We start from the raw sequence: 115,343 nt of genomic DNA, 5'->3' as shown, positions 1-115,343 counted from the left end.
TGATACATTACCAAGACAAATTAAACAAAATGCTGATGCGAAAATAGGCTTTCGATTACCAACAGCGGTCGCTTCACAAGTTGCTTTAGATGAACCAGGGCTAGAGGATTTACCTTCCCTTCCAGGAAGGGCATTGTTTAAAACGGATCGTACAGAAGAAATCCAAGTACCTTATTTGGAGGATAAAGATATGTGGAGTCTATTGAAGAAATACAAGGTGGTGAAACAAAATGAGGCATCAAACACTCAAACAGAAAACGAGACAAATCGAGATTTTATCCACTTTGAGTAAACTAGATTTTGCAACTAGGAGGCAATTACAAGCCATCCACTGTCTAGGAAGCATTCGAAATGCAAATCGTGTATTAAAGGATATGCATCCGTACTGTCATATTACAAAAATGGCTCGTGAACACGTATATTATTTAAATAAAAAGGGACGGGATTTATTAGGCATTACAAAAGAAGTAAAGAAAAGTAGTCAATTACAGCACATATTAATGCGAAACGAAAGCTGGATGTGGCTTGGATTTCCAGAATGGAAAACAGAAAGACCTATCGAGTTTTCAATCAATGGTCAGCGGTATCAGATTATTCCTGACGCAACGTATTTTGAGGATAATGTTCCCCATTTTGTTGAAATAGATCGTATGCAACATATGAAGGCAAACGAACATAAAATACAGTTATATGGCCATATAACAGATATCTACAAAAGACAGAATGCTATTGTTCCAGTAATTATCTTTTTCACATTATCAGACTATCGGCAATCCAAATTAGAACAATATGCTATAAAGCAAAATGTATTTATGAGAACATTTGTGATGGAAGATGTTTTTAGTTAATTCACGCCCAAAAATCAGTAGAATCTACACTTTTTCCGGTTAAGTTCCTTAAAGCTTTTATAATGCGATTTGAATTCTTAGTTGTCGGTGATACGCTGTCCAAACTACACAATCGACTGACAGTAGAACGAGTTACACCACTTTTTGAAGAGAGTTCTTCTTGTGTAATTTTGTGTCTATCTAAAAAGCGCCCTAAAGCTGATCTAGGTTTAGAATACCAATTCATCAAATTCACTTCCTTATGTGTTTTACTTACAGTTTGTCCAATAATCCCATTTTTTAAAAGTCACTAAAAATAGGAATTTTATTAATAGTTGAGCATAATATTGAATAAGAAATAAAAATAAAAAAATATGTAATAATTTTGTGGAATCTAGCATTCATATAAGTAGCTACAAGTTGCTGATACACTATTCTAATGGCAACTTGTTGCAAAGGGTATTCCTATAAAATTAAAAGCTTAAATCCATTGGTACATAAGGGTTTAGGCTTTTTTAATTTATGAAGTAATGAAACCAAGTTTAATAATTTAAGAGATATTATATTGTTCGGTGGTCGAATATTGAAGAATCATATATATAATTTCACGTACCATATCGATAATAAAAAAATATTTTCTAAATGGTTGTATAAAGCAAAACAATGGGTTTATAATAAGAACAAATGTTCTATTTTGGAGGATAAAACGATGTTTGACTATTCAAAATGCATGAGTCGAATGATTCTCTGCATAGACCTTTGTTCATTTTTTGCCAGTTGCGCGTGTGTCATGAGGGGATTAGATCCATTAAAAGTGAAATTAGCTGTTGTTGGAGACGTAAATCGAAATGGATCTATTGTGTTGGCTGCCACTCCTGAACTGAAAAAATTAGGGATTTCTACAGCAACCAGATTATACGAAATCCCAAAAGATCCGAACATTATTATTGTGAATGCAACAATGAGAAGATTTGTTGAAATTTCAAATCAAATTACAGAAATTTATACAAAGTATGTAGCGTTAGAGGATCTACACGTGTACTCAATAGATGAATGCTTTCTAGATATGCAACAAACAGCGCACCTTTTCGGACGTGATCCAATTGTAATTGCTAAAAGAATTCAAAAAGAGATATATGATACAACGGGTATAACTGCATCTATTGGAATTGCACCTAACCTATTTCTCTCGAAGGTTGCTCTAGATGTGGAAAGTAAACATTCAAAATCAAGGATTGTTATGTGGTCATACGAGGATGTTTCGAAAAAATTATGGGAAATCAAGCCTCTACACAAAGTATGGGGAATCGGAACGGCTACTGAAGAGGCATTACACGGCATGGGGCTATTTTCCTTAAAGGATGTTGCAAAAACGCCTAAAGAGCATTTAATTAAGCGGTTTGGCAAAGTAAAAGGGGAAGAGTTATATTGCTTCTCATATGGTATTGATGAGAGCCGGATTGCAAATAAATACATTCCTAAAAGTACCTCTATAACAAAAGGACAAATCTTGTTAGAGGATTGTTTCAACCCAACTAAATTAAAATTACTCCTTCTAGAACAAATTGAAGAAACCTGTTTTCGCTTACGATCTATAGATAAATGCTGTCGTACGGTTGAGCTTTCTATAGGCTATAGCAAATACATAGGTGGAGGATTTAAACGAGCGATTACATTAGACCAACCAACATGCTTAACAGAAGATGTGTATGAGGCTTCTTTGCAACTATTAAGAAGATTTCATTCTGGTCATCCGGTGCGCCAAATACATATTACACTGAAAAATTTGACCAGGGATGATGCAATTCAAATGTCATTGTTTGAAGATACTTCTCAAAAAGATACTAAAAGGAAATTAGCAAAAACAATGGATAGTATACGGCATAAGCATGGTGAAAATTCAATTATGAGAGGTATTAGTTACATTAAAGGTGCTACACAAAGGGAAAGAAACGGAAAAATAGGTGGGCATAAAGCATAAGGAGGAATACAGATCATGATTGATGATAGAGGTATGATGCGATGGGCTCCGTTTTCAGCAATAAAAGAGCAATTTGAAGGGCTGAATGAATTATACGATAAGCAAAATGAAGTACCGATTCCTATTTTAGATGAACAAAAATTAGAGCTTATAAATGATATTGTGTGTTGTGCAATTGCTGAAAATAAGCAAGTAAGCATTTTCTATCATAAACAGAAAAAAATACAATTGGAAATAGGGTATATTCATTATTATGATACATCTCGAAATGAGTTAAGAGTTATTGATAAGCATGATAAAGTGCTATGCATTAACATCAATTATATTACAGATATAAAATATACATAAATTGAAAAAATAGGATAGGTAGTTATATTGAAACGAACAGGTAAAGATGTAATTGGGCTGATTGGTGCACTACTAGGATTTCTATGTTCATTAGTCATTTTGTTTCTAGGGAGATTAGCTGAAGAAATGGGACGGTTAGAAGGAGCTGAAAAAGGCCTTACTATTGGCTGTATGGGAGCATTTTTTTCTATTTTAGGATTCTTTGGATTTATAAAAGCCAAGAGTTCATGTAAAGAGGCTGGATTTTTAATGATTGTATCTGCAATAGGTTTATTTGTGTGTGTAAATCAAATTACAGCTTATCTATTCTCTGGCTTGGCACTTTTACTTAGTGGACTAAATAATATTTTTGGCAAGAAGTAATACATAAAGCGCAAAAAATATTAATAAAGGAGTTGGTAAGTATGAAATATTTTGTATTTGAAGATGATGAATTAATAGGGGGATGTGAAGAGACAATATACGTTTTTGAACATACCAAAATAAAAAATAACTACGACAGCATTAATAATTTGGAGGAGTTTGCAGTACAATGCCTATTCATTGAACGGAGAAACACGCATTGGTTTTGGTATAAAGGAAAAAATGTGATAGAAATGACTATGGAGGAGTTCGAAGAGAGAATTAGGGCAGAACTAAAAGAATTGAAAATGATATCCGAAGAAGAATTTTCAAAAGTGAAAAACAGATATTCTCCTTATATCAAACCTATTGAATTTCCTCGTAGTGGAATCAGATGTGCATATGCTTATGAACCAGACTGGAATGATGTATTTTTTGTTATGGAAACGGCAGAAAGTTATTTTGCACTTTATTGGTTCACAGGGGCTTAAAAATAACTTCTATTCAAAATTAGCAGATGTTCGATATACAATTAATGAGCTTGATATATAAATAGAGTCCTATATTAATTAGCAAGATCTAATATCTAAAAAACACTTTAGAATTAATGGTTCTGGTGCAAAAAGATGATAAATAAAAAAGAATTAAGGATTCCTAACGGAATCACATGTTAAGCAGTTAATCCAAACAGCTGGTTGATAAAAACATTCTGATTTTGGACGGACTGGTCCTGCAAATCAATTTGTTCTTTTTTGACCATATGCATGGCCTCAACGCCACTCAATATAGAGGCTGCTGTTTTGTATGATTTAAATCCCAACATAGAGCGTAAACGATTTTTAATAAAACGATGATCTTGTTCTACTATGTTATTTAAATATTTTATCCTTCGGATTTTGGTGCCTATTGTTATCCTTTTTTCTTTCTTCAACAGTTCGATAGCGATTGGATAAGCAGGGTTCTTATCAACCGTGATGATACGAGGTTTTGAGACATGAAAAGACCGCAAGGCTTTCTTGAAGAATCGCTTTGCAGCCTTATGATTTCTAGATTTACTCAAATAAAAGTCAATCGTGTTTCCTTCAGAATCAACGGCACGATATAAATACATCCATTGTCCTTTTACTTTGATATATGTTTCGTCTACTTTCCATGAGTTATTCGTTTGTTTGAGATGACGTCGAATTCGTTTATCAAACTCCGGCCCATATTGATGTACCCATCGCATAATAGTTGTATGAGCCAGGAATAACCCTCGTTCCTTCATCATTTCCACCAAATCACGAAAGCTTAATTTGTACCGTAGGTACCAACGTACAGTTAACAAGATGATGTCTGGTTGATAATGTTTCCACTTAAATAAATTCTCCTTTTCCATACTGATCACACACCTTTTATAGAGTAGTACTATCAGTATTTCCAAGTTTGATAGAACATTTTCATATACTTCAAAGTTTTCGCACCGGAACCAAAAATATCAATTAAAAAACTAAAAGCATCTTTTATATTATTTATCATTAAAACGCCCCAACCTTTCACTATATATCAATCCTATTATCCACATTCTACCAGAAAGATTCTCCTTAACGTAACTGAATATAAAAAAGCGGATTGTTTGAATCGACAAAACTAGGTGGTTTGGCTAAGACAATTATTTATTTCTTAATACTTATAAAAGAAAAAGAGTCCTATTAAATTAGGACTCTTTTTCTTTTCTGAAAGTAAACTTTTTATTAGAAGTTTACTTTCAAATACCACAAAAAAAGACAGCTTTAACTGAATAAGCTATCTTTTTCATTTCATCTAAGTTTCACTAATTTGTTGGTTTTAAAGACTTAAATACTAATAATAAAAAGCTAAATAAAATAAAAACTTGAGCATCTTGACTAGGATTGCCATCATAACTATCTTGTATCTCAGTAATTAATTCATGTGCTTTCATTTATCTCATCTCCTTCTGTATATTTAATTTATTAAAACAACAAATTTTGTAACAAAAAAGCAGCTATATTATGTATCTAATCCATCCAATTCAAACTTCGTAACTTAATATTATAATTATAATATGCAAACTGGAAATATCTATAAAATAAACCTTAAATTAACCTTAAATAATTAGATTGTTGTTATCATTTATGAATGTAAACTTTTGAATATTAGTTTACTTTCAGTGATAGAAGTAGAACCACATGCCCATCAACCCAATATTTTGGAGTACCTCCAAAAAAATTCACCTCAGATACAACAAAAGAGCCTTACCTCTATAGGTAAGGCTTCACTAGTATAGTTGTATATATTTACATAACAAATAAGAAACATAAAACATATAATACCAAGTAGCAGAACCCTAACATTCCGCCTATAGCTAGTACCTGTTTAACCCAGCTCTTGAATTTCAGATTACTGTCAATAATCGCTTGCACTCTTTCCATATCCGTTTCCTCCTATTAAGGAGAACCCTTAAAGACTCTCACCTCGCTATGGTACCATTAAAGAATGACTAATAGAGGTCTAATTTTTGTCTAAATGTATAATATTACCCTATATGCAATATTGCATATAAGAATGTGTTGATAAAAATGTAAGCGCTTACTATAATAAAAGCATAAAGATAAATCACATCTTAGCATCAACAACAGAGGAGGAAATAATATGACAATCGCAATGGCAGTTTTATCATTCTTAGGTGGAGTACTTCCATTAGTAACAGAACTTTTAAAAGCAGTAATGTAAATTCATTATTCCACAATTATTTATAAAAATTATCATACCTTAATACGAAAAAAGAGGAGGAAATAATATGGCAATCGCAATGGCAGTTTTAAAATTTGTAGGTGGAATCATTCCATTTGTACAAGAACTTTTAAAAGCAGTAATGTAAGTTCATTATTCCGCAATTATTTATAAAAATTATCATACAAATGATCTGTATATCAAAAGTGAATTGATGTGCAGATCATTTGTGTGAGCGAAGTCCCTTTAGCATTATGAAGGGACTTTTTTGTTATTACCGAAAGTAAACTTTTAGATATAAATTTACATTCACAAAATAATTTATCTTATTCAAAACCGTAAATAATAAAAAGCAAACAAAGAAAATCCATTTGTAATAAAAAGCCTAGCAAAACCCCATTACATACATTAAAATATCCTTATATTTTTAATAATAAAATGAGGGGCTTTTGTATAATGAATAAGAAAAAAATAGGTTTATTTATTTTAGTAGTCATTCTTCTTTGGATTTTATTTCCTCTTTCACCGTATTTAACAGATTTAAATCATACAGAACAAAAGTTATATAATAAACTACAAAAAACTCAAGATATTTATACATTAAAAGATCAAAACCCTAAAACAGTAGTAAGACTATATTTACATTCAATACAAGAAAAAAATTATGAAACAACTTACCTTTTCTATAAAAATGATGAAGAAAAGATTGAAGAAAAGAAACAATTTTTAAAAGAAAGACTTGAACTCCATGAACAAATGCTCTCATTTTTTAAGTTTGTCAGATCATCCGTAATAATAAACGAAGCTCACAAAGATTCTGCAGTTATTAATATGCCACGATGGAAAGGTAAAGATATCCAATTCCATATGTATAAAAAAAATGGAACATGGTTTATATACGACGTTCCTTTTCAATAATTAAATAATATATCTTATTGATTTATCAAAAAGAATGCTGGAATCCCGGGATTCTTTTTGTATTTATGAAAGTAAACTTTTGCATATTAGTTTACTTTCAAATCTTTGGTTTTATTAACTTCATTACAACTTACTCATTTTCCCCAAAACCACTGACAAAAGTATACATTCAAAACAAGATAAAACAAGGGATAAATAACCAACTAATAAATATATTTTTTCTGAAAACTTATGCTATAATTAATCTGTACAAAGGTTGGTATCCTTTTACTTCTAATATTGTATTGATTTATATGTAGTACCCTACTACTTAAATATGGATCTACAAACAAAAAGAACTAGTATGATACTAGTTCTTTTTGTTTGTTTAGAATAAATAAAATTTAAAAAACACATAAATATCCATGTTACCATATATTATGACACTCAATTTTGTTTACACCATACAACAAAATTAAACTAATCCCTTATCTATTATAGATAAGGGATTAGTTTGTATAAATAATTTTTATTTAACAATTTTAATCCTGTCCAAAGATTAAAAACCATATTAAAAGTTTACATAACCCCACTTATCAGCAGTCAATCTATCTAGAAATCTAGAAAAATCGAGTATTGTTGAAAGTTTATCTAAGTATAATGCAACAACCATTGTTGATCAGGACCCATAGACAAATGATTGATTCGCTTCTCTTCAAAATAACTATATAAGTCTTTCCAACTTTTTAATTCCTTAAATAAATTTTCCGTTAATTCAGAAGCAGAAAAGACATATTCGATCAGGTGCTCATACTCATAGAAATAATAAACAAATTCATAATTTATATCATTTATATAACCAGCAACCCCATAACTTTTAGGAAAGCTGTTCATTTTAATCTTAGTAGCTCTTACAAAAGATTCTGGTAAATAACTTAATAATTCATTTTCGTTTTCAGGGATGAGGGCGTAAATATAACACCCTGAAGGATATATATCTTTAATTACTCTAATAAACATTTCTTTTGTCATTTCGTCTTCTAAATCAATCTCGATGAGATCCAAAATATCATCTCCTAGTTCACATAATTTCCGAAGTCGGTAGTCAATAAATCTTTAAAAATATCTCTTATTCATCTCTACTAGAAATTTTTTTGTGATGGGAAACCCAGAACTTTCCCCGATAATCGAATCAATTCCACAATGAGGACATTCTGCTGTATCTTCTTCCTTTTCCCACCAATCTGTTATTTCTTTAGGACTAAATACTTTTAAGCAGTGGAAACAACCACATATAATATCCTTTTCTAAGAGGTTTCTATTATGAGAACAAAAACGATGTGCTTCCTCAAAATATTTTTCCATTAGTATCCCTCTTTTCGTGATTTTCTTCGATACTTTACTTAGATTCTCCTTTTTATATCTTATACATGTGAGGTTAACATAACGTCTCATTATCAGAAGTGCGAAAAGCTAGTATTTTACTAGATTTTTTAATCAGTAAAAAGTCATATGATTTTTATCTTCTTTATAATATTGTAAACGATCTTGTAAAGTACCAGTATGAAACTCAAACTTGTGACCATCTGGATCTGTAAAATAAATAGACCGTTTATCTCGGTCATCTCTTTCTCGTCCGGGTAAGATATTAACATGATTTTGAATTAATATTTCTTTTAAAGAATCAAACTCATTATTTGTTACAGTGAAAGCTATATGTGTGTAAGAGCACTGAATTTCGTTTCTTGGTATACTTTCTTCCACATTTAGAGCAATCCATAAACCATTTAAATCAAAATAAGCTAACTTTCTACCTTTTACTAATAATTTCGCTTGAAGTATAGTTTGATAAAAATCAATAGCTTTCTCTAGATTTGCAACTGAAAAACAAATGTGGTTAATACTTTGTATCATGTTCCATTCTCCTTGTTAATTGATTAAGTTATATATCCCGTTATAAGTAAAAAGACGTTTTTCTACTAGGAGTACAGACCTATCACCAGCTAGCTAGGGAAAGCAAATACTCCAAGACGAGAAGATTAACATCCCAAGATTAAGATGTACATTTTTTTGTTTTGGGGCATTATAAAATTCTTAAGTTGATGGGCATGTGGCGAGACCCCATATAGCGCTATGTTATTTTTTGTTATGTTCTATTTTTATCATTTGAATTTGAAAGATGTCACTGTCTTTTATGCCCAAAACTAGCATTTCTTCTTTTAATGAGCGTCAGGGCTCAATCTTGATAGATTTAGTGAATTTATCTCGTAAGGTATATTCATGTATATAATATAATTCCTCGTTTTTTCTCATTATAAATCCTCTCTTCCTCCTTAAAATAATTGAAAGCCTGTATGTGTATAAAAACTACATATTAAGTGCCAATTTCTAATTTGTTTTTACTTCGGTTTTCTTATAGTAATCGTAATATCTTTTTAGGGATAAGTGAGATTTAAATCCAATTTTTTGCATGAGATGTTCAGGTGTGTTTTTCTGATTAATTTCCCTTAAAACAAAGGTGTTCCGAAAATGTTGGGCGGAAATTCCCTTTCGAAGATTGGCACGTTTCACTTCTAAACGAATCATTTTTTGTACCGAGATTTCAGTTAGAAATTTCGGTGCATCATCGTCATAGCTCCAATGGTATGTCCCACGAGTAAAGTCAAAGGCAACAAATAGTGGATCGGAGCTGTGATATTTAGGACGAACAGGATCAGGAATGGTTTTATAGTAATTATATAAATGTAATTTGTCTTCTTCTTTCAAATGGATGGTACGATTTATCTTTGAGTCTTCAGGAATAGATAGCGTATTGCTTTCGAAATGAACGTGTCTCATTTGTAAAGAAACAAGCTCGTGTAAAGATAATCCATAGTCCAAGAGTAATGAAACGATAGAGATATTTCGTTCTAAGATCATCGGGCGTGCTGATTGTTGTCTTTCTGTCAGGCCTTCTAATGAAGCGACAACTTCTTTTAAACGCTTCTCTTCTTGAGTAGAAATGAAATCCTCACTACGCAATGACCGGTCAGGTGGATCTATACGTATGATACCTTCTATCGGGCTTGGTAAATCTAAGTATTCGTACAATCTATTTAGGACGATGTATATACGGTGTGTGGTCTTGTCGGAGTATTGGCGTTCTTCTTTTAAATAATCAAAAAATGCTTCAAAATCTTTGTTGTGTAGTGATTCCCAAATATAATCTTTAGAGAACCTTTTTGATTGGTGCAGCCATTGAATAAAACTTTCTACATCGTAGATATAGCGCTTAATTGTAGAAGGTTTTCTGCCTTTGTTTAATAAATAAGTGGAAAAGCCTTGTATTGTATTTTGGAGTTCTCTTGTAATCATACTGATTTTTATCCCTCCCTATTCTCATATCTTTTGACCACTCTGTAAAATGTAGGGCTAGTCATATTGCACTTTTTCATAGCGTATAGCGCTGTAATCTCTCCTTCTTTCCATTGGTTATAAGTATCAATGAATTCTTGGGTTATTTCGGTTCTCGGTCTCCCTAAATGCTTTCCTTTTTTCTTTGCCACCTCAATCCCTTCACGTTGGCGAGTTTTTATTTTCGTCCGTTCTTCTTCAGCAAGCCAGGACAAGATTTGGAGTACCAAATCCGTAATAAGATTCCCTAAACTATCTTTATATTGAGTTGTATCTAGAAGTGGCATGTCTAATACAACAATATGAGCTTGTATGTTTTGGGTTAGATCTTTCCACTCCTGAAGGATAGCCTCTTTATTTCTTCCGAAACGATCTAGGGAATGAATGTATAAAATATCATCTTTTCTTAACATACGTTTTAAAAGTTGGTATTGCTCACGGTTAAAATTTCTTCCGCTTTGTTTGTCGATAAAAATATCTCGTTCTTCAGTAATGAATTGTTTCATCGCTTCAAGTTGACGATCTTCATTTTGATCTCGGCTACTAACTCTTATATATCCAAATTTTCTTGTATTCAAAATAAATAAACATCCTTTCAAAAATGCTTCTAATAAAATTATAACAAAAAACACTTCAAAAGGTATATTTATTTAATTAGCACTTCAAAATTGTGTTTTTAGACCTTTTGAAGTGATGAGATGTATTTTAGGGGTATCAAAGTTTCTTAAGTTGATTGCATGTATAAGTGCTCTCTTTTTTAAAAAATATATATTAATAAAATCAGGTAATACTTTAGAAATTCTTTAAATTTATTTAACTTTACTTATCCTTATATATTATTTAGTATATTTTAAGTAAAAGTATTGGATTTAATATTATTAAAGCGGAGGTTTACATGAGCAAAGAAAAGCCCAATAAAACAAAGAAAGATAAAGTTACTTTTAGATTAAACGCACTGTTTTTTTGTGTGTTTTTACTATTTTCAACTATTATTCTTCAGTTAGGAAAAGTACAACTCGTTGATGGAGAATCTTATAAAAATATAGTTGAAAAACAAGAAAACGAAACCATTAGTGTCCCCGTTCCACGTGGACAGATTTTTGATCGAGAAGGTGAAAAGGTTGTTAACAATAACGCTATTCGTGCCATAACGTACACAAGAATGAAAGGTATACAATCCGATGATATTCTGAAAGTAGCTAAAGACCTTTCAAATATAATTGAAATATCCGAAGAAGATATAAATAAATTAACTGAAACAGATAGAAAAGATTTTTGGATGCAAATGAATAAAGAACAGGCCCAAAAAAAAATAACGAAACAAGACGAAGAAAAACTTAGAGCAAAAAATATTGAGGGAAAAGGGTTTGATAATAAAATAGAAAAATTGAGACGAGAACGTGTCACTGATGAAGAACTAAGTAAATTAACGCCAGAAGACCTAAAAGTATTAGCTATTAAAAGTAAAATGAGTTCAGGATATCAAATGACACCTCAAGTTATAAAAAAGAACGCAACCGAGAAAGAATACGCAATAATAAGTGAGAATTTAGAAAGATTCCCAGGGGTAGATGCAACAACAGACTGGGATCGTAATTATGTAAATGGGGATTTATTCCGTTCGGTATTGGGAAATATTACAAGTGCTGAAGAAGGGCTTCCAAAAGAAAATTTAGACTCTTATTTAGTGCGTGGTTACAATCGTAATGATCGCATTGGAAAAAGTTATATTGAACAACGATATGAAGACGTATTACATGGAGAAAAAGCTGAAGTTCGAAATATTACTGACAAAGAAAAAAATATTACTCAAACGGAAATTATTTCCAAAGGGAAGAGTGGAAAAAATTTAACATTAACAATCAATATGAAATTACAGAAGCAGGTTGAAGAGATTATTGAAAAGCGTTTAAAAGAGTTTAAAGGTTCAGAACCACTATTAGACCGAGCGTTTGTTGTAATGATGGATCCAAAAACAGGTCAACTTTTATCCATGGCTGGAAAAAAATTAGTGAAAAAAGATGGGAATATAAAAGTAGAAGATTATGCTTTAGGTACATTGACTAGCTCTTATGAGCTTGGATCTACCGTAAAAGGAGCTACACTTTTAACAGGATTTGAGACAGGTTCCATAACGCCAGGAACATATTTTCATGATGCACCAATGCATTTTAAAGGAACAAAACCCAAAAAATCTTGGAAGGATTTTGGAAGTATTGATGACCTACGAGCGTTACAAGTTTCATCAAATGTTTACATGTTCAATACAGCTTTAAAAATTGCAGGCATAAATTATGTACCTAATAGCTCATTAAATATTACAGCAGCTACATTTGATAAAATGAGATATTATTTTGGACAATTTGGTTTAGGTGTTCCAACAGGTATAGATTTACCAAATGAAGATATTGGACAAGTGAGTAAAGAAAATTATCAGCCAGGTTTCTTACTAGATTTAGCTATTGGACAGTATGATACGTATTCACCATTGCAGTTAGCACAATACATTTCAACTATTGCAAATGGGGGATATCGAATGAAACCACAGATTGTGCAAGAGATTCGAGAGCATACAGTGAAAGAAGAAGAGATTGGAAAAGTTGTACAATCCATGGAGCCAGTTGTATTGAACCGTGTAGATATGAAAAAAGAATATATTGATCGAGTACAAGAAGGTTTCAGAAGAGTATTTCAAGAAGATGATGGAACAGGTGTGCATTATTTCCAAAAAGCTTCTTATAAACCGGCTGGTAAAACAGGAACAGCACAAACAGTTTATGGAGGAGATGATCCTGTTGGTAGAGATGAACAAGGGAAAAGAATCCGTTGTTATAATTTAACTTTAGCAGGATATGCTCCATATGATAACCCGGAAGTCGCATTTTCTGTTGTTGTACCATGGGTATATGATGATAAAGGTGGAATTAATTCAATGATTGGTAGAGACATTTTAGATGCATACTTTGAATTAAAAAAGGATACAGGGGATAATAACCCTTCTCAAACAAACTAAATAAAGCGAATGAAGATAATAAAAAAATGCCCCCTACATTAAAGCTTAGTAGGCGGCATTTTTTATGAAATTATTAATAAGGAATGGAACCATATGTTATCTGAAGAACAAGAATATAATCTTAATTTAAAGTTTTTTCTATTTGGTATGTTGATGTTTTTGTTGTTATTTTTCAATTTTGATTTTTATAAAGTAAAAGGAAATTCCATGTACCCCACTGTACAAGATCAAGAATATATATTAGTAAATAGAGCAGCTACAACAATCTGCCCATTATATCATGGGCAGATTGTTGTTATAAAAATACCGAATGATTCCAATTATTACATAAAAAGAATAATTGGTTTGCCCAATGAAACAGTTAAAATGGTTAACGATTCCGTTTATATAGATGGGGAGAAACAAGAAGAACCTTATGTTTACAAAGATTTAATTAATAAAACTGAATTTTTCTCCAACTTTAGCGAGAGGAAAGTGCCTTCAGGCAAATTATTTGTAATGGGAGATAATCGTTATAAAAGTATGGATAGTCGAAACGGTCTAGGGTATATAGATAAAACTAGTATAGTAGGAGTGTTAGCTTGCAATTTTTGGCTTTTATAAAAAGTACATGGTGTTCCCAGAAAAAAACAGGGGTTTGAATAGTATAAATCCTGGGTGAATAAATGAATACTTGCTAATATAGGTTCTGGTGCAAAAATAAAACAAAAGAGAATAAAGCATATATATTCCTAACGGAATCGTATCTTATGTTGCCAGTCCAAACAATTGATGGATGAATTCTTTTTGATTTTGTACAGACTGGTTCCGTAAAGCAATCTGTTCTTTTTTAATCATATGCATGGCTTCTACTCCAGAAAGAATGGATGTAGCTGTGTCAAAAGACTTAAGGCCTAGCATAGAACGGATTCGCTTCTTTATAAAGCGATGATCTTGTTCTACTATGTTATTCAAGTACTTTTGTTGTCTAAATCGCATACCGTTAGGTATGCTTTTTTCTTTTTTTAACTGTTCAATTGCTATAGGATAAGCTGGATTCTTATCGACTGTTATCACACGTGGCTTTGAAACATGAAAAGACCGCAAAGCTTTCTTGAAAAAGCGCTTTGCAGCCTTATGATCTCTTGTTTTGCTTAGGCAAAAATCGATTGTGTTTCCGTTCGAATCAACAGCACGATACAGGTACATCCATTGACCTTTTACTTTGATATATGTTTCATCGACTCTCCAAGAGTCGTTTATTTGTTTGAGGTAACGTCGGATTCGTTTGTCCAATTCAGGACCATACTGATGAACCCAACGCATAATCGTTGTATGAGAAATGGATAAACCACGTTCCTCCATCATTTCCACCAAATCACGAAAACTTAGGTTGTACCGTAGGTACCATCTTACCATTAATAAGATAATATCAGGCTGATAGTGCTTCCATTTGAACCAATTTTTCTTTTCCATACCGATCACACACCCTTTTAGAGTAATAGTATCAGTATGTCCAAGTTTTAGAGATTACTTGTAATTATCTTGAAGTTTTTGCACCAGAACCCTTCCACTTGAATAAATTTCGCTTTTCCATACTAATCACGCACCTTTTTTAGAGTAATAGTATCAGTATGTCCAAGATTTAGAGATTACCTGCAATTATCTTGAAGTTTTCGCACCAGAACCGGTTGTACCGTAGGTACCATCTCACGGTTAATAAAATAATATCAGGTTGATAATGTTTCCACTTGAATAGATTTTGCTTTTCCATACCAATCACATCCTTTTTCATAGTACTAGTATCAGTATGTCCAAGTTTAGGAGGTTACTTACAAGCGTTTTGGAGTGTTTGCACCAGAACCCGGAGAAGCATATTTCCATAGTCCATCATATAAGTGGAAAAGTATTGTGTTACAACATTTCAACAAAATACAAAGCAAAGAAATGAGCATTGAACAGCTCGTTTCTTTGCTTGAAAAAGAAGGAATTCAGTTCGCACAATCTAAATCTTTAATTCGATATCCTGTTATAGATTGCTTGAAGTATATCGCAAAAATTAGTGGGGCGAACCTAGAGTTGTAAAATTGTATAATAAACAACGATATTCTTAATTTTAGGAGGGAAAAATGGTTGAGTGTGTGACTCGCAACGCAACTATCAGATTCGATATACAATTATTGCACCTAGTGGAGAACGATATACGCTACGATCAACTCACTTTATTTTAATGTAATATTTGCATCCCTGAAAACTTTATATTATGATAATGGAATAATGTAACTAAACCTAATTATTTATCGGAAGTGGAGCGAATCGTTATATGTATCCTAAGTTCATTGACAAAATGGCGTTTTCAAAAACACATAAAGAGTTATTAATTAAGCTGTATAACAAAGAAATTACGAGAAGTGAGTATAATCGTTTGATAGATACGTTCTATCAAACGCAACAAAAAGTAGTTGTAAAGTAAGTGGATTTTTGTTTTATAAATATAAGAAATTTGGTTTTGGTGCAAATATATGAAGAAGAACATGGATGATAGTAGATTCCTAACGGAATCGTATTTTATGCTATAAGTCCAAACACTCGGTGGACGAACTCTTTCTGATTTTGGACAGACTTCCTGGACTTATCCCCGTCAAGTAGACAACTGTAAAAAAGACTATGCAGCCATCGAAATTCGATATTCGATCGGAGCTCGATGATTGAGTCGTTTTTGGAATCGTTTGTAGTTATAATGATAGATGTATGTTTCAATTGCTTGAATTAGTTCTCCCTTTGTTTGATAGTCATTAAGATAAAACATTTCAGATTTAAAATGAGAGAAGAATGATTCAATGCAAGCATTGTCATGGCAGTTTCCTTTACGGGAATGGCTGCCGATGGCGCCTAGCTGTTGAAGCATACGCCAATAAGCAGGAGATGTATATTGGAATCCTTGATCTGAGTGGATGATGGTTCCATACACATCTCTTTTTTGTGTTGCTAAATCTAATGTTTTTAGAACAAGTTGTAAATCATTGCGATGTGAGAGTTTCCAAGCAACGATTTCATTATTGTAAAGGGGATACGGCAACGATTCTGGGTATGAGGGGCCACTCTGTAAAAATATTCAAATAAATACAATAAAAACCGTAGAAATTAATTATTTCTACGGTTTTATGTTTACCTAAGTTTATTTAATCATTTCACAACAATATAGAATTCATCCGCCATTTCTTCTTGAGCATCTTGAAATGTTTCTAAAATCAAATCTGCTTCTTGTCCTAACATATTCTGGCTTTCTTTGAAAAATTCCCATTCTATTGTTAAGGGAAGAGTAACCCATGCAGTTAAGCAATCCCACAACGCATTAGCATTTTCACCATAGTAATCTGGAAGATCTAATTTGTTCTTTAATGTTTTATGCAGTGCATCTTTACTTGTAAACATCCGTCCATCTAAATATATTTTTTCCATAACTAAATTCCTTTCTACTTTATTTCAGTAAACGTTTTGTAATGATCTGAAGTCTTATACAGGTTGTTTTTGCCCAAATCCCCGAAAAGGGGGAATTAGCTAAATTTATGCACTACGTCAAAAAGTACACTTTATGACATAGCTAAAAATCTAGAATTTTTCATTTCAAAAATACAACTTATGCTTATTTGAAATATGTCAATTAAAATGTATATGTTTTGACATGTAGATTATTAAAAGTAGTTAAAACCCTTTATTTATAAGCGGTTTGTTTATAGTTCGCTTGCTATTCCCCCATTTCGAGGGGATGGACAAAGATATCCAATAACGATTTTGTTTCAACTTTATAAAACTCATTTTCACTAAAATCGTTTCAAAGTTTCCATTGAACATATATAATACTTTCAAACGATTTAAATTCTACAATCAGTAATGGAGGCCTTTTTAATGGGAAACATCCCAAAAGTAGTATCAGAACAATCGAACCCCAAAATACCATCACAGCAAGTGAACCCTAATACGTACCAAGTTAATAATAAAAAAATAAGACGCCGTGTTATAGCTGCTTTAGCTTTTATATTACCTGTGATTTTTGGTGTACAATACTCCCTTAATAAGCAACAAGATAGTATTAAAGAAAAACAAATCATGATGGGTAAGGCAAAGCAAGAATTATCTTCTTTAAAAAAAGATGGGCAACACATTGAGAAAGACTTCAAAATGTTAACTGGTAGCGAAGAAGATATTTTAAAGTTCGCAAGGAAACTGTATCAATTTTCCGATTCGAATGAAACTATATTTGTAACAACTGAATAAAGTAAGAAACCATATTCAGCACCTCGCGGTAATTCCTAATTGGGGTCACCATACATGCCCATCAAGCTAAGGTTAGGTATACCATGAACTTCCATTCTTGTTGCCTACATGCTTGATATTTTGTTTATTTGTTTTTAAAATACGCATACCAAATAAACCTTGATAAGGTGTATTTTTAAAGATTATGCAGTTTTCTGCTTTAGATTGGATATAGTACACTGATAAACGACACCCAAAATATCAAAGACTGTCTTTTTCTCATATCGATGGGATTTCCGTCCGTATTTCTGTAAGAGGTCAAACAGACGAAGGAAAATTTTTGATACTTCTTGGGTGTCTTTTTGTATAGCTTCATATACTAAGTACAGATGATCTTGAATCATATAAATTGCTTTATATTCACTTAATTCTTTTTGTTTTTTCTGTAGTAACAGCTGTCGCATTTTGAACATAGTGGAAGAACAAAGAAAAATAGCAATTAACTGTCCATAAAGATGACATTCTAGACGCTCTCGCTTAATATTGTGACAATGATTGATACCAAAAAGAGATTTCCATGTTTTAAATACAATCTCTATTTGCCAACGTAGAGAGTAAATTTCATGAACCTGTTCCATCGGAACAATTTCCCATGGTATGTTGGTAATATAAACATTGATTTCTGTTAAACGTTTACTTTTTTCGGAGTATGTAACTCCTTTTTTCTTTTCAACATAAGATTGCTGTTTCCTACGTTTATGAACTTGAGTTGATGTGAGTCTGTATATTACAACTCGCGAGGGTAATTTTTGTTGTCCAACATAGGCATTCCGAATTTCATAAGTATCTCCTGGTTTTATCTGATGCATGATATCTTCAAGGTCAAGTAAAACATATAAAGATTGCTTTTTAACTGTCCCATCCCGAAAGAATTCTGGCGATTCATTTTTTACATATACTCTATTATTTAATTTCAACCGTGAAACATAGAATACCCCTCGTTGATCCATCTGGTCTAAATCTTTTAGAGAAAAGTATCCTAAATCTCGAATACATAAATCTCCTGGGCGTAAGGTGTCCAAACACTCTGTACCAAAGGTTTTATCATTATTTTTACCTGGTTCTATTTGAACATTGAGGAATTTTCCACTATGTAAATCATATTCTAGCTGAATCTTAATGCCGGCTGTTTGTGCACATCCTCCTGAACCAGGATAAATAGAAGCCAAATGATTGGGAACTTGAAAAATAGTAGCATCTAAAATACGTATACGTTGAAAATAAGAAGCGTATTGGTTTGAGATTTGAGACGTATCGTTTAGTTTGCTTTTGATTAAAAGGGAAAATACACGCTGTAGAAATAAAACAGCACATCGATTAAAACGTTGATTAAGTCCTTCTGGACTCATAAGTGTAGCTGTATTTGCATAAAGCTGGCTACATAATCGAGTAAGAGAATCGCTTGCTACATGTTGACTAATCCAGATACATAAAGCAGCCAAATCTCGTGCACCATACTTACTTTTACGTTTTACAAAACCTGTCTCTTGTGCTAGTTGTTGAAGAATATGTGGAGATAGATATCGCTGTAGTTCTTCAGCGAACAAATGAAACTCATCTTGAATCGATAGATTCATACAAAAACGCCGTCCTTTCTGTATATTTCTACAAAAAGAATAGCGTATTTCCATTGTTTTTTGGAGTTAATTTCTTAATTTTCATGAAAATGTATTTGCAAACCCAAAATATGGTTGACAATTAATGATTACATTTGTAATATCGGTCTATAGATTACAGATGTAATACGAGGAGTGGAATTTTATATAATGAAAAAATCACCTAAAATATCGGAAGCTGAATTGGAAATCATGAAAGTTCTTTGGTCAAAATCTCCTCAAACAGCGAATGAAGTGATTGAAGCGCTAGAGGTAACAATGGACTGGAAACCGAAAACAATTCGAACGCTTATTAATCGATTAGTCCAAAAAGAAGCTGTTTCTTACCAGCAAGAAAAAGGGCGTATGTATGCATATTATCCTTTAGTGTCGCAAGATAGTTATCTACAAGTAGAAACAAAATCGCTCCTCAAACGTTTCTATGGTGCAGCATTTAAACCTTTACTTGTGAATTTTTTAAAAGAAGAAAAACTTTCTTCAGAAGATATTAATGAACTCAAACGTATTCTGGATGAGAAGACTGAGGAAAATCAGAGGAAGGATAGATAATGATGATAGATATGTTTGTAAACGTCTATCTACCTCGATTTTTTGATTGGGTGATAGAAACATCCATTATGGCAAGTATATTAGTTGGTTTAATCTTATGTGTCAAAATCTTGCTTAGAAACAAGTTAACCCCGCGATGGCAGTATCTATTATGGATGATATTAATTGTAAGACTTCTATTACCATGGTCACCAAATAGTTCCTACAGTATCTACTCTATTCTTTCGTACAGTAATGGAACTCCTGATACCTTTTACCAAGAGCCTGTAGCTGTTTCTTCTACAAAAGAGCGGACAGATATAGGCGATACAAAGATAGTCACAAAAGAAAATAACTATGCATCTGATTTAACACAACCAGCCGAAAGTAAGAAACAAACGCACAGTAATAAAAAGCCACAGGATGATACGTTTTCATTTTATACAATCGCTTTATATATTTGGCTTGCTGGGGTTATCATTCTAGGTCTTGCCACCATCATTATGAATAGGCGTTTACTTCTCTACATAAAAAAACAACCTGTTATTACAGATGAAAGGATTGTCAAAATCTTTGAAAGCTGTAATAAATCTATGTCCGTTCAACAGGATATCCCACTCCACTTAGCTGGAAAAATTACAAGTCCAACTGTTTTCGGATTTTTTCGACCAAGGATATTATTGTCAAGTGCACATATGAAAGTATTAGATGATCAACAACTACGATATATTTTTTATCATGAATTGGCTCACATCAAAAGAAAAGATGTCGGTGTGAATTGGCTTATGCATGGCTTACTCATCCTAAATTGGTTTAACCCGATTCTTTGGTATGCCTACTCATGCATGCGGGAAGATCAGGAACTGGCATGCGATGCATTTGCACTTACATTTATAGATTCAGAGGAACAACTTGCATATGGTCATACCATTATTACCCTTTTAGAACACTATTCAAGTTATTATCAAATACCAAGCTTAGCGAACTTAAGCAGAAATAAACGAACATTAAAAAGGAGAATTCTTATGATTAAAAAGTTCAAAAAGAACTCTTATCGTTGGTCTGCATTGGGAGTTGTTGCTATTATTGCTGTATCATCTGTATCTTTATTAAATGCGCGTGCAGATAAACCAACTAACTTACAGAAAGAACAAGCGGAAGTGAAAAATAATATCAAAGAAACAAAAACACAAGCTAAAGTACCTATTCAGCAAATCGTAGAAAAGATGATTGGTACAAAAGAACAAGCATTTACAGAATTTCATGTTTCAGAGAGTCAATATGAATCTATACTTGAAAAATTTGAAGTGGCGCGAAATTTTTTGACAAGGGATGAATTTGATCGATTGATTAAAGGGCAAACAGAGGCGTATATCATAGATAAAAAGATAGTAGCTTTAGGTAGCCATGGGAATTTAGAGCCAGAAGATGAAAAAAAATCGGAGGAAATTGGAAAATCTCTTGGCCCATTGTGGGAAAAAATATATTCACATTTCAGATATACAGTTGAGGAAGCGCAGAAATTAGTGGATTTTCCAATCAAAAAACCAACTTATACAGCAAAAGGCTATGAGCTAAAGAAGGAAAAAGTTGATACAGATATTACAATCGGAAAGCCAAAACCAATTATTAATTCAAGATACAAAAAAGGAGAGTTCAGTTATACGATTTACCAATCAGCGATTATGGAAAAAGAAAAAGATCCATTTTATTTTCAAGTTAATGACAACGATAAGATAGAAAATTATGAGCTAGAAGGTGCAAAATTCACTTTTGCTAAGATGACTGGAAGTAATATGAAAGGTATGAAGATGATTGTTCCTGCAAAAGGAAAGGACAATGCCTATCAAGTTGTAATTATTGACGGTGTTTTAAATAAAGCTGAATTAGAGAAAATCATGATTTCCTTTTTAAAATAAAAAATAGAGTCTCGAGAAAAAAATCTTGAGACTCTATTTTTTATTTGAGTTTGGAAGAAATCTTCATGTGTTAAAAGAAATTAATAATTTATAGAACAAAAAAATGAGATAAAATTTGTGTTTTGGGGGTACTGTAAAATCTTAGCTTGATGGGCATGGGGTCACCATATCAAAAAAAGAAAATTGTACGTTTAGACACAATTTATAGTAAGCAACAGCTAGTCTATAAACAAGCCATTTCTACAATTGCTACGTAATACATACTGGATGTATGTAAATATTTCTCAATATTATACTATTACTATATTAACTATAATATAAGTAATTCTTTTTATTATTTATATTTTGTTATTCCCTGTTGCAGAATCCTTAAGATATTAAGGATTCCTTTTTTTATCAAAAAAATACAAAGAAAAAAGATAAGATCGGGAACACGATCTTATCTTTAGTACAAGGAGTAAACAAAAGGAAAAATCATCATATTTTTATTATAATTTATTTTTTGTTAATTTTGAATATTAAAAGCATAATTAACAAGTATATCAATATTGAGAAAATTATTACAAAATTAGCTATAAATGATTCAAAACCCGAATGTAAACTTTTACCAATTAGTTTACATTCAATTCCTTGATTTTAGTGACTTTATTACAACTTACCTATTTTCCTCAAAAACGGCTAGAAAAGTATACATTCAAAAATGCATAAATAAAGAGATTACAAAACCTATTCGAAGTAAAAAACTACTTAATTGAAATGATCTAATTAATCAAAAATCTCATAATTATGATAATATATTATTTAACAGATGTTAAAAAGGAGGACATAACAATATGACTGATTCTAAACAAAAAACACCCCTTTGGGAATGGTTTGCTTATCTTGGAGCAACCGTAACAATTATAAAACTTGTATATACATATTTATTTTAAAATCAAACTGTAGCTTGTGAACTACTCGCCACTTAGCAAAGCTTGAAGTGGGAGCTTCTCAGTTCCACGACGAAAGTAACCTTTCGTCTCCCTGAGCGTTACTTCGGGGTGTTCCACCCCTAGATGTCCAACGCTTGGACGCTCTCTTGGTACGGTTGATATTTTACGCAGGAACCGAATGGCTTGGTTTTCGCACTCTATTTTCTTCCTGCAACCTCCTATATCAAGTTATCAAAGAACTTCATATAGCTAGTTTATCAAAAGTTTTTGGCTATGCCAAACCAAAATTCATCTCCCACCTACCGTTGGGCTATCGCCCTTCACACGCTTGAGGAAGGAGAATTCTTTCGGTAAATTCGTTAAAAATGTTTGTAAAGCTTCTAGAGGTTATATCAACTTGCATTTTATTTGCTAGCATACCATTTAGCTAACCACTCATTCTATTTATCTTTTTGAATAGTAATGGAAAATATAGTGTTTTTATCAGGCTTGTCAGTAAGACATACGGATGTATCATTAACAGATAAATATTGTCCGTGGTTATTTTTTAAAGAGAAGCTTTCAAATCCATAATTAACAAGTGTCCATACTTGTCCATAAGCGCGAAATCCTGTAACGCCCACCTCACCATTTGCAGATGTAAGATAGGTTGCATTTGCTTCTATGTACACCTTGTTAGATCCTTTTTCAATTGGAATAATTGCAAATATGCTCCTATCTTCTGGGATCCAATTAGATGAAGCAGAAATATTCGTACTATCCTCCCATGTTCGCAAGACGTTATCCCTGTTTCTAATTTTCACAGAAATAGAAGAACATTCTTCATTTTTATGCTGTGTAACGACAGCGAGCTTATGTCTCTTTATCTCAGCAAGCTCATCAGAGGTATAACTAAAAATTCCAGATGCTTTTACTGGATTCGAAGTTATCGTTGCGAGTTTTCGCTTCTCTCCTGGTAGTGCATGAAAAAGTTTCATTAGGTCAAAAGAAGCATTACCTGGTTTTATATTTGGAAATTCCTGTTTAATATATTTTAGAGCTAAAGGACCATTCATTTGACCACTATTGTCACTTTTTAAGTAATATGTTTGCCAATTCGTCAGCGCAATACCAGTATTTCCTCCATCTAATTGTTTTTGTGTAATATAATACATATCATGTTCATATAGGTCTGAGGCATCAGGATTTAAGTCCACTATGATACCAGCTTGCTTAATCAGAAGTTGTTGACCATGTTTTATCGTTTTATATTCAACTTTCCCATCTTTATAGAAAAGTTTAATTCTCTTAGAAAAGTTTTGGTTTTTATAATAATCATACACACTAATACCAAATTCTCCTTTGTTAAAAGTAGGAGCTTTGTAAGCACGATTTTCATTGTTAGCTGTATAATCATTTTTAGCACTTTGTTCGGATAAAAAGATAACAAAAGGCTCTTTTAAAAACGAATCATAGGTATCACCAAATGTTGTAACAATCGTTGCGAACGTATCAACGTCTGCTTTCGCTTTATGTTTTGTAAATGGGTTCAAGCTGAATACAATCCCCATCGCTATTCCTACAGGGGGGATTTTTTTTATACATCTCTTTATCTTTTCCTTCATGGATGTGCTCCTTACTTTCTAATTTATACTGTTTCCAACATATTTAAATTAACATCGGTAAGTTTATTTTAATTTAAATAACTCTCAAAAGTCTTTCGTAAATGTTACAAAACCCTTTCATTGCTTCTCATACAAACACTTCAGGACTCTTGCAAGTAATTTCTTAAACTTGGAAATACCGATAGAAATAAAAGGATTGATACATAAGTAAACCACCGATATATCTTATTAAGTTAAAAATTGAGACCCAAAAAACAAGAAAGGTTGGCATTTTGCCAGCCTTTCTTGTTTACTACTTCATTCATTTTACAAATAAAAATTTTGTTTTGGGGATACTTAAAAATCTTCGCTTAATGAGCATGGGGCCAAGCTGAAAAAATATAGAATATCGAAAAAATCAAAATCTTATAATATATTAATGTAAGACTTTTGTAACATTTATGAAAGAAATTTGAAAGGTTTTTAAACTAAGATGAATTTATAAATATTGATTTTATATTTTAAATCAATATACGACAGTATTTATATGTTTGTTTTTTACAGTGTTACATGTAAGCAATCTAGGCTCAATCTTACTAAGAGAGGACAACAAAAATGAAGAAAAAATTTAAAACAATTGGAATTGGAAAGAAAGTAATTCCTACTGCAGCGGCATTAGGTATTCTTTTTTCTGTCGCTCCTATTGCAGAAAACAAAGCTAGCGCAGGGATAGGTACGGTAATAGATATAAGTATTACTGTATTAGGTGCTGTAGCAAACACTTATGAAGCACTTGGAATAAGCCCAGGGGATCGAGACCCTGGCACTCACATTGATGTATATGCAGAAAACGAAACTTACCAGGCTCCTAGTTTTACATCTGGGGAATTTAATATTTCCATGTATCATACACAAGGTGATTCGAATTTTCTTAAACCAGTTAAAGTACGCTATCCAAATGGAAAAATTGAAATTCATCAACTAAGATCTGGGCAGCAGCTTAAAATTACTGAAGCAGGTGCAATTATAGATTTAAACCCTAATGCAGCAAATGTCTCAGAACACGATCTTCTTTACATTACACAAGCACAATTAGACGAAGGAAAGACTGGAGTTGTGATAAATCAAGGCCAACATGCATTTGTAGAAAAAGCATCTGGTAAAAACCCAAGATTTCTTGGTCCACTTTACAAAAAATATTCCGGCGACTCCTTTGGTGATTGGACGGTGATTGCTAGAAATTCAGATTACCTATTTGATCAGATAGCAAATAAATTATCAGATGAGCAAAAACGATTGATAACATTGACTTCAAAGCCAGTAGATAAAGATGTCCTTGACAACTATGTTAATAATGATCCTAAAGCTCGTGCAGATTTTTATGATCGATTATCAGATATATTGGCGGAGCGTACTAACGTCCTAGAGACATCTATGACACTGCCATTCATTACACTAAATGACGGTAAACCTTATCAAATTATCCCTTATAAAAAAGGAACGAATAAAGTAATCGTAAAAACAGGTTCAAAATATCTTTCAGGAAAAGAAGGAAACGGACTTCAATATTCCGATTCGCTTAGCGATGATGAAGTGTTTGAACTTGTTCAGATAGGAAATTCTAACGATGGTAAATTTCAGTTCCGTTTGAATAACAAAAATGGGGTAAGTTTGGCTGGTAATCAATATATTTCTCAATTTGGTACTGATTGGAGTTTCAAATCTGAAATTCGTTTCTCTGATAAAAGCAACAATGAAATTAACAATTGGTTAATAGAGTGGTATCCGGGTAAAGAAAACGAGAGACAGAAGTATGATGAAGTACAGGCTGTAGCTGATGAAAAAGATTCTACTAAATGGATTGCAAAAGATTCCTCTGGAAACGTGATAAAGAACAGTTGGATAAACCGAGGTAATGGGTATTCCTTTACAGATGCTGAAGGAGTCATTATGACAGGCTGGCAAGAAATTAAGGGGAAGACTTATTATTTCTCATCGCCTTATGGCTACATGGTTACTGGAAATGGAAGTGATTCACTGATTGAGGATAAATACTACCACTTTAATGATGACGGTGTTTTACAACGATCAACCTGGAAAGGAGATGACTATGCCGATGCTTCTGGAGCATTCGTTAAAGAAGGTCTAAAAGAAGTGGATGGTAAAATTTATTACTTTCAAAATTACAATGTAACTAAAAATGAACTACGTATGGAAGATCGAGAGGTTATCCTTCACTTTTCCGACAAAGGTGTGCTTGAGAGAGTCTCTGATCTAAATGGAAAAGTTATAGACAGCGTTGTTAATGTTGGGTTGGACAACAAAACATTATCATTTAAGCATGACGGTTCGCTTTATAAAACAGGGCTCAACAAAAGTGAGAACCTACTAGAATATTATAGTTTAGAAGATGGAGTTTTCTATACCGGTTGGAAAATGATAGACGGTAAAAGATATTATTTCACAAATGGTCGCAATTATACGTTCAATAATTATGAAAACATTGACGGAAAAAAATATTATTTTCATGAAGACGGATCAGTTAACCGAGCAGGATTTGAAAAAATCGACGGTAAGCTATACCATTTTGACAATAACGGCGTAGCACAAACGGGCTGGCAAACTATCGATAATAAATATTATTACTTCGATGAAAATGGGGCAGCTAAAACAGGATGGTTCCAAGTTGGTGGTGGATATAGACCTATACCTCTTGCATACGGATACCTTTGGTATTGTGCTAGAGAAGATGGTTCACTTTATTCAGACGGTTGGTTTAAAATCGACGGTAAAGATTATCACTTTGACCAGTGGGGACATAAAATGTAAAGTAATAACATAAAAATAACAAGGGAATGCTTGTATGCTGATATGTACTGCATTCCCTTGTTGTATGTATGCTATATTTAGCTCGAAACGACAAAAAAATATTGTACGTTAAGGGAAAATTTCACATACAAAAAAGACGATTCAAGTATAAATGAATAATAAGATTATAAAAAACGAAAATAAATTTTTAGAGATTATAGGAGTGTGTCAGCAATGATCGTAACAACAACTAATACTATTCAGGGTAAAGAAATTATTGAGTATGTGGACATCGTAAACGGTGAAGCAATTATGGGTGCAAATATCGTACGCGACATCTTCGCTTCTGTTCGTGACGTTGTAGGTGGCCGTTCTGGTGCTTATGAAAGTAAATTAAAAGAAGCTCGTGACATTGCGATGGAAGAAATGAAACAACTTGCAACGCAAAAAGGAGCAAATGCAATTGTTGGTATCGATGTAGACTACGAAGTGGTTCGTGACGGAATGTTAATGGTTGCGGTAAGCGGTACAGCAGTACGTGTGTAAATAGATAGAATGTGGATTTTTCTATAGCTTTTATGCATTTTCTATAAATATAGATGCATTATGTTTATGAACAAATCACAAAACATAAAAAAGGAAGAGAATTTTTATAATTCTCTTCCTTTTTTATTTACGAGAAATTTCATATTCATTAGCTGTTTAGTTCATCGGAAAATGCTGTAGAATGTACCTATTCTATTATAACAGTATAAAACATGGTTTTAAGATGTAATATTGCATATCAGAATGTGTTGATATATATATAAGTACTTACTATAATGAGAGCATAAAGATAAATCACATCTTAGCAACAACAAAAGAGGAGGAAATAATATGACAATCGCAATGACAATTTTAAAATTTATAGGTGGAGCACTTCCATTAGTTCAAGAACTTTTAAAAGCATTTATGTAAGTTCACTATTTAGCAACTATTTATAAATAATTATCATACCTTAATACAAAAAAAGGAAGGGGTTGAATTTTTTGAAAATTATAAAAGGTGTTAAAGGAATCAAATTATTAGCATGTTTATCAATTGGCTTATGCACTATTAATTATTCTTCTATTTCCTTCGCTGAAACAAAAACAAGTAATTCAGCTGATGCAACAAAAAAAGCTATTAACATTGATACTGGCATAGGAAATCTTAAGTATAATAATCAAGAGGTTTTAGCAGTAAATGGGGATAAAGTAGAGAGTTTTGTTCCGAAAGAAAGTACAAATTCAAATGGTAAATTTGTAGTAGTGGAACGTGAGAAAAAATCACTTACAACTTCACCAGTCGATATTTCGATTATTGATTCTGTGGCTAATCGTACTTATCCAGGAGCAGTACAACTTGCAAATAAAGCTTTTGCAGATAATCAACCTAGTTTGTTAGTAGCTAAGAGAAAACCTTTGAATATTAGTATAGACTTACCTGGCATGAGAAAAGAAAATACAATTACTGTTCAAAATCCTACATATGGTAATGTGTCTGGAGCAGTAGATGATTTAGTATCTACTTGGAATGAAAAGTATTCAAAAACACATACGTTACCTGCAAGAATGCAGTATACAGAATCTATGGTGTATAGTAAATCTCAAATAGCAAGTGCTCTTAATGTTAACGCTAAATATCTTGACAATTCACTGAACATTGATTTTAAAGCGATTGCAGATGGAGAGAAAAAAGTGATGGTTGCGGCATATAAGCAAATCTTTTATACCGTAAGTGCAGAACTACCTAACAATCCATCAGATCTTTTTGATAATAGTGTTACGTTTGATGAGTTAACTCGTAAAGGGGTAAGTAATGCGGCTCCGCCTGTTATGGTGTCAAATGTAGCTTATGGTAGAACAGTTTATGTAAAATTAGAAACATCATCTAAGAGCAAAGATGTACAAACTGCTTTTAAAGCCTTAATTAAGGGTCAAGGCGTTGAAGCGAGTGGACAGTACAAAGATATTTTTGAAGACAGTACCTTTACCGCTGTAGTATTAGGCGGAGATGCAAAAGAGCATAACAAGGTTGTTACAAAAGATTTTAATGAAATCCGAAATATCATAAAAGATAATGCAGAATTAAGTTCTAAAAATCCAGCATACCCAATTTCATATACAAGCACTTTCTTAAAAGATAACGCAACTGCGGCTGTTCATAACAATACAGATTATATTGAGACGACAACTACAGAATATTCTAGTGCTAAAATGACGCTTGATCATACTGGTGGATATGTTGCTCAATTTGATGTATCTTGGGATGAATTCTCATATGATCAAAATGGCAAAGAAGTACTAACCCATAAAACTTGGGAAGGAAACGGCAGAGACAGAACTGCTCATTTCAATACAGTCATACCACTTCCATCGAATGCAAAAAATGTAAAAGTCGTAGCAAGAGAATGTACAGGTCTTGCATGGGAATGGTGGAGAACAATTATTAATGAACAAAATGTTCCATTAACAAATGAAATAAAAGTTTCAATTGGAGGAACAACATTATATCCAAATGCTAATATTAGTCATTAATTAAAGCCTAATATATGTCCGAAGCGCCCTGTAAACAGGGCGCTTTTTTACTTGGTCGCAAGTATATCGGTGCTTTTTCAAATATATCATACTCCTCTAATTGGCCTCACCATACATGCCCATCAACTTAAGAAAAATAAATGCCCCAAAAACGAAAAAATGAGCTGACTTCTCAGAGTAACTATCTGTAGAGAAAGCAAATTTTCATTTAGGGGGTCTATGAAAACCCTAGCTTGATAGTGATGTGGTGGTACCCCATCGCTATCAAGCTCACAAAACAAAATACCACCCCCTATTAATATTCAAATGGCATATCAGAAATAACCTGTCCTTTCTCTTCTTCATGATCTTCATCACATAATGCCACAGCAGGTATAACTAATCCTTTCGTTAACCAAAACGCTATCATTTCTTCGTTGCTTTGCATGTTTTTCACCTCGTGCAATCAATAAAATACTATATAAAGATAAAACATTTTATGTGATTATGTCAAAAAAAGAAAATTGTACGTTACGTCACATTTTAAGGTGTTCGCTGTACGTTAAGGCAATTTTCCCGTTAAATAAGGGTTATTTGGTGCTGGAAAGTCGATAATTATTAAAATATTAACAGGAATGGTTCTTCCACTAATAGGGAAAGTAAATAATTGTTTATAAAGGTATACCTTTATAAACGATTGTGTATTTTTTGTGGTAATTGCTAAATTTGATTATTATTATAGAAGTGGTTTGAATTTTTAGAAATTTAAACCACTTCTATAAGGGGGAGTAATACATCGTCACCAAGCTAAGGTTTTGAAGTACCCCCTAAATAAAAATTTTATTTCTCTATAGTTAGTTATTTTGAGAAATGAGCTCATTTTTTTGTACGATACATTTTTTAACTAATTTTGGTTAAGTTATTTTCAAAGAGGTTATTGCTAATTCAATGGTTATATTTATATATCACTATGTCTGATTTTAAAAATAGAAATTTCTTAAAAACTATATGTAACTTCTTTCTGAAAGGAAGGGTATTATCAATTGAAACCGTATGAAAAAATACCTGATGAATCTATAAAATCTTTACAGGATTTAATGCAATTACTAAAAAAATCTAAAGATTTTATAACATTGGAAATCGCTTCAAACAATTCCTCTATAGTCATTTCATATTTTAGAACATTAATCGATGCAAATATATTCCATGAAGAGGTTTTAACTTATATAAAGGAGCGGAGCTTCGATTCATTACAAGATATTCAGTCTGTCTTACCCTTTGAAAATTCAAAAATAACAAATCAAATGAAAGATATTCAGGAAAGTATTTTAAACGGCTATATGCTTATTCAGTTCGATACAGATAAATTAAATGGCTTGTTAATAAATGTGTCAAAGAAAGAAAAAAGAGATATTACAAAAGCTGAAACTGAATACAATATCGTGGGTCCACAAATCGCGTTTGTTGAAGATTTAGATGTAAACTTAAATTTAGTACGTAGAAAGCTTCCAACACCTTATTTACAAATGAAGGAATTGAAAGTAGGCTCTCTATCTAACACAACCGTTGCAATTGTATTTATTGAGGGAATTGTAAATGATCAAAATCTACAAGAAATTATAAGACGGGTGAGTCAAATAAAAACAGACCATGTTTTGGATAGCACGTATTTGATTCAGTTAATTGCGGACAATCCAAATTCTATATTTCCTCAATTTTTGAATACAGAACGTCCAGACCGTGTAGCAGCCGTATTGGCAGAAGGGAAAATTGCACTTTTTGTAGATGGCTCACCTTATGCCATCACTCTTCCAACAACATTAATTGATTTTTTTTCTACGACAGAAGATTACACCATGCCTTGGATTATTGCCTCTTTTTTTCGTCTATTAAGGCTATTTGCTTTTATGTTTTCTGTCTTAACGACTCCATTATATGTTTCGATCTTAACATATCATTACGAGCTGATTCCAAAAGAACTTCTTGAAACGTTAATCATATCGAGAAGTAAAGTCCCTTTCCCTCCATTAATTGAAGCACTTTTTTTAGAAATCACAATTGAATTACTGAGAGAAGCGGGGGCGCGTTTACCAACTAAAGTGGGTTTAACTGTCGGTATAGTAGGTGGTATTGTAATTGGACAAGCATCGGTAGAAGCAAGTCTTACAAGTAACGTACTTATTATCATTGTTGCACTTTCAGCTCTTAGTTCATTTACAGCACCAATATATCGAATTGGTAATACAATTCGAGTAATTCGTTTTCCTTTTATAATATCTGCACACCTGTTGGGCTTATTAGGAATTGTTTTAACAAGTTCTTTCCTTTTAGCACGCTTATTACGTACAGAATCATTAAAACGTCCTTATTTGTTCCCTTTTTACCCTACACGCCCTACAGATTGGAAAGACAGCATTATACGTATGCCAATCTCAGCGATGTTCCGACGTCCAATTTTTTCAAGATCTAAACAGCGTTTTCGTTTTAATCCAGAAGAGGTAGAGAAAAATAAAATCATATCACGAAATGATTTTGATGATTGAATTTAACAGGGAGGAGCATTATGAAACAGATCCCAATTGAGTATCAAGTCTCTCCATATATGGTATTTTTTTTAATTATTACTATACAGATGGGGGTTGGTATGCTTGGTTTTGAAAGGATTAGTGCAAAATTAGTTGGAAATGATGCGTGGATTAGCACGCTACTTTTTGGAATATCTGTTAATCTTATGATTTGGATCATATATCAGATTTTAAATCAGGGTAATGGAGACATCATTGCAATCAACCAAAACGTACTTGGAAAATGGATTGGTGGATTGTTCAACTTCATTTTTTTATCCTATATTGTATTGTTAGGTGCAACAACACTACATACTTATATTGAAGTAGTACATGTTTGGATGTTTCCTTCAGTTTCATCTTGGGTTATAGCTGGAGCTTTTTTAGGCTTATGTTATTACATTGTGACTGGAGGATTTCGTGTAGTTGCCGGAATCGGCTTCTTTGGAGTCGTTATCCCAAGCATTCTAATCTTCACATTTTTTTATCCTTTGCAGTATGCAGATTTCCGGAATTTATTTCCAATTGCACAGCATTCATTCCTAGAAATTATGAAAGGAATGAAAGGAAATATGTTTAGTTTTTTTGGATTTGAAATGTTATTGTTATACTACCCATTTATTAGAAAGGCAAAAACGTCTCAAAAATATGCGCACTATGCAAATTTAGTAACGACTATTGTCTACACATACCTTATGATTTTAACTCTTGCGTTTTTTAGTGAAAAACAACTCGCGAGTGCGATATGGGCATATTTAAGCATGATTAAAATTATACAGTTTCCCTTTATAGAGCGGTTTGAATACATTATTGTTTCTGTTTGGGCTTTTTTTATATTACCTAACGTTTCCTTTACATTATGGGGAGTAAGTCGTGGTATAAAAGAGGCGCTGGGAATAAAGCAAAAATATGTTTTGCCAGTTATCATCGTATTCATCTTTGTTTTATCATTTTTCTTGAATAACCGTAATAAAATTAACTTATTAAATACTTGGACAGGTCAAATTGGCTTTGTATATATATATGTATACCTACCTGTACTATGGCTAATTCAAACCGCCAAAATAAAGTTAAGGAGATAAACATGAAGCGATGGATACTTTTCCTTATATTAAGTGTCTTCTTAATAGGTTGTGCTAAAACAAAAATTGTGGATGACATTGATTTAGTTCAAGTTGCGGCATATGATACTGAAGCAGAAGGTAAGCTAAAAGGAACCTTTGCGATTGCAGCTTATAAAGGAGGCGGTGAAGGTGAAACGAAAATCTATTCAGCATCAGGCCAGACTGGTAGAGAAGTTCTTGCAAGAGCATCCGAAAAATCTTCTGGACCTCTAGAGTTGGGTCAATTGCGTGTTATTATATTTAATGAAAAAATAATTGAAAAGGGAATGCAGGAAATTTTAGAGACTTTGAACCGAAATCCTAGTGTAGGAAATGCAATTTATTTAGCAATTACAAATGTAAAAGGGGAATCACTATTAAAGGGGAACTATTCTAAAGAAAAAGAAATTGCTTCCTATCTATCCTCTTTACTGGAGCAAAATATGGACAATGGAACGCAACCAAAAACAAATTTTTTTATGTTTTTAAATCAACTTGATGATGATGCGAGAGATTCTTATTTACCGATGATATCTAAAAAAGGTAACGTGTTGGAGTTAAATGGAATAGCACTTTTTAAAAGATGTAAAATGGTTGATAAAGTGAACCCTAAAGATTTATTTGTATTTAAATTGTTGACAGATAATTTTAAACAAGGTACATACCAAGTCAAACTACCTAGTTCTTCAAATACTTACGCTACAATAGAGAATATAAAGGCTAGAACAAAATATAAGATGGAGGGGAATAGTAAGCATCCATTCGTAAATGCTCATATTCAAGTTAAAGCTGAAATTCAAGAATTTACAAAAACAAAAAATCTAGATAATCCTAAAGAAATAAAAAAATTAGAAAAAATTATGGAAACAGAAATAGAAAAAAAGGCAACTACATTGATAAAGAGATTTATTAAAAAAGACACAGATCCTATAGGACTTAGAAAACTTGGTAGAACTCACGTAAGAAAATGGAATAGCCAAGAATGGGAAGAATCCTATAAACATTTACGTTTTCGTGTAACAGCAGATGTAAAGATTACCCAATCCGGTGTTACAGAATAAATACGTCCTCATAAGAGGGGAAATTTTCAATAAATAAAATTAGTCTCATAAGAGACTAGGGAGAAGAGAAACTATTAACAAAGCATCTTAATGTTTATAAGATGCTTTGTTAATAGTTTTTATACCTGTATAGCCGTATCACTTACGTAATCATTAGATCACTTCATAATCTACACCAATTCTAACAATTATCTTGAAGTTTTCGCACCAGAACCCTTTTTATTTAGTACGTAGAAAAATATAATTAACTTCCGTTAACGATAATTATGTAAATGAGCTGTCCAAATGGACGGCTTATTGTATTTTTTTCTTAGCGTGGTTTTTTTCCGAAATGCTGGCGTTACCCCAACTAATAAAGCAAAGCCGCCACCACAACTACTACAACTACCACCAAATCCCATTTTAATCTCTCTTTTGAGTAGGAGGGGAAAATTAAGGTCACTCATGTATTTTAATGGATTCACTTTACCTTATGTTTTTAAGGTTTAATTGAGCAGGTCCTTTTGGAAATAAAGAAAAGACACCCTAAGGTGCCTTCCTCCGACTTAAGAATCACATCTATGTATTGAAGAAATTTAGAAAAGATAAATACAAAAGGAGGTGCTTCTAACTATAATTTATAGATGTTTATTAAAGATCTCCTGATTTATGTAGAGCGGCCGTTACTTCATCACCGAAAGTATTTAAAGAGAATGTTTGCTCTTCTATTGGATCCATTTCTGTAGCTTCACCTATCTTGCCTTCTTGAAGTTCCCAGAAATAGTTATGTTCTTCTACGATTTTACTAAAATCTCTATTTACCCATCTTTCAGTGATTGCTAATAGTTCTTCTTTATTCTTAAAATCATTTTGGTTTAGAATGCTTCTTACTTTTACTGCATTCTTTTTAGACATAGGAGTTGCTCCCCGTCCGTCATTCACTTTTACTTTTTGATGAGTCATGCTATGCATAGCTGAAATAACTTCTTCTTCAGTAGAACTTTTAGTGATGTGAAGTTGTGCATTTGAACCTTCAATTTCTGCTTCATTCGATGGTGGTGCTTCTTTATAATCAGACTCTGCAAAAGCATGCTGCTCACTACCCATTGGTACTTCAGCAAACTGTAACATTCCATAAGTCATACCAGCCGCAAGTACTATTACCCCTATAATCGATCCTAGCCAATACGTTAGCTTCTTGTCCATATTCACTTCCCCTATCTACATTTTAATATTTCATATAAATAATACTATATAAAATTACCTTTTTATGGATATATCATTTTACCATGTTAAGTTATTTTATTACTAGCTACACATATTTACTTTTTCTTGATACTTTACAATGCTCTCTTTTGTAGCCGGATTCTGTTCGGCATTTTTTAATTGTTTAAGAACATTTTTCGCGTCGTCACAACTCATTTTTTCTCGTTCTTTATCCTCAAATGATTGTGCTCTCCTTTTTGCATATTCTAAACTTTCTTGTTCCTCACGTGCTTCTTTCTCTGTCTTCTTTTGCTTTTGCACTTTAGCTTCTTGTTGTTTATGGGTTTGTTCCTGCTTCGCTTTCTCTATTTCCGCTTGTTGTTGCGCCTCAGCTTCTTGACGTTGCTGTTCTTCTTGCTTCGCTTTTTCTTCAGCCTGTCGTTGTGCTTCGGCCTCTTGACGTTGCTGTTCTTCTTGTTTCGCTTTCTCTACTGCCGCTTGTCGTTGCGCCTCAGCTTCTTGACGCTGTTGTTCTTCTTGTTTCGCTTTTTCTTCAGCCTTCTGATCCTTATCCGCTTCTTTTTGTGATTTTTCTTCAGCTTTAGAGTCATTAGAAGTACTTGCGGTTTCATTAGATGAACATGCTGCTAATCCCATAAATAAAGTGCAACAAGTAAGTGTTTTTAATAGTTTATTGTTCATAATATGTATCCCCCAGCGTCTAAAATGTAAGATTTCTCAACTCATAGTAGCAAACATGTTATTCGTATATTGTCATATCATGTCGAACGAAAATAAAAAAAGACACCCTAAGGTGCCTTCCTCCGACTTGAACCATCTTAATTTTAATAATATGTATTGGACGCCCATCTTCAACGAATGGAAAGTAGAGATGATTCAATTATGTACCGATCTGGAGCGTCTCCTATATAGTCAAAAGGATAACAAGTTGTTAATGTTAATGTTGGCTCACTTTTGTCTACAATAACTGTTCGATCTTCTGAATCTGTTATCCAATGCTTGTTAATTCTATATGTATATGTTTTATTTTCATATTCCACGATAAGTTGGTCATTTTCCTTTAGTTGACCAAGCTCGGTAAAAACAGTATCTCTATGCCCACTTAAAACTGTATGCCCATTTCCAGATGGTGTAGTAGTTAAATCACTAACAAACATACCTACACCTTTTTTCAGTACTTTATCGTCAGCTCCCCAATATACAGAGTATTTCTTTTGTATTTTAGGGATAATTAAATATGCCACTTTATCTCCTAATTGATGGTTTACCTTTGAAGAGGGAATTTGTACAGGTTCTTCAGGTTGTAATGAAGTCTCAGTCTCTGTTTGATTGATGTTTGTTGTTTCATTTTCTTTAGAAGGTGTGGAGGTCTCATAGTGTTTCGCTTCGTTAGTCGTTAGCGACTCTGCTGATTGTCTAGCTCCATACCATTCTAGAAAATAATAGGAAAAGATAGTAAGTCCAATAACAGTTAAACATAAGCCTATCCATTGTTTTTTATTCACTTTTATCACTCCATTTGAAAACGACAGGATTTCTCCTGCCGTTTTAAGGAACTATTTTATGCGTTTGTCTTTTTACGACGGAACATTAATACAGATCCAGCTAATGCTAAGCCTAAGCTTGCTAACATCATTGTAACACCGTTTGATGCTGTATTAGGTAATTTTTCACCTTGTTTTTTAGTTTCTTTTTTCACAACTGTATTAGTATTTTTCTTTGTTTCTTTTGCAGTTGTTTGAGGCTTAGTATTTGTTGTTTGGTTGTTTTGTTTTGAATTCTCTTGCTTAGTGTTTTCTTGTTTAGCAGGTTCTTGCTTAGTATTTTCTTGTTTAGTTTGTTCTTGAGGCTTAGTAGTTTCTTTATTTTCTGTTGTAGTATTTGTGCTTGTTGGATACTTATAATCTTCACATGGAATGCCATCTTTATCATTGTCTAAACGATGTGGATCATTTCCAACACCATATCCGTTTTGATCCCAGAATGCTTGAGCATCTTGTTGGCTTTTAAAATGTCCACAGTTTTTTGTATCATTAGGACTTTTTGCTGCAAATGCAGAAGAACTGTACCCGACTGTTAATAATGTGAACGCTGTTGCTGAAGCTAATAGTTTTTTCATAATTTTCTCCATCTCCCTAAATGGTATGTATTTACATTGAAATATTTTACATTTAAAAAATTAAAAATACAATAATAATTTGTAGATAAATGTAAGATTTCTAGATAATAATAGCAAACTATTAATTTGTATATTGTCATATCATGTCGAGCGAAAATAAAAAAAGACACCCTAAGGTGCCTTCCTCCGACTTGAACCACTTTAATTTTAATAGTATGTATTGGATATTAAGTAAACACGTCCTATAAAACAGAATCATTTATTTTCACCAGATTGTTAGTGTACAAATACAAGAGAATCGAGATCGTTTGTTTGGCTAGATTAAAGCAACGCCACATCTATATGCTTGAGATATGTTACGTCTTCTAATCGGAGAATCTGCTTTATAGAACGTGTCCACAATTTATATTTTACTACATGTAATATTTATTTAGTGTAATTTTAACAAATATGTATAATTACATAAAGTTTATGATAAATAGAGAGTATACTTTGGTATTGTGTAATAAAGATATAGCCCACCTACGGAAATGGGTGGACTTTTTAAAGCATAAAGAAAAGACACCCATATAAGTGAACTGTACCCTATAAAATGGACAGTTTAATAAAAAAGCCCTGAAAAATCAAGCACTTAAAAGGTGGTTCCGATATTCGATCGGAGCCATCTTTTTTAATGTCCACTGATAACGATTATAATTATACTCCTCCATATAATCCTTTATGTTGAGCTCAAGGGATTCAAAGGTTTGACAATCTTTATAATCTAATTCATCTTTCATATGACCAAAAAAGGATTCCATTGGTGCATTGTCTAAACAATTGCCCCTACGGGACATAGATTGTCTGATCCCCATTTCTCTTACACGTTTCTGAAATTCAGGGTGTGTATAATGAATACCTTGGTCTGAATGTAGAAGCGCTTCAGGATGAATGACTTCTCCTAATCTCTCTTTCAAGTTATCTAATGTTTGATAGACGATATCCATTCGTAAAGAGGAAGAGACATGATAGGCTAAAATCTCTCGTGTTGCGCTGTCTTTTACACATGATAAATAAGCCTTCTTTCCTTTTCCATAAAATAAATAGGTAATATCCGTTAACATACTTTTTTCAGGCTCTTCTTGATTGAATTGGCGTTTTAAAAGGTTCGGACATGTTTTATGTTCTTGTGTCGCTTTTGCGATGTGTTTATAAGGATTCGCTCGGCGAATCTTTGTCACAAGGTTATATTTACGCATAATACGGTAAATACGCTTGAGATTCATACAAATTCCTTTTGTCTTTTCCAACACCATTTTGATAGAACGACCACCACATGTTTTCCCTTTTCGATTAAAAATTTCTTGGATCCATTCATAATCTGTTTCATCATTGCGTTCTTTTTCCAGCTGTTTATCTGTCTGATGAAGCCACGCATAGTATCCACTCCGACTTACCCCAGTCAGTGTGCAAAGGTAACGCACCATACGTGGGAATTGGAATCGACGTATGGTTTGTTCAATCAGTGTGTATGTTTCTCGTGGTGTTAACGCTTCTTCTGTAACGCCTGCCTTTCGAGTTCGTCTAACTTTTTTAGGAATGTCAATTCCGCTTCTAAAAACGCAATACGTGCTTCCGCTTTCTTTAATTTTTCATCAGAAGAGAGGGGTTTTTCCGAAGGGCGTCCCGTGCTTCCTTTCCCGCGGCGTTCTGTATAAAAGCCTTCCTCACCAAATTGTTCAAAGGTTCTTCGCCAACGTTTCAAGCATTGTTTTGGTTTCTTCTCACCGATCACAGCTAAGTCAAACCCATTCTCTAAAAAGATTTGGCTAGGACCTTTTCCTTGTTGATTTTCTTTTACCGCTCTTACTTTGAAATCTGAACAATAGCTAATCGAACGGTCCGACGCTTTTAATACATTTTTATTTTTTTCTAGCTGTTTCATTTGAATTTCGTTAAAAATAATTTTACCCATTCTCCGTACCTCATTTCTATCGTTGGTTCCATTATAACGAGGTTTTTTGATAAAAATACACAAAAACCCCGAATCATGGGGCTTTTTTTAAGTGTCCATGATTCGGGGTACAGTTCATAAGAGTGTCCTTTCCGATAGTTTTTTTAGCAGAAACAAGCAGCTCCAATTTGAACCACTTTACTTTTAAAATTAAAGAATCTGCGTTAATGCTGAGTTCAATACACGTTGTGCAGTAATAATAACACCACCAGGTGCTATTCCGTAAACACTGTATAAACCACCGTTTTGATTAGGAACAATTTCAACTTCATATTGAAGCGCTTGTCCCAAAGTAGAGTGAACTAAACTTAAATTTACAAATTCAGAAGCATTAGCAGCCACATTAAAGTTTATCTGTTCGATTAATGTTCTTGTACCGTCAAGTCTAAAAGATCTAACTACCCCAGTAAGTGGACCTGCAGTACGATTGAGAATTTTAACCCTAGCTCTAGTTGCATTAGTAGGTTGATTTCCTACGTTTTCAATTGGACCAGTAGAGAAAGGCATTTTAAATACACCTCCTACTAAATTAAAGAATTAATAATCTATAGATTATAGTATTCAATACTTTATTAAAATGATCTAAATCAATTAACCAATTTGTTTTAAAAATAAAAATGAAGTTTACATAACCTATCATTATCAATAGATAAAGAAAGTAAACTTATGAATATTAGTTTACTTTCAGTGATAGAAGTAGAACCCCATACCCATCAACCCAATATTTTGGAGTACCTCCCAAAAAAATTCACCTCAGATACAACAAAAGAGCCTTACCTCTGTAGGCAAGACTCCACTAGTGGAGTTATATAGTATTTACATAGCAAATAAGAAACATAAAACATATAATACCAAGTAGCAGAACCCTAACATTCCGCCTATAGCTAGTACCTGTTTAACCCAGCTCTTGATTTTCAGATTACTATCAATAATCGCTTGCACTCTTTCCATATCCGTTTCCTCCTATTAAGGAGAACCCTTAAAGACTCTCACCTCGCTATGATACCATTAAGGAATGACTAATAGAGGTCTAATTTTTGTCTAAATATATAAATATGCAATATTGCATATAAGAATGTATTGATAAAAATGTAAGCGTTTACTATAATAAAAGCATAAAGATAAATCACATCTTAGCATCAACAACAGAGGAGGAAATACTATGACAATTGCAATGGCAGTTTTAAAATTTGTAGGTGGAATCATTCCATTTGTACAAGAACTTTTAAAAGCAGTAATGTAAATTCATTATTCAGCAATTATTTATAAAAATTATCACATCTTAATACGAAAAAAGAGGAGGAAATAATATGGCAATCGCAACGGCAGTTTTAGCATTCTTAGGTGGAGTACTTCCATTAGTAACAACACTTATAAAAGCATTCATGTAATATAATTCTCTGCACTTATTTTTTAAAATTATCATACAAATGATCTGTATATCAAAGATGAATTGATGTGCAGATCATTTGTGTGAGCAAAGTCCCTTTAAGCATTATGAAGGGACTTTTTTAAATTTCTACATACTTGAGGTTCCGTCACATCAACATCAAGTTAAAGCACTTTTAAAACATTAAAAGGTGCTTTTTATTTATTATAAATACGAATGTAAACTTTTAGCCATTTGTTTACTTTCAAATTCACTTAAGGACACATTTTCTTGTTTCAAAAACCTCATGTTTATAAAGGTATACCTTTGTAAACGCTCGTTCACTTTTTAGGACGGTTCATTTGTAAAACTCAATAATTATGACTTTGCGCATAAATAATATAAGAAATAAATGGATATATATTCATTTGCTAAAAAAATAAGAATTGAAAGTTTTTTAATTTTTTTACAAATAGCACACAAAAATGACATACTTCTAGACTATTTTTATATAGAGGAATTATTTTTTGAAATGGTTACTACATATAAAGGAGACTTCAAAATGGATATGGATTCATATTATTGGGAAATGGTTAAGAAGAATATTGGTGTGTATTCTGAACAGGAACAAGAATGTCTTCGAAATAAGAAGGTCATTATTTTTGGACTAGGGGGAGTAGGTGGATATGAAGCAATTCTGTTTTCGCGAATGGGAATAGGGCATATTACCGGTGTTGATCCCGATGAATTTGAAGTTTCTAATATTAACAGACAAATGTTAGCGCTTTCTAGTGTTATAGGTGAACCAAAAGCAAAAGTTGCAGAACAGGTTGTAAAAGATATACATCCCTATATATCAACAAATTTTATACAAACAAGAGTAGATGAAGATAATGTAATCGAGCTTATAAAAGGGCATGATATTGTAGTAGAAGCCGTAGATGATATGCCTTCAAGAGTTATTATACATAGAACAGCTAGAGAATTAGGCATACCAAGTGTGGGGATGTCAGGTAGCCCCCCAACACGAGGATTTGTTTCTACATTTTTTCCAACCGGAATTCCTTATGAAGAAGCATTAAACATCTCAAGTGTCGGATGCAAATTAACAAATCAAGAATTAAGACAACAGATTGCTGATATAAAGAAAAGTCGAGCTTGGTATTCTGTGGAGAAAGGCGCACCAAAAGAGTGGGCGCAAGATTTTTGTGATGGAAAAGCAGGCTGGATTATCACACCGATGCGTGCTCATCTATTGTCACTATTTAGCTTTCATGAAGCAATACAAGTTTTAACTGGTCGTGAACCTCTAGCTAGAGCGCCTAAAGGCATTGTAATGGATTTAGATAGTCATATCCCGGTTCAAGTAAAAGAAGTCCCAAAGGGTGGATGGGATTATAAAACACTGTAAGGAGGAATATAATTTGTTAACAAAAAATAATGATATGCAAAATATATATGAAGAAAGTTTTACGCGAAATATTGGTGTTATCTCTATAGAGGAGCAGGAGAAATTAAAAAATTCTCGAGTTACTGTAGTTGGAGCAGGGGGCGTAGGAGGAATTACACTCATCCAATTGGCGCGAATGGGTGTGGGTTCTTTACATGTTATTGATCAAGATGTATTTGAAGCAAGCAATATCAATCGACAAATGCTAAGTTCCAACAGTAAATTAGGACAGCCGAAGGCAGATGTTGCTTTAGAAGTTTTGCAAGACATTAATCCATTATTACAAATAGAGATAACGAAAGAATTTGTTACCGAGGACAATGCATTAGAACTTCTAACGAATACAGATGTCATTATAGATGCAACTGATAATTTAGTAGCGAGAGTAATTATCCATCGTACAGCTCAAAAATTAGGGATTCCTTCTATTTGGATTGCAGTTACACCTCCCTTTAGAGGTGGCGTCATGTCTTTAACTCCTGACTCTACGCCTTATGAAATCGCGTTAGGATATCCGTCTTATCAACAAGAACTAACACCAGAAATGCAAAATAAAATTCATAAATTAAAAGATGGACGTGCTCTTCATTCGATCAAGCATGGTGCGGATGAGAATTGGGCAAATAATTATGTACAAGAAGATCGTCCATGGGCTGTACTGTCTCCCGTTGCGAATATCGTAGGCATTCTGGCAAGCTTTGAAGCATTTAAATTTATAATAAATCGAGAAGACTTAAAACCTGTAATAAGTCCAAATTTAATACAAATTAACCTTGCAAATCAAAATATGGTACATGTGTCTGTACCTGAAAATGATAGTTGGGATTATACAACATTATAGATGAGGTAAGAGAATATGCTTCCTTTTTTGTTACTGGGGATTATTGTTACACTCGCTCTACTTGTTAAGGATTATGCGCTAGCTGGTGCGGCTTGTTTATTAGGAGTTTTACTTGCTGTTGGACAAAAAACTTTATTACATCTTATTCAACAATATTCTTTTCCAATTGGTATTTTCTTTCTGATGCTATTCCTTTTAGTACCAATTACATCTGGAAAGATTACCAGTGAAAACGTAATAAAATTAATTACCTCTCCTATCGGATTAGGATCCATTCTAGCAGGTTTTACTGTGTCATACATAGGAGGAAAAGGTGTAGGAGTTCTACCTATGAATTCTACGATATTGTTAGGTGTCTTAATAGGTACTCTTATTGCCGTATTATTTACAAAAGGGTTACCAGCCGGATTAATTATTGCGGCTGGGATCATAGCTATCATTTCTATGAAATGAAAGGAATATTCTAAATGAAGATAAAATGGACACATATTAGTTTAGTAGGGATTTTTTTGATAATACTTATGTCTAGTTGTTCTAATATCAAAGAAACTTCTCAAAATGATCAAACTTCTAAAGTGGTAAAACAAGAATTAGAAATTCAGCAAGGAGAAGAAAATTTATTTTTACTTCATAAAAACTTAAATAATAAAAAACAGTATACATCTGATGAAATTATCTTATTTTTAGAACCATTTAGTGTACCTACAGCTCAAGCATTTGATGTACCAAAATTTTCATGGATGGATGAGTATGCCAGAAAAGGGTATGATACTTGGGCTATGGATTTCAGAGGGTTTGGTCGTTCTTCTCGCCCTAAAGAAATGTCAGATCCTCCTGCCCAAAACCGTCCGGTTATTCATTTGAATGATGCAACCAAGGATCTAGAAACAATTGTAAATTGGATTAAAAAGAAGAGAAACGTAAAAAGAATTCATATTGTTGGATGGTCATATGGAGGTGTTGTGGCTGGAAATTATGCAATATCCCATCCTCAAGATATTAATAAACTTATTTTATATGGGTATATGCACGGGTTCACACTTCCTATGATGACACAGCCTTTAGAAAACCCACTACAACCTAATCAGTTTAATCCTGAAGCACCAGCTTATCAAATGGTGGACTTTGATAAAGGAATGCATCATTGGCATATGATGATGGGAAATAAAAAAATTGTTACAGACGAAGCAATGGATGCCGTAAAACAAGTTTTTATTAATTCAGATCCTATGAGTAAGAAAAATAATCAAACGATTCGTCGACCAGTTGGTCCACTTGAAGATTTATTTTATATTTGGAAAAATCAGCCCCTATATGATGTATCTAAGATTACCACTCCATTACTTGTCATTTACGGGGAAGATGACATATTTGCAGACCGAAATATGATGTCAAAATTAACAAGTACAAAACAAAAAAAAGAAGTAGTAATCCCTGATGCAACACACTGGGCTGTTTATGAAAAGAATCGTAATACCCTATTCGAACAAACATTAAACTTTATAGAAGCGAAAGAAGGCAAACAGGAATGAAAAAGGGTTTACACATATTAGATGCTACCTTGCGTGAAGGAGAACAACAATGTGGTATTCGTTTCTCCAAGGAAGACAAAATTACATTACTTCACATGTTAGAGGATTTTGGAGTAAGTCTTATTGAAGTTGGACACCCTGGCATCTCTGAAGAAGAAGAAGAGATTTGCCGAGAAGTTGCAGCATCTGCAAAGCACGCCGAAATACTTATGCATGCTCGGGCGAAAAAAGAAGAAGTTCATGCGGCTTATCGTGCTGGTGCCGATTGGATAGGAATCTGGGCGTCTATTAATCCTATTTCTTTACAAACAAAGTATACCAATCGATCAAAAGAGTATGTTATTAATCAGGTGAAACATGCTATTGAAGAAGCAAAATCTTTAGGAATGAAAATCCGTTTTACTATTGAAGATGCTTCACGAACGGAATGGGAAGATATCGCCTACATTGGACAGATTGCACATATAGCTGGAGCAGATCGAATCAGTTTAGCAGACACTGTAGGAATTTGGGAGCCAGGTCAGTGTGCGACAATCGTGAAGAAATCTGTTGAGACATTCCCTTGTGAGATTGAAGTTCATCTTCATAATGATTTAGGATTAGCCATGGCAAATGCTCTTGCTGCAATTGATTCAGGGGCATCTGTCATTGATGCTACATTGTGCGGAATAGGTGAACGTGCTGGGATTGTTGATTTGCTAAATTTATCAGTATTTTTATCTCAAAAGCGTAATCTACAGTGCTTTAAACTACAGATGATTCCTGAATTAACGCAATCTCTCCAATTAGCTACTGGTTGTCAAGTAGATCATTGGAGACCGATTATTGGAAAGAATATATTTACTCATACTGCATCCTATCATATAAAAGCTGTTCAGCAGAATTACTCAGCATATGAGGGTATTCAACCTGAAATGATAGGCAGAGTAAGGAACATACAACAAAAACGTATAGAAAGAAAAGGGCCTCGGCTTTCAAAGTCTCTCCGAGTTAGTAAACCATTTGTAAAAGGAGCATCTGAGCTTTTATATCATCGTGATGGTCCAGGAGAGCGTTGGGTACAGATGGATTACAGAACTGATGAACGTGCTTCATTTTATGTAATACAGCGTGTATTTTACGACGCCCATATGGATGAGAACTTAGAAGGACATGTAGATACTCACGCACATCATTGTGATAGTGCCTTTATTTTCTGGGGGAATAGAATAGATGGTACAGGCCTCTTATGTGAAGTGGAAATTGAAGGAGAATTGCAAATAATTGAAAGTCCAGCATCTGTTTTTATTCCATCGGGGTTAAAACATAGGTACAAATACCTTTCGGGTACAGGGACATATACAAACATCGTACTAGCACCTAATTATAATTCTAGTTTGTTAGAGGAAAACTCATCAAAAGTATTTGTATATTAATTAAATAAAAAAGTTTTTATTTCTGTTATGATGATGTTTTAGTAAACCATCTGACTGATAAGAGTATAAGCAACCTCAATGTTCTTTATGTAAAAAAATAAAAAACAGATAGAATTCAATATGTTCTTTGAATTCTATCTGTTTTTTGAATGGCCCCAAAAAGAAGTAATCGTTGCCGTGCCCCCATTTAACTATATTTATATTTTATATAATTTATTAATATATTGATGTTTGTTTAAGGTATTTTATACAATATGAATAAAGACAGAATTTAGCTTAGCCAGCATATATAATTTAGCATAATAGGGGGCGCATAAATGAATGAATGAACGGTTGATGGTTGAATTAAATGATATAGGTCTATTAGTTGACAGATTAGATGAACATTTATTAGCCAATAAAGCTAGGATAGATAAGGATGACCTAAAGTCTGTTTCAACTATAGAAGAAAAATTTAGGGCAACTAATGTGGAACAACTAAGGAGTAGGAAAGGCCGTTTTAAGTGCTACGGGTGGCAATCCAACATTAGTATATTGAAGAATCAAAAAATATTCCCCTTTATTCTATGTCTAGGAATACTTGTCTCTTGTACTCCAAATAAATCAAATATAAAGCAAATCAATAGTACTTATCCAGAATTAAAAATAAATTATGATACATTTTATATGGCATCTACTTCCAATAATAAAATGTATTTACCTGTTGCTGATGATAGTAAAGAACGGCTACCTAATAAAATCCTTTCATATAACCTTTCAAACAAAGCAGAGGAAACTGTATTTCATTCAAAAATGGGTAGTGATGCAAATATACAAGGGGTACATGTTAATGAAAAATGGCTATTATGGAATGATACAAATGCTGTTGGCTCAAAAACTGTTCTTTATGGAAAAAATTTAAGTAATAACAAACAAAATAAAATTCATAAAACTAATGAAATTATAGAACCGTACCTTTATAAACATTATGTATCCTGGATGGAAATTAATGATCAGAAAAAAAATGCGGCTATTATACTATATGATTTAGAAACCAATACACAAACACAAATTGCCACCGTAAATTCCTATGACACAGCTAGTACTATTCTTCATATGAATGAAGATAAATTAATCTATACGAACTCTAACGAAAAACAAACTACCATAAGCATATATAATCTTAAGAGTAAACATACAATCACTTATTTAGTTCCACAAAATAATGTTTTAGCACCTAGAATTGTGGGTGATAAAATCGTCTATGTGAGCCTGTCTATCGATGAAAAAAACACTAACACTCAAATTGAAAATTATTTTATTTTGGATATAAACTCTAAACAGTTAACGCCTCTTTCTATTGAAGGTGTAAATAACAAGCAAGGGGAAACCATTGGGTCTCTGAGTGCAACTATGAATTATTGGGCTTTTACTACAGACGATCAAAAAGTTTGGGTGTATCAATTTAATAAAGAGGGTTACAAAAAAATCAAATTGGACATTCCAAATGTATTTCAATTACGCATGTCCGAAAATGGGGACACTAATATTATATGTGACAACCCAGATACTTTTCCAGAAAAAGTGCACGATTCTATCGTGTCTGTTTCATATGCTAAATTAAAAGCTAAATTCCAAAATGAAAAAACAGAATCCTATATTAAGTAGAAATCGGTATAACAATATATAATTATTTTATTTATAAAAAGTAAAACTAAGTTCTTGACTTTTATGATTTGTAAAACTGATTGCTAAATATCAATATAAAAAGCCAGTAACATCAGTACTTGTACATGATATTACTGGCTTTTTAAGTTTAACATTTTGTATCTTTTGTAAAACACGTTTCACCTTTACAAAAATTCAAGTATCCAAAAAGGTATACTTTTACAGACGTACCAAGAACTCACTACATATTTGAATACTTAGTAATGAGAAGTGAACCACAAGGTGTACCTTTTGATGTATTAGAATACTCCTGAAGAAATAAATAATTCTAATCATAAAGGGTAGTTAATATTAATTTGTTTTTGGCAGAGGTTTTGATAATTATAAATTCAACTTTTCTATTTTTGGGACGTTTCATTTACAGAAGATAGATAATAACATAATTTTCTCAATAAGGAATTTTCTGCTTTTAATATAATTTTTTCACAATTCATGGTATATCTGTATTAAGGGGACCTTTTCGGTTGATTAGGGAGAAAGATTATAAAAATGATATGGGAGGAACAAAAAATGTCATTGAAAAAGAAATTAGGTGTTGGAGTGGTTTCAGCCGCTCTTGGCTTATCTTTAATTGGTGGGGGAACATATGCATATTTTAGCGATCAAGTGGTGACAAATAATTCATTTGCTGCAGGTACATTGGATTTAGCTATGCAACCAACTACTTCACTTAACTTAGAAAATTTAAAACCTGGGGACAAAATATTAAAGAAATTCAATTTAAAAAATAGTGGTACATTAGATATTAAAGATATCATGATGAAAATAGACTATACTGTAAACGATTTAAAACAAAATAACACTACAGAAGATTTCGGTAAACATATTAAAGTACAATTTCTTTTGGATTGGGATCCTGCAAAAAGCCCTGTATACGAGACAACTCTTGCAGAACTAAAATCACAAAGCCCAGAGATTGCCTCCAAAGAAGTATTTCATTCTAAGTGGACTGAAACAGGGGGATTAAAACCTGGGAAAATGGATTGGTTTTGGATAAAGTTTGTATTTGAAGACAACGGCACAGATCAGAACGTGTTCCAAGGGGATAGTATTGCGCTAAAAATGGAGTTCCAAGCCAATCAAACAGATGGACAAGAAAGATAAATTTAAGAGCATATTACTGGTAAAAAGTAAAACTGAGCTTATGCCTTTTAATTATTTAAAAGATTGTAGGTTATTTAAAATGAGAAACAAAAAGAACTTGTAGGAATCCCTACAAGTTCTTTTTTAGATAATGTAAAAAAGTTAAAACAAACTATCTCATAATTTGAATCGGAGCAAACACTATAACCACGGGTTAATTTTATTATATACCAAATCTTAACATATGCACTTTTTGTATTTGAAAATTATGTGAATTAAGAAAATAAGATATTGCAACGGGCTGTCAATTCCTAAAAACACCAATTGTTCATTTCGTACAAAACACTTTAAATCAATATCTATTCAATAATAAATTATAAAAAATATAGGTATAGGTAAATAGAGAAGAATGTAGCATTCTTCTCTATTTACCTATTTTTATATTCATGATTAATTAATTATAATAAAATGAATTTCTTGTTATCACTAAATATAATTCTTAAAAACATGTAAAGCACTGCCATTCTGAACATGTATTATTGAAAGGGTTTGGAATTGTATATTTTCTACAAAAAACAAGATATAATTATTATTGAAGAGCAATTTGTAAGTCCCATTGAAATATGTGGTAAATTTACATGGGATATGAAATGCATATTCGAAAAGAGATAATGCACTTAAAAAAGTGTTCTTATCTCTTTTTTACTTATATAATGAAGAAATCAATTGTTTAAAACATTTTGGCCATGAATCAATGTATTGAGGTACGGGATTCAATTTTCCATTTTGTTAAATTTCATGTTTATTATATAAATTTTATATAACAAAGAAAAAGCACCCGTTTTGGATGCTTTTAAATCTTTTCTATAATATAAACTAATGTCTTTTTTGATGGTGCATGATAAGAGTAACTTTGATTATTATGAACATATATTTCGTATTTACCCATCACTTTAAATCTTTCTGTTTCAGATTCACAGAACTTTGTTACAGAGTCGCATAAAATAGTTAAATCTTTTCTATTATTGCATAACAAATTAGAAATTTGTTTTTCGGTATATATTCCCCCTACCGCTAATTCTTTCAGCATCTCTTCATATTGCATAATTTCTCCACCTTCCCAATCTATTCATTCAACAGAAAACATAATTATCCTTTTATTCAAATGAACAAAAATCTATCGCCGAAGTGACGGCTCTAAAGAGGATGGGAGAAACAAAGAATCTTCCTAGTTCCTTTTCTAATCGTTCTAACGCACCAACACACTCATTAGCTACGGTAGTTAATTCCTTAATGTTTTCGTTAGCTTTTTTTTATCTATATCAACTTTCACTTAAACTACATTCCATATCTTTTCGAGAAAATTGTACGCTAAGAAGTTTATAAAGGTTGGAATCACTTAACAGGCGTTTATAAATGTTTTCGTTCATAGTTATAAACGTGATAATCTTTGATTTTATAGGGAAACAAGTTATGTCCTTAAAAGGGGTCCACCACATCGCTATCAAGCTAACCCAAAAATACCCCCTAAAATGAAAAAATACGCTATTCTTTCTGTAGAATCAATCGAACGAATTCGTTCGATATCTTTTATTTGGATAAAAACCACCGATTCATTAAATCGGTGGTCTTATGTTTATATATTATATATTTGTATCAGTATCGAATTTTTCCAGTACTTTTAATAAAATAGTTAAAATGATTGTGGACACAATAGCTACAATTAAAATACCATGAGGTGATAACTGTACCGAAGTTAATCCGATTTTTGCGATTCCAAAATATCCAACATAAGTAGCTAAGAATGATGTAACTACTGAAATTGTAAATCCTAAAAATCCTAATTCGTCTAGCTTTTGCTCAGTCAGTCCACATACACTTAAAATCTTAGTAAAAATAGTCGCAACGAGGAATAATCCGATAGATAAAAGGAATAATGAAATTGCTCCAGGATATACAATTTCATCTGGCATCCATTTTCCTAATGCTAGCATTAAAAATGCAGGTAGGAAAAGTGGTAAAAACAGTCCTAGAATTATTACTAAGCCCGCTGTTTTATTCGGTGTTTCATTATTATTTTGATTACTCATAAATCCTCCTAAATACTAAGATGAAAAATAACTTCTTAAAGAGTTCAATATATATTACCACATTAAAATCACCGAATTGAAATTATTTTTTATTCAGAAAATCGAGCGGGTTATCTACTATTTGTAAGCTGGGTACTCGGTGTTTTACTGTATACGTTATTTAGGGTTACCGCCAGCATTTCGGAAAAAACCCACGCTAAAAGCATGCAAGATTTTATACAGTTTTTCGGCTAATCTAATAACAAACGAGAATCCTAAAACTACGCCAGGATAGGAATGTATAAAAAAATGCATAGATCCATAGAACAAAAAAGGAGGTTCCCTTATGAGAGTAGGGGTTCCTCCTTGTCCTTGCTACCAATAATAGGACGTTATGTTAAACCATCCTGAATATTCTATACAGTCTACTCGTCACGTTTATTGTGCTGTTTCATAATTAAAATCCTGTAAAGGCAAACTAACTTAAAAAGCCTTTGGAGGAACTTATGAGACAATTTATCGTGACATTAGTAATGTGTATGACCATTTTTGTAAGTCCATATCAAGCACAGGCAAGTGCATCAGCATCCTTACCATGTAGTGTTATACTAAATCCACTCAACAAAGCAGACAAGAATGCCAAAGGGGTTGCTTTGGTCTATAAGGTGAAGTTAACAGGGAGTTTTCCACGAACAAACATAAGCATTCTTGGTGTACATCTACCTGACCCAAGCACTTTAGGTAATTACGATACATACGAAGGTTTTGCCTTCATTCCAGACAAAATTAGTTGGCGATTCAAACTGTATCCTTCTGAAGAGGATGATGATCCTACTTGGGCGGGGAGAATTGACATTATTACGGCAGAAATGAAAGGCGTACAGATTCAAGTACGCCCATCCAATTCCAAAACCGAAAAATTAGGATTACCTGTTTTAACAAACAGTATCAAAGCCTGTAAATGAAGAACAATCCATACACCTTCCAATAACGGAAATTATGTAAATATGAACCCCCTTCAGTAAGTAAACTGAAGGGGGTTTTTCTAGATACATGGAATACCGATAAGTAGGGTTATGTAAACTTATATAAACAGCTTATTTATAACGTAAAAAAACAGAAAATTCATGATATAATAGACCTTGTAATATCCATAATTCGGAAAAAATATTAGGAGGGAATTTATGCAATCATTTGTAAGACAAAATATAATTAATTATAAAACAATAGATAAGCTGTTTCTAATTTTAATTTTACTATCTGGTACTTTAGCTTTTAGCATAGATCAATTTTTATATGTTACATTTTTCTTATTAGGGATTATGTTTATATATAGAAGCATAAGAGATTTGTATTTAAATGTTTCATATATAATTATTGGTCTTGAATTAGTAGTAGGTGTATTTCTAGCCATATATATGGCATTTAATTATTTAGTTGTTTAGATGAAATTATAAAAAAGAATACTGCCTTTAAAGGTGGTATTCTTTTTTAGATTAATGAATTGTTTTTTTGTTTACAGGTTTCTTGAACTTTTTTATTTATAGGGTTTTGAATCATTTATAGCTAATTTTGTAATAAATTTCTCAATATTGATATACTTGTTAATTATGGTTTTAATATTCAAAATTAACAAAAAATAAAGTATAATAAAAATGTGATGGTTATCACTTATGTTTACTCCTTGTGCTGAAGATAAGATCGTATTCTCCGATCTTATCTTTTTTTGTTTGTAGAAATTTAATGCAAAAAAATAGAATCCTTATTATAAGGATTCTGCAACAAGAACTAACAATAATAAATCGTTATAATTATTGTATAACTCAACTAGTTTTACACGTATCTCGTCTGAACCCCTTCTATTTTTTTGACCCAAAAACACATCTCATGCCAAATTTAGTAACTGCATATGTGGTAGAAATCTTACGAATCGTACCTTCAGGAAAATCACCTATTCTTTTACGTAAAGTAGATGAATCTATTCCCCATTCTTCGCAAGCTTCAGTGCTACTCATAATTTCATTATTTGATAAATCAAGATCTCCCCAGTTTACATCCCTAAAAGGAAAATCTTCCATGTTATACAGTAATTCATCCAATATTATCTTCTCATCACCCTTAAAAACTATAAGATTATTTATATTAGAATTCTCCCATGAAATTTCCAACTCTTCCACACTTAAAAATTCACTATCTGCTAAGCCTTTAAAACTTTTTTTGGGGTTCTCCCATGTTAGATAATAAAGACCTTCCCTTACTTTAAATATAGCTAGATCCCATGTTTTTTCTGGATTCATTCCTTTATAAATTCTTTCTGCAATCATTCGTTTTCTCTCCTTAACTTTCACGTTTGCGTGATTTGTAGTCCTGTTATATCACGCAAACGTGAAAGTAGAAGTCTTTTTTATAAAAATAAAATATTAATTTTTGTTTGTAATCAAGTAACTTTGCACGTATCTCGTCTGAACCCCATAACGAAAACATTGTTATATCAAGGGATTTTACCTTAACGTACAGAATCTGCGAAATGTTGGTGCTACCCCATCGCTATCAAGCTAAGCTTATGCAAAGTCAATTTTAGGCGAGATTGTTTCTTTTTTCTAAAGGGCAAGTGTGGGTGATTGAAAGATTTGCATACGAAATAAACCCTAACGGGTTTCACTTTTTTGAATTAAGCGGCTTGATTATCAGGCATGGTACAATTGTAAACGACACCTAATATATCAAAGACCGTTTTTTTCTCATATCGATGAGATTTCCGCCCGTTTTGCTGTAGGAGATTGAACAGGCGAAGTAACACCTTTGATAGCTCTTGAGTGTTTTTTTGTATAGTTTGGAATAGAAGAAGAAAATAGTCTTTAATCATATATATGGCTTTATACTCACTAAGCTCTCGTTTTTTCTTCATGAGGAGCAATTGGCGCATTTGAAACATGATAGAAGAACAGAGTAGAATGGCAATCAACTGACCATATAAATGGCACTCCAATCGTTCTGGTTTTATCTTTTTACAATGATGAATTTGAAAGAATGACTTCCACGTTTTAAATAAAATTTCGATTTGCCAACGCAAAGAATACCAGTCATGTACCTGTCCCATCGGGACAATATCTGTAGGGGTGTTTGTCATATATACATTGATACCACTGAGTCGTTTACTACGAGGAGAATACTTCATTCCTTTCTTTTTTTCTCTTACAGCTTGATCTTGTAATCGTTTTTGTTGCTGTTGTTTTGTTAATCGATGAACAATTACACGAGCTGGCACTTTATCAATCATTCCTACATAAGCATCAGCTATTTCACATGTTTGTCCTGGTTGAAGGGAGTTCATTAACGTCTCCATATCTATCTGTATATACTCTGTACCTTTCTTAATTCTTCCATCTTGAAAATAATCAGGGTTAGGATTTTTTTGATAAATACGTGTATTTGACTTGATACGAGAGATATAGTAGGCCTCGTTATCTTGTATATATTGAAGGTCTTTTAAATGAAAATAACCTAAATCTCGGATACATAAATCATTCGCTGTCACAGTTGGGGCACACAGAGAGCCGTAAGTGCGATCATGTTGTTTACCTGGACCTGTATGAATATGTAGGAACTGTCCACTTAACAAATCATACTCAAGTTGAATTTTTATCCCAGCTGTATGGCTGCATCCTCCTGCACCTGGATAAACCGATGAAAATACATCCGGGAGTTGAAATGCAGTTGAATCTAAAATACGAATACGCTTGAAAACAGAAGTATATGGAGAAGAAATCGGCATAGATGAGATCAGTTTTTGGTTTAGTAGTTCAGCTAGTATGTGTTGTAAAAGTTGGACGGCCGCCTTATTAAATCGTTGATTCAGTCCTTCAGGACTGATAAGCACTGCTGTTGATGCTTCTAAACAGCTAGATAACTGAGTTAAAGAAGTCATAGCTACATTTTGGCTCACCCATACACATAAAGCGACTAAATCTTTTGCTTGGTACTTACTGGTTCGTTGTACAAAACCAACATCTCTAGCAAGATCCCGTAAGGTATTTGGAGATAAAAAACTTTGAATCTCTTGAGCAAATAGTTGTAATTCGTCAGACACAGAAACAGACATAAAAAACGCCATCCTTTCCTATGATTCTACAGAAAGAATAGCGTATTTTTTCATTCTAGGGGGCATTTCTTTTTATTAGCTTGATAGCGATGGGGTGCTACCCATAATGGAAATGTAAAAATTCATGCCTCTTTTACAACTTTAGTTTATCAATGATAAAACCTATTCAAATTGGAAATCCGAATAGGCTTTATCGAAAATTTGAGTAATACTTAAGGACGTTTTTTTATAAGAATAATGCTTTAATTTCCCTTTAAAATCAAGGAAATTCATATAATCATAATCAAACTGCTTTTTTAGCTTTTACTACACCAAAAGCGTTTTTTCTCATGCTATAAAATTGAAGGATTAAAGAGATAGCCATCGAAAGGATTGCGAAGTATATTAATGCTATAGTTCCCATTCCCAAAGATATAACTACTCCACCTAGTGTAGCTCCTACTGCACTCCCTAAATAGTTAATAGAACTATTTAGAGCAACCGCGGCACTACCGTGTTTAGGTTGATAAGATAGTAAAATGTGTTGTTGAGGTGCGCCAGATGCCCATCCCATAGCTCCCCAGATGAAGAATGGTAAGTACTTTATTATAGAGAGATTAATCATTAACGGAATGCATATTACAGAACATGTCAAAATAATTAAAATCATTGCCATTAATGTTTTCGGTTTTTTAAAGTAATCAATTAAGTATCCAATTAATACACTACCAAATAATCCGCCTAATCCCCATGCCCACAAATAAACTGTTAGCTCGTTTGAATCGGTTAGGTCATGAATTAAAGGTGATAAATACGTATATAAACCTAAACTCGCGATACTTGCAAAGAATGTTATTAATACAGTTACTGTTACTCTTTTATCTAAGAACATTGCAAGCCTTTCTTTCATAGCAGGTGGTGCTGTAACTGGAACCTGAGGTAGAAACTTAAGAATACTTAAAGCAGCAACAACACTAAGTACAACTACAAACCACATTGCTAACTGCCAATCAAATTGATTGGCAATATAAAGACCTATAGGAACACCCAATACAGTTCCCATACTCATACCACCTATTGTTAATCCTAATGCCCGACCTTTTTTTTCGACTGGAACTAACATGGTAGATCCTGCTACCGCCATTGGTGAAAATAAGCCTGCTCCGATACCAGCAATTGCTCTTGATACCAAGAAAATAGAAAAATTTGGAGCTATGGCTGTCAATGCATTAGCAAGCCCAAAGATTACTATGGAAATTAATAAAACTTTTTTAATAGGTTTTCCTGCTAAGAGGGACGCAAATAATGGAGCAGATATTGCGTAACATAGTGTGAATATACTTACAGCTTGTCCCACCTGGGAAGCACTTTTTTGATAAGTCTCACTTATTCCAGGAACAAGCCCTGCAATAATATAGGCATCAAATCCTAAGGCAAACATACCAATCGCCAAAAATAGAACTTTTTTCATAAATAAACCACCTTTACATATTTAAAAATAAGAGAATTTCTAAAATAAACCTCTATAAGCACAGTATTTGTAATAGTTTGCTTTTCGAAAGTCTTAATTTTGTAACTAAAATAATTAATTTCAAAAATATAAAATATCAATATTAAGTTTAATCACTATTTAGGATTTCTAGATTACTAATTGAGTTAAAAATCCCCTGTAAATAACGCTATTAAAATTAAAAAATCTGCAGATTTGGTTAAATAAATCCAGGGGGGTAAGTGTTACTCTTTTTGCTTTAATATGTTAATATTAGTATACAAAATAGGGGTAATTAAATAAAATGAATAATATTAATGCAAGGGATGAAAACAACTCATGAGTATCATTAAGTATGAAATTTTTGAAGCAGTAATCAAAACAGGAAGTTTTACTAAAGCCTCTGAAATTTCAAATATGACTCAATCAGCAGTGAGTCATGCAATTTCTAACTTAGAAAAAGAATTAGGAACTTCTTTGTTCACAAGAAATGGACGTAGCATTACATTAACCCCTAATGGAGCAAAGGCGTATGAGTATATTAATGAGATACTTACAATAAATCGAAAGTTAGTGAAAACTGATTTTTCTGATCCGTCAAGATTGCCCAAAACACTTACAATTGGAACGTTTACAAGTATCAAAAACCATATTTTGCCCCAAATAATTAAAAATTTTAATAGCTTATATCCTTTTATTGAACTTGTTATTTTTGAGGGCACATATGATGAAATTGAAGATTGGGCATTAAATAGAGTTATAGACCTTGGATTTACCATTACCGAAAATCCAAATTTAGTATCCATTCCTTTCTTAGAAGATGAATTAGTCATAGCAGCTCCCAACGGTGTAGAAATTTATCAGAATGATAGTTTATTAAGTGATTTCTTTCAAAAAAATTCTATCATTATGCCAGCTGCACCTTATCGAAAACAAGTTGAAAACTTTTTAAATAAGCATAACTTAGTACCAAATATCCATTCACACATAAGTGACTGCAATACAATTGTGAAAATGGTTAATTTAGGAATAGGAATTTCTATAGGACCAAAATTATTTTTAAAATCTTTTGAGCATATACAAATTCACAAACTTCCAGATAGGCACTATAGAAACATATACATTTCACATCCAATTCCAACTATGGATACTCCTACACAGGAGCACTATGTACAAGAATTTATAAAAATAGCAAGGAACTCGATATAGTTCCTTGCTATTTTTTATCCTAATCGTCCAAATCCACTTTGCTCGCTTAATAAAACCCGATTATCTGAATGGTTATATGTCACCGTATAAAAGTCCAGTTTACTAGAATCAATTTTATTGAGTAATTCTTGTAAGCACATCGCATCTTTTAAATTTGGAAATCCATAAGAAGGTTCTTGTTCTAACATCACATAGTCAGTAATATCTCTTACAACATTAATGATTCTTTCTAACTTTCTATCACCAACATAATCTTCATCTAGATAATTAAAATCCAATACTATCTCTTTTTGATTATCAGTTTCTGTCCAAATACTTAGAGAATCTTCATACCAGTTTGGTGTATCAAAAGCAAGTTGTGAAAAAACTAAGCGGTCATCATTATCAATAAATACAAAGTCTAACTCTCTTCTTCTAAATAAATTCACAAAGCTACTGTACCCAGTAACTATTGCTCCATTAATTTCGCCTACAATGGAAACACTGTCTGGAACGGCATCACCAGATATCGATTAATCTGATTACACTCCTTGAATGTTTTTTATGTTTAATTGAGAATCGAAATTTATCCACTGCATAAGATCCAAGGAGTGAATAATTTCACTAATGACACCTGTTGTTGGACGATAGTCATTAATTCTATTTTTTTCCATAAAAAGTTTGCTCTTACTAATTTAAGATTGTTTTCTTTCACATATGTTTTTAATAATCGAGCAGCTTTTGAGTATCTTGCAACCATACACATAAAGCTACTAAATCTTTTGCTTGGTACTTACTGGTTCGTTGTACAAAGCCAACATCTCTAGCAAGATCCCGTAAGGTATTTGGAGATAAAAAACTTTGAATCTCTTGAGCAAATAGTTGTAATTCGTCATACACAGAAACAGACATAAAAAACGCCATCCTTTCCTATGATTCTACAGAAAGAATAGCGCATTTTTTCATTCTAGGGGGCATTTCTTTTTATTAGCTTGATAGCGATGCGGCTGAACCCCTAAATAAAAACAAGTAAGAAAGTGGAGTGCAATTTATCTAAGAATATAGAATTTCTAACAAAAATTCTATATTATGTTATATAATGATGTTAACAAACCATATTTTAGGAATTACCCCGATTGTGTAGAATGTATATTTTGTTTTGATGAGCTAAAATATTTAGCTAAAAGAACTTGTAGCGGGGCCTGTTACAAGTTCTTTTATTTTATTTGGAGAATTACTTTTCATTAAATGAAAATACGAAAAAAAAAGAGGGATTTCCTTTAAGGACAAAAAATGAGCTTATATTTGTTTATTTATTTTATGTTACAGTTCCATATGTTAGTCAATTACAATACTGTTAAGAAGGAGTATACATAATGAAAGCAAAGAAACTTATAACGTTAGCACTTCCAATTATGTTGATGGGAGGTTGTGCTACAGATAAAACAGAGACGAAAGCAAAAGATAAAGTAGAAGCTAAGTCAGAGACGAAGGAAAAGGTAGTAAAGGAAAAGATGTCGAAAGAAGACTACCCTGACCACATGTATAAGTTAAAAAGTGATTTAGAGTACGAACTGAATAACTTTATGCAATTAGCGGCTCAAACGAAAGATAAGAGCAATGACATTCATAAATTAAACAAAGAACTGTATGAAAAAGAAACTGAAATACAAGGTATCATATCTAAATTCCATAAGATTGAACCACCAAAAGAGTTTGAGAAAGAACATGAGACAATCTTAAAAGGAGTAGACTGTTATAGTGAATCCTTTACACTCATAGTTAAGTCAGCAAAAAGTAATTCTATAACGAAAGAAAAGACACAGAAGTCAAAAGACTTAGTACTAAAAGGTAATGATTATATAAATGAGGGGTATGGCGACACACTATCTGATGCATTAACAAAAGCATCAGCGAAGAAATTAGAGGAACAGCAAAAGAATGAGAAACCTTCAGAGTTCCCGAAAGACAGTAAAGAGTTTGTAGGTGAATGGGGTCACATCGAAGGTTCTGAATTTGTTAAGGCATTAGACTTTAAAGAAGATGGTACATATACGATTTTCGATGATAAAGGTAAAACATCATTCGAAGACAATCATATGACAGGTAGATGGTCTTACAAACCAGACTCGAAACAATTCACAATGACTATTGGTGAGTATGTAAAAGACGGTCAAAAGATGGATACAAGTCAATTAAACGGGTCAGTAGACTATACGCTAGAAATCTTCTTTGAGGGTTACTTAAACATGGTAGACGGAAAAGGTAACAGAATAGATGTACAAAAACGTAAATAATATAGTATAAGCCATTATAAAGGTACTTGGAACAGAACGAAGTAATGTAAACAATAGGTTGTAACAGGTTACTGGTCAAAAGGTAGCCTGTTTACATATAAGAAACAATATATTAAAGGGTATTCAAAATGAAAGCAAAGAAACAAGGATCACAAACAAAGGGGTATATAACAATGAAACGGAAACTATTAGCAGTAGCGTTACCAATTATGTTAGTAGCAGGGGTAGGATGTTCAAATAAAGACGTTGCAGAAGATAAGAAGACTGATAGTCTGCAAGTAGCGGAAGCGGATAGTCAAGAAGTATCAAAAGGAAAAGAAAAATCAGACAATCAAAAAGTGTCAGAAACTAAAGCAGAGAAAGAGTACAAGGGTAAATTAAACGCTTTACTAGAAGACCTAACGAAACAAGCATTAGAATTAAGTGATGTCTTAAATAACGACAAGACAGTACATGATAAAGCACCTGAATACATAGAGAAGTCTGAACATCTGAAAAAGACAGCAGATAAGTTAATCGAATTAGACCCTGGCGAGAAGTATGCAGACGTACAAAACACTGTAAAAGACGCTATGTATGAAGCAAAGGCTGGTACGCTTTTAATAGCGCAAGGATTAAACTTGAAAGCCGAGGATTTAGTTCAGAAAGGTTCAGAAAAAATGGAGAAAGTTTCTAAATTACTACTTGAAGTAGATAAAAAGTTGAAAGCGCTAAAATAAAAGAGGGGGTATAACACATACCCATCAAGCTAAGATTTTAAAGTACCCCCTAAATGGAAATTTTGTGTTTTTATAGCATCGAGGTTTATTTTTCTCTTTTTGGGGATAACTTGTTTTCTTAAGTTAATGGAAATGGGGCAACCTGTTCTGTTAGGTTGATGGGCATGGGGTCACCATATCATCTCGGGAAAATTGTACGTTTAGACACATTTTAGACAAAAATAGCCGAATCCCTGTACGTTAAGGGGTCGGCTATTTTTTTTATGTAATCCTTGCTAGTGAAAATAAATAAAATAGTTTACTTATAGCAATACATCTATTCCTATTATTTAGTAGACTCTTTCATAAATAGAGCTGTCCATAGCGCAGGCACACCAAATACTTCATTTGATTGTTCAATTTCATTCATCTTACGTATTTCTATTTCAGAGAAGTCTTTAAAAATGGTTCTTAACTTTTCATCTGTAAATCCTAGTCCTCCTTTAAGGCTTCGTAATCTGTATACTTCCCAATCTGTTATGTCTGCTCCACCTAACTCTCCACCTTGAACAAAGCAAGTGATTGCAAAATGTCCATTTGGTTTTAAAGCTTTTTTTACCAAATTTATATAACTCATTCTTCTGTGTGGAGCAATGTGATGAAAACATCCTGAATCATACACAATATCATATGCTCCCTCTTCAATTTGCAAGTCAAAAATATTACTGTAAATAAAATTTACATTTACATTTTGTTCTTTCGCCCGTTCTGTTGCCCATTGAATTGATTCTTGCGATAAGTCTACTGCATCAACTAAACATCCTTTTTTAGCAAAGTAAATTGCATTCCTACCTGGACCACATCCGAGTTCCAGGACTCTTCCTGGATTAAGTAATTTCCCCTCAAAATATTTTACTAAATTCTCATCTGGTTTATTAGCAAAAAAGGGGATTCCTTTTTCACGATTAGAATAAAAATCATCCCAAAACTGAGCTGGTTCACGTAATAATGAATCTAACATCTCTAATAAATCTTCATAACTACTAATTGTTTCCCTCAAAATGATCCCTTCTTTACAATTAAATTTTACTTTTTAATTGTACTAATAATTCTAAAGATTGTTGTTTCATCGGTGTTAAAATCACTTTAAATTGAAATAAACTTAAATACCCAAAACATTGTTATTTATAGTCATTTAACATATATAAAGCCCTCAATTTTTTCTTTTAAATCACGTTAAAGGCAATTGGTTTACTCTTTCTCAAAAACCCATCATACGTTTAAGAATGCCGTTAGAATTAAAGGTTAATTTCTAATTTTCAAACTTCTCATTACAAATATTACAATAATTTTACAGAAAATTATTACACGTTCTTGTTAAATAAATCTCTTCCTTAAAGCCTGTATGGATATTCCCAAAAGTTTATCTACACCAGATTAAAAAGGAGAACATTTTCAAACTTACTTTACCCTGTGTACAGAAAATTGTATGTTTATGAACAGAGGATAAAACTCAATAATATCAACGTTTTCTAGCTGTAATCATGTTCATAAAGTGTGTAAACAAATCAATGTTCAATTAAACTTAGGTTTTTATTTTTCTGAACATGTATTCATCTTTAAAAAATGCTGTAATGATAAGGTTTTGTAATCCTTAGCGTACAATTTTCCCAAAATAATATAGTGACCCCCCTTATGAAAAGGGTTCTTTTCTTGTTAATTTAACAAACATTTCTTAATACCAAAAAATGGTTTTCGGATGATATATTTAGAAGGGTACCTGACTATCATTTCTTATTGAACTTCAGAGTCCGAATGACTTGTTAAGTTAAATAAAACATGGAAAGAAGGTTAAGAATTATGGCAATAGCTGATTTAGATGTGTATTTGATAGCATTAATAAAAAAGACTTATCCTGAATATGCTTCGTACGAAGCTACATCAGATACTTCAAAGTTATCAATCAAAAATACAGAAAGTTATGGTTTTGAAATTAAAGAAAATAAACCACAAGGGACAATGTTTATGGGAGAATCTGTACTTAAGAATGATACGAATGAAACTCAAACAATACATTCAGATGCTTTTACCAAAACAATTACTGATTCCGTAACGCTTTCGGTAACAAATGGAATAACAGCTGGAGTGAGTATAAGTATTAGTGGGAAAATCTTTGGAATAGGTGCAGAATCAAGTATGTCGTTTGAAGTTAGTACAAGCACTACTAATGAGCAAACTAGTGAAGAATCTGTTGCATACACAGTCCCTAGTCAAACGGTTGTTGTACCTGCTAAAACCACATATTATGTATATACTTCGCTACAAAGAAATCAATTAGAAGGAACTGTCCGCTTAAAAGCAGATTTATCTGAACGATTTTCTGTGAGATTGAAATATGGTTCTGGACAAGCAGAAATCGGTGGTGATTTATACTATTTTATAAATGAATTCCACTCAGCACTTCCATTACCAAGTGGGATTTCGTTAAATCACAAGGATAAATCCATCCATTTTGAAGGAGTTGCAGAATATATCTATGGTACTGGCACAAAATTTTACGTCACTATATCAGATACACCTTCTTCACAAGGAATTCAAGAACACAAATCATTCGATGCTAAAACCGGACTAGGTACTTATGAACTTCGCTTAAATGGTAAAAACTTCGATTTCGATCTTAATGATTTGAAAGAATATATGGATTCTAAAGAGTTTGAAAAGCTTAAAGAACAAGAAAATGAAATAGTATAAATAAAAAAGAGCAAACTGTATTTTTTATACGGTTTGCTCTTTTTTTATTTTGCTTAGCGTACGAACTTCGCGAAATGTTGTCGGGACCCCCAATAGAGTAAACCCTGTTGGGATGTTCTGTTGAGCCTGATAGAATGGTACCTCATAGTGTCCCATATGGCTTGTTTCAAAACTTTTGTTCCGTACTTCCACAAAAAATCTCCACCTTCTGTTTTTGACCGCTCTTGAAATGACATCTGCAAGGCGACTTAATTTATGGTAATTTTTTAGCGTACGATATTCGCATTTTGTTAACGGTAACCCTGTGAATGAAAGTAAACTTCTGGCTAAAAGTTTACTTTCGATCTTTGAATCATTTATAGCTCATTTTGTAATAAATTTCCTAATATAGAGATACTTATCAATTGTGTTTTAATATTCAAAATTAACAAAAATTGAAGTATTATAAAAATATGATGGTTATTCCTTTTGTTTACTCCTTGTGCTAAAGATAAGATCGTGTTCCCGAATCTTATCTTTTTATTTTTGGATTTTAGATACAAAAAAGGAACCCTTAATAGCTTAAGGATTCTGCAACAGGAAATAACAGATATATAACAATAAAAAGAATTACTTATATTATAATTTAAAAATAATACAAATAAATCGAGAAAATTTCGAATGAATCGAATATTATTACATACTTAATTATAATTGATTAGGAATTGAAGTAGTAATCTGTCATCTATTCCTTCATTTTAAAGAAGATTGATCTCAATCTTCTTTTTTTTGTGTATTCCCCTCTCCCCTAGAAGGAAGGATAAAGAATTACTTAATAATAGTGGAAATTGCCTGTTTGTAAACGGGTGTTTTTGCCCATCCCCTTGAAAAGGGGGAATAAGAAAAAAGCAAACTTCTCTTTTAAGAAGATTTGCTTTTTTCTAAGCTATATTCGTATTCTTTGACTCTTCTATATTTGCTATGGTAAGCACTTTTATAAATACAACGTATTTATTGATTAAGAAAAATATAAAATCCTTTTTCCCATCGATCTTTGAGCCATTGCAATTCATCTTTCATATTTGGAACGTATTCGTTTGTTCGTTCCAACAATTTATAGGTTTCTACTAGTTCCAAACATCGATTTGGACTAGTAAGAGAATGTATAAAGAGCATATCACGTGTTGTTACCGAACCAAAAGAGATCCCTTCACGGCTCACCGATAATAACTCTTGAATTTCCTCTTGATCCATATTTGTTTTCTTTAGGTAATTATTCATATCAATGAATGTAGTGTAACTCCATTTCATATTATCATAATCATTTTCTTGTAGGATCATTTCACGATAAGATTCCATATCTTGTATGAGGAAATTACGAATCGCATCTATAGAAAATTGCATGTACCAAACTTCCTTTACTGTATAGGGGATGTGTGAGTTTTAAAGTTCCTTAAAAAAAGTATTCTCCTAATATGTAGAGAAATACTTTTTTACTTTATCATATATTTAAGTTCTTAGCCTGTTTTAATAGCTGGTAATTTTGAAGAAAGAATCGTCATCGCTTCTCCTTTTTTGGGGTTACGACCGTTGCGCTCTGCAAGTTCCTGGACTTCGAATGTCCTCAAAAACCAAGCAACTGTACTTTTTCTCCTTGCTGTAAAGATTTTGCGATTTGGTCCAATATTACTTGTATCGCTGAATGTCACTTTAGGAGTTATTTTGCACCTATTTTGCACTATAAGTAAATATAAAAAGCCCAATTTCTCATTAAAATTGAGAAATTAGGCTTTTTTCGTTGCTCCATTAAAGCGCCAGATAGTTGAAGAAGGTTCTAGAAATTTAATATGAAATTACTTTTTGAATCTGATCATTAATATTTCCTTTACTTAATCCTCCGTGGTAACATACATCTATCATTATAACTACAAACGATTCCAAAAACGACTCAATCATCGAGCTCCGATCGAATATCGAATTTCGATGGCTGCATAGTCTTTTTTACAGTTGTCTACTTGACGGGGATAAGTCCAGATCCCGTAAATTAATCTGTTCTTTTTTAATCATATGCATAGCTTCCACTCCTGCAAGAATGGATGTAGCTGTGCCAAAAGACTTGAACCCTAACATAGAACGCACACGTTTCTTAATAAAACGATGATCTTGTTCCACTATGTTATTGAGATATCTAACTTGTCTTAGCTCTATGCCTTCAGGCATATGCTTTTCTTCTTTCAACGCTCGAATTGCTACAGGATAAGCGGGGTTCTTATCTAATGTTATCACACGAGGTTTAGAAACATACGAAAAAGCGCTTGGCTGCTTGTTTATCTCTTGATTTACTAAGAAAAAAATCAATGGTGTTCCCTTCGGAATCTACAGCACGATATAAATACATCCATTGACCTTTTACTTTGATATAGGTTTCATCAACTCTCCATGAGTCATTTGTTGATTTAAGATGATATCGTACTTTCTCTTCTGATTGAGGCCCATATTGATGAACCCAACGCATAATGGTTGTGTGAGCGATTGATACTCCTCGTTCTTCCATCATTTCCACCAGGTTACGAAAGCTTAAATTGTACCGCAGGTACCATCTTACTATTAATAAGATGAGTTCAGGCTGATAGTGTTTCCACTTGAATAAGTTTTGCTTTTCCATACTAATCACGTCCTTTTTTAAAGTACTAGTATCAGTATGTCCAAGTTTCGAAGATTCGTCACATGAGCCTTATAGTTTTTGCACCAGAACCGTTATAAACTTATAGGCAAAGTCGAGATCATAGCTACAAGTTTATAAAAATAGATTATACTTTATTTAATTTTTTATAAATGAAAAGGAGTGATATTTATGCAATTAAAAAATGTAACACCTATGGGATTAAATGATGAAGTGTTCAAAACAATTATTAATAAAACTGAAAATACATTTCCAACATTTTTTTTTATTAACCCATCAGGTAGTGTTGTCATACCAAAACAGTTGAACAAGGATATATGTATGTATGCAGTTTTTGGTGAAATAATGGCTATAATTGATAATGAAATCGAGATATTAAGGCATCAACAAATATTGTATCTCAATGCTAAGGTATACATTGAATTGAGAAATAATACAACTGACAATGTAATTGTATACATTGATTGTGTAAATAAGTAATTGTTGATTAGAATTATTATATTATTTGTGAAATGTTTCACAAATAATACACAAAAAAAATTAGTTATTTCATGTATAGTAAGAGTAGTTAAAAACTTCACATTATTATTTGTGAAATACTTCACATTATTTAAGCTTTTACTTAATATGCAAGAGGAAAATAATAAGTTCCAACATTTTAAATCTATTTTTATAGTGATCTGGAGGCTTTAATATGACAAACAAGACAGATGAAAATGAAGTACAAGCAATGGTCAACGTAGTAATTAAAGATGAAAATGAAGTACAAGAAGTTGTTAATACTTTAGTTAAAAATGGAAAAGAAGCACTAAAAGCACTAGAATCTTATACGCAAGAGCACGTAGATCATATTGTTCATGAAATGGCACTATCTGGATTAGATCAACATATGCCATTGGCAAAAATGGCGGTTGAGGAAACTGGCCGAGGTGTGTATGAGGATAAATGTACAAAAAATATATTTGCGACTGAATATATTTGGCATAGCATAAAAAAAGATAAGACTGTAGGGATTATCCATGAAGATCCACATGAAGAAGTTATTGAAATTGCCGAACCAGTGGGTGTAGTTGCTGGTGTGACACCAGTAACTAATCCTACCTCAACTACTATGTTTAAAGCAATAATTGCAATGAAAACAAGAAACCCAATCATTTTTGCTTTCCATCCATCTGCGCAGCAATGCTCTGTTGCAGCGGCTAAAGTTTTACGTGATGCAGCAATTAAGGCAGGGGCACCAGAAAATTGCATTCAATGGATCGAAAAACCTTCTGTTGAGGCAACAAAAAGATTAATGAACCATGAGGGGGTTGCACTTGTTCTTGCAACCGGAGGTGCTGGAATGGTGAAATCAGCATATTCTACTGGGAAACCGGCTTTAGGAGTAGGGCCTGGGAATGTACCTTGTTATTTAGAGAAATCGGCACATGTAAAACGCGCTGTAAATGATTTAATCTTATCAAAAACATTTGATAATGGTATGATTTGTGCTTCTGAGCAAGCGATTATTGTAGATAAAGAAATCTATAATGGTGTAAAGAAAGAAATGCAAGACAACAATTGTTATTTTGTTACAGAAGAAGAGAGAAAAAAATTAGAGAAGCTTGTCATTAATGAAGATACTTGTGCAGTAAATAGTGATATCGTTGGGAAATCAGCACATTATATTGCATCATTAGTAGGCATTAAGGTACCAGAAGATACAAAAATACTTGTAGCTGAAATTAAGGGAGTGGGTGCAGAATATCCACTATCGCGTGAAAAATTAAGCCCAGTATTAGCTTGTATCAAATCAAATTCACGAGAAGAAGGATTTAAATACTGTGAGGAAATGTTAAATATGGGTGGCTTAGGGCATTCAGCGGTTATCCATTCCACAAATAAAGAAGTACAGAAACAATTTGGTTTACGAATGAAAGCTTGTCGTCTTATTGTAAATTCACCGTCATCACAAGGTGGAATTGGTGATATATATAACGCATTTATTCCATCTTTAACATTAGGGTGTGGATCATACGGTAAGAATTCTGTTTCACAAAACGTAACAGCTACACATTTAATAAATGTAAAGCGTTTGGCGAATAGAAAAAATAATATGCAATGGTTCAAATTACCGCCTAAGGTTTTTTTTGAAAAACATGCGACACAATATTTAGCTAAGATGCCAAACATTTCACGAGCATTCATTGTAACGGATCCAGGAATGGTAGAACTAGGATATGTAGATACAGTTACACATTACTTACAACAACATTTAAATGATGTAAAAGTAGGTGTTTTCTCAGAGGTAGAACCAGACCCATCAGATGAAACAGTTTTCAAGGGCGCTGAGATGATGAGAAGTTTCAAACCTGATGTAATTATTGCATTGGGCGGAGGTTCAGCGATGGATGCAGCAAAAGGAATGTGGCTATTCTATGAATATCCAGAAACAAAATTCTTTGGAATAAAACAAAAGTTTTTAGACATTAGAAAACGTACATGTAAATTTCCAACACTAGGGCAAAAAGCACAATTTGTTGCGATTCCAACAACGTCGGGAACAGGGTCAGAAGTGACACCATTTGCAGTTATTACAGATAAAAAAAATAATATAAAATATCCACTTGCTGATTATGAATTAACACCAGATGTAGCGATTATCGATCCACAGTTTGTCATGACAGTGCCACCTCATGTAACAGCGGACACTGGAATGGATGTGCTAACACATGCGATTGAAGCATACGTGTCTATTTTGGCAAATGACTATACAGATGGGTTGGCTTTAAAAGCAATTGATCTCGTATTTAAATATTTACCGAGAGCATATAAAGTTGGAAATGATGAAAAGGCACGTGAGAAAATGCATAATGCTTCTGCAATTGCAGGTATGGCGTTTGCAAATGCATTTCTTGGTATTAATCATAGTTTGGCACATAAACTTGGACCAGAATTTCACATTCCGCATGGACGCGCTAACGCGATCTTAATGCCGCATGTAATTCGATATAATGCTATTAAACCGAGAAAACATGCATTGTTCCCAAAATATGAGCACTTTGTAGCAGATGAACGTTATGCAGATATTGCAAGAGCACTGGGATTGCCAGCGAGTACCGTAGAAGAGGGTGTGGAATCACTTGTACAAGCAATTATCAGTCTTGGGAAAGAATTAAATATTAATATGAGCATTGCAGGACAAGGGGTAAAACAAGAAGCATTTGAAAATGTTGTGGATGTTTTATCAGAAAGAGCATTTGAAGATCAATGTACACCAGCAAATCCGAAACTGCCATTGATTTCAGAATTAAGAGAAGTATATAAACAAGCATATCAAGGTGTGTAATAAATTCAGTGTGTATATCTTTTTTAGTTCATAGATTTTGTATTTGATGTCTGAAGAAATTCCGCCTTGATGACCTTTATTTAGGTAATATGGGAGTGTATAAAAAATATGTCTAATTGTAAGAAGTTAGATCAGGTGATTGAAAAAAAAAAGAATTGATATCGCTTGTTAAACAGTATGGATTCACTCATGAAAAGGTACTTTTTTTTAGTAGGGAATTAGATTCTTTACTAAATGATTTGATAAAATCTAATAAACAAACAAAATAAATCAGATTTATATAAAAAAGAAATAAAATATAAATAATTAAGATATATAATAAATCAAAAAATACTCTCCTAAAAGTAGGAGAGTATTTTTTGATTTTAATAAAGAACTAAATAAATATAGCTAATTTTTTTAGTTAACAGAAGATGTCTTCCGTTAACTTATTAAACTTAATATAATAGATATTGTTTACGGAACACATTTAAAATCCACGATAAATTAAGTTTACGGAACACAATTGAAGAAAGAAGGATAAGGGGTATGGAAACGATTTAGGGAATGAGGTGCCACTCTTTACTTACAGAATGATTTGAGGAATGCTCTGACATATCTAAATCTTACCCATTTAAATTTATAAAAGAAGAGTCCATTTTGGATTCTTCTTTTTATGTGTTCGCAAAGGTACACTTTTTGACATGACGTTTAAATTTCGTATGAATTAAGCTTATTCCCCCTTTTCGGGGGGATGGGCAAAAACACCCAAATCACATTATTATGATAAAATATTGTTTAATGGATATCAAAAAGGAGGACATAACAATATGACTGATTCTAAACAAAAAACACCACTTTGGGAATGGTTTGCTTATCTTGGAGCAACCGTAACAATTATAAAACTTGTATATACATATTTATTTTAAAATCAAACATACACGTTCTACACAACCATAGTTACCATAACACTACTTATCAGCAGTCAATCTATCTAGAAATCTAGTAAAATCGAGTATTGTTGAAAGTTTATCTAAGTATAATGCAACAACCATTGTTGATCAGGACCCATAGACAAATGATTGATTCGCTTCTCTTCAAAATAACTATATAAGTCTTTCCAACTTTTTAATTCCTTAAATAAATTTTCCGTTAATTCAGAAGCAGAAAAGACATATTCGATCAGGTGCTCATACTCATAGAAATAATAAACAAATTCATAATTTATATCATTTATATAACCAGCAACCCCATAACTTTTAGGAAAGCTGTTCATTTTAATCTTAGTAGCTCTTACAAAAGATTCTGGTAAATAACTTAATAATTCATTTTCGTTTTCAGGGATGAGGGCGTAAATATAACACCCTGAAGGATATATATCTTTAATTACTCTAATAAACATTTCTTTTGTCATTTCGTCTTCTAAATCAATCTCGATGACATCCAAAATATCATCTCCTAGTTCACATAATTTTCGAAGGCGGAAGTAATTCTGCTTGTATCTTTTGAAAGGAGTTGTGTTGTGGTTTGTTATATATTATTCTTCCCACCACTCATTTTCAATTGCATTTTCAATTCCCTCTAATAAGTGTTCGTAAAAGTTGTCTGCTTCTGGATAGATACCTTTTTCATGGGCACTCCAGTTTACAATAGGACATTCATTGTTCATCATTTTTTCCGTATCTAAACAATAGGAATACTCATCGCAATGCTCAATAATAATATATCCTTTCGGAATGTTGAAGGACTTAAATCTGTCATGGTAATACAAAATATCGTTGCAGCCGTTCACATATACACCATTTCCTCCTCCGCCATATTCCTTTAGAAACCATCGATAACTGCCCGGAAGCTTTACGTTCAGTCTCTCTTCAACTTCTTGAATGGTTTCTTCTTTCTCTTTATAGAAATGCTCCCTTAAATTATTGAATTCAAGTAGTTCTCTAATTTTACTGCGATACAACTCCATTTATGTTCCTCTCCTTTTTTCATCTCAACAGCAAACCCCTCCTGTTTGGAGGGAGGGTCAATCTTTGTTTTGTTTTTCTAACAGTTGAATAACCCTATCTAACTTTTGCTCAACTGAATCTTGCTTTTTGCGATTGCTGGTATGCCGAATTATACGTATAATCCCCCCAAACAGTGCACCGATGATCACTAAAATAATAGCAACTTCTATGTAATAAATATCGGTTTCTAAAGGCATTATTTAGAACCTCCTGTTTCCCCTATTTTACCATTTAAAAGAAATGATATGTTGTTTGATTTTGGTTGTATATTTTATACATGTAAGGTTAACATAACGCAACATTATTGGTAGCAAGGACATGGCAGGGGTATGGAAACGATTATGGGTTTCAAGGGCCACTCTGGAATTAAATACGGTTCTGGTGCAAAAAGATGATAAATAAAAAAGAATCAAGGATTCCTAACGGAATCACCTGTTAAGCAGTTAATCCAAACAGCTGGTTGATAAAAACATTCTGATTTTGGACAGACTGGTCCTGCAAATCAATTTGTTCTTTTTTGACCATATGCATGGCCTCAACACCACTCAATATAGAGGCTGCTGTTTTGTATGATTTAAATCCCAACATAGAGCGTATACGATTTTTAATAAAACGATGATCTTGTTCTACTATGTTATTTAAATATTTTATCCTTCGGATTTTGGTGCCTATTGTTATCCTTTTTTCTTTCTTCAACAGTTCGATAGCGATTGGATAAGCAGGGTTCTTATCAACCGTGATGATACGAGGTTTTGAGACATGAAAAGACCGCAAGGCTTTCTTGAAGAATCGCTTTGCAGCCTTATGATTTCTAGATTTACTCAAATAAAAGTCAATCGTGTTTCCTTCAGAATCAACGGCACGATATAAATACATCCATTATCCTTTTACTTTGATATATGTTTCGTCCACTCTCCATGAGTTATTCGTTTGTTTGAGATGACGTCGAATTCGTTTATCAAACTCCGGCCCATATTGATGTACCCATCGCATAATAGTTATATGAGCCAGGAATAACCCTCGTTCCTTCATCATTTCCACCAAATCACGAAAGCTTAAGTTGTACCGTAGGTACCAACGTACAGTTAACAAGATGATGTCTGGTTGATAATGTTTCCACTTAAATAAATTCTCCTTTTCCATACTGATCACATACCTTTTATAGAGTAGTACTATCAGTATTTCCAAGTTTGATAGAACATTTTCATATACTTCAAAGTTTTCGCACCAGAACCGTATAAAGAATATTGCTATGTGAGGGTTTTACTGCTCGCGAATAGCGAGATAAAATGAATGCAGGTATTTTTACATATGAATATATGGAAAAATCGATGAAATTGTCAGCTTTTTATTTTTGAAAAAAATTGTTTATCTATTTTCATAAAAAAATATTTTTTTGACCCCCATAAAATTTTTATTTCCTCCGAATATGTATAGTGAAGAAAGCAATTAGAATTGAAATCATTTCGTACAGCAACCTTGATTTTGAGAGGTATCGAAGCCATGCATATGATGAAAAAAGGGCAACTTCACCAAAGGGCAAAGGGTGAAATCTGCCCAAAATGAGGTTGAAGTCATTCATAAGATATTTGGATTAGTCGTTTGGTCTCAAAGTTAAAAGGAAATTACTGTTCTATATTCCTATTAAGCTATTTTCGCACCAAAACCCTAGAAGGTCTATCTATTAAAATAGTTTGCGTTTGTACTTAGAATAAAAAGAAAAGGAGTATGTAAAAAAATAATGGAGAAAAAAATTCAACAAGAGAAAGATAACTCAAAACACGTTTTTTATGATCCTAAAGGAAGAAGAAAAATAGCTTTCAGTTGGTTTCTATGTATCTCAATAGTTAGCATAAGTATTGTATTTTATTTTTTCTTTCGAAGTATTTTTTCAACACCAGAAATTCCAAATATGAATCCTTCTGTAAAGCAAGATACTAAACTTGTGCCTATTAATCAAAAACTCAGCGACGAGCAGTTAAAGAAAGAAGAATTTAAACCTAATACCGAAATGAAAAAAGATGAAAATATGGTGAATTCAACGAGCGATAGTAAACAATCTAAAGAAGTTTATGGTTTTTATGTAAACTGGGATGAAAATAGTACTGCTTCTTTAAAAGAAAATATCGATTCCTTAACCACGTTAGTACCAGAATGGTATCACTTAAAAGCAGACTTAACAGTTAGTAGTGAGATAAAACCTGAGATTGTGAAGTTAGCCAAAGAAAATCATGTGAAAATTATGCCTTTACTTACTAACTATACAGAGGAAGCTTCTGGTCCTGATAGTGAACTTATTCATAAGTTACTGAATTCTCCAGAGCATGTAAAGACAACGTTTATTAACAATTTAGTAAAGCAAGTTGAAAAGAATCAATTTTCAGGTATTAATATTGACTTTGAGGCAATACCTGAAAGCGATAGAGAAAACTTAACAAATTTCATGAAAGAACTTACTACGGTCTTTCATAAACATCATTTGCTTGTTACACAAGATGTCCCTGCTAATGATAAAGCCTTTAATTATGGTGCATTAGCCAAAGTAATAGATCGTATGATTGTAATGATGTATGATGAGCACTATGGAGCAGGGACATCAGGACCAATTGCTTCAAATAAATGGTTTGAACATACGCTCAATGATCTAAACATTCCCTCCGAGAAACTTATAGTTGCTTTTGGTAATTATGGATATGATTGGGAAGTGAAGAGTAAAAAACCTGCGGAGCCTTTAACTTTCTCAGAAGTTATGAAAATGGCTCATGATTCAAATATAAAAATTCAATGGGATAAGATCAGTGGAAACCCTTATTTTCGATATAAAAAAGGAGCGAAAGAACATACTGCTTGGTTCTTAGATGGTGTTACTCTTTATAATCAAGTCAAAATCGCAATGAACCATAATGCAAAGGGATTTGCATTATGGAGACTAGGAGCAGAAGATCCTACTGTATGGAAAGCTTTAAAAGATCCTATTGAAGTACAAAAAAATCCTGATGCATTACATAAAATCGCTAGTTTAGATGAAGTAAATTATTCTGGACAAGGCGAAATTTTACAGATTGAAAATGAAAGACAAAATGGATTGAGAGATTTTAAAGTAGGAAAAGAAGGTTATCTTACAGATGAAGTGTATCAATCACTACCATCTGCATATCAAGTGCAGCGCTATGGAAAACCAAAAGGAAAACAAGTAGTACTAACATTTGATGATGGACCAGATCCTAAATACACCCCGGAAATTCTAGATATATTAAAAGAGCATAAAATAAAAGCAGCCTTTTTTATACTTGGTGAAAACGCCCAACTAAATCCTAGTCTTGTTAAAAGAATGTACGATGAAGGGCATGAAATTGGCAATCATACCTTCAAGCATCCTAACGTAGCTGATACGTCTTTACTACGAACAAAAGTAGAGCTGAATACAACTCAGCGCCTGATTCAGGAAATAACTGGACATTCTACGGTTTTATTTAGGCCACCATATGAAGCAGATGCCGACCCGGATTCATCAAATGAAATATTGCCTATTTTGCGTGCACAAAATATGAACTATACAATGGTGGCAGAAAAAGTTGATCCTGAGGACTGGGCGACGCCATCAACAAATGAATTAGTAAAGCGTGCTGTTAATCCCATTTATAAGGGGGAGGGAAATGTTATTCTTCTCCATGATGCAGGAGGGAATCGTACCCATACGGTAGAGGCGCTGCCAATTATTATTAAAGACCTTAAAAAGCATGGATATAGTTTTGTAACAATTTCAGATTTAATGGGTAAAGAACGAGATGAAGTTATGCCTCTCGTTTCTTCTGAGGATAAGCAATATTTACTTTACAATAAAGCTGTTTTTTTAGGAGCCGGATATTCTAAGCATATATTAACAACTATTTTTTATATTGCTATTGGATTAGGTATTTTCCGATTCCTATTTTTAATTTATTTTGCATTCAAGCAGAAAAAGAAAACAAAATCTCGTTTATTTGCTAATTCGTCTTATCAACCTTTTGTTAGTGTTGTGATAGCAGCATATAATGAAGAGAAGGTGATAGCTAAGACGATTCGCTCAATTTTGGATAGTAATTATAGAGAGTTTGAAGTTATTGTCGTTGATGACGGATCGAAAGATGGTACGTCAAAAGTAATTCAAGAAACATTCTATAAACATCCTAAAGTTCGATTAATTCAGAAAGAAAATGGTGGGAAATCATCCGCAATGAACTTAGGATTTCAAAAATCAACAGGAGAAATCATTGTCACTTTAGATGCGGATACAATTATTGCGCAAGATGCTATTTCTCTAATGATTAGACACTTTGAAGATCATAATGTAGCGGCAGTTTCAGGCAATGTCAAAGTGGGAAATAGACGGAATTTGTTAACTACTTGGCAACATGTTGAATATATTACAGGATTTAATTTAGAACGCAGAGCTTTTGATGAGTTAAATTGTATTACGGTAGTTCCTGGAGCTATTGGAGCATGGCGTAAAAAGAATGTAGTCGAATCTGGATATTTAAGTGAAGATACATTAGCAGAAGATACGGATCTTACTATAACATTTTTACGTGAAGGGTATAAAATTGTATATGAAGAAAGAGCATACGCTTATACGGAGTCACCTGAAGATGTGAAAAGTCTTATTAAACAGCGATATCGTTGGTCGTATGGTACACTCCAGTGTCTTTGGAAACATCGAAAAGCATTGTTTAATGCAACACATAAAACATTAGGGTTTATTGCATTACCTAATATGTGGTTATTCCAATATATTCTGCAATTCATTGCTCCTTTAGCAGATATATTAATGATTATGGGGCTATTTGGTAGTGATCCGCTGAAAGTTTTAGGATTTTATTTTGTATTCTTTCTAATGGATCTTCTCGCTTCTCTGTTTGCATTTAAATTAGAGAAAGAGAACCCTAAACCACTAGTATGGTTAATTTTACAACGCTTTATTTATCGTCAATTTATGACTTATGTTGTAATTAAATCTATATTTTCATCCATTCGAGGGGTAGCGGTAGGATGGAATAAACTAAAGAGAATGGGAAGTGTTGAGCATTCCCCAGAACATAAGGAGGCATCATAAGAGAGCAGACGATCTGCTCTCTTTTTGTTAAAAGGACTCACCATATCAAAAAAAGAAAATTGTTTGAACTTGTAGCATAAAATACAATTCTGTTAGGAATATATGCGTTTTACTGATTTTCATTTTATCTTTGCACCAGAACCGTTCTTAGTTATCATATTCAAATTAAACAGTTAATTTAATATGATGGAAAAGTGATGGTTATTACCCTATTTGTTTCTCCTTATGCCAAAGATAAGACCAAGTTCCTGGTCTTATCTTTTTTATTTATGGGGTCTTGCTACACATCCATTAGCATAACAAAATTTTTGTTATGGGTTATTTGTTTGGCATTGGTTTGATGGCGGTGTAGTGCTATCCAAATGCCTTAGTGAGACAAAGTGATATTTCGTTGACCTTACTCGGATATGCAATATTGCATATTTATATATTCAGACAAAAATCATCCCTCTATTAGTTATTCCTTAATGTTATCATAGCGAGGTGAGAGTCTTGAAGGGTTCTCCTTAATAGGAGGAAACGATATATGGAAAGAGTGCAAGCGATTATTGACAGTAATCTGAAACTCAAGAGCTGGGGTAAACAGGTACTAGCTGTAGGCGGAATGTTAGGGTTCTGCTACTTGGTATTATATGTTTTATGCTTCTTATTTGCTATGTAAACACTAGATAACTACACTAGTGGAGTCTTGCCTACAGAGGTAAGGCTCTTTTGTTGTATCTGAGGTGAATTTTTTTGGAGGTACTCCAAAATATTAGGTTGATGGGCATGTGGTTCTACTTCTATCACTGAAAGTAAACTAATATCTAAAAGTTTACTTTCGGTAATAACAAAAAAGTCCCTTCATAATGCTAAAGGGACTTCGCTCACACAAATGATCTGCACATCAATTCACTTTTGATATACAGATCATTTGTATGATAATTTTTATAAATAATTGCGGAATAATGAACTTACATTACTGCTTTTAAAAGTTCTTGTACAAATGGAATGATTCCACCTACAAATTTTAAAACTGCCATTGCGATTGCCATATTATTTCCTCCTCTTTTTTCGTATTAAGGTATGATAATTTTTATAAATAATTGTGGAATAATGAATTTACATTACTGCTTTTAAAAGTTCTGTTACTAATGGAAGTACTCCACCTAAGAATGATAAAACTGCCATTGCGATTGTCATATTATTTCCTCCTCTGTTGTTGATGCTAAGATGTGATTTATCTTTATGCTTTTATTATAGTAAGCGCTTACATTTTTATCAATACATTCTTATATGCAATATTGCATATTTATATATTTAGACAAAAATTAGACCTCTATTAGTCATTCCTTAATGGTATCATAGCGAGGTGAGAGTCTTTAAGGGTTCTCCTTAATAGGAGGAAACGGATATGGAAAGAGTGCAAGCGATTATTGACAGTAATCTGAAATTCAAGAGCTGGGTTAAACAGGTACTAGCTATAGGCGGAATGTTAGGGTTCTGCTACTTGGTATTATATGTTTTATGTTTCTTACTTGCTATGTAAATACTATATAACTACACTAGTGGAGTCTTGCCTACAGAGGTAAGGCTCTTTTGTTGTACCTGAGGTGAATTTTTTTGGAGGTACTCCAAAATATTGGGTTGATGGGTATGGGGTTCTACTTCTATCAATGAAAGTAAACTAATATTCAAAAGTTTACTTTCATTTTTCTTGAAAATATTTTTTGAAGGGTATGAGATATATTTTGACAAAAAAACTGAAAATTAAAATATTTAAATGTATAATAAAGTACAGAAGATATTGAAGAAATAAATAGAGAAGAGGGAATATCGTATGACTAGTTTAAAAAATGTTCTTGAGCTGGATTTTGCATATCTTGAAACCTTTACTAGCCGAATAGAGAAATCATGGGGTTCTATATTTTGTAATGAAAGTAACCCATATTATTATGATACAAATCATGCACATGTAAGTGTAGTAAGTTTAAATCCACAAATGATAGTAGATGAAGTAGTCCATTTCTATAAGACTAAAAATATAGTACCTAGATTATATATATACAACTTAGATATGCAAGAAAAACTGATTTCTGAATTACAAATAAAGAATTTTGGATTTGAAGAATTAATAAGTCCAGTCCAATTATGGAATAAGAAATTAACTAAAAAAGATAAAAATGAAAAAATTACTTTTGAAAAGGTATCTGAATTAAATTTTGAAGAAGCTTTAGATATTGAATGTAGTATAAAAGAGTTAGGAGGCGAAGTTAGAAAAAAAGCTTTTCAAGATGAATTCCAACATCCAGCATTCACTCACTATCTACTTAGATACAATGGAGTAGCATGTTCCATCGCTTGTATTTTTGAACATGAAAAACAGGCCCGGATGGAAAGTGTAGCTACAATTGAAAATTTTAGAGGTAAAGGGTTAATAGGTGAACTTATCCACTTTATTCAAAGTGAAGTAATGAATAGAGGACTAGATAATCTTTGGGTGATCCCAATTAACGAAACAGTAGAAAAAGTGTATGAAAAGTATGGATTTGAAACAGTAGAAAAAATTAAAACGGGACATGCATTTTTAGAAGGAAAAAGTATTAAAGAAATTCACGAGGGATAGAAAAAATGAGCTAAATTCTCAAACTAACTAATTGTAGAGAAAGAGAATTTTTATTTAGGGTGTACTTCAAAATCTTAGCTTGATAGCGATGTGGCGATATCCCTTTTAAAAGTTCATGAACGAATGGAAGTACTCCACCTACAAATTTTAAAACTGCCACTGTGATTCCCATAATATTCCCCCCCTCTTTCTTGGTGTTTAGATGTGGTACATCTTTATGCTTTCATTATAGTAAGCGTTCGCAATAATATTTACAAATAACGATATGTAAAATTGCATATATATATATGTATTATCGAATGAAAGATCTATGAAGCCAATGAACATGCAGGCTTCCCTTTTGGTTTATTAGTTTCATCAGAAAAGAATTCAGACCTCTGAAAGACTTTTGTAATATTTATGAAAGAGAAATGAAAGATTTACTAGATAGGATAAGACTGTTCTACTAGTAGATGATGCACGCAGATGGTAAAAACATTAGTAAAAATAAGGAGAAGTTCAGGTATGTTTATGAAAAGAAAACTGTCTATATTTACATTTTTAGCACTAATATTTAGTTTGATAGTTACTGTTTTTCCTACAAGTTCTGCTTATGCAGCTGAGGACAACCGTATACTTGATATTTATGGGGATCCAGTCCAGACATCTAAAGATTATATAATGGTACGTAAAATTTTGGATGGCAAACCTCGGCGTGATGCTTATGCAGGTATAGGTCAGAAGAGACTTGGAGTAACTTATGAGAAGTTTGCGGGTTGGCACTATGTAATTCAGTATAAAGATAAATCTTATTATGGTACTGCTGAGACTCATAAGGATACAAAAGGTAATGAGTACTATGGTACACCTATCAATTTTGAAACTCCAGATGGGGTAGAAAGTGATGGATATTTAAGACATAATACGCCAGTTACCATGTCAATGTGGATTGGAGGGCCAAATGCTGAGGCAGGAGGAATTAAAAAATATGTCAATGCAGGGAATCGTGGCTGGATTTATTTTAGCGACCAATCAAAAAGTACGTTAACAGTTTGGGAACAAAATGCAAAAGAAATCAATTTAATAACAGGTAAAACTGATTATCTTAGAGATAAAATGGGAAGACCTTGTGATTGGTACAGTGCAGATCCACAAAATTCTGAGTATGGAGTTACAACGTATTTCGAGCTAGAAACTTCAGATCAACCATTTTCAAATCAAGATAAACTATGGGGAAGTTCTGCGCCGCCATATCAATCTGGTTATGAATTAGTACCTTTACCATAGAGCATCTATTACATTTAGATTTATATAACTGTACTTGTTAATATACAATGTGTCTTTCAGTAAGGTAAGAGAAGATCCTATGAAAGAAATTTAAATTATATATCAAATGGAGGAATATTTATGAAAAGAAAAATTTTAGCTATAGCTTCTGTAATTGCTTTAACAGCTCCTATTCAAAGTGTGGCGTTTGCGCATGAATCTGATTCGCCTATTGCTTTAAGATGGTCAGCGGAATCTGTACATAATGAAGGAGTAAGTTCTCATTTATGGATTGTAAACAGAGCAATTGATATTATGTCCCAAAATACGACTGTGGTAAAGCAAAATGAGACAGCCCTATTAAATGATTGGCGTACTAATTTGGAGGAAGGTATTTATTCTGCAGATTATAAAAACCCATACTATGATAATTCCACATTCGCTTCACACTTCTATGATCCTGATTCGGAAAAAACGTATATTCCATTTGCTAAACAAGCAAAGCAAACGGGAGCAAAGTATTTTAAATTAGCTGGTGAAGCTTATCAAAATAAAGATATGAAAAATGCATTCTTTTATTTAGGATTATCACTTCATTATTTAGGGGATGTCAACCAACCAATGCATGCAGCAAACTTTACTAACATTTCGCATCCATTTGGCTTCCACTCAAAATATGAAAACTTCGTTGATACAGTGAAAGACAATTATAAAGTAACGGATGGAAATGGCTATTGGAATTGGCAAAGTGCAAATCCAGAAGAGTGGGTTCATGCATCAGCAGCAGCAGCAAAAGCTGATTTCCCATCAATTGTTAATGATAATACGAAAAGTTGGTTCCTAAAAGCAGCGGTATCACAAGACTCTGCTGACAAATGGCGTGCTGAAGTAACACCGGTAACAGGAAAACGTTTAATGGAAGCACAGCGTATTACAGCTGGATATATTCATTTATGGTTTGATACGTACGTGAATAACAAATAACAAATACATTTACACATAACAAAAGTTATTTATGTTATACAGTGAAATTTCTAACAGTGGGGGCTTCATCCCCCACCCATCTTCTTTGTTTCTCTCTGAATCTTGATGTGGAAGTCTTGTTTGATAAGTCTATTTTAGAAATCTAAAAGTCTTTTAAATCAATGAAAGACTTTTGTAACATTTATGAAAGTAAATTGAAATGTATTTAAACTAAGATGTACATACCGAAGGTGATTTTATTTCAAAAAGTATAAGCAATGTACAGTATAATTTCATCTTTTGCATTCTTGTAAAAATGATAAAAGAAAGAGAGAGGTTGCATGAATCTAAATTAAGAGAAGCATAGGATTACGCAGTAGATATTTTATTAATTCTTACATCTAGGTAAAAACAGACAATCAGGATCAGCTTCATTATCACTAGCATATAGAGATGACTATTCTTACTCTGGTAGATTCACATACAGATATGATCTAGTTGATCTATATTACTACAATGAACCTGGTCGTATTAAATCAGTAGGCTCAAGTTATTTACAAAGTGTTTATCATTTAGCATATTCAATTTTAATTTAAAAAATAAGATTATAAACCACAGAAAGGCACTCATTCGATACTCATTAGAGTGCTTTTTTTGTTCAAATTATGTCTAAACATATCAATTTCTTTTTTTGATATGGTATCGCTGTGTACAGAAATACCAAAGAAATATTGCATTTTAAAATATTTTATGATAATAATTAGTTTTTTAAATGTAATTTATAAATGGAGGAAATGTTATGAACAAGAAATCAAAATTTACTCAAATGATACTCGGTATTAGTACAATGGCCTTATCATTTGGAAGTATTCAAACACAAGTATCAGCGGAAGAAAACACACCTTATAATGTGTTACAAAAGAAACCAATTGGGATAGAAACTTCAACAGATGAAATTGCACATTCTACAAAAGCAGACGAAACATTGTCTTATGAAGAACGTTTAAAAGTGAACGATTTTTCACAACGTCCAGCTCCGGTCGTGAAACGAGCAGCGGCAAAACAATTTCAGCAAAAGTATTCTGTAACAGAGCTGAATAGAATGAGTGATGACGAATTAATTGACACATTGGCAAATGTTAGTTGGGATCAAATCGCAGATTTATCTCAATTTAATCAAGAAACAAAAGCGTTTTATCAAAATAAAGAGCGAATACAGGTTATTATTGATGAATTAGGTCGTCGCGGAAGTACATTTACAAAAGATGATACAAAAGGAATTGAGACGTTTGTTGAAGTATTATATTGCGGTTTTTATTTAGGCTTTAATAATAAAGAAATAAACTATTTAAATGAGCGAAGCTTCCATGATAAATGTTTACCGGCATTAAAAGCAATTGCAAAAAATCCGAATTTCAAACTTGGTACAAATAAACAGGATAAAGTGGTATCTTCATACGGTAAATTAATTAGTAACGCTTCTTGTGATGCTGAAACAGTTCAATATGCAGCGAATATAGTAAAGCAATATAACGATAATATTTCTACATATATAAGTGATAAAAATAAAGGAGACGCCTTGTATAATCTCATACAGGCGATTGATAACGATATACAATCTTACGGTAAAAAAGCGGATGAAACAATATGGTATGGGAAAATTGATGGTTTCATAAATGAAGTCAGTCGAATGGCGCTTCTGAATCAAGTGACAACAGAAAATAGTTGGTTAATTAATAATGGTGTGTATTATACTGGCCGTTTTGGGAAATTCCATAGTAATCCAGATAAAGGTTTAGAAATACTTACACAGGCAATGCGTATGTACCCTCGTTTAAGTGAGGCTTATTTTAATGCGGTAGAGCAAATTTCAACAAACTATGGTGGGAAAGATTATAACGGAAATACAGTAGATTTAAAGAAAATCCGTGAAGAGGGCCAAAAGCAGTACTTACCCAAAACGTATACATTCGATGACGGTTCTATCGTATTTAAAACAGGGGATAAAGTAACGGAAGAAAAGGTTAAGAGACTATATTGGGCTGCTAAAGAAGTAAAAGCGCAATATCATCGTGTAATTGGAAATGATGCAGCGTTAGAAGCAGGGAAAGCTGATGATGTACTGACAATCGTAATTTATAATGATCCATATGAATATAAACGAAATAGCCAATTATATGGATATGACACGAATAATGGTGGCATTTACATTGAAGGAAAAGGAACGTTCTTTACATATGAACGTACACCGCAGCAAAGTAGTTATACTTTAGAAGAATTGTTCCGTCATGAATTTACACATTATTTACAGGCAAGATACGAAGTTCCAGGATCATGGGGACAAGGAGAATTATATCAAAATGAACGTATGACTTGGTTTGATGAAGGCAATGCAGAATTTTTTGCGGGATCTACTCGTACGAATAATGTTGTTCCGCGCAAAAGTGTAATTAGAGGATTATCATCTAATCCTGCGGAACGTTATACAGCAGAACGAACATTATTTTCGAAATATGGATCATGGGATTTTTATAATTATTCTTTTGCACTGCAGTCTTACTTATATACTCATCAATTTGAAACTTTCGATAAGATTCAAGATTTAATTCGTGCAAATGATGTGAAGGGTTACGATGCATATCGTGAAGCTTTAAGTAAGGATCCAAATTTAAATAAAGAATACCAAGACTATATGAAGCAGTTAATTGATAATCAAGATACATATAATACCCCACAAGTATCAGATGATTATTTAGCTGAACATGCACCAAAGCCACTAGCTGATGTAAAGAAAGAAATTGAAAATGTAGCAAACATAAAAGATACAACAATGACAAAGCATAAGTCTCAATTCTTTGATACGTTTACATTAGAAGGAACATATACAGGCGACGTAACAAAAGGGGAATCTGAGGATTGGAAAGCGATGAGCAAGCAAATCAATCAATCTTTGGAACAGTTAGCGCAAAAAGAATGGAGCGGCTACAAAACAGTTACAGCGTATTTTGTCAATTATCGTGTGAATGCGAACAATCAATTTGAATACGATGTTGTATTCCATGGCGTTGCAACGGGAGAAGAAGAAAAACAGACAATTAAAGTAAATATGAATGGGCCATACAATGAGATGTTAAATGAAAAAGTTGAGTTTCATGGCGATGGTACAGAAAGCACAGGTGGAAAAATTGTTTCGTATCTCTGGGATTTTGGCGATGGTACAACAAGTACAGAAGCAAATCCTACTCATGTATATGGAAAAGAGGGGACATATACTGCCAAGCTAACAGTGAAAGATAATAAAGGAAACGTAGGCCGAGCACAAACAACGGTTACCGTAAAAAAGGATGAGCCAGTAGGTCATGGATTTGACAGCGCAAAGGCAATTCGTTTTAATAAGCTTTTCAAAGGAAATATGGATATGCCTAATATGGCGTATATGTACACATTCAATGTCACATCTCCAAAAGAAGTAGATATTTCTGTTATAGATGAACAGGGAATTGGAATAGGTTGGAATTTGATTCGTGGAACAGATATGGAACATCCTGTCGCTGAGGGCCAAGTGGATGGAAATAATATAAAAGGGAAAATTGAATTAGAACCAGGGAAGTATTACTTAGTTATGTTCTTTTCTGAGGAAAACAGAAATGGAACATATTCATTATTAGTGAAATAAATCCATTTCCAATGTATATATAATGGTTATTTTTTAGAAGGAGCCTATCAATACAAGGGTTCTTTTTTATTATTTAATATGATTCTATTTTAGTTTTTTCATTAGCTGATTGGAGTCACCATATCAGTATGGTCCTGAATTGGATAAACGAATCTGACGTCACCTCAAACCAATGACTCTTGAAGAGTCCATGAAACATATATCAAAGTAAAAGGGTAATGAATATATTTATATCGTGGTGTTGATTCGAAAGAAAACAGAATCGATTTTTCCTAAGAAAAATAAGAAACCAGAAGGCTGCAAAGCGCTTTTTCAAGAGAGTTTTGCGGCCTTTTCGTGTTTCAAAGCCTCGTGCTATAACAGTCGATAAGAATCCAGCTTATTATCTTCGTGTTAAGTATTGAGATGGTTGGAATGAATTTTATTTCAGAGATTTTTTGCACCAGAACCGAATAATCTGTAATCGAATTTTAAAATAAACAAGTTAATTAATCTAGCTTGTTTATTTTAGTTTAATATTATGCAATATTTTTCATGCAAACGATTGCGTTTTTCGTATATAATGAAAACGGATACAAAAGTGTTTTATAAATTTAAAAAAGGAAAAGGAGAAAAGGGATGAAAAAACAGTTTCAATATTATGGTATTGTCATTTTATCTGTCTTGATGTTATTTGTATCTCTATTAATTCCACAAGCAAGTTTTGCAGCCGTAAATGGAAAAGGAATGAATCCGGATTACAAAGCTTACTTAATGGCACCATTAAAAAAGATTCCGGAAGTAACAAATTGGGAGACATTTGAAAATGATTTAAGGTGGGCAAAACAAAATGGTTTTTATGCTATTACTGTTGATTTTTGGTGGGGAGATATGGAAAAGAACGGGGATCAGCAATTTGATTTTTCATACGCACAGCGTTTTGCTCAATCAGTAAGAAATGCAGGTATGAAAATGATACCTATTATTTCTACACATCAGTGTGGTGGAAATGTTGGCGATGATTGTAATACACCAATTCCTTCATGGGTTTGGAATCAAAAAAATGATGATAGTCTTTACTTTAAATCTGAAACCGGAACCGTTAATAAAGAAACATTGAATCCACTTGCTTCAGATGTAATTCAAAAGGAATATGGTGAACTATATACGGCATTCGCAGTAGCTATGAAACCGTATAAAGATGTAATCGCAAAGATATACTTATCTGGGGGACCAGCTGGAGAGCTGAGATATCCTTCCTACACATCTGCTGATGGAAGCGGTTATCCATCACGTGGAAAGTTTCAAGCCTATACAGAATTTGCAAAATCAAAATTCCGTTCATGGGTATTAAATAAATATGATTCCTTAAATGAAGTGAACAAAGAGTGGAGTAAAAAATTTACTTCTGTTTCAGAAATTTTACCACCAAGTGATGGGGAACTGTTTCTAAAGAATGGATATAACTCTTCATATGGAAAAGATTATTTAGAATGGTATCAAGGTGTTTTAGAAAGTCATACAAAATTAATTGGTGAATTGGCACACGATGCTTTTGATCCAAGTTTTCAAGTACCAATCGGCGCAAAGATTGCAGGAGTACATTGGCAATATAATAATCCGGTTATACCTCACGGGGCAGAAAAGCCAGCAGGGTATAATAATTATAGCCATTTACTTGATGCTTTCAAAAGCGCAAAGTTAGATGTAACATTTACTTGTCTAGAGATGACAGACAAAGGTAGTTATCCAGAATATTCAATGCCTAGAACATTAGTACAAGAAATTGCAACATTAGCTAATCAAAAGGGAATTGTATTAAATGGTGAAAATGCTTTAAGTTTAGGAAATGAGGCAGAGTATAACAGAGTTGCAGAAATGGCTTTTAATTATAATTTTGCTGGATTTACGTTACTTCGGTATCAAGATGTAATGTATAACAATTCATTAATGGAGAAATTTAAAGATTTATTAGGTGTGACTCCTGTTATGCAAACGATTGTAGTAAAAAATGCTCCTACAACAATAGGAGATACTGTTTATATTACTGGGAATCGTGCGGAATTAGGAAGTTGGGACACGAAACAGTATCCAATTCAATTATATTATGATTCTCATAGTAATGATTGGAGAGGAAATGTTGTGTTGCCAGCTGAAAGAAATATAGAATTTAAAGCATTTATTAAAAGTAAAGATGGAACGGTCAAATCATGGCAAACAATACAACAAAGTTGGAATCCAGTCCCACTGAAGACTACCTCTCATATAAGTCGGTGGTAATTATATTATGTAAACAAAAAAGATACTTTAATAAGTGATAAAGGATTTTTTTTGTTTTTGAAGGAAAAATAAATCTTAAAAAATGTCACATTCCTCTTTCTAGTTCTGTTGCAAAGTTTCCGAAGACATAAAGAGATGGGGAATATTGCGGACCAGTTTTATGAAACTATTAATAATTCATGTAATTCGTTATAGGGGTCTCGCCACATCGCTATCAAGCTAAGCTTATGCAAAGTCAATTTCAAGCGAGATTGTTTCTTTTTTCTAAAGGGCAAGTGTAGATGATTGAAAGATTTGCATACGAAATAAACCCTAACGGGTTTCACTTTTTTGAATTAAGCGGCTTGATTATCAGACATGGTACAATTGTAAACGACACCTAATATATCAAAGACCGTTTTTTTCTCATATCGATGAGATTTCCGCCCGTTTTGCTGTAGGAGATTGAACAGGCGAAGTAACACCTTTGATAGCTCTTGGATGTTTTTTTGTATAGTTTGGAATAAAAGAAGAAAATAGTCTTTAATCATATATATGGCTTTATACTCACTAAGCTCTCGTTTTTTCTTCATGAGGAGCAATTGGCGCATTTGAAACATGATAGAGGAACAGAGTAGAATGGCAATCAATTGGCCATATAAATGGCACTCTAATCGTTCTGGTTTTATCTTTTTACAATGATGAATGTGAAAGAATGACTTCCACGTTTTAAATAAAATTTCAATTTGCCAACGCAAAGAATACCAGTCATGTACCTGTCCCATCGGGACAATATCTGTAGGGGTGTTTGTCATATATACATTGATACCACTGAGTCGTTTACTACGAGGAGAATACTTCATTCCTTTCTTTTTTTCTCTTACAGCTTGATCTTGTAATCGTTTTTGTTGCTGTTGTTTTGTTAATCGATGAACAATTACACGAGCTGGCACTTTATCAATCATTCCTACATAAGCATCAGCTATTTCACATGTTTGTCCTGGTTGAAGGGAGTTCATTAACGTCTCCATATCTATCTGTATATACTCTGTACCTTTCTTAATTCTTCCATCTTGAAAATAATCAGGGTTAGGATTTTTTTGATAAATACGTGTATTTGACTTGATACGAGAGATATAGTAGGCCTCGTTATCTTGTATATATTGAAGGTCTTTTAAATGAAAATAACCTAAATCTCGGATACATAAATCATTCGCTGTCACAGTTGGGGCACACAGAGAGCCGTAAGTGCGATCATGTTGTTTACCTGGTCCTGTATGAATATGGAGGAATTGTCCACTTAAAAGGTCATATTCAAGTTGAATTTTTACACCAGCCTTATGGCTACAACCTCCTGCACCAGGATAAACCGATGAAAATACATCTGGAAGTTGAAATGCAGTGGAATCTAAGATACGAATACGCTTAAAAATAGAAGTAAATGAAGAAGAAAACAACCTAGATGAAGATAATTTTTGGTTCAGAAGTTTAGCTAATACTTGTTGTAGAAACTGCACGGCTGCGGCATTAAATCGTTGATTTAGTCCTTCAGGACTGATGAGTACTTCTGTTGATGCTTCTAAACAACTACATAACTGGGTTAAGGAAGTTTTTGCTACACTCTGGCTTATCCATACGCATAAAGCTACTAAATCTTGTGCTTGATACTTACTTGTTCGCTGTACAAACCCAACATCCCTAGCTAGATTCTGTAAGATATTTGGGGATAAAAAATTCTGAATCTCCTGTGCAAATAGTTGTAACTCGTCAGATATCGACATATAAAAACACCATCCTTTCCTATGATTCTACAGAAAGAATAGCGTATTTTTTCATTTTAAGAAAGTTTAGTTTTGTTAGCTTAATAGCGATGGGTCTTTACTCCAACAAGGGGATTTATGGAAAATTGTAGAATGTATTAATTTTAAATTCTTATACCCAATTTTTTAGGAGTGACTACAAATGCGAATATACCCTGATTGTCCAATTATTACTAGAACAGTAGAGGTTGGCGGACTTACGAAATCACAGCTTATTCAGAAATTGCAACAATACTCCATTTTGATGAATGAGTATGGAGAAAGACTGCTAGCTGATGATAAATTTACGACTTCTAATACAAAGTACAGCCTGCAGACCGTTGAACTAACCGTTATAGACCTTGGCTTTCCTGATGGAGCTACTACGGCTCAGCTCTTTAAAAGAGCGAGCGAACTTGGTTTGGAATTGTGTCCGCTTGAGCTGGGACCTCAACTAAGATTGGAGTATCTGGAACAGCCTGAAGGTTATTTGGGGAATGCCTCACAACAACATCAAGCTCCATCTGGCTCCATCACAATAGCATCGGAAATATTAACTAAAGACGATGATTTTCCGAAAGGCTTTTATCTTAGACGAATTAATGGCGTGTTGTGGCTACGCGGATACATCGCTGACCATCTGCACGTTTGGAAGCCTGAAGACCACTTTATCTTTGTCAAACAAAAAAACTTTAAGAAGTGAGAAATCATGAGAAACTTACCTGCTTTTGTTCAACTAAAGGGGGGCTTTACTTCATGAGACCGTCGTTAGACGGTCTTTTTTATTGTCCTTGTTTTTTGGGATCACCACATCACCATCAAGCTAAGATTTTAAAATGTCCCCAAAACAAAAATTTTATACACTTAAGGAATTTGTAAGTATCAAGTAAGAAAAACGAGAGCTTCGTTTCTTATAATCAAAATATAAAGTGAAGGAAGAGAGGTTGTTTCTGTCTGGGGTTAATATGCATGTGGAAAAGAAGAAATCTACGGTTTTTTAGAGTAATAATATCAGTGTGTCCAAGTTTTGGAGATTACTTGCAAATATTTTGAAGTTTTTGCACCAGAACCCTAATTACCATACCTGTTTTTACCATCACATATTGGAGGCTAAAACATGAATAAAAAAAAGAAAATACAAAAATCAGTACTTACCTTTACCCTACTCTTTTCTTTAGGCGTTTCATCTTTCCCGCTTACAACAGCTATTCACGCAGATACACGTGAAGAACAATCCGCAGAAAAGAAACGAATCTCTTTAACGGAGCGTACATCATTATTTTTTGAATATCTCCAGCAAGGTAAATATGCAGAGGCACTCCAGTTGACGTCTGCTGCTTTTCAATCCAAGTTTACAGCAAACACATTACAAAACTGGTGGACACAAAGTGGCTGGAGCGGGATAAAAAGCATGGGAACCCCTGTAATAAAAGAACGAAACTTGGTCCATCAGACGGTGGAAATTCCAGCAGCTACCGAAGGAACTACCATCCCGCTACTCCTTAAATTCACACCTGGCGGGAAAGTAGATGAAGTTGGGGAAAGGATGCCCCCGGAATCTTATACCATCCCGCATCCTAGCTATGATCAACCTGCTTCCTATCAAGAACGTGAAATCGTCATTGGAAATTCTACCTATCCGTTACCAGCCACATTAACGGTTCCGAAACGTAAGCCTGGTGAAAAGGTACCCGTAGTTGTTCTTGTTCATGGTGCTGGCATCCATGATCGCGATAGTACATATCTGGGAACAAAAATCTTACGAGACCTTGCGGTGGGCCTTTCATCCAACGGAATTGCAGTGTTACGCTATGAAAAACGCACCTTAGAACATGCATTAAAGATGAGTGCAGAACCTGGTACGTTAGACCGTGATACTACAGATGATGCCATATATGCAGCAAAATCAGCAGCGCAGCAGGAAGGCATTGATCCAAATAATATTTTCATTCTTGGACATAGCCTAGGAGCTGGCACAATGCCGCGTATACTGAGCAAAGCGCCTTCCTCACTTGTCCGAGGAAGTATCTTACTCGCACCACCTGCACGCCCTTTGACTGACATTGCCATTGATCAGTATCAATACCTTGGGGCGTCAAAGGAAGAAATCGATGAACTAAAAAGACAGGTCGCTTTTATCCAGGATCCTACTTTCAATCCTGACCATCCTCCAGCTGGCTACAATTTTGGATCGCCTCATTTTATGTATGATGTTTCTAGGTGGCGTCCAGTTGAAGAGGCAAAATCACGAAAAGAGCCTTTACTCATTCTGCAAGGGGCACGCGATTATCAAGTAACAGTAAAAGATGAATATACAAAATGGCAAGAAGGACTTTCAAATCGCGGGAGTGTTCAGTTCAAAAAATACCCGAAATTGAATCATTTCTTCACAGAGGGTGACGGGGAATTAAGTCGTCCTAGTGAATACGAAATCCCTGCTAATGTTCCCGAGTACGTCATCCAGGACATTATTACATGGGTCAACGAGACAAAAAAATAAGAAAACATCAAAAGCCTTCATGCAATCGTCATTGCGTGAAGGCTTTTTTGAAACTAGTGATTCAGACATATCTATTATTTTCGATATTATTTTATATAATATTTGCCTCGAAACGAAAAATTAGAGTCTTTTATAGCAATGAAGTTCATTTTTATCATTTTGGGAGCAACCTGCTCTGTTAGCTTGATGGGCATGGGGTCCCGCCACATACCCATCAAGCTAAGATTTTAAAGTACCCCCTAAATGGAAATTTTGTGTTTTTATAGCATCGAAGTTTATTTTTCTTTCTTCTTTTTAAATGCCAAAACATAAAAAAATATTGGGATTAAAAAATCTGCCAATAACTCTCCCATTCCATAAGGATCGACCTTAATATCTCCTCCTGCTAGATGCATAATAGATGATATTGTAAACAAAATTGTTACAACTAATGCCCATTTACGTTGAATTAATTTATTATTCATTTTTCTTCACTTGCTTTCATAAAATATTTTTTTCATACAATACCCATTATGGTAGTAATACCTATATTAATTAGGGTTTATTTCGTATGCAAATTTTTAAATAATCTACACTGATCCCCTATAAATAAAAATTTTATTTTAAATAAAATCAATTTATGAATATAAGTAATTTAAATTATTAAAAGTAGTTAATATAAAAAACTCTGATTTTAAAAAGATCAGAGTTTTAAAATGATAGGTGATCCCTTATATAATAAAAAAAATTATGATAATTGCGCACTAACATTAATAATAATTACAACACCTAAAACTAGAATAATCCAAGTCCAATACTTATTTGGAATGAAAAATAATGAAGATTTATCTTTTATTTGAACTCTTTCTCCGGTTTTTTCATCGACGAATGTTCGTACACTATCAGATATAAACTTTTTAGTGAAAAAATAATTAATCATCGCTATAGAGATAGTCGAAAATATTCCTTGCAAAATAAATCCAAGTTTATCTTCCGTGTTCACTTGCAAAAAACTAAAAAGGATTGCATTTATCATAAACCCTAAAATAAATGCTAAAGCTACTAACATTCCTTTACCTCTCCAAATAATCATTACATAATGACTCCTTTCAATTTCTAAATAATGGGACATACATATTACATTATATTACATTATGTTACTTTATGGAAAAGTTTCTTATCAACTATCACACTGTTATTACAGAAAAAATTAAAGTTTATGACTTGAACAAAGGAAAGGAAAGGAAAGGAAATTGCTAAAGAAGGTATTGCTTACACGCAAGAAAACATAACAATCGAATCATTAAAATTTTGGTGCTAGCCCATGCCCATCAAGCTAAGGTTATGAAGTACCATCACAACTTTCACCGAAATCACAAGAAGTCATATAAGGGATAGCACTACCCATAAAGCAAAAAATACGTTATCCTTTCTGTAGAATCATAGGAAAGAATAGCGTATTTTTTCATTTTATGGGGTATTTTGTTTTGTTAGGTTGATAGCGATGTGGCGATATCCCATAAATAAACTAGCATTCATTTAGTACTTAATCACAATAAGTTAATCCTTTATTAATTTCGTGTATGTCAAAGAAAGAAGGATCAAAATTTAATAAATCCCATTCTGCGTAGATTTTATGTTGTGGGTGTGAAGAATCTTTTATCGCTTCTAAAAATTCAATATACCCTGGAATGCCCCCAATATCCTCTAATGGCGCCGCATTTTCTCCTCCTATACATTTTATTTCATCAGAAGGTTGATCAAATATCTTTTCAACATGAATCTGTAACAGCCAATGATCTCCAAAATCATATACATATTGAAAAGCCTGATCCGTTTTTCCGATGTGTTGGTGTAGCATAGTTTTATCAGCATGTAGCATCGGGGACGACGTAGTCATTGCCAATGTATGAAAGGAAATGCTCGGATCAGGAGGAGATGAAATTACATATTTCCCCACAGTAAATTCAAATAAATGTTGGTGTTGCCACTGAAATAAGCATTGAATCACGTCATGTAAATCATCAAAGGATAAATCTGTCGGTAAACTAACTCTTCTCCAAATAGGGAAAGGACATCCCACTAATTCCAAGTGCAATTGATAACATTTCATTTGTGTTTCCTCCTGTTTTAAATGGATGGTATATGTCTAGTTATCATTTTCGCTGAAATAGTAAGAAATATAAAGTATAAATCAATAGGAGGAACAAAAAATCATGCTAGTGTACAAAGAATTCGTTGTTACCCCAAACTGAAAAAATGAGCTGAATTGTCGATAGGTAAAAATTTTCGTTTAGGGGGGACTTCACATCACTATCAACCTAAGGTTTTGAATTATCCCCATAACGAAAACTTTATGCATCGTTGACTTCTTTTAAACTGTGTTAGTTAATTTAAAGATAATTAAGAAAGCCGTTCCTATAGCTAAGAATGGCTCTTATATATAAAACTTAATTAATTGGTATATACTTCTTGAATCCCTTACTTATAGTGCCATTATAACCATTTTTAGAAAAGAATTTATGTGCTTCTATTCTAGTTGTACTACTTAATAAGATAATTCTTGTGGATCCCCTTGCAATTGATAGCCGTTCTACATGTTTTAGTAACTTTTCACCTATCCCATTACCTCGAAAATCTTCATTTACAATCACATACTCTAGAACGGTATATGGTCTAAATTGATATCCAGGATCAAGACAAAAAGTCATAAATATACTTCCTTTAACTTTACAATCTTCCTCATATACAAATAAAAAATTATTAGAATCATTCCTTATCTGCTCAATTCTTTCTGGTAATACAGTTGTAAGTCTACATATGTTCCCGCTTCAGGACTATATGCGCTTGTTAAAGCAGTAGGTAATGTAATACCGAATCCACTTAATAGTCCTTGTAAATACCCTGACCAACCAGATGCAACAGCTGAGGAAGCTAATCCATATTCTAAAATTAAATCCCACCCTAAAATCCAAGCGATCAATTCTCCAAATGTTGCATAGCTATAAGTGTAAGCACTACCGGATACCGGTACAGTAGATGAAAATTCAGAATAACATAATGGGGTTCAGCCGAGATACGTGTAAAAACGGGTCATAGACTGGAATTTATTTCCATAATATGACCTTTTGCTGTTTTTATGGATATATAATGAAATCTTTAACAAGATTTATATAAAAAACAAACGATTCTTTCAACAAGCTTTAAAGGAAGAATCGTTTGTTTTTTATTAGTGGGTATCTACATTCCTACACAAATTTTGTAGGTTAAATTAGGTTCCATGTCCAGTAGGGGTACGGCAACGATTCCTTCTTTTTGGAGCCACTCATAAAAATAACACAAGAGGCAAAACGATATTTATCGTCTTATCCTCTTATCTTTCCGTTAATTCACTGATCCAACTGAAATACAGGTATGGCTGAGATAAGTTCAAAAAAATAGAAAGATCTCATTCAAAAAATCTTATCATGAATGCGGTCTTTCTATTAAAATGCTGTACATTCATTGGCTTTCAAATTAACTCTGTTTTATTAAACCCACAATTTAAACCTTTTTAACAAATTCAGATTTTAATTTCATAGCTCCAAAACCATCAATTTTACAATCAATATCATGGTCTCCATCTACTAAACGGATACTTTTTACTTTTGTACCTATTTTTACGACTGATGAAGTTCCTTTTACTTTAAGGTCTTTAATTACTGTTACAGAATCACCATCGTTTAAGATATTTCCGTTTGCATCTTTAATCACTTTTGTATCTTCACTATTTTCAGTTTCTGATTCTAAAGTCCACTCATGAGCACATTCTGGGCAAACAAAAAGATTTCCATCTTCGTAAATGTATTCTGAATTACATTTTGGGCAATTTGGTAAATTAGACATATTTTTATTTCCTCCACTCGTTATCATTCATTCTAAATATATAAAAATTTTTTAATTACCTTTTTACAACTTCGTAAGAATAACAATTACGAAGTTAAAATGTAAGAAGCTTTTCTTATCTGTGTCTCAAGCATCTATTTTTATCGCAGATCATTCAGTTTCTTAATGATCATGTTCGGTGTCGCCCATTCATCACGGTCGAAGTCAGAAATAGACACTTCAATGTTTAAACGTTCTTGAAATTCTACCAATAAAGATACTGTACCAAAAGAATCTAGAATCCCTTCTTCAAATAATTGCACATCTGGGTTATCTTTTACGATATCATTTTCACATACTTCTTCTAAAACATTTAATACTTGATCTTTAAATTCAGACATTTTTTATGCTCCTCTATACCCATGATTTATCATTAATTTTTTCATGGTTTTCTATTTTTTAACACATCATTTAAAAGAATCTGTCCCATCATCATTACAAAGCTACCCCTAGTTTTTGTGTAATAGTTATTCAGATTTAACAAATAATTGTTCCCTGGAACATATGTGATTACAAACCCTTTGTTCTTTTCTTTAGGGAATGGAATGTATATGTTTTTAACATTTGGCTGTATAGCTGGAATGTCTTTCGAAAACAAACCATTTAATTTCGTTAAAAACGTCTTTCCATTAGAGATAGGTTGTATTTTCTCAGCCCTGTTAACACCATTTTTGTTTTTACTTGAATCTATTCCCCATACAATTACACCACCAGAAACACAAGAAAAAAATGACACGCTTTTTTCATAATTCTCTTTATCATCTTTTGAAAGAACACTAATCGTACAATCTGTTTTACATTGAAATGTAAGGAAGATATTCTCTTCTTGCTGTTTCATGATCATATGTTGGATGTATGAAAAACCTTCTTGTTCAAACCTTGTAAAAATCTTCTCCGCATTCTCCAAAGTAAACTTTCTCCTTCTCTATTTTTTAATAAAATGATTAAAAGAGTAGATCAAATCAAACAAACTTTGTATGTGAAGTGAATTTTTAAAACCCTAATGCATTTGACTTTTTCTTTATTGTATTCACTTCCCGAGAAAGCCCGGTACATTCATGAAAAGCGAAATGCTTACATCCTATACACTTTTTTGTATTCAAATGTCTTAAAGCATAGTTGATGGCTTCTCCGGTATGATCAAAAAAGTTTTCTTCTCCAATCTCAGCGTACAATCCATTCTTATCTAGAGTTGTCTTTAACTCGGATTGAATTCCTGAAATGAGAAGTATGCCACCTTGCTTTTTAAAATGCTGAACAATATTCCTAAAGTAAGACTCTCCTGTTGTATCAATAAAAGGAACTTTTCCCATACGCAAAATTAAAACTTTGGGTTTATAATGAATGGTCGCTAAAATGTTTTGTTCAAATGTTTGAGCAGCTCCAAAGAATAACGGTCCTTCTATTGTATAAATACTAATTTGTGGACAATCATGAGCTTTATTTACCACATGTGGTAACAATTTTTCATGCTTCCTTGTATGATCAGGAAGCACTTTAGATATGACAAGCATGTTGCTCATACGTTTTGTAAATAAAATAACAGCTAAAATAAGTCCAATTTCCACAGCTGTTGTCAAACTTGTAAATACAGTCAATAGAAATGTTACAAGTAATACCAGAGAATCCCCCGTTTTCATTTTAAGGATGTGAATAAAATGTTTTTGCTCACTCATGTTCCAAGCTACCACCATTAAAATGGGAGCCATACTAGCAAGTGGAATATGCGAAGCGTATGGAGCTAATAGTAGAAGTGTGAATAACACAAATACCCCGTGAATAATTCCTGACATCGAAGATGTAGCTCCACTCTTAATATTGGTTGCTGTTCGAGCAATCGCTCCAGTTGCCGGAATCCCTCCAAATAACGGGGTAACAATATTGGCAATGCCCTGACCAATCAGCTCTTTGTTACTGTTGTGCTTACTATTTGTCATACCATCTGCCACGACAGCGGATAAAAGAGATTCTATACCACCCAACATTGCAATAACAAATGCAGGGCCAATTAACTGTTTGATACGCTCTACTGTGATTTCTGGTATATCAAACTGAGGAAGTGTATTGGGAATCGTACCATACGCTGTACCAATAGTAGGCACATGACCTGAGAAAAATATAGTTGCAATGATAGTTGAAATTACAACACCTACTAATGAACCAGGTACTTTAGGTGAAATTTTTGGTGTGATGAGTATAACAAAAAAGCAAATCAAAGCAGTTATAACACTGTAAAAATTGGTAGTACCGATATGAGTGAAGATTTCCTGCAGGTTTGCTATAAATTCCTCGTGTTTTTTTATACCTGTTAGACCTAAAAAACTAGCAATTTGTCCCGTAAAGATAATGACGGCAATACCTGACGTAAAACCAATTGTTACAGGACGTGGGATAAATTTAATTAAAGATCCCAGTTTAAAAATTCCCATAAGACATAAGATAATTCCGGCTAACAAACCAGCAAGTAGTAAATTTTCATATCCATAGGTAATGACAATGCCTAAAAGAATTGGAACAAAGGCACCTGTAGGTCCCCCAATTTGATATTTTGAACCACCAAATAGCGAAATGAGTATTCCGGCAATACATGTTGTATAAATCCCATACTCTGGTTTAACACCAGAGGCTATTGCAAAAGACATAGCAAGTGGTATCGCAACAACTCCAACAATCATTCCTGACAGAAGATCCTTTTGAAAATGTCCCAATGAATATCCTTCAAACCTTCCCGTAAATAATCCTCTCATTACAAACCCTTCTTTTCTATTTATAATAAATCTGGATTACAAATGTATTTCTCGTTCCTTTATAGAGGAGATTTTCATTTTTACAAAATAAAACATTATCCTAATATTTACTATACGTTTTTCTTAAATGACGCTCTAATTTACCTACATTTCCACCTTGTTGTACGTAGGATTTCAACCTTTCCGCTAGAAGTTCTCCAGCTCGACTATCTAGCTTCTTCGTATCAATAAACGATGTAATCCTTACCTTATCTGGAGTCATATCTCTACGAAACATCTGTCCTGGGATTTCACTCCAAAAACGATTCCATTCATCTAATAATCCAATTTGATCAAATAAAAAACCTTGAATCCCACATAACCAAGCTGTACAAGCTGTATTTCTTTTTTGACATCCAACTCCATCTTGTAAATGTTGGCATGAAAAACAACAAGAATTCCCGCTTTTAATACAAACTTTACAAACATGATGAGCTCCTATTGAGTGGAAAATTTCAATCCCATGTTGGATGATATCTTCTTTCTTAACTTCACTACTCAACTTCCCCCTCCTTAACTATCGTTTCACTTTCTGTTTCGTCTAGCTCTTCTAACATTGAAATCGTATCGATTAAATGGTTGTTAAAAATCTTCCGTGCAACCACCAGTAAATCTACAATCATAGGGTCTCGTAGAGAATATAAAACTCGTTTTCCATCTTTCGTACCAACGACAATGTTTTTTGAACGTAGTACACTTAATTGTTGAGAAACAGCTGAACCTTCCTTGTTAAGGATGGTTTGAATTTCATTTACACTTCTTTTACCCTCTGACAATAGTTCTAGAATACCTATTCGCAAAGGATGTGATAAAGCTTTAAAAAAATCAGCTTTAAATTGTTGCATTTCATTTCCCATTAAAACACCTTCTTATTTTTAATTAAAAATCCAAAATTATCATATACATCTTCAAATGTTTGAATATGTATATGATACTTCTAGAAATTCGAAATTTCAATACAAACTTTAAAATGTTTCCCGTAACAAAAACGACCATTTTTGTTACGGTCATTATTAATAAACTTTTAGTCTAATTAACTTGCATACTGAGTGTAACAAAAATATGTAACAATATTATTTGTAACAATATCTCCATTTAATCGTTTTTGGTACAATAGTCGGTGAAGGGGATGATAAATATGAAGTTTGGTTATATGCGTGTTTCTACATTAGATCAAAATTTAGATCGTCAAAAGAAACAGCTTGAAGAATTTGGATGCGACCGTATTTTCTTCGAAAAAATAACCGGTACAAAACGAAACCGGCCGGAATTAAATAGTATGCTGGAATTTCTTCGTCCAGAAGATACAGTCGTTGTAACCGATTTAACTCGATTATCACGTTCTACAAAAGATCTCATTGAAATTACGGAACAAATTTCTCAAAAAGGAGCACACTTGAAAAGTCTAAAGGAATCATGGCTTGATACAACAACAGCACATGGAAAAATGTTGTTTACTATTTTCGCTGGTATTGCTCAATTTGAACGAGATTTAACTTCTGAACGGACAAAAGAAGGGATTGAGGCTGCAAGGAAACGAGGGAAACATCCTGGAAGACCAAAAACCGATGAGGAAAAGGTAGATTACGCTTTATATCTTATTAATCAAGGTATGAGTCGTACAGATGCCGCCGAGAAAGCTGGTATCTCGAGAATGACTTTGTACCGTAAGATGCAACAGTAAAATACATATAGTTTTGATTTTAGTATAGTAGGAGGAATTACATTGACCTCAATTGAACGTACAGCCTATCCAAGGTTTAAACAAAACTTAACTCGAAAAGAACTGAAAGAGATTTATACCGTCACATATGAGGAGAACCAATTTGCCCATAGAGTAGCACGTGGAACTATTCCGGTCTTTAGCCTTTTAGTTATGCTAAAGTCTTTCCAACGACTAGGTTATTTTCCACGTCCAAAAGATATTCCATCTGTGATAATTCATCATATCCGTTCGAGTTTGCGTATATCAAATGAAACCGAACCAAACTTCCGAACAAAGTCCATATATCGACACCAGAAAGCAATTCGTGAGCATTTGCAAGTATTGCCATTTGGGAAGGATGCTTTACATATTGCTACTAATGCAATATATAAAGCATCTCAAGTGATGGATAACCCCGCTGACCTTATTAATGTTTCTATTGAAGAATTAATTAAGGAACGTTATGAATTACCAGCATTCAGTACACTAGATCGGCTTGCACGTCGAGTGAGAACGCTGGTTAATAATCGTCTTTGTAATACAATTCTCGCTCGTTTGTCTAATATAGAAAAAAATAAACTCGATCAATTACTTCATACGTCAAAAGAAACTCAACATTCTGGTTATAATTATTTTAAAGAAGTTCCCAAAAGCCCTTCTATTACTCATATGAAAGATTTACAAAACAGACTTTCATTTATTACGTCTTTCCTTCCAAACATTCATGATTTATTAGAAGGCATTCCAAATTCTAAATTGAAGCACTTTGCTGCTGAAGCGAATTCTTTAGATGCTTCAGAAATAAAGGACTTCGCTCCTCCCAAAAGATATATGCTGTTGTTATCAACTATTTATCGGTCACAAATTACAACTAGGGATAACCTTGTAGAAATGTTTCTAAAAAGGATGGGAATCATTCATAAAAAAGGAAAAGAAGAACTTGCTCTTTTGAGGGAGCAACATCGTTCCATAAGTGAAAATCTTATTTCTGTACTGAGTGAAGTTTTAGAAACAACAGCTATGCATGATGATAATACACAAATTGGCAGCAAAATTACTGAGCTATTTGAAGCTAAAGGTGGTATAGAATTTTTAAAACAGGACTGTACAGCAATATCCTCATACAACGGAAATAATTATCTACCACTTTTAGAAAAATTCTATAAGAATCATAGAAAAACATTATTTCGGCTCATCACATTATTAGAAATTGACTCAACAACTCAAGACGATTCCCTCATAAATGCTCTGGAATTTTTATTAGAGAACGAAAACCGTAAGGTTGAACATCTACCTAGCGATATTGATTTATCATTCGCCAGTGAACAGTGGAAACATACAATTCGCGTTGAAAAAAGCACGAATTTACTTTACCGTAAACGTCTTGAAATCTGTATATTTTCTTATTTAGCCTCTGAATTAAAGACGGGAGACCTTAGTGTAAAAGGTTCTGAGAAATATGCTGATTATAGACAACAATTACTTCCATGGGAAGAATGCCAACCGATGGTTGAAGATTATTGTAATGAACTAGAATTACCTTCCTCACCTACTGATTTTGTTAATCGGTTAAAAAGTTGGCTAACATCCGCTGCAAAAACTGTTGACCTAAACTATCCTAATAATAGACAAGTTATCATAACTGAAGATGGAGAACCAATCCTGAAACGTTTGGTACGAAAAGAGTCTTCCAAGAGTAGTAAAATGTTAGAAAAAGAAATTATACAACGACTACCGGAACGAACGATTCTCGATATACTTTGTAACGTTGAACACTGGACTCATTGTACAAGACATTTCGGCCCATTTTCAGGATCTGAACCTAAATTAGAGCATCCAATTGAACGTTATATTATTACTTCATTTGGATATGGCTGTAATTTAGGGCCAGCCCAAACCGCTAAACATATGCGAAATATAGTAACACCTCATATGATTTCTTTTGTGAATCGTAGACATATCAGTGCCCAAAAATTAGATGCCTCAATTCAAGACATTTTAAATCAATACAACCTCTTTAGCCTTCCAAAACTATGGGGGAGCGGAAAAACAGCCGCCGCTGATGGAACAAAATACGATTTATATGAAGAAAACTTACTGTCAGAATACCACATCAGATATGGGGGCTATGGAGGAATAGCTTATCATCATGTTTCGGATAATTATATTGCTTTATTTAGCCATTTTATCCCCTGTGGGGTTTGGGAAGCTGTTTATATTATTGATGGATTGCTAAAAAACAAGTCAGATATCCAACCCGATACGATTCATGCTGATACACAAGGTCAGTCTACTCCTGTCTTTGCACTTTCTTATCTATTAGGAATCAATTTAATGCCTAGAATTAGGAATTGGAAAGACTTAAAATTTTTTAGACCAAGCAAACATATTCAATATAAACATATAGATCCTTTATTTAGTGATGTAATCGATTGGAAGTTAATTGAGACTCATTGGCAAGATTTATTTCAAGTTGTTTTGTCTATAAAAGCTGGAAAGATACTACCCTCAACTCTTCTCAGAAAACTGAGAAGTAATAGTAAAAAGAATCGACTGTACCAAGCATTTCGAGAGCTAGGCAGAGTCATTCGAACGATATTTCTTCTTAGATATATCTCAGATATGAAATTAAGAGAGCAAATTACAGCTAGTACAAATAAAGTGGAAGCATATAATGGTTTTTCAAAGTGGTTATTCTTTGGTGGGGATGGGATTATTACTGAAAATGATCCAGTAGAACAAGAAAAACGGATTAAATATAATGATCTCGTTGCCAATGCAGTCATTTTTCAAAATGTCGTTGATATTACCATGATTTTATGGCAACTCAAAAGAGAAGGTTATCGATTCTCACGAGAAGATCTGGTGATGTTAAGCCCATATATGACGAAACATATAAAACGTTTTGGCGATTATGTGATTGATTTACAAAACATTCCACAACCAATAGAAGAGAATATACCTGTATAAAAGATAAACGGGTCATAACATGGAAATAAAAACCAGTCTATGACCCATTTTTACACGTATCTCGGCTGAACCCCATAATGCTGCAAATACACAGGCTAAACCGGATAAAATAAACGACAAAACAAGTGCTGGTCCTGCGTGTCCTGCTGCGGCAACACCGGTAAGAACGAAAATTCCAGTTCCGATAATAGCGCCGATCCCGAGCATAGTAAGATCAAAAGCACCGAGTTCTTTTTTTAAAGATGCCTCTTTTTGTTCTGACTGTGCTAATAATGCTGAAATAGATTTTTTTCGAAATAGATTCATATAGTTACCTCATCTCATGGTTGTTTTAATATTCCGAAAAATTACATCGTTTTTTCGTATAATGTGGAATCCTTGTAGTTCACATTTTTATTCAAATAAATATTTTAAGTATCACTTTATTTCTTTTCGCTCAATCCATTTGTTCCAAATATATGCCTTTAAGGGAAATACTTATATCCCTATGAAATCAAGGTTTGTTGCGGTTATAAATTCCTTAGCGTACCATTTTCTCAAAATTATATGGTGACCCCAAATCGTCTTTGATAATCTATTGTGTATATCTGTATGCATCCTCTATATAAATCATAGAGATTGTTTGCATGTTGACTTTGGTTTTATGTACAATATAGGTAAAGATATAGTCTGAAACAGGAAGAGGAAAACCATGTCCAATTCATTAGTAAATTTACGTATCGATTTTGCATTTAAGCAGTTATTTGGCACAAATGGGAATGAAGATATTTTAGTTGCTTTTTTAAATGCCATTTTAAAAGATTCTTTAGAATCACCTATTGTTTCCCTACAATTAGAAGATCCACATTTACATCGAGAATATGAAGAAGATAAATTATCAATTTTAGATATTTCGGCTACATTAAATACAGGAACAAAGGTAAATGTAGAAATACAGTTGAATAACAATCACGATATGATTAAACGAAGCTTGTATTATTGGGGAAGGTTATACACCTCTCAATTGCAAAAAGGAATGCCTTATAGCTCACTTCATAAAACGATTACCATTAACTTGTTAAACTTTGTGATGTTTCCAGAATATGAAGCGTTTCATACAACAGGAATCCTTTGGAATCAGCAACAACAAAAGTTATTAAGTGACGATATAGAAGTTCATATTGTAGAGATTCCAAAGTTACTACAGCAATGGCGCGAAGAGAAAGTTAATCCGTGGGAAGATTCGTTTGTTCGTTGGTTATTATTATTACCAGCGAATGAAGATGAGTATCTCACACAAACATTGGAGGACATTGCCATGAACCAAGATCCGATTTTACAAAAAGCAATGAATAAGTGGGAACGTATGAGTCAAGATTCATCTTTCCGTCAAGCATATGAAGCAAGAGAAAAGGCTTTAATGGATGAGGCTGCAAAGTTTGCTCATGCTCGTAATGAGGGGAAAAAGGAAGGAATTCAAGAAGGGGTTCAGCAAGGGGTTCAGCAAGGAAAAATACAGATGATTAAAGGTATGCATGAACTTGGTGTACCACTTGAAACGATTGCTAAAGCCAGTAAATTAGGCATAGATGAGATTGAACGTATTTTAGAACAAAAATAATCAGCAACAAAAAAAGAACCTATTAATTGGGTTCTTTTTTTGAGCTATTTGTCAACTCGGGGTACGGAAATGATTCCGGGTATGAGGGGCTAAGATGGAAAAATATTCAATACTAATGTACCTTTGAAATAAAGTCGTACTGTTTATAAAAAAGATGTACCGTTTTAAAGAAAGTTATACCGTTTATAAAAAAGTTGCACCGCTTTATCCCTTTGTATAAAGGGATATTTTTTGTGCGTATTATTAATGGTTCTGGTGCAAACACTCCAAAACGCTTGTAAGTAACCTCCTAAACTTGGACATACTGATACTAGTACTCTGAAAAAGGATGTGATTGGTATGGAAAAGCAAAATCTATTCAAGTGGAAACATTATCAACCTGATATTATTTTATTAACCGTGAGATGGTACCTACGGTACAACCTCAGTTTTCGTAATTTAGTCGAAATGATGGAAGAACGTGGGTTATCCCTTGCTCATACAACTATCATGCGATGGGTTCATCAATATGGTCCTGAATTAGATAAGCGAGTACGACGTCATCTTAAATCAACCAATGATTCTTGGCGAGTCGATGAGACGTATGTGAAAGTCAAAGGTCAATGGATGTACCTATATCGTGCTGTTGATTCAAAAGGAAATACAATTGATTTTTATTTAAGAAAAACAAGAGATCATAGGGATGCAAAGCGTTTTTTCAAGAAAGCTTTGCAGTCTTTTCATGTTTCAAAGCCCCGTGTGATAACAGTAGACAAAAACCCGGCCTATCCTATAGCGATTGGAGAGTTGAAGAAAGAGAAAAAATGCCTGTAGACATCCAAATAAGGCAGGTAAAATACCTTAATAACATTGTAGAGCAAGATCATCGCTTTATTAAAAAGAGAGTTCGTTCAATGTTAGGATTGAAGTCTTTTCGTACAGCTACATCCATTCTTTCAGGAATAGAAGCTATGCATATGGTAAAAAAAGGGCAGCTTATTTTACTGGACAAGTCTGTCCAAAAACAAGTGAAGTTCATCCATCAACTATTTGGAATTGTTGCTTAAGACTAGATTCCACTAGGAAACTTTTCGCCTCTTTATATCTTTCCTAAGTATTTGCACCAGAACCATTAACTCCAGTAGGACTTTTTAATTCCTTCTGGGAAAGTGTTTTTAATTATTTCAGCAACATTATGGTTTTTCGGTTTGCCATCCTTATATAATTTGATAGTCTTGAATCCATATGGATCACCATTTCGCACTTTTATTTTCCCTTTTAGAAATTTTCCGGTTTGCCCGATTCTGTCTAAACTTCTAAATCTCCCAACATTTGAAACTTGATATATGCCTTCATATCCTTTAATATCAAACCATGTTTCTTCCATTAACATATCCCCCGTTAAGAAAAATTAAGCCGTTTTTTATTTGTAAATTAGTTGTGTGACGCTTGATAATCATTAATCTTTTCGCGAATAGCGGATGCAATAAATTCTTCAATAGAACTGTTCGTTTCATTTACAATTTTTGTGATTGCATGATATTCATTGCTTGTTATAGTTACTGCCTTAGTGACACTACTGCTATCTAAATACACGCTATTATTAACACGTCTTGTTAATTTTCCTTCTATTATATATGGGGTTAAACAATCAATCCATTCTATCTGCATTTGCATTGGTAATTGAATAATCGATTGACGAACATCAAAGTACCAAAAACCATCTTCCTCAGAAACCTTAATATTTCTTGGTGATACATACTGTAGTACTAAGTCAATTAAGTGAAAAATGTTACTTCGCAATTGATTTGATTTAGGAAAACGGAATTTTACAAACTTTTGGTGATGACTTCTTGGTTTATCGGATAGAAGATATGCAGGCTTATACCCCACTTTAATTGCATCTTCCAGTGTCATATTGTTTCCAAACTCATCAATAAGTACAATATCCCCGCGCTTCGGAATAGATATAATGCGTGCTAATTTATTACCTTCCATAAATTTTTGGAACAATACTACATTATACTTTTGTGAGAATGTATATAGAGTATTGGTCTGATCCAATTGCTGTACCAATCCATTTATTTCTTCCTCATGTACAAATTTAGTCTCACGATTACGATGTTTCTGTATAGTACAAGTCAAATCCCCTTGTTCTATCCACTTTTCAAGTTGATACATGCTCACATTATAATCTTTGGCTGCCTGATATAAGGTAATCCCTTCTGTCTCACGATCTTCTTTCAACTTTTCTATGTCTTCTCGCTTAAATAAAAAGCTACCATCTAAACGCCAGGTCTCTCGATTAATTGGATTTAATTGTCCTTGTTTCATAAGAGTAGTAAAAATGAAGCTACTAATTCCTAAATAAGCTTTTACTTCATTCGTATTCATATTCATTTCTTGTCTTTCAAACATATCTTTTCCTCCTATGTGTAAACTTCTGTTATCTGAAATCAATAATTTTATTATGTAAAGTTAAATTTCTAAAATATATAGTGCAAATTAATTATAACACAATCAATACTTAATTTATTTCTAAATATATATGAAATGAAAATTCAATTTCTAATTAAATTATCTTTTATACAATTGTAAATTATATAAAAGATAATTTTAAAAAATAAATAGATAATAACCATAGAAAATGGGAGATTTTCTATGGTTATATAACACTTTCATTTTTATAAAATTTAATTTTGATATGTAAATAATTTTGAATGTAATTCAGTTATAATAATAGATACAAAAGAAATTAATAAGGAGTTGAATGACAATGAAATTTGAATTGATTACAATTCATAGTGAAACTTCTTTAGAAAATATTGAGAAACAAAAACAAAATTTCGCAAACATAATTGCATTATGGAATCGTGATTATATAAATGAAGCTGAATTTAAAAAGGAAAATAACGAAAGAGAAGATTCATATACATATGAGGGATTTTCAGATGAAGAAATATTGTACTACTACTTAAATCGGCAAACACATTTTGACCAAGAAAAACGTATAAAGGATGCATCCAGGACTCTATATGCACGTGATCTAAGCCAGTTCTATTTTTTCATCAAACAAAGCACAGAGTTTCTGCAGCAAGATGTTAAAGATTATGTAATTGGCCAAGTTTGGAGGAACTTAAGAAAACGACATATCCGAAACTACCAAAAGTGGTTATCCCAGGAGGCAATCTCCTATCAATCAAAAGAAAAGTACAAAGCATCTACGATTAGTAGAAAACTTGGTGTAATCCGCTCTTACTTGAAATGGTTGTATGAAATTCAATATATCCAGGAACCTCTTCATGTAGAGATTCTAAGTACGACCGTTAATAAACAACATAAACCAAAACGCGAGTTATCATATGAGGAAGTGAAGCATCTGCTTCATTACTATAAGGACAATGAAATCAATTACGCTTTATTATCGGTCCTGGCTACTACGGGATTACGTGTTGCAGAAGTCGCTCATGCCAAATGGGAAGATCTTGAGTATGACGCTATACGTGGACGTTACTATTTAACAGTTGATACAAAGGGAGATAATGAACGGATTGTTTCTATTAATAAGGACATTTTTAATCGTATTGTTGCATTTCGAATCCGGAGAAGGTTACCTGTAAACATTGGGACTAAAAATGGTGGGACTATATTTCAAACAAAGAACCATACTGCTTATAGAGAGAATTACTTGTCACAATATATTTCTAAAATTATTAAGGATACCAAGTTACTTTTTACAGAGAATATACGAATTACCCCTCACTTCTTTAGACATTTTTATGTACAGTACTTATATGATTATAAGGGGCTAGCACCTCATGTCATAGCAGCTGCAGTTGGCCATAAAAATGATAGAACTACAAAAGAAAATTACTTGAAGCAAAGACTTACAAAGGATAATGATGTAGGAAATTTAATTGGTGATGATGAATTTTAATATGTAATTAACATATAATAAATTCGAAATAGGACAAGGTTAAACAAATATCCCGTTTCACCTTGTCCGTTTGAATTGTTATAAATATTTATACTGCATAGACTTCAATTTTTGTAGGATTAGAAAAGCGGCGTTCTAATTCTTTTTTGATTTTTTCAATCGCAAAGAAAGCTGAAGATGCATATACAGTAATCACTTTTTTTATAAAAACATTACCTGTTATTAAAATGTATCTTACTGAATATGATGAAATCATACTCTCACCCTTTCATATATCTATTGTGTTTAAGATATATGCCGATAGGTGTGGATATATTCTCAAAAAATGTAAAGTGATATTGTGAGCAGAATGAAAAATATCAAAAAGTTGATTTAGAAAAAGTACTGCCAAAGTCTTCAGCAATGCCTTTCGATTAGACGTACTAGGATAATGAGCGTCTACTTTCTTCTATACGTTTGCTCATGAATAGAATACAAGTTTGTATTTAACATAGGTTTTGTATGTTCTTTTTTAGCATAATATCGATATAATTCTATCTCTCTATTAAATTTAAAGTTTCACTTCGAAGTGTACTATTATCTTTAAATATTCCTTTATATGACGAAGTTATAGTCATTGAACCAGGTTTTTTCACACCTCTCATTGTCATACACATATGCTCAGCTTCAATTACTACAATTACTCCTTTTGGCTCTAAAGTTTCAAAAATTACATTTGCTAATTCATTGGTTATTCTTTCCTGCAACTGTGGCCTTTTGCATATGGTTTCTAAAGCTCTAGCTAATTTGCTTAACCCAGTTACTTTTCCATTATTAGGAATATAACCTATGTGGGCTCTTCCAAAAAAAGGTACCAAATGATGTTCACACATAGAATAGAACGGAATTTCTTTAACTAATACCAATTCTTCATGATTTTCATTAAATATTTTTAACAAATGTTCAGAAGGGTTTTGACCTAAACCTTGAAAAACTTCCTTATACATTTTTGCTACTCGCTTTGGGGTTTCCAAAATACCTTCCCTATTAATATCTTCTCCAATTGCTTCAAGAATCATTTTTACTGCTACTTCAATTTTGTCAGTATCTATTTCTACACTTTGGATTGTTTTTAAGCTCATATATTATTTCCACCTTATCAATTTATTCATAAAATGCTCTTATTTATACGCCTCGTTTATTTCCCCATACTAAAGCATGAAGTTGAGGTAATACTTTTGCATCATTCATTTCTTTACACTGTACAGCTTTTTCAATCAACCGTTCATATTTCTGTAATAAGTTTTTAATAAGCACTGCATCATCCACCGTTTTCGTATCATCGTTCCCAACTTGTAAGAAAAATGGTACTTGCGGATATCGCTTGTGCACCTTTACTGCATATTCAAAATCGTAATCTTCAAATACAACTACTTTTAAACTAAAATCTTTTCTTTGTAATTTATGAATAACAGAATCTAGCATCGTAAAATCTGTTTTCATCTTCGAACTTGGTGGTTTAGGCGAAATTGTCACTTCTTCAATTTGAAGTAACCATTCTTGCCACTTACTCCCTTGCGTCTCAATCGCTGTACGAATTCCATTCTCTTTTAATACAGTAAGAAGAAACTGAATATTTTTCAGCAAAACGGGATTCCCACCTGAAATTGTAACGTGAGAAAAATTTTCTCCACCAATTTCAACAAGTTCATTCCAAATTTCTTCTGGCGCCATTTGTCTAACTTGTTCTTTTGCTGAGCCATCCCATGTAAAGGCTGAATCGCACCAAGAGCAGCTATAGTCACAACCTGCTGTGCGAATGAACATCGTTTTTTGTCCGATAACCATTCCTTCTCCTTGAATGGTTGGGCCAAATATCTCCAACACAGGAATCTTACTCATCGAGTATCCACTCCCGTCTTACTTCTGCATAACTCGTTGGTGTTTCAAAGAGACGTACGAATTCGACACGAGCTCCTTTATATTCTTCTGCTCGATTCCCTTTTGTTAATGCTTCCGCCATCTTTTCATAAATCCAAACAACCATATTTTCCGCAGTCGTATTCATCACTGGTAATGTCTCATTTAAATAGCGATGATCCAAATAAATCTCTATTTCGTTTTTCCAAATTTCTTTTATATCTCCAAAGTCAATTGCAAGTCCAATGTCATTTACATATCCACTAATACCAAATACAACTTTGTATGTATGACCATGTAAATTTTTGCATTTCCCTTCATAACAGTGCAAATGGTGTGCTGCATCAAATGTAAATTCCTTGCTGACCATTACTCTTTTATTATGGTATTTTAATTGCTCACGCTGAATATCCTTGTCCATTTTTTGCAAATTTTCTACAATGCGAAATCCGAAAAAGTTTTCCATTATTCATTCCCTCCTTCGCGTTCTTGTAGGTACGTATCTAATCCTGTTTTACGAAGTTGACATGCTGGACATTCATCGCAACCATCACCAATGATTCCGTTATAACAAGTTAATGTTTTTTCTCTAACAAACTCGAATGCTCCAAGTTCATCAGATAATTTCCACGTCTCTGCTTTATCAATCCACATAAGTGGTGTATGAATGACAAACGGATAATCCATTGATAAATTTAATGTAACGTTTAACGATTTCACAAACACATCACGGCAATCTGGATAACCACTAAAATCAGTTTCACATACACCCGTTACAATATGACGTGCTCCAACTTGTTTTGCTAATACAGCAGCAAATGATAAGAATAGTAAATTCCGCCCATCTACAAATGTCGATGGTAATTCACCTTCTTCGTGTGTAATCTCCATATCTATTCTTGTTAACGCATTTGGAGCTAGCTGATTTAGTAGGCTCATATCTATGACTGTATGTTTAATGCCAAGCTCGCTCGCAATTTCCGCTGCACAATCAATTTCTAACTTATGACGTTGATTGTAGTTAAATGTTACAGCTTCCACCTCCGCAAACTGTTGCATTGCCCAAAATAAACATGTTGTGCTATCTTGTCCACCACTAAAAACAACTATTGCTTTATCATTAGAGTACATTTTATTCTCCCCTTAACTACTTGCACTGTTATAATATCTTAAGGCAAACTTCCAAAAATAAATTGAAATAATAAAAAATCCAATAGAATAACCCATTAACGCGAATACATCGTTTAGTTCTAATCGACCAATTAAAGCATAAGTTGGAATATTACTAACAATAACAATAGGAAAAACAAATAAAAAAACAAATCGACTTATACCTTTATATAAGGAAGATGGGTATCTAAGTAATGTCATAGTACCAAGAAATAACTCATGCATACCTTCAACTTTGGTTAACCATATAGATAAAGTCATTAAAATAAACCACAGAGAATACGAGAGTATAATCCCTAAAAACAATAGACCCAAGAAAGAAAATCCATTTACAATACTAACACTCTCTCCCTTTTGTAATAATGCATAACTAATTAACAGCACGGCTGGTAAACAGTTCCCTAAATTCCCTAAATCAAGCTTTCTTAATGAAACTAGAAACTGACTATTAATAGGTTTAAACAATATCTGATCTAAACTTCCTTGGTTAACTAAACTCGGTATATACGGTAGATTATTAATAAAAAGAGTAAACATCAAAGATTTTATCAACTCACTTGTTCCAATTAACAAATAAATATCATTTGTATTCCAACCATTAATATTACCAAAACTATCAAATATACTATTAAAAAATACTAATGTAACAATGAACCAAACAACGCTATCTAATATATTTAAAAAAAAGTTAACTCTATACATCATAATATTACTTAAATTAATTTTAAGAATTGCTTTTAACATTTTTAAATATCTAATCATATTTATGCACCAACAGATTCATATTTATTTAACCCCTTCTTCCAAAGTACTCTAATAAGGACATAGAAAACTAAAGACCATATCACTTGTGAAATTAATCCATTTACAATTTCAGTGCCACTTAAATTTCCTAAATATACATTTACCGGAAAGTGAATTAAGTATGAAAAAGGTAAAAACTGAGTTATTGTATTTAACGGAGCTGGTAAAAATTCAAGCGGAATAAGCGATCCAGATAATAATTCTAATACTATATCTACAGTAAAGAAAAAGGATGATATCTCTACAAAGTAAAATGAGAAGAGTGATATCAAATAATAAATCATATAATATAGTATTAATGCTCCTACTATTGAAAGAATGAAAAGGAAAGTATATTTTAAAGTAGGCAAAAGAAAATAATCCCTGTTCAGGAATATTATCGGTATTATCGGTATCACTGACATCAGTAAATGAATAATTTTGTTACCTAAATTATGACTAAACCAATATCCAAAATATGAAAATGGTTTTATAAGATATTTTGATAATTCACCGGATTGTATTTCCTCATTTATCGACCAGTGCATTTCAGGAATTAGTAAAAGTTCAATTAACTTAGCAATTATTACATAAGTAATCATCATTTCAAGAGTATAACCTTGAATATTGCTTTGTGTTTCAAAGAGAGAATGCCACAATAGTATTAAAGCCACAAGCGGTATTAAACCAAAAATCATATATAATACAACATTCATACGATACTGAAAAACCGCTTGAAATGAAAGCATCATTGGTTTTAAATACTTCTTCATACTGTTATTTTCACTCCAGTCGATTCCATTGAATAAATATCTTCAATGAGGTCTTGTGATGACATTTCAGTCAAATTGTAGTCAATAACATTGAATTCTTTTAATATGCTAGATATGGTCTCGTTCACTAACTTATCTTGAACTTTTATTGTTACACTAAATTTATCCGATTCTTTAACTTCTCCATATTTCTTAAGATTTTGAGAATTTATTTCATTTTCAAAGCTAAGATATATATATTTATAACTCTTAATTTCTTCTTTTATTTTTTTGAAATTGTTATTAAAAACAACTTCTCCATTCTTCAATATTATTAATTCTTCACATAACTCATATATATCCGGGAAATAATGGCTAGTTATTACAACTGTTGTATTTCTTTCTTTGCAATAATTCTTGAGAAAATTTCTAATATTCTTTTGAGCAAGAAAATCCAATCCAATAGTCGGTTCATCTAAAAATAATATCTTAGGTGAGTGTAAGATTGAAGCAATTAACTCACATTTCATTCTCTCTCCTAACGATAGATTCCTTACTGGCGATTTAAGAATTTCTGATACCCCAAGATTTTTAGCTAATTCATCTACATTCTTTCTAAACTCTGTATCAGACAGTTCATATATTTCTTTATGTAATAAAAATGTTTCGTAAGGGGAAAGATCCCACCATAGCTGATTTTTTTGTCCTAAAACAACGCCAATTGACTTTAAAAAATCTTTCTTCTTATCATGGGGGTTAAATCCATTTACCAAAATTCTCCCGGAAGTTGGTTTAATTAACCCAACCATTGCTTTCATTAAGGTAGACTTACCAGCACCATTCGCGCCAATAAGCCCTATTATTTTACCTTCTTTTATTTTGAATGACACATCACTTAAAGCAGTAACCTTGACCTTTTCTCTTTTAAATAAACTCTTGAAAGAGTTTATTAATCCTTCTTCAATTTTTACTCTTTCAAAAGTTTTTGATACATTTTCAATTTCAATGATATCCATCTTCTCTCTCCTTTTTACTACTTACTTACCACTCTAAAAACTTCTGCAAATTGCACTCCTGCCTGCATACCCCTATAAGAATTTAGCCCCAAAACTCCATCAACCAAATTTAATGTTTTAAGTTGGGATTCATATTTTTTAATTGATGCTTTTTTCAGTTCAATAAACCTGGTAATATCTTTTACAACCTGATAGTTTTTCATGGGAGTCCATACTTCATACTGTAAACACATCGGAGCACAATTCTCTTTTAAGAACCCTGATTGACACAGGAATATTGCTTCTGATACAACTTCATTTACTATTCGATGATCCCTATCACTTTCCATATCATGGGGGAAATAAATAAAATTAGGCTTATATATAGAGATTTCGTGAATAATTTCTTCCACAAAATCTAAAGAATACACAAGTGATCTGTCTGGTTTCTTTAAAAATTTAACATTTCCTTTTTCTATCCCTAATGTATTACAAGCATTTATACACTCGTTCTCTCTATTTGAAATAATTTCATTTAAATCCCCTACACCTCCAGATAAATCTCCTTTTGTAATTATTATTACTTTTATATGTTCACCCTTACTAATAGCTTGAGCAATTGTTCCACCACAGCCAATGACTTCATCGTCATGGTGTGGCGCTATAACTAAATGTTTTTTTACTATATCCTTCATTCAGCATCACCTTTATTGAACAGGTAAATCATTTACCTATTATTTTAATTAAAAATTATTTACTCTGGAGTATACTAACTGGATACATTTTATTTCCACTAGAAAAATATACTTTTTTAACGAATTTACCGAAAGAATTCTCCTTCCTCAAGCGTGTGAAGGGCGATAGCCCAACTGTAGGTGGGAGATGAATTTTGGTTTGGCATAGCCAAAAACTTTTGATAAACTAGCTATATGAAGTTCTTTGATAACTTGATATAGGAGGTTGCAGGAAGAAAATAGAGTGTGAAAACCAAGCCATTCA

At 33.0% G+C, this 115,343-nt stretch carries 108 protein-coding genes and 9 pseudogenes (1 of these 117 running past the window's edge); 53 read left to right on the top strand and 64 right to left on the bottom strand.

Going from position 1 to position 115,343, the window contains the following annotated elements:
* Nucleotides 1-292, top strand: partial view of an FtsK/SpoIIIE domain-containing protein gene (locus tag NSS97_RS28400; protein ID WP_341114893.1) — the final stretch only. Its footprint begins 890 nt before the window's first position; the window shows 292 of its 1,182 coding nt (coding positions 891-1,182); the start codon falls outside the window, past its left edge; it ends in the stop codon at nt 290-292.
* Entirely contained in the window at nt 231-848 is a 618-nt protein-coding gene (locus tag NSS97_RS28395) for a replication-relaxation family protein (RefSeq protein ID WP_048517290.1), read from the top strand. Before NSS97_RS28400 ends, NSS97_RS28395 begins: the two co-directional genes overlap by 62 nt.
* A 1-nt stretch (nt 849) precedes the next feature.
* On the opposite strand, the gene NSS97_RS28390 is transcribed toward NSS97_RS28395, so the two are convergent.
* Entirely contained in the window at nt 850-1,074 is a 225-nt protein-coding gene (locus tag NSS97_RS28390; protein ID WP_002187909.1) for a helix-turn-helix domain-containing protein, read from the bottom strand.
* A 462-nt stretch (nt 1,075-1,536) separates the two neighbouring features.
* On the opposite strand from NSS97_RS28390, the gene NSS97_RS28385 reads away from it, so the two are divergent.
* From NSS97_RS28385 to NSS97_RS28370, 4 genes are read left to right on the top strand one after another with little or no spacing between them, the layout of a single operon-like run.
* Nucleotides 1,537-2,808: a Y-family DNA polymerase gene (locus NSS97_RS28385; RefSeq protein ID WP_341114888.1), complete on the top strand. Its 1,272-nt coding sequence runs from the start codon at nt 1,537-1,539 to the stop codon at nt 2,806-2,808.
* 18 nt (nt 2,809-2,826) lie between these two features.
* Nucleotides 2,827-3,156: a YolD-like family protein gene (locus NSS97_RS28380; protein WP_033713955.1), complete on the top strand. Its 330-nt coding sequence runs from the start codon at nt 2,827-2,829 to the stop codon at nt 3,154-3,156.
* A gap of 27 nt (nt 3,157-3,183) precedes the next feature.
* Nucleotides 3,184-3,519: a hypothetical protein gene (locus NSS97_RS28375; protein ID WP_016128154.1), complete on the top strand. Its 336-nt coding sequence runs from the start codon at nt 3,184-3,186 to the stop codon at nt 3,517-3,519.
* A gap of 41 nt (nt 3,520-3,560) precedes the next feature.
* The gene (locus NSS97_RS28370; protein ID WP_016128155.1) at nt 3,561-3,989 is read left to right on the top strand and encodes a hypothetical protein; all 429 of its coding nucleotides are present in this window, start codon (nt 3,561-3,563) and stop codon (nt 3,987-3,989) included.
* 179 nt (nt 3,990-4,168) lie between these two features.
* Here the strand turns inward: NSS97_RS28370 and NSS97_RS28365 are convergent, their stop codons facing one another.
* The 3 genes from NSS97_RS28365 to NSS97_RS28355 form a co-directional block, all read right to left on the bottom strand.
* Nucleotides 4,169-4,876 (bottom strand): IS6 family transposase, encoded by a 708-nt coding sequence (locus NSS97_RS28365; protein WP_048517288.1) that lies wholly within the window; start codon nt 4,874-4,876, stop codon nt 4,169-4,171.
* 435 nt (nt 4,877-5,311) lie between these two features.
* Entirely contained in the window at nt 5,312-5,440 is a 129-nt protein-coding gene (locus tag NSS97_RS28360; protein WP_016103653.1) for a hypothetical protein, read from the bottom strand.
* A 355-nt stretch (nt 5,441-5,795) separates the two neighbouring features.
* Complete coding sequence (locus NSS97_RS28355) at nt 5,796-5,930, bottom strand: hypothetical protein (protein ID WP_265324045.1); 135 nt, start codon at nt 5,928-5,930, stop codon at nt 5,796-5,798.
* A gap of 757 nt (nt 5,931-6,687) precedes the next feature.
* Here NSS97_RS28355 and NSS97_RS28350 point away from each other — a divergent pair.
* The gene (locus NSS97_RS28350) at nt 6,688-7,149 is read left to right on the top strand and encodes a hypothetical protein (RefSeq protein ID WP_003193813.1); all 462 of its coding nucleotides are present in this window, start codon (nt 6,688-6,690) and stop codon (nt 7,147-7,149) included.
* Between the two features lie 630 nt (nt 7,150-7,779).
* Here the strand turns inward: NSS97_RS28350 and NSS97_RS28345 are convergent.
* The 5 genes from NSS97_RS28345 to NSS97_RS28325 form a co-directional block, all read right to left on the bottom strand.
* On the bottom strand, nt 7,780-8,193 hold the full coding sequence (locus NSS97_RS28345; protein ID WP_016128159.1) for a hypothetical protein: 414 nt from the start codon (nt 8,191-8,193) through the stop codon (nt 7,780-7,782).
* Nucleotides 8,194-8,244: 51 nt separating this feature from the next.
* Entirely contained in the window at nt 8,245-8,493 is a 249-nt protein-coding gene (locus NSS97_RS28340; RefSeq protein ID WP_016128160.1) for a hypothetical protein, read from the bottom strand.
* A 132-nt stretch (nt 8,494-8,625) separates the two neighbouring features.
* The gene (gene fosB / locus NSS97_RS28335; RefSeq protein WP_016128161.1) at nt 8,626-9,042 is read right to left on the bottom strand and encodes a FosB family fosfomycin resistance bacillithiol transferase; all 417 of its coding nucleotides are present in this window, start codon (nt 9,040-9,042) and stop codon (nt 8,626-8,628) included.
* Nucleotides 9,043-9,516: 474 nt separating this feature from the next.
* The gene (locus NSS97_RS28330; protein ID WP_016128162.1) at nt 9,517-10,482 is read right to left on the bottom strand and encodes a tyrosine-type recombinase/integrase; all 966 of its coding nucleotides are present in this window, start codon (nt 10,480-10,482) and stop codon (nt 9,517-9,519) included.
* Between the two features lie 8 nt (nt 10,483-10,490).
* Nucleotides 10,491-11,099 carry a recombinase family protein gene (locus NSS97_RS28325; protein ID WP_016128163.1) on the bottom strand — a complete coding sequence of 203 codons (609 nt, stop codon included), beginning with the start codon at nt 11,097-11,099 and terminating at the stop codon, nt 10,491-10,493.
* 317 nt (nt 11,100-11,416) lie between these two features.
* Here NSS97_RS28325 and NSS97_RS28320 point away from each other — a divergent pair, with 317 nt between their 5' ends.
* Entirely contained in the window at nt 11,417-13,534 is a 2,118-nt protein-coding gene (locus NSS97_RS28320; protein ID WP_341114872.1) for a peptidoglycan D,D-transpeptidase FtsI family protein, read from the top strand.
* 93 nt (nt 13,535-13,627) lie between these two features.
* A complete protein-coding gene (lepB, locus tag NSS97_RS28315; RefSeq protein ID WP_002187936.1) occupies nt 13,628-14,137 on the top strand; it encodes a signal peptidase I in 510 nt (169 codons plus the stop codon).
* Between the two features lie 144 nt (nt 14,138-14,281).
* Here the strand turns inward: lepB and NSS97_RS28310 are convergent, their stop codons facing one another.
* Together NSS97_RS28310 and NSS97_RS28305 are read right to left on the bottom strand one after the other, a co-directional pair.
* Complete coding sequence (locus NSS97_RS28310; protein WP_341114870.1) at nt 14,282-14,989, bottom strand: IS6 family transposase; 708 nt, start codon at nt 14,987-14,989, stop codon at nt 14,282-14,284.
* 214 nt (nt 14,990-15,203) lie between these two features.
* Nucleotides 15,204-15,287 (bottom strand): annotated as a pseudogene (locus tag NSS97_RS28305) (IS6 family transposase); the annotation flags it as partial.
* A gap of 92 nt (nt 15,288-15,379) precedes the next feature.
* Between NSS97_RS28305 and NSS97_RS28300 the strand changes: the two are divergent.
* Nucleotides 15,380-15,598 (top strand): annotated as a pseudogene (locus NSS97_RS28300) (hypothetical protein); the annotation flags it as partial.
* 238 nt (nt 15,599-15,836) lie between these two features.
* The gene (locus tag NSS97_RS28295; RefSeq protein WP_002187941.1) at nt 15,837-15,986 is read left to right on the top strand and encodes a hypothetical protein; all 150 of its coding nucleotides are present in this window, start codon (nt 15,837-15,839) and stop codon (nt 15,984-15,986) included.
* Nucleotides 15,987-16,178: 192 nt separating this feature from the next.
* Here the strand turns inward: NSS97_RS28295 and NSS97_RS28290 are convergent, their stop codons facing one another.
* Nucleotides 16,179-16,592, bottom strand: coding sequence for an IS3 family transposase (locus NSS97_RS28290; protein WP_157681249.1), 414 nt, complete (start codon nt 16,590-16,592; stop codon nt 16,179-16,181).
* A gap of 107 nt (nt 16,593-16,699) precedes the next feature.
* On the bottom strand, nt 16,700-16,975 hold the full coding sequence (locus tag NSS97_RS28285; RefSeq protein WP_002187942.1) for a barstar family protein: 276 nt from the start codon (nt 16,973-16,975) through the stop codon (nt 16,700-16,702).
* 447 nt (nt 16,976-17,422) lie between these two features.
* On the opposite strand from NSS97_RS28285, the gene NSS97_RS28280 reads away from it, so the two are divergent.
* Nucleotides 17,423-17,791 (top strand): septum formation initiator family protein, encoded by a 369-nt coding sequence (locus NSS97_RS28280; protein ID WP_087996920.1) that lies wholly within the window; start codon nt 17,423-17,425, stop codon nt 17,789-17,791.
* A 182-nt stretch (nt 17,792-17,973) separates the two neighbouring features.
* Here the strand turns inward: NSS97_RS28280 and NSS97_RS28275 are convergent, their stop codons facing one another.
* Nucleotides 17,974-19,407, bottom strand: a complete 1,434-nt coding sequence (locus NSS97_RS28275) for an IS4 family transposase (RefSeq protein ID WP_103458706.1) — start codon at nt 19,405-19,407, stop codon at nt 17,974-17,976.
* A gap of 186 nt (nt 19,408-19,593) precedes the next feature.
* Here NSS97_RS28275 and NSS97_RS28270 point away from each other — a divergent pair, with 186 nt between their 5' ends.
* Both NSS97_RS28270 and NSS97_RS28265 read left to right on the top strand, forming a co-directional pair.
* Complete coding sequence (locus NSS97_RS28270; protein ID WP_394818279.1) at nt 19,594-19,995, top strand: BlaI/MecI/CopY family transcriptional regulator; 402 nt, start codon at nt 19,594-19,596, stop codon at nt 19,993-19,995.
* 2 nt (nt 19,996-19,997) lie between these two features.
* Nucleotides 19,998-21,893 (top strand): M56 family metallopeptidase, encoded by a 1,896-nt coding sequence (locus tag NSS97_RS28265; RefSeq protein ID WP_341115029.1) that lies wholly within the window; start codon nt 19,998-20,000, stop codon nt 21,891-21,893.
* A gap of 1,372 nt (nt 21,894-23,265) precedes the next feature.
* Here the strand turns inward: NSS97_RS28265 and NSS97_RS28260 are convergent.
* Nucleotides 23,266-24,429 (bottom strand): hypothetical protein, encoded by a 1,164-nt coding sequence (locus NSS97_RS28260; protein WP_078214684.1) that lies wholly within the window; start codon nt 24,427-24,429, stop codon nt 23,266-23,268.
* A 594-nt stretch (nt 24,430-25,023) separates the two neighbouring features.
* Here NSS97_RS28260 and NSS97_RS28255 point away from each other — a divergent pair.
* From NSS97_RS28255 to NSS97_RS28245, 3 genes are all read left to right on the top strand, one after another.
* Nucleotides 25,024-27,237, top strand: coding sequence for an N-acetylmuramoyl-L-alanine amidase family protein (locus tag NSS97_RS28255; RefSeq protein WP_341114862.1), 2,214 nt, complete (start codon nt 25,024-25,026; stop codon nt 27,235-27,237).
* Nucleotides 27,238-27,450: 213 nt separating this feature from the next.
* Entirely contained in the window at nt 27,451-27,762 is a 312-nt protein-coding gene (locus NSS97_RS28250) for a heavy metal-binding domain-containing protein (RefSeq protein WP_000637487.1), read from the top strand.
* Between the two features lie 473 nt (nt 27,763-28,235).
* A complete protein-coding gene (locus tag NSS97_RS28245; RefSeq protein ID WP_016127956.1) occupies nt 28,236-29,774 on the top strand; it encodes a thiol-activated cytolysin family protein in 1,539 nt (512 codons plus the stop codon).
* A 295-nt stretch (nt 29,775-30,069) separates the two neighbouring features.
* Here the strand turns inward: NSS97_RS28245 and NSS97_RS28240 are convergent, their stop codons facing one another.
* Nucleotides 30,070-30,201 (bottom strand): hypothetical protein, encoded by a 132-nt coding sequence (locus tag NSS97_RS28240; protein ID WP_002187955.1) that lies wholly within the window; start codon nt 30,199-30,201, stop codon nt 30,070-30,072.
* A 595-nt stretch (nt 30,202-30,796) separates the two neighbouring features.
* Between NSS97_RS28240 and NSS97_RS28235 the strand changes: the two genes are divergently transcribed.
* The 3 genes from NSS97_RS28235 to NSS97_RS28225 are packed head-to-tail and all read left to right on the top strand — an operon-like array spanning nt 30,797 to nt 34,481.
* On the top strand, nt 30,797-32,296 hold the full coding sequence (locus NSS97_RS28235) for a spore germination protein (RefSeq protein ID WP_078214582.1): 1,500 nt from the start codon (nt 30,797-30,799) through the stop codon (nt 32,294-32,296).
* 20 nt (nt 32,297-32,316) lie between these two features.
* Nucleotides 32,317-33,399, top strand: coding sequence for a GerAB/ArcD/ProY family transporter (locus NSS97_RS28230; protein WP_016127958.1), 1,083 nt, complete (start codon nt 32,317-32,319; stop codon nt 33,397-33,399).
* Nucleotides 33,400-33,401: 2 nt separating this feature from the next.
* Complete coding sequence (locus tag NSS97_RS28225; protein WP_078214583.1) at nt 33,402-34,481, top strand: Ger(x)C family spore germination protein; 1,080 nt, start codon at nt 33,402-33,404, stop codon at nt 34,479-34,481.
* Nucleotides 34,482-34,735: 254 nt separating this feature from the next.
* On the opposite strand, the gene NSS97_RS28220 is transcribed toward NSS97_RS28225, so the two are convergent.
* From NSS97_RS28220 to NSS97_RS28185, 8 genes are all read right to left on the bottom strand, one after another.
* Nucleotides 34,736-34,882, bottom strand: a complete 147-nt coding sequence (locus NSS97_RS28220; RefSeq protein ID WP_158089221.1) for a hypothetical protein — start codon at nt 34,880-34,882, stop codon at nt 34,736-34,738.
* A 229-nt stretch (nt 34,883-35,111) separates the two neighbouring features.
* Entirely contained in the window at nt 35,112-35,666 is a 555-nt protein-coding gene (locus NSS97_RS28215; RefSeq protein ID WP_078214584.1) for a PRK06770 family protein, read from the bottom strand.
* A gap of 102 nt (nt 35,667-35,768) precedes the next feature.
* Entirely contained in the window at nt 35,769-36,368 is a 600-nt protein-coding gene (locus NSS97_RS28210; RefSeq protein ID WP_016127961.1) for a hypothetical protein, read from the bottom strand.
* A gap of 170 nt (nt 36,369-36,538) precedes the next feature.
* Nucleotides 36,539-37,192: a class D sortase gene (locus NSS97_RS28205; RefSeq protein WP_016127962.1), complete on the bottom strand. Its 654-nt coding sequence runs from the start codon at nt 37,190-37,192 to the stop codon at nt 36,539-36,541.
* A 56-nt stretch (nt 37,193-37,248) separates the two neighbouring features.
* Entirely contained in the window at nt 37,249-37,806 is a 558-nt protein-coding gene (locus tag NSS97_RS28200) for an excalibur calcium-binding domain-containing protein (protein ID WP_016127963.1), read from the bottom strand.
* A gap of 623 nt (nt 37,807-38,429) precedes the next feature.
* A protein-coding gene (locus NSS97_RS28195; RefSeq protein ID WP_087944740.1) for an IS3 family transposase occupies nt 38,430-39,760 on the bottom strand; the annotation gives its coding sequence in 2 pieces (ribosomal slippage) (nt 38,430-39,373 and nt 39,373-39,760; 1,332 coding nt in all).
* Nucleotides 39,761-39,949: 189 nt separating this feature from the next.
* Nucleotides 39,950-40,306 (bottom strand): hypothetical protein, encoded by a 357-nt coding sequence (locus tag NSS97_RS28190; protein WP_016127964.1) that lies wholly within the window; start codon nt 40,304-40,306, stop codon nt 39,950-39,952.
* A 309-nt stretch (nt 40,307-40,615) separates the two neighbouring features.
* Nucleotides 40,616-40,750, bottom strand: a complete 135-nt coding sequence (locus NSS97_RS28185; RefSeq protein ID WP_016127965.1) for a hypothetical protein — start codon at nt 40,748-40,750, stop codon at nt 40,616-40,618.
* Between the two features lie 980 nt (nt 40,751-41,730).
* Between NSS97_RS28185 and NSS97_RS28180 the strand changes: the two genes are divergently transcribed.
* The 7 genes from NSS97_RS28180 (at nt 41,731) to NSS97_RS28150 (ending at nt 49,217) form a co-directional block, all read left to right on the top strand.
* Nucleotides 41,731-42,579, top strand: coding sequence for a HesA/MoeB/ThiF family protein (locus NSS97_RS28180; RefSeq protein WP_002144027.1), 849 nt, complete (start codon nt 41,731-41,733; stop codon nt 42,577-42,579).
* A 13-nt stretch (nt 42,580-42,592) separates the two neighbouring features.
* The gene (locus tag NSS97_RS28175; protein WP_002187956.1) at nt 42,593-43,459 is read left to right on the top strand and encodes a HesA/MoeB/ThiF family protein; all 867 of its coding nucleotides are present in this window, start codon (nt 42,593-42,595) and stop codon (nt 43,457-43,459) included.
* A 15-nt stretch (nt 43,460-43,474) separates the two neighbouring features.
* Nucleotides 43,475-43,912: a DUF441 family protein gene (locus NSS97_RS28170; protein ID WP_002161856.1), complete on the top strand. Its 438-nt coding sequence runs from the start codon at nt 43,475-43,477 to the stop codon at nt 43,910-43,912.
* 14 nt (nt 43,913-43,926) lie between these two features.
* Nucleotides 43,927-44,991, top strand: coding sequence for an alpha/beta hydrolase (locus NSS97_RS28165; RefSeq protein ID WP_002187957.1), 1,065 nt, complete (start codon nt 43,927-43,929; stop codon nt 44,989-44,991).
* Nucleotides 44,988-46,406, top strand: a complete 1,419-nt coding sequence (locus tag NSS97_RS28160; protein WP_002161854.1) for a homocitrate synthase/isopropylmalate synthase family protein — start codon at nt 44,988-44,990, stop codon at nt 46,404-46,406. The genes NSS97_RS28165 and NSS97_RS28160 overlap by 4 nt, the downstream gene beginning before the upstream one ends.
* 321 nt (nt 46,407-46,727) lie before the next feature.
* A complete protein-coding gene (locus NSS97_RS28155; protein WP_087996782.1) occupies nt 46,728-48,053 on the top strand; it encodes a hypothetical protein in 1,326 nt (441 codons plus the stop codon).
* A 570-nt stretch (nt 48,054-48,623) separates the two neighbouring features.
* Complete coding sequence (locus tag NSS97_RS28150; protein WP_002187960.1) at nt 48,624-49,217, top strand: TasA family protein; 594 nt, start codon at nt 48,624-48,626, stop codon at nt 49,215-49,217.
* 832 nt (nt 49,218-50,049) lie between these two features.
* On the opposite strand, the gene NSS97_RS28145 is transcribed toward NSS97_RS28150, so the two are convergent.
* Both NSS97_RS28145 and NSS97_RS28140 read right to left on the bottom strand, forming a co-directional pair.
* On the bottom strand, nt 50,050-50,301 hold the full coding sequence (locus NSS97_RS28145; protein WP_048517270.1) for a hypothetical protein: 252 nt from the start codon (nt 50,299-50,301) through the stop codon (nt 50,050-50,052).
* Between the two features lie 538 nt (nt 50,302-50,839).
* Nucleotides 50,840-51,286, bottom strand: a complete 447-nt coding sequence (locus tag NSS97_RS28140) for a hypothetical protein (RefSeq protein WP_048517271.1) — start codon at nt 51,284-51,286, stop codon at nt 50,840-50,842.
* Between the two features lie 485 nt (nt 51,287-51,771).
* Here NSS97_RS28140 and NSS97_RS28135 point away from each other — a divergent pair, with 485 nt between their 5' ends.
* Together NSS97_RS28135 and NSS97_RS28130 are read left to right on the top strand one after the other, a co-directional pair.
* Complete coding sequence (locus NSS97_RS28135) at nt 51,772-52,230, top strand: hypothetical protein (RefSeq protein ID WP_341114835.1); 459 nt, start codon at nt 51,772-51,774, stop codon at nt 52,228-52,230.
* A 219-nt stretch (nt 52,231-52,449) separates the two neighbouring features.
* Nucleotides 52,450-52,710 (top strand): hypothetical protein, encoded by a 261-nt coding sequence (locus NSS97_RS28130; protein WP_003209860.1) that lies wholly within the window; start codon nt 52,450-52,452, stop codon nt 52,708-52,710.
* 414 nt (nt 52,711-53,124) lie between these two features.
* On the opposite strand, the gene NSS97_RS28125 is transcribed toward NSS97_RS28130, so the two are convergent.
* The 3 genes from NSS97_RS28125 to NSS97_RS28115 all read right to left on the bottom strand — a co-directional run bounded on the left by NSS97_RS28125 (nt 53,125) and on the right by NSS97_RS28115 (nt 56,817).
* A complete protein-coding gene (locus tag NSS97_RS28125; RefSeq protein WP_098270702.1) occupies nt 53,125-53,589 on the bottom strand; it encodes a helix-turn-helix domain-containing protein in 465 nt (154 codons plus the stop codon).
* A 347-nt stretch (nt 53,590-53,936) separates the two neighbouring features.
* Complete coding sequence (locus NSS97_RS28120) at nt 53,937-55,367, bottom strand: IS4 family transposase (RefSeq protein WP_002184625.1); 1,431 nt, start codon at nt 55,365-55,367, stop codon at nt 53,937-53,939.
* 283 nt (nt 55,368-55,650) lie between these two features.
* Entirely contained in the window at nt 55,651-56,817 is a 1,167-nt protein-coding gene (locus NSS97_RS28115) for an MFS transporter (RefSeq protein WP_107888415.1), read from the bottom strand.
* 357 nt (nt 56,818-57,174) lie between these two features.
* Here NSS97_RS28115 and NSS97_RS28110 point away from each other — a divergent pair, with 357 nt between their 5' ends.
* A complete protein-coding gene (locus NSS97_RS28110; protein ID WP_107888416.1) occupies nt 57,175-58,044 on the top strand; it encodes a LysR substrate-binding domain-containing protein in 870 nt (289 codons plus the stop codon).
* 14 nt (nt 58,045-58,058) lie between these two features.
* On the opposite strand, the gene NSS97_RS28105 is transcribed toward NSS97_RS28110, so the two are convergent.
* Both NSS97_RS28105 and NSS97_RS28100 read right to left on the bottom strand, forming a co-directional pair.
* The gene (locus tag NSS97_RS28105; RefSeq protein ID WP_002169812.1) at nt 58,059-58,472 is read right to left on the bottom strand and encodes a hypothetical protein; all 414 of its coding nucleotides are present in this window, start codon (nt 58,470-58,472) and stop codon (nt 58,059-58,061) included.
* A 304-nt stretch (nt 58,473-58,776) separates the two neighbouring features.
* Nucleotides 58,777-58,935, bottom strand: a pseudogene (locus NSS97_RS28100) (IS4 family transposase); the annotation flags it as partial.
* 464 nt (nt 58,936-59,399) lie between these two features.
* Between NSS97_RS28100 and NSS97_RS28095 the strand changes: the two are divergent.
* On the top strand, nt 59,400-60,320 hold the full coding sequence (locus NSS97_RS28095; RefSeq protein WP_002205046.1) for a DUF7018 domain-containing (lipo)protein: 921 nt from the start codon (nt 59,400-59,402) through the stop codon (nt 60,318-60,320).
* Nucleotides 60,321-60,493: 173 nt separating this feature from the next.
* The gene (locus tag NSS97_RS28090; RefSeq protein ID WP_033732631.1) at nt 60,494-61,039 is read left to right on the top strand and encodes a DUF7018 domain-containing (lipo)protein; all 546 of its coding nucleotides are present in this window, start codon (nt 60,494-60,496) and stop codon (nt 61,037-61,039) included.
* 325 nt (nt 61,040-61,364) lie between these two features.
* Here NSS97_RS28090 and NSS97_RS28085 read toward each other — a convergent pair whose 3' ends face one another.
* The gene (locus NSS97_RS28085) at nt 61,365-62,078 is read right to left on the bottom strand and encodes a class I SAM-dependent methyltransferase (RefSeq protein ID WP_098323257.1); all 714 of its coding nucleotides are present in this window, start codon (nt 62,076-62,078) and stop codon (nt 61,365-61,367) included.
* A gap of 800 nt (nt 62,079-62,878) precedes the next feature.
* On the opposite strand from NSS97_RS28085, the gene NSS97_RS28080 reads away from it, so the two are divergent.
* On the top strand, nt 62,879-63,769 hold the full coding sequence (locus tag NSS97_RS28080; RefSeq protein ID WP_165927700.1) for an ETX/MTX2 family pore-forming toxin: 891 nt from the start codon (nt 62,879-62,881) through the stop codon (nt 63,767-63,769).
* Nucleotides 63,770-64,759: 990 nt separating this feature from the next.
* On the opposite strand, the gene NSS97_RS28075 is transcribed toward NSS97_RS28080, so the two are convergent.
* The gene (locus tag NSS97_RS28075; protein WP_002191919.1) at nt 64,760-65,152 is read right to left on the bottom strand and encodes a hypothetical protein; all 393 of its coding nucleotides are present in this window, start codon (nt 65,150-65,152) and stop codon (nt 64,760-64,762) included.
* Nucleotides 65,153-65,265: 113 nt separating this feature from the next.
* Nucleotides 65,266-65,457: an HU family DNA-binding protein gene (locus tag NSS97_RS28070; RefSeq protein ID WP_050551333.1), complete on the bottom strand. Its 192-nt coding sequence runs from the start codon at nt 65,455-65,457 to the stop codon at nt 65,266-65,268.
* A 190-nt stretch (nt 65,458-65,647) separates the two neighbouring features.
* Here NSS97_RS28070 and NSS97_RS30555 point away from each other — a divergent pair, with 190 nt between their 5' ends.
* Nucleotides 65,648-65,743, top strand: a complete 96-nt coding sequence (locus NSS97_RS30555; RefSeq protein ID WP_350200072.1) for an IS3 family transposase — start codon at nt 65,648-65,650, stop codon at nt 65,741-65,743.
* 6 nt (nt 65,744-65,749) lie between these two features.
* Here the strand turns inward: NSS97_RS30555 and NSS97_RS28065 are convergent.
* Nucleotides 65,750-66,413: pseudogene (locus NSS97_RS28065) on the bottom strand (IS6 family transposase).
* A 189-nt stretch (nt 66,414-66,602) separates the two neighbouring features.
* On the opposite strand from NSS97_RS28065, the gene NSS97_RS28060 reads away from it, so the two are divergent.
* From NSS97_RS28060 to NSS97_RS28050, 3 genes are all read left to right on the top strand, one after another.
* Complete coding sequence (locus NSS97_RS28060) at nt 66,603-66,911, top strand: hypothetical protein (protein WP_002191917.1); 309 nt, start codon at nt 66,603-66,605, stop codon at nt 66,909-66,911.
* Nucleotides 66,912-67,161: 250 nt separating this feature from the next.
* A complete protein-coding gene (gene adhE, locus NSS97_RS28055; protein ID WP_341115027.1) occupies nt 67,162-69,759 on the top strand; it encodes a bifunctional acetaldehyde-CoA/alcohol dehydrogenase in 2,598 nt (865 codons plus the stop codon).
* Nucleotides 69,760-69,914: 155 nt separating this feature from the next.
* Nucleotides 69,915-70,028, top strand: a complete 114-nt coding sequence (locus tag NSS97_RS28050; protein ID WP_445285983.1) for a Spo0E family sporulation regulatory protein-aspartic acid phosphatase — start codon at nt 69,915-69,917, stop codon at nt 70,026-70,028.
* A 743-nt stretch (nt 70,029-70,771) separates the two neighbouring features.
* On the opposite strand, the gene NSS97_RS28045 is transcribed toward NSS97_RS28050, so the two are convergent.
* The 4 genes and pseudogenes from NSS97_RS28045 to NSS97_RS28030 form a co-directional block, all read right to left on the bottom strand.
* A complete protein-coding gene (locus tag NSS97_RS28045; RefSeq protein WP_059038483.1) occupies nt 70,772-71,185 on the bottom strand; it encodes a hypothetical protein in 414 nt (137 codons plus the stop codon).
* Nucleotides 71,186-71,275: 90 nt separating this feature from the next.
* A complete protein-coding gene (locus tag NSS97_RS28040) occupies nt 71,276-71,707 on the bottom strand; it encodes an SMI1/KNR4 family protein (protein ID WP_002193665.1) in 432 nt (143 codons plus the stop codon).
* A gap of 57 nt (nt 71,708-71,764) precedes the next feature.
* Nucleotides 71,765-71,944: a DUF4083 family protein gene (locus tag NSS97_RS28035; protein ID WP_002193664.1), complete on the bottom strand. Its 180-nt coding sequence runs from the start codon at nt 71,942-71,944 to the stop codon at nt 71,765-71,767.
* 238 nt (nt 71,945-72,182) lie between these two features.
* Nucleotides 72,183-72,890 (bottom strand): annotated as a pseudogene (locus NSS97_RS28030) (IS6 family transposase).
* Nucleotides 72,891-73,488: 598 nt separating this feature from the next.
* Here NSS97_RS28030 and NSS97_RS28025 point away from each other — a divergent pair.
* From NSS97_RS28025 to NSS97_RS28010, 4 genes are all read left to right on the top strand, one after another.
* Nucleotides 73,489-76,839, top strand: coding sequence for a glycosyltransferase (locus NSS97_RS28025; RefSeq protein WP_341114812.1), 3,351 nt, complete (start codon nt 73,489-73,491; stop codon nt 76,837-76,839).
* A gap of 526 nt (nt 76,840-77,365) precedes the next feature.
* On the top strand, nt 77,366-77,500 hold the full coding sequence (locus tag NSS97_RS28020; RefSeq protein ID WP_016130762.1) for a hypothetical protein: 135 nt from the start codon (nt 77,366-77,368) through the stop codon (nt 77,498-77,500).
* Nucleotides 77,501-78,232: 732 nt separating this feature from the next.
* A complete protein-coding gene (locus tag NSS97_RS28015; protein WP_002192069.1) occupies nt 78,233-78,367 on the top strand; it encodes a hypothetical protein in 135 nt (44 codons plus the stop codon).
* A 291-nt stretch (nt 78,368-78,658) separates the two neighbouring features.
* Nucleotides 78,659-79,444: a GNAT family N-acetyltransferase gene (locus NSS97_RS28010; protein WP_002187972.1), complete on the top strand. Its 786-nt coding sequence runs from the start codon at nt 78,659-78,661 to the stop codon at nt 79,442-79,444.
* Nucleotides 79,445-79,454: 10 nt separating this feature from the next.
* On the opposite strand, the gene NSS97_RS28005 is transcribed toward NSS97_RS28010, so the two are convergent.
* A complete protein-coding gene (locus NSS97_RS28005) occupies nt 79,455-79,616 on the bottom strand; it encodes a hypothetical protein (protein ID WP_002187974.1) in 162 nt (53 codons plus the stop codon).
* 332 nt (nt 79,617-79,948) lie between these two features.
* Here NSS97_RS28005 and NSS97_RS28000 point away from each other — a divergent pair, with 332 nt between their 5' ends.
* From NSS97_RS28000 to NSS97_RS27980, 5 genes and pseudogenes are all read left to right on the top strand, one after another.
* Nucleotides 79,949-80,710, top strand: coding sequence for a hypothetical protein (locus NSS97_RS28000; RefSeq protein WP_002187975.1), 762 nt, complete (start codon nt 79,949-79,951; stop codon nt 80,708-80,710).
* Between the two features lie 120 nt (nt 80,711-80,830).
* Entirely contained in the window at nt 80,831-81,673 is an 843-nt protein-coding gene (locus tag NSS97_RS27995) for a phospholipase C (RefSeq protein WP_002193553.1), read from the top strand.
* Between the two features lie 778 nt (nt 81,674-82,451).
* A complete protein-coding gene (colA, locus tag NSS97_RS27990) occupies nt 82,452-85,328 on the top strand; it encodes a collagenase ColA (protein WP_087963246.1) in 2,877 nt (958 codons plus the stop codon).
* Nucleotides 85,329-85,449: 121 nt separating this feature from the next.
* A pseudogene (locus NSS97_RS27985) lies at nt 85,450-85,726 on the top strand (DDE-type integrase/transposase/recombinase); the annotation flags it as partial.
* Between the two features lie 220 nt (nt 85,727-85,946).
* Nucleotides 85,947-87,587: a family 14 glycosylhydrolase gene (locus NSS97_RS27980; RefSeq protein WP_002192076.1), complete on the top strand. Its 1,641-nt coding sequence runs from the start codon at nt 85,947-85,949 to the stop codon at nt 87,585-87,587.
* A 335-nt stretch (nt 87,588-87,922) separates the two neighbouring features.
* Here the strand turns inward: NSS97_RS27980 and NSS97_RS27975 are convergent, their stop codons facing one another.
* Nucleotides 87,923-89,347, bottom strand: a complete 1,425-nt coding sequence (locus NSS97_RS27975) for an IS4 family transposase (RefSeq protein ID WP_341114799.1) — start codon at nt 89,345-89,347, stop codon at nt 87,923-87,925.
* Between the two features lie 181 nt (nt 89,348-89,528).
* Here NSS97_RS27975 and NSS97_RS27970 point away from each other — a divergent pair, with 181 nt between their 5' ends.
* Nucleotides 89,529-90,068, top strand: a complete 540-nt coding sequence (locus NSS97_RS27970; protein WP_002205015.1) for a hypothetical protein — start codon at nt 89,529-89,531, stop codon at nt 90,066-90,068.
* A gap of 414 nt (nt 90,069-90,482) precedes the next feature.
* Nucleotides 90,483-91,865 (top strand): alpha/beta hydrolase, encoded by a 1,383-nt coding sequence (locus NSS97_RS27965; RefSeq protein WP_002205017.1) that lies wholly within the window; start codon nt 90,483-90,485, stop codon nt 91,863-91,865.
* A gap of 275 nt (nt 91,866-92,140) precedes the next feature.
* Here NSS97_RS27965 and NSS97_RS27960 read toward each other — a convergent pair whose 3' ends face one another.
* The 11 genes and pseudogenes from NSS97_RS27960 to NSS97_RS27910 all read right to left on the bottom strand — a co-directional run bounded on the left by NSS97_RS27960 (nt 92,141) and on the right by NSS97_RS27910 (nt 99,411).
* Nucleotides 92,141-92,329, bottom strand: a complete 189-nt coding sequence (locus NSS97_RS27960) for a hypothetical protein (protein WP_341114795.1) — start codon at nt 92,327-92,329, stop codon at nt 92,141-92,143.
* A 263-nt stretch (nt 92,330-92,592) separates the two neighbouring features.
* Entirely contained in the window at nt 92,593-92,937 is a 345-nt protein-coding gene (locus NSS97_RS27955) for a hypothetical protein (RefSeq protein ID WP_044441258.1), read from the bottom strand.
* 453 nt (nt 92,938-93,390) lie between these two features.
* Nucleotides 93,391-93,957, bottom strand: coding sequence for a plasmid pRiA4b ORF-3 family protein (locus NSS97_RS27950; RefSeq protein WP_000650501.1), 567 nt, complete (start codon nt 93,955-93,957; stop codon nt 93,391-93,393).
* A gap of 337 nt (nt 93,958-94,294) precedes the next feature.
* Nucleotides 94,295-94,666 carry a GNAT family N-acetyltransferase gene (locus NSS97_RS27945; protein ID WP_286125940.1) on the bottom strand — a complete coding sequence of 124 codons (372 nt, stop codon included), beginning with the start codon at nt 94,664-94,666 and terminating at the stop codon, nt 94,295-94,297.
* Nucleotides 94,654-94,905: pseudogene (locus tag NSS97_RS27940) on the bottom strand (amino acid permease); the annotation flags it as partial. The gene NSS97_RS27945 and the pseudogene NSS97_RS27940, both read right to left, overlap by 13 nt.
* 482 nt (nt 94,906-95,387) lie before the next feature.
* The gene (locus NSS97_RS27935; RefSeq protein WP_000067655.1) at nt 95,388-95,729 is read right to left on the bottom strand and encodes a zinc ribbon domain-containing protein YjdM; all 342 of its coding nucleotides are present in this window, start codon (nt 95,727-95,729) and stop codon (nt 95,388-95,390) included.
* Between the two features lie 140 nt (nt 95,730-95,869).
* The gene (dltC, locus tag NSS97_RS27930) at nt 95,870-96,109 is read right to left on the bottom strand and encodes a D-alanine--poly(phosphoribitol) ligase subunit DltC (protein ID WP_016107073.1); all 240 of its coding nucleotides are present in this window, start codon (nt 96,107-96,109) and stop codon (nt 95,870-95,872) included.
* A gap of 41 nt (nt 96,110-96,150) precedes the next feature.
* Nucleotides 96,151-96,675, bottom strand: coding sequence for a hypothetical protein (locus tag NSS97_RS27925; RefSeq protein ID WP_341114793.1), 525 nt, complete (start codon nt 96,673-96,675; stop codon nt 96,151-96,153).
* 85 nt (nt 96,676-96,760) lie between these two features.
* Nucleotides 96,761-98,515, bottom strand: coding sequence for a SulP family inorganic anion transporter (locus NSS97_RS27920; protein WP_341114791.1), 1,755 nt, complete (start codon nt 98,513-98,515; stop codon nt 96,761-96,763).
* A 100-nt stretch (nt 98,516-98,615) separates the two neighbouring features.
* Nucleotides 98,616-99,056, bottom strand: a complete 441-nt coding sequence (locus NSS97_RS27915) for a hypothetical protein (protein ID WP_016107076.1) — start codon at nt 99,054-99,056, stop codon at nt 98,616-98,618.
* A complete protein-coding gene (locus tag NSS97_RS27910) occupies nt 99,049-99,411 on the bottom strand; it encodes an ArsR/SmtB family transcription factor (RefSeq protein ID WP_090835483.1) in 363 nt (120 codons plus the stop codon). Before NSS97_RS27910 ends, NSS97_RS27915 begins: the two co-directional genes overlap by 8 nt.
* 281 nt (nt 99,412-99,692) lie before the next feature.
* On the opposite strand from NSS97_RS27910, the gene NSS97_RS27905 reads away from it, so the two are divergent.
* Together NSS97_RS27905 and NSS97_RS27900 are read left to right on the top strand one after the other, a co-directional pair.
* A complete protein-coding gene (locus tag NSS97_RS27905; protein WP_000668450.1) occupies nt 99,693-100,238 on the top strand; it encodes a recombinase family protein in 546 nt (181 codons plus the stop codon).
* Between the two features lie 42 nt (nt 100,239-100,280).
* Nucleotides 100,281-103,229, top strand: coding sequence for a Tn3 family transposase (locus tag NSS97_RS27900; protein ID WP_341114784.1), 2,949 nt, complete (start codon nt 100,281-100,283; stop codon nt 103,227-103,229).
* A gap of 75 nt (nt 103,230-103,304) precedes the next feature.
* Here the strand turns inward: NSS97_RS27900 and NSS97_RS27895 are convergent.
* A pseudogene (locus NSS97_RS27895) lies at nt 103,305-103,535 on the bottom strand (amino acid permease); the annotation flags it as partial.
* A gap of 385 nt (nt 103,536-103,920) precedes the next feature.
* On the opposite strand from NSS97_RS27895, the gene NSS97_RS27890 reads away from it, so the two are divergent.
* Nucleotides 103,921-104,829, top strand: a complete 909-nt coding sequence (locus NSS97_RS27890; protein ID WP_002192079.1) for an Rpn family recombination-promoting nuclease/putative transposase — start codon at nt 103,921-103,923, stop codon at nt 104,827-104,829.
* A gap of 339 nt (nt 104,830-105,168) precedes the next feature.
* Nucleotides 105,169-105,875 (top strand): annotated as a pseudogene (locus NSS97_RS27885) (IS6 family transposase).
* Between the two features lie 65 nt (nt 105,876-105,940).
* Here NSS97_RS27885 and NSS97_RS27880 read toward each other — a convergent pair.
* Together NSS97_RS27880 and NSS97_RS27875 are read right to left on the bottom strand one after the other, a co-directional pair.
* Nucleotides 105,941-106,195 carry an NUMOD4 domain-containing protein gene (locus tag NSS97_RS27880; RefSeq protein WP_087963197.1) on the bottom strand — a complete coding sequence of 85 codons (255 nt, stop codon included), beginning with the start codon at nt 106,193-106,195 and terminating at the stop codon, nt 105,941-105,943.
* Between the two features lie 47 nt (nt 106,196-106,242).
* Nucleotides 106,243-107,226 (bottom strand): hypothetical protein, encoded by a 984-nt coding sequence (locus NSS97_RS27875; RefSeq protein WP_016127985.1) that lies wholly within the window; start codon nt 107,224-107,226, stop codon nt 106,243-106,245.
* A gap of 358 nt (nt 107,227-107,584) precedes the next feature.
* Here NSS97_RS27875 and NSS97_RS27870 point away from each other — a divergent pair, with 358 nt between their 5' ends.
* Nucleotides 107,585-108,745, top strand: a complete 1,161-nt coding sequence (locus tag NSS97_RS27870) for a tyrosine-type recombinase/integrase (protein WP_048517102.1) — start codon at nt 107,585-107,587, stop codon at nt 108,743-108,745.
* 88 nt (nt 108,746-108,833) lie between these two features.
* On the opposite strand, the gene NSS97_RS27865 is transcribed toward NSS97_RS27870, so the two are convergent.
* The 9 genes from NSS97_RS27865 to NSS97_RS27825 all read right to left on the bottom strand — a co-directional run bounded on the left by NSS97_RS27865 (nt 108,834) and on the right by NSS97_RS27825 (nt 115,039).
* Nucleotides 108,834-109,001, bottom strand: a complete 168-nt coding sequence (locus NSS97_RS27865; RefSeq protein WP_341114782.1) for a hypothetical protein — start codon at nt 108,999-109,001, stop codon at nt 108,834-108,836.
* A gap of 277 nt (nt 109,002-109,278) precedes the next feature.
* Nucleotides 109,279-109,866, bottom strand: coding sequence for a GTP cyclohydrolase I FolE (gene folE / locus NSS97_RS27860; protein ID WP_000054143.1), 588 nt, complete (start codon nt 109,864-109,866; stop codon nt 109,279-109,281).
* 43 nt (nt 109,867-109,909) lie between these two features.
* Nucleotides 109,910-110,626 carry a 7-carboxy-7-deazaguanine synthase QueE gene (gene queE, locus NSS97_RS27855; protein WP_341114780.1) on the bottom strand — a complete coding sequence of 239 codons (717 nt, stop codon included), beginning with the start codon at nt 110,624-110,626 and terminating at the stop codon, nt 109,910-109,912.
* Complete coding sequence (queD, locus tag NSS97_RS27850) at nt 110,619-111,110, bottom strand: 6-carboxytetrahydropterin synthase QueD (RefSeq protein ID WP_000426941.1); 492 nt, start codon at nt 111,108-111,110, stop codon at nt 110,619-110,621. Before queD ends, queE begins: the two co-directional genes overlap by 8 nt.
* A complete protein-coding gene (queC, locus tag NSS97_RS27845) occupies nt 111,110-111,775 on the bottom strand; it encodes a 7-cyano-7-deazaguanine synthase QueC (RefSeq protein ID WP_070146082.1) in 666 nt (221 codons plus the stop codon). The genes queD and queC overlap by 1 nt, the downstream gene beginning before the upstream one ends.
* A gap of 12 nt (nt 111,776-111,787) precedes the next feature.
* Entirely contained in the window at nt 111,788-112,576 is a 789-nt protein-coding gene (locus NSS97_RS27840) for an ABC transporter permease (RefSeq protein ID WP_002191888.1), read from the bottom strand.
* A gap of 2 nt (nt 112,577-112,578) precedes the next feature.
* On the bottom strand, nt 112,579-113,370 hold the full coding sequence (locus NSS97_RS27835; protein ID WP_000760370.1) for an ABC transporter permease: 792 nt from the start codon (nt 113,368-113,370) through the stop codon (nt 112,579-112,581).
* Nucleotides 113,367-114,365 (bottom strand): ABC transporter ATP-binding protein, encoded by a 999-nt coding sequence (locus NSS97_RS27830; RefSeq protein WP_340827160.1) that lies wholly within the window; start codon nt 114,363-114,365, stop codon nt 113,367-113,369. The genes NSS97_RS27835 and NSS97_RS27830 overlap by 4 nt, the downstream gene beginning before the upstream one ends.
* A 17-nt stretch (nt 114,366-114,382) precedes the next feature.
* A complete protein-coding gene (locus NSS97_RS27825; protein WP_002205031.1) occupies nt 114,383-115,039 on the bottom strand; it encodes a PIG-L deacetylase family protein in 657 nt (218 codons plus the stop codon).
* Nucleotides 115,040-115,343: the final 304 nt, after the last annotated feature.

It is taken from the genome of Bacillus sp. FSL R12-0074 (assembly GCF_038005725.1).
In the GTDB taxonomy this organism is placed as follows: Bacteria; Bacillota; Bacilli; order Bacillales; family Bacillaceae_G; genus Bacillus_A; species Bacillus_A mycoides.
Note: the sequence above shows the minus strand (reverse complement) of the source record. Positions and strands in the feature narration are given on the sequence as shown.

Excerpts from the sequence above, each read along its gene's own strand:
- NSS97_RS28395 (WP_048517290.1), top strand. The coding sequence starts at position 231 with ATGAGGCATCAAACACTCAAACAGAAAACGAGACAAATCGAGATTTTA.
- NSS97_RS28390 (WP_002187909.1), bottom strand. The coding sequence starts at position 1,074 with ATGAATTGGTATTCTAAACCTAGATCAGCTTTAGGGCGCTTTTTAGAT.
- NSS97_RS28385 (WP_341114888.1), top strand. The coding sequence starts at position 1,537 with ATGTTTGACTATTCAAAATGCATGAGTCGAATGATTCTCTGCATAGAC.
- NSS97_RS28370 (WP_016128155.1), top strand. The coding sequence starts at position 3,561 with ATGAAATATTTTGTATTTGAAGATGATGAATTAATAGGGGGATGTGAA.
- NSS97_RS28365 (WP_048517288.1), bottom strand. The coding sequence starts at position 4,876 with ATGGAAAAGGAGAATTTATTTAAGTGGAAACATTATCAACCAGACATC.
- NSS97_RS28360 (WP_016103653.1), bottom strand. The coding sequence starts at position 5,440 with ATGAAAGCACATGAATTAATTACTGAGATACAAGATAGTTATGATGGC.
- NSS97_RS28355 (WP_265324045.1), bottom strand. The coding sequence starts at position 5,930 with ATGGAAAGAGTGCAAGCGATTATTGACAGTAATCTGAAATTCAAGAGC.
- NSS97_RS28350 (WP_003193813.1), top strand. The coding sequence starts at position 6,688 with ATGAATAAGAAAAAAATAGGTTTATTTATTTTAGTAGTCATTCTTCTT.
- NSS97_RS28340 (WP_016128160.1), bottom strand. The coding sequence starts at position 8,493 with ATGGAAAAATATTTTGAGGAAGCACATCGTTTTTGTTCTCATAATAGA.
- fosB (WP_016128161.1), bottom strand. The coding sequence starts at position 9,042 with ATGATACAAAGTATTAACCACATTTGTTTTTCAGTTGCAAATCTAGAG.
- NSS97_RS28330 (WP_016128162.1), bottom strand. The coding sequence starts at position 10,482 with ATGATTACAAGAGAACTCCAAAATACAATACAAGGCTTTTCCACTTAT.
- NSS97_RS28320 (WP_341114872.1), top strand. The coding sequence starts at position 11,417 with ATGAGCAAAGAAAAGCCCAATAAAACAAAGAAAGATAAAGTTACTTTT.
- lepB (WP_002187936.1), top strand. The coding sequence starts at position 13,628 with ATGTTATCTGAAGAACAAGAATATAATCTTAATTTAAAGTTTTTTCTA.
- NSS97_RS28310 (WP_341114870.1), bottom strand. The coding sequence starts at position 14,989 with ATGGAAAAGAAAAATTGGTTCAAATGGAAGCACTATCAGCCTGATATT.
- NSS97_RS28295 (WP_002187941.1), top strand. The coding sequence starts at position 15,837 with ATGTATCCTAAGTTCATTGACAAAATGGCGTTTTCAAAAACACATAAA.
- NSS97_RS28285 (WP_002187942.1), bottom strand. The coding sequence starts at position 16,975 with ATGGAAAAAATATATTTAGATGGACGGATGTTTACAAGTAAAGATGCA.
- NSS97_RS28280 (WP_087996920.1), top strand. The coding sequence starts at position 17,423 with ATGGGAAACATCCCAAAAGTAGTATCAGAACAATCGAACCCCAAAATA.
- NSS97_RS28275 (WP_103458706.1), bottom strand. The coding sequence starts at position 19,407 with ATGAATCTATCGATTCAAGATGAGTTTCATTTGTTCGCTGAAGAACTA.
- NSS97_RS28265 (WP_341115029.1), top strand. The coding sequence starts at position 19,998 with ATGATAGATATGTTTGTAAACGTCTATCTACCTCGATTTTTTGATTGG.
- NSS97_RS28260 (WP_078214684.1), bottom strand. The coding sequence starts at position 24,429 with ATGAAGGAAAAGATAAAGAGATGTATAAAAAAAATCCCCCCTGTAGGA.
- NSS97_RS28255 (WP_341114862.1), top strand. The coding sequence starts at position 25,024 with ATGAAGAAAAAATTTAAAACAATTGGAATTGGAAAGAAAGTAATTCCT.
- NSS97_RS28250 (WP_000637487.1), top strand. The coding sequence starts at position 27,451 with ATGATCGTAACAACAACTAATACTATTCAGGGTAAAGAAATTATTGAG.
- NSS97_RS28240 (WP_002187955.1), bottom strand. The coding sequence starts at position 30,201 with ATGCAAAGCAACGAAGAAATGATAGCGTTTTGGTTAACGAAAGGATTA.
- NSS97_RS28230 (WP_016127958.1), top strand. The coding sequence starts at position 32,317 with ATGAAACAGATCCCAATTGAGTATCAAGTCTCTCCATATATGGTATTT.
- NSS97_RS28225 (WP_078214583.1), top strand. The coding sequence starts at position 33,402 with ATGAAGCGATGGATACTTTTCCTTATATTAAGTGTCTTCTTAATAGGT.
- NSS97_RS28220 (WP_158089221.1), bottom strand. The coding sequence starts at position 34,882 with ATGGGATTTGGTGGTAGTTGTAGTAGTTGTGGTGGCGGCTTTGCTTTA.
- NSS97_RS28215 (WP_078214584.1), bottom strand. The coding sequence starts at position 35,666 with ATGGACAAGAAGCTAACGTATTGGCTAGGATCGATTATAGGGGTAATA.
- NSS97_RS28210 (WP_016127961.1), bottom strand. The coding sequence starts at position 36,368 with ATGAACAATAAACTATTAAAAACACTTACTTGTTGCACTTTATTTATG.
- NSS97_RS28200 (WP_016127963.1), bottom strand. The coding sequence starts at position 37,806 with ATGAAAAAACTATTAGCTTCAGCAACAGCGTTCACATTATTAACAGTC.
- NSS97_RS28190 (WP_016127964.1), bottom strand. The coding sequence starts at position 40,306 with ATGCCTTTCTCTACTGGTCCAATTGAAAACGTAGGAAATCAACCTACT.
- NSS97_RS28185 (WP_016127965.1), bottom strand. The coding sequence starts at position 40,750 with ATGGAAAGAGTGCAAGCGATTATTGATAGTAATCTGAAAATCAAGAGC.
- NSS97_RS28180 (WP_002144027.1), top strand. The coding sequence starts at position 41,731 with ATGGATATGGATTCATATTATTGGGAAATGGTTAAGAAGAATATTGGT.
- NSS97_RS28170 (WP_002161856.1), top strand. The coding sequence starts at position 43,475 with ATGCTTCCTTTTTTGTTACTGGGGATTATTGTTACACTCGCTCTACTT.
- NSS97_RS28165 (WP_002187957.1), top strand. The coding sequence starts at position 43,927 with ATGAAGATAAAATGGACACATATTAGTTTAGTAGGGATTTTTTTGATA.
- NSS97_RS28160 (WP_002161854.1), top strand. The coding sequence starts at position 44,988 with ATGAAAAAGGGTTTACACATATTAGATGCTACCTTGCGTGAAGGAGAA.
- NSS97_RS28155 (WP_087996782.1), top strand. The coding sequence starts at position 46,728 with ATGAATGAACGGTTGATGGTTGAATTAAATGATATAGGTCTATTAGTT.
- NSS97_RS28150 (WP_002187960.1), top strand. The coding sequence starts at position 48,624 with ATGTCATTGAAAAAGAAATTAGGTGTTGGAGTGGTTTCAGCCGCTCTT.
- NSS97_RS28145 (WP_048517270.1), bottom strand. The coding sequence starts at position 50,301 with ATGCAATATGAAGAGATGCTGAAAGAATTAGCGGTAGGGGGAATATAT.
- NSS97_RS28140 (WP_048517271.1), bottom strand. The coding sequence starts at position 51,286 with ATGAGTAATCAAAATAATAATGAAACACCGAATAAAACAGCGGGCTTA.
- NSS97_RS28135 (WP_341114835.1), top strand. The coding sequence starts at position 51,772 with ATGAGACAATTTATCGTGACATTAGTAATGTGTATGACCATTTTTGTA.
- NSS97_RS28130 (WP_003209860.1), top strand. The coding sequence starts at position 52,450 with ATGCAATCATTTGTAAGACAAAATATAATTAATTATAAAACAATAGAT.
- NSS97_RS28125 (WP_098270702.1), bottom strand. The coding sequence starts at position 53,589 with ATGATTGCAGAAAGAATTTATAAAGGAATGAATCCAGAAAAAACATGG.
- NSS97_RS28120 (WP_002184625.1), bottom strand. The coding sequence starts at position 55,367 with ATGTCTGTTTCTGTGTCTGACGAATTACAACTATTTGCTCAAGAGATT.
- NSS97_RS28115 (WP_107888415.1), bottom strand. The coding sequence starts at position 56,817 with ATGAAAAAAGTTCTATTTTTGGCGATTGGTATGTTTGCCTTAGGATTT.
- NSS97_RS28110 (WP_107888416.1), top strand. The coding sequence starts at position 57,175 with ATGAGTATCATTAAGTATGAAATTTTTGAAGCAGTAATCAAAACAGGA.
- NSS97_RS28095 (WP_002205046.1), top strand. The coding sequence starts at position 59,400 with ATGAAAGCAAAGAAACTTATAACGTTAGCACTTCCAATTATGTTGATG.
- NSS97_RS28090 (WP_033732631.1), top strand. The coding sequence starts at position 60,494 with ATGAAACGGAAACTATTAGCAGTAGCGTTACCAATTATGTTAGTAGCA.
- NSS97_RS28080 (WP_165927700.1), top strand. The coding sequence starts at position 62,879 with ATGGCAATAGCTGATTTAGATGTGTATTTGATAGCATTAATAAAAAAG.
- NSS97_RS28075 (WP_002191919.1), bottom strand. The coding sequence starts at position 65,152 with ATGCAATTTTCTATAGATGCGATTCGTAATTTCCTCATACAAGATATG.
- NSS97_RS28060 (WP_002191917.1), top strand. The coding sequence starts at position 66,603 with ATGCAATTAAAAAATGTAACACCTATGGGATTAAATGATGAAGTGTTC.
- adhE (WP_341115027.1), top strand. The coding sequence starts at position 67,162 with ATGGTCAACGTAGTAATTAAAGATGAAAATGAAGTACAAGAAGTTGTT.
- NSS97_RS28040 (WP_002193665.1), bottom strand. The coding sequence starts at position 71,707 with ATGGAGTTGTATCGCAGTAAAATTAGAGAACTACTTGAATTCAATAAT.
- NSS97_RS28035 (WP_002193664.1), bottom strand. The coding sequence starts at position 71,944 with ATGCCTTTAGAAACCGATATTTATTACATAGAAGTTGCTATTATTTTA.
- NSS97_RS28025 (WP_341114812.1), top strand. The coding sequence starts at position 73,489 with ATGGAGAAAAAAATTCAACAAGAGAAAGATAACTCAAAACACGTTTTT.
- NSS97_RS28020 (WP_016130762.1), top strand. The coding sequence starts at position 77,366 with ATGGAAAGAGTGCAAGCGATTATTGACAGTAATCTGAAACTCAAGAGC.
- NSS97_RS28015 (WP_002192069.1), top strand. The coding sequence starts at position 78,233 with ATGGAAAGAGTGCAAGCGATTATTGACAGTAATCTGAAATTCAAGAGC.
- NSS97_RS28010 (WP_002187972.1), top strand. The coding sequence starts at position 78,659 with ATGACTAGTTTAAAAAATGTTCTTGAGCTGGATTTTGCATATCTTGAA.
- NSS97_RS28005 (WP_002187974.1), bottom strand. The coding sequence starts at position 79,616 with ATGGGAATCACAGTGGCAGTTTTAAAATTTGTAGGTGGAGTACTTCCA.
- NSS97_RS28000 (WP_002187975.1), top strand. The coding sequence starts at position 79,949 with ATGTTTATGAAAAGAAAACTGTCTATATTTACATTTTTAGCACTAATA.
- NSS97_RS27995 (WP_002193553.1), top strand. The coding sequence starts at position 80,831 with ATGAAAAGAAAAATTTTAGCTATAGCTTCTGTAATTGCTTTAACAGCT.
- colA (WP_087963246.1), top strand. The coding sequence starts at position 82,452 with ATGAACAAGAAATCAAAATTTACTCAAATGATACTCGGTATTAGTACA.
- NSS97_RS27980 (WP_002192076.1), top strand. The coding sequence starts at position 85,947 with ATGAAAAAACAGTTTCAATATTATGGTATTGTCATTTTATCTGTCTTG.
- NSS97_RS27975 (WP_341114799.1), bottom strand. The coding sequence starts at position 89,347 with ATGTCGATATCTGACGAGTTACAACTATTTGCACAGGAGATTCAGAAT.
- NSS97_RS27970 (WP_002205015.1), top strand. The coding sequence starts at position 89,529 with ATGCGAATATACCCTGATTGTCCAATTATTACTAGAACAGTAGAGGTT.
- NSS97_RS27965 (WP_002205017.1), top strand. The coding sequence starts at position 90,483 with ATGAATAAAAAAAAGAAAATACAAAAATCAGTACTTACCTTTACCCTA.
- NSS97_RS27960 (WP_341114795.1), bottom strand. The coding sequence starts at position 92,329 with ATGAATAATAAATTAATTCAACGTAAATGGGCATTAGTTGTAACAATT.
- NSS97_RS27955 (WP_044441258.1), bottom strand. The coding sequence starts at position 92,937 with ATGATTATTTGGAGAGGTAAAGGAATGTTAGTAGCTTTAGCATTTATT.
- NSS97_RS27950 (WP_000650501.1), bottom strand. The coding sequence starts at position 93,957 with ATGAAATGTTATCAATTGCACTTGGAATTAGTGGGATGTCCTTTCCCT.
- NSS97_RS27935 (WP_000067655.1), bottom strand. The coding sequence starts at position 95,729 with ATGTCTAATTTACCAAATTGCCCAAAATGTAATTCAGAATACATTTAC.
- dltC (WP_016107073.1), bottom strand. The coding sequence starts at position 96,109 with ATGTCTGAATTTAAAGATCAAGTATTAAATGTTTTAGAAGAAGTATGT.
- NSS97_RS27920 (WP_341114791.1), bottom strand. The coding sequence starts at position 98,515 with ATGAGAGGATTATTTACGGGAAGGTTTGAAGGATATTCATTGGGACAT.
- NSS97_RS27910 (WP_090835483.1), bottom strand. The coding sequence starts at position 99,411 with ATGGGAAATGAAATGCAACAATTTAAAGCTGATTTTTTTAAAGCTTTA.
- NSS97_RS27905 (WP_000668450.1), top strand. The coding sequence starts at position 99,693 with ATGAAGTTTGGTTATATGCGTGTTTCTACATTAGATCAAAATTTAGAT.
- NSS97_RS27890 (WP_002192079.1), top strand. The coding sequence starts at position 103,921 with ATGTCCAATTCATTAGTAAATTTACGTATCGATTTTGCATTTAAGCAG.
- NSS97_RS27880 (WP_087963197.1), bottom strand. The coding sequence starts at position 106,195 with ATGGAAGAAACATGGTTTGATATTAAAGGATATGAAGGCATATATCAA.
- NSS97_RS27875 (WP_016127985.1), bottom strand. The coding sequence starts at position 107,226 with ATGTTTGAAAGACAAGAAATGAATATGAATACGAATGAAGTAAAAGCT.
- NSS97_RS27870 (WP_048517102.1), top strand. The coding sequence starts at position 107,585 with ATGAAATTTGAATTGATTACAATTCATAGTGAAACTTCTTTAGAAAAT.
- NSS97_RS27865 (WP_341114782.1), bottom strand. The coding sequence starts at position 109,001 with ATGATTTCATCATATTCAGTAAGATACATTTTAATAACAGGTAATGTT.
- folE (WP_000054143.1), bottom strand. The coding sequence starts at position 109,866 with ATGAGCTTAAAAACAATCCAAAGTGTAGAAATAGATACTGACAAAATT.
- queE (WP_341114780.1), bottom strand. The coding sequence starts at position 110,626 with ATGAGTAAGATTCCTGTGTTGGAGATATTTGGCCCAACCATTCAAGGA.
- queD (WP_000426941.1), bottom strand. The coding sequence starts at position 111,110 with ATGGAAAACTTTTTCGGATTTCGCATTGTAGAAAATTTGCAAAAAATG.
- queC (WP_070146082.1), bottom strand. The coding sequence starts at position 111,775 with ATGTACTCTAATGATAAAGCAATAGTTGTTTTTAGTGGTGGACAAGAT.
- NSS97_RS27840 (WP_002191888.1), bottom strand. The coding sequence starts at position 112,576 with ATGATTAGATATTTAAAAATGTTAAAAGCAATTCTTAAAATTAATTTA.
- NSS97_RS27835 (WP_000760370.1), bottom strand. The coding sequence starts at position 113,370 with ATGAAGAAGTATTTAAAACCAATGATGCTTTCATTTCAAGCGGTTTTT.
- NSS97_RS27830 (WP_340827160.1), bottom strand. The coding sequence starts at position 114,365 with ATGGATATCATTGAAATTGAAAATGTATCAAAAACTTTTGAAAGAGTA.
- NSS97_RS27825 (WP_002205031.1), bottom strand. The coding sequence starts at position 115,039 with ATGAAGGATATAGTAAAAAAACATTTAGTTATAGCGCCACACCATGAC.